The sequence below is a fragment of the Streptomyces sp. NPDC028305 genome (assembly GCF_055569495.1).
Genome location: NZ_JBVHTN010000008.1, coordinates 399,766 through 511,374, shown reverse-complemented (window position 1 = coordinate 511,374; position 111,609 = coordinate 399,766). Strand labels below are relative to the sequence as shown.

General features: G+C 72.8%; 99 protein-coding genes and 6 pseudogenes (2 of these 105 cut by a window edge). 66 read left to right on the top strand and 39 right to left on the bottom strand.

Annotation, left to right across the window (positions count from 1 at the left end; translation table 11 throughout):
- Positions 1-1,306: the 3' portion of an NPCBM/NEW2 domain-containing protein gene (locus ACZ4WQ_RS35610; RefSeq protein ID WP_398376411.1), read on the top strand. The gene continues 740 nt to the left of window position 1, outside the view; only the last 1,306 of its 2,046 coding nucleotides appear in the window; its start codon lies off the left edge, out of view; the stop codon is at positions 1,304-1,306.
- Between the two features lie 67 nt (positions 1,307-1,373).
- Here ACZ4WQ_RS35610 and ACZ4WQ_RS35605 read toward each other — a convergent pair whose 3' ends face one another.
- Both ACZ4WQ_RS35605 and ACZ4WQ_RS35600 read right to left on the bottom strand, forming a co-directional pair.
- Complete coding sequence (locus tag ACZ4WQ_RS35605; protein WP_398376408.1) at positions 1,374-3,224, bottom strand: serine/threonine-protein kinase; 1,851 nt, start codon at positions 3,222-3,224, stop codon at positions 1,374-1,376.
- 81 nt (positions 3,225-3,305) lie between these two features.
- Positions 3,306-4,280, bottom strand: a complete 975-nt coding sequence (locus ACZ4WQ_RS35600) for an ROK family protein (protein ID WP_361185172.1) — start codon at positions 4,278-4,280, stop codon at positions 3,306-3,308.
- A 146-nt stretch (positions 4,281-4,426) separates the two neighbouring features.
- Between ACZ4WQ_RS35600 and ACZ4WQ_RS35595 the strand changes: the two genes are divergently transcribed.
- Both ACZ4WQ_RS35595 and ACZ4WQ_RS35590 read left to right on the top strand, forming a co-directional pair.
- Entirely contained in the window at positions 4,427-5,473 is a 1,047-nt protein-coding gene (locus tag ACZ4WQ_RS35595) for a LacI family DNA-binding transcriptional regulator (protein ID WP_311726977.1), read from the top strand.
- Positions 5,474-5,618: 145 nt separating this feature from the next.
- Positions 5,619-6,068, top strand: coding sequence for an FxLYD domain-containing protein (locus ACZ4WQ_RS35590; protein ID WP_398376406.1), 450 nt, complete (start codon positions 5,619-5,621; stop codon positions 6,066-6,068).
- 48 nt (positions 6,069-6,116) lie between these two features.
- Here the strand turns inward: ACZ4WQ_RS35590 and ACZ4WQ_RS35585 are convergent, their stop codons facing one another.
- From ACZ4WQ_RS35585 to ACZ4WQ_RS35560, 6 genes are all read right to left on the bottom strand, one after another.
- A complete protein-coding gene (locus ACZ4WQ_RS35585; protein ID WP_398376404.1) occupies positions 6,117-6,500 on the bottom strand; it encodes an SHOCT domain-containing protein in 384 nt (127 codons plus the stop codon).
- A 66-nt stretch (positions 6,501-6,566) separates the two neighbouring features.
- On the bottom strand, positions 6,567-7,727 hold the full coding sequence (locus tag ACZ4WQ_RS35580) for a hypothetical protein (protein ID WP_398376403.1): 1,161 nt from the start codon (positions 7,725-7,727) through the stop codon (positions 6,567-6,569).
- Between the two features lie 372 nt (positions 7,728-8,099).
- On the bottom strand, positions 8,100-9,395 hold the full coding sequence (locus tag ACZ4WQ_RS35575; RefSeq protein WP_385344529.1) for a DUF6986 family protein: 1,296 nt from the start codon (positions 9,393-9,395) through the stop codon (positions 8,100-8,102).
- 181 nt (positions 9,396-9,576) lie between these two features.
- Complete coding sequence (locus tag ACZ4WQ_RS35570) at positions 9,577-10,551, bottom strand: electron transfer flavoprotein subunit alpha/FixB family protein (protein ID WP_311726810.1); 975 nt, start codon at positions 10,549-10,551, stop codon at positions 9,577-9,579.
- 58 nt (positions 10,552-10,609) lie between these two features.
- Positions 10,610-11,407, bottom strand: a complete 798-nt coding sequence (locus tag ACZ4WQ_RS35565) for an electron transfer flavoprotein subunit beta/FixA family protein (RefSeq protein ID WP_385344533.1) — start codon at positions 11,405-11,407, stop codon at positions 10,610-10,612.
- A 196-nt stretch (positions 11,408-11,603) separates the two neighbouring features.
- Entirely contained in the window at positions 11,604-11,942 is a 339-nt protein-coding gene (locus tag ACZ4WQ_RS35560; RefSeq protein ID WP_398376400.1) for a TlpA family protein disulfide reductase, read from the bottom strand.
- Between the two features lie 240 nt (positions 11,943-12,182).
- Between ACZ4WQ_RS35560 and ACZ4WQ_RS35555 the strand changes: the two genes are divergently transcribed.
- Complete coding sequence (locus ACZ4WQ_RS35555) at positions 12,183-12,911, top strand: lysophospholipid acyltransferase family protein (RefSeq protein ID WP_311726813.1); 729 nt, start codon at positions 12,183-12,185, stop codon at positions 12,909-12,911.
- 80 nt (positions 12,912-12,991) lie between these two features.
- Here ACZ4WQ_RS35555 and ACZ4WQ_RS35550 read toward each other — a convergent pair whose 3' ends face one another.
- From ACZ4WQ_RS35550 to ACZ4WQ_RS35540, 3 genes are read right to left on the bottom strand one after another with little or no spacing between them, the layout of a single operon-like run.
- Positions 12,992-14,065 (bottom strand): threonine aldolase family protein, encoded by a 1,074-nt coding sequence (locus tag ACZ4WQ_RS35550; protein WP_311726814.1) that lies wholly within the window; start codon positions 14,063-14,065, stop codon positions 12,992-12,994.
- A complete protein-coding gene (locus ACZ4WQ_RS35545) occupies positions 14,062-14,847 on the bottom strand; it encodes an SDR family oxidoreductase (protein WP_311726815.1) in 786 nt (261 codons plus the stop codon). Before ACZ4WQ_RS35545 ends, ACZ4WQ_RS35550 begins: the two co-directional genes overlap by 4 nt.
- A gap of 44 nt (positions 14,848-14,891) precedes the next feature.
- Positions 14,892-16,316: a DUF6421 family protein gene (locus ACZ4WQ_RS35540; RefSeq protein WP_398376397.1), complete on the bottom strand. Its 1,425-nt coding sequence runs from the start codon at positions 16,314-16,316 to the stop codon at positions 14,892-14,894.
- Positions 16,317-16,610: 294 nt separating this feature from the next.
- On the opposite strand from ACZ4WQ_RS35540, the gene ACZ4WQ_RS35535 reads away from it, so the two are divergent.
- Entirely contained in the window at positions 16,611-17,294 is a 684-nt protein-coding gene (locus ACZ4WQ_RS35535) for a glycerophosphodiester phosphodiesterase (protein WP_398376395.1), read from the top strand.
- A gap of 15 nt (positions 17,295-17,309) precedes the next feature.
- Here ACZ4WQ_RS35535 and ACZ4WQ_RS35530 read toward each other — a convergent pair whose 3' ends face one another.
- Positions 17,310-17,864 carry a GNAT family N-acetyltransferase gene (locus tag ACZ4WQ_RS35530; protein ID WP_311726818.1) on the bottom strand — a complete coding sequence of 185 codons (555 nt, stop codon included), beginning with the start codon at positions 17,862-17,864 and terminating at the stop codon, positions 17,310-17,312.
- A gap of 104 nt (positions 17,865-17,968) precedes the next feature.
- Between ACZ4WQ_RS35530 and ACZ4WQ_RS35525 the strand changes: the two genes are divergently transcribed.
- Complete coding sequence (locus ACZ4WQ_RS35525; protein ID WP_398376393.1) at positions 17,969-18,361, top strand: VOC family protein; 393 nt, start codon at positions 17,969-17,971, stop codon at positions 18,359-18,361.
- Positions 18,362-18,429: 68 nt separating this feature from the next.
- On the opposite strand, the gene ACZ4WQ_RS35520 is transcribed toward ACZ4WQ_RS35525, so the two are convergent.
- On the bottom strand, positions 18,430-18,972 hold the full coding sequence (locus tag ACZ4WQ_RS35520; protein ID WP_385344548.1) for a TetR/AcrR family transcriptional regulator: 543 nt from the start codon (positions 18,970-18,972) through the stop codon (positions 18,430-18,432).
- Between the two features lie 103 nt (positions 18,973-19,075).
- Between ACZ4WQ_RS35520 and ACZ4WQ_RS35515 the strand changes: the two genes are divergently transcribed.
- The gene (locus tag ACZ4WQ_RS35515) at positions 19,076-19,960 is read left to right on the top strand and encodes an NmrA/HSCARG family protein (RefSeq protein ID WP_311726821.1); all 885 of its coding nucleotides are present in this window, start codon (positions 19,076-19,078) and stop codon (positions 19,958-19,960) included.
- A 455-nt stretch (positions 19,961-20,415) separates the two neighbouring features.
- Here the strand turns inward: ACZ4WQ_RS35515 and ACZ4WQ_RS35510 are convergent.
- A pseudogene (locus tag ACZ4WQ_RS35510) lies at positions 20,416-20,727 on the bottom strand (transposase); the annotation flags it as partial.
- Between the two features lie 7 nt (positions 20,728-20,734).
- Between ACZ4WQ_RS35510 and ACZ4WQ_RS35505 the strand changes: the two are divergent.
- Together ACZ4WQ_RS35505 and ACZ4WQ_RS35500 are read left to right on the top strand one after the other, a co-directional pair.
- Positions 20,735-21,024: pseudogene (locus tag ACZ4WQ_RS35505) on the top strand (transposase); the annotation flags it as partial.
- Between the two features lie 201 nt (positions 21,025-21,225).
- A pseudogene (locus tag ACZ4WQ_RS35500) lies at positions 21,226-21,397 on the top strand (helix-turn-helix domain-containing protein); the annotation flags it as partial.
- Positions 21,398-21,431: 34 nt separating this feature from the next.
- On the opposite strand, the gene ACZ4WQ_RS35495 reads toward ACZ4WQ_RS35500, so the two are convergent.
- Complete coding sequence (locus ACZ4WQ_RS35495; RefSeq protein WP_311726822.1) at positions 21,432-22,013, bottom strand: hypothetical protein; 582 nt, start codon at positions 22,011-22,013, stop codon at positions 21,432-21,434.
- A gap of 200 nt (positions 22,014-22,213) precedes the next feature.
- On the opposite strand from ACZ4WQ_RS35495, the pseudogene ACZ4WQ_RS35490 reads away from it, so the two are divergent.
- From ACZ4WQ_RS35490 to ACZ4WQ_RS35475, 4 genes and pseudogenes are all read left to right on the top strand, one after another.
- Positions 22,214-22,491, top strand: a pseudogene (locus ACZ4WQ_RS35490) (helix-turn-helix domain-containing protein); the annotation flags it as partial.
- On the top strand, positions 22,488-23,021 hold the full coding sequence (locus ACZ4WQ_RS35485; RefSeq protein WP_385344557.1) for a flavoprotein: 534 nt from the start codon (positions 22,488-22,490) through the stop codon (positions 23,019-23,021). The pseudogene ACZ4WQ_RS35490 and the gene ACZ4WQ_RS35485, both read left to right, overlap by 4 nt.
- Before the next feature lie 184 nt (positions 23,022-23,205).
- On the top strand, positions 23,206-24,348 hold the full coding sequence (locus tag ACZ4WQ_RS35480; protein WP_398376389.1) for a winged helix DNA-binding domain-containing protein: 1,143 nt from the start codon (positions 23,206-23,208) through the stop codon (positions 24,346-24,348).
- Between the two features lie 34 nt (positions 24,349-24,382).
- A complete protein-coding gene (locus ACZ4WQ_RS35475) occupies positions 24,383-24,934 on the top strand; it encodes a GNAT family N-acetyltransferase (protein ID WP_398376387.1) in 552 nt (183 codons plus the stop codon).
- Here ACZ4WQ_RS35475 and ACZ4WQ_RS35470 read toward each other — a convergent pair.
- On the bottom strand, positions 24,926-25,396 hold the full coding sequence (locus ACZ4WQ_RS35470; protein ID WP_398376385.1) for a hypothetical protein: 471 nt from the start codon (positions 25,394-25,396) through the stop codon (positions 24,926-24,928). The genes ACZ4WQ_RS35475 and ACZ4WQ_RS35470 overlap by 9 nt on opposite strands.
- Here ACZ4WQ_RS35470 and ACZ4WQ_RS35465 point away from each other — a divergent pair.
- A complete protein-coding gene (locus ACZ4WQ_RS35465; RefSeq protein WP_468022708.1) occupies positions 25,395-25,850 on the top strand; it encodes a hypothetical protein in 456 nt (151 codons plus the stop codon). The two genes, ACZ4WQ_RS35470 and ACZ4WQ_RS35465, sit on opposite strands and share 2 nt — an antisense overlap.
- On the opposite strand, the gene ACZ4WQ_RS35460 is transcribed toward ACZ4WQ_RS35465, so the two are convergent.
- Positions 25,825-25,956 (bottom strand): hypothetical protein, encoded by a 132-nt coding sequence (locus ACZ4WQ_RS35460; RefSeq protein ID WP_468022707.1) that lies wholly within the window; start codon positions 25,954-25,956, stop codon positions 25,825-25,827. The genes ACZ4WQ_RS35465 and ACZ4WQ_RS35460 overlap by 26 nt on opposite strands.
- A 150-nt stretch (positions 25,957-26,106) precedes the next feature.
- On the opposite strand from ACZ4WQ_RS35460, the gene ACZ4WQ_RS35455 reads away from it, so the two are divergent.
- The 6 genes from ACZ4WQ_RS35455 (at position 26,107) to ACZ4WQ_RS35430 (ending at position 30,669) form a co-directional block, all read left to right on the top strand.
- Positions 26,107-26,718 carry a DUF5134 domain-containing protein gene (locus tag ACZ4WQ_RS35455; protein ID WP_358845822.1) on the top strand — a complete coding sequence of 204 codons (612 nt, stop codon included), beginning with the start codon at positions 26,107-26,109 and terminating at the stop codon, positions 26,716-26,718.
- A 92-nt stretch (positions 26,719-26,810) separates the two neighbouring features.
- Positions 26,811-27,746, top strand: a complete 936-nt coding sequence (locus ACZ4WQ_RS35450; RefSeq protein WP_385344575.1) for a M56 family metallopeptidase — start codon at positions 26,811-26,813, stop codon at positions 27,744-27,746.
- A gap of 82 nt (positions 27,747-27,828) precedes the next feature.
- Positions 27,829-28,299 carry an NUDIX domain-containing protein gene (locus ACZ4WQ_RS35445; RefSeq protein WP_311726829.1) on the top strand — a complete coding sequence of 157 codons (471 nt, stop codon included), beginning with the start codon at positions 27,829-27,831 and terminating at the stop codon, positions 28,297-28,299.
- 44 nt (positions 28,300-28,343) lie between these two features.
- A complete protein-coding gene (locus tag ACZ4WQ_RS35440; RefSeq protein ID WP_311726830.1) occupies positions 28,344-29,006 on the top strand; it encodes a phosphatase PAP2 family protein in 663 nt (220 codons plus the stop codon).
- A gap of 82 nt (positions 29,007-29,088) precedes the next feature.
- Complete coding sequence (locus ACZ4WQ_RS35435; RefSeq protein ID WP_398376379.1) at positions 29,089-29,820, top strand: HAD family hydrolase; 732 nt, start codon at positions 29,089-29,091, stop codon at positions 29,818-29,820.
- Between the two features lie 135 nt (positions 29,821-29,955).
- Positions 29,956-30,669 carry a TetR/AcrR family transcriptional regulator gene (locus ACZ4WQ_RS35430; protein ID WP_398376377.1) on the top strand — a complete coding sequence of 238 codons (714 nt, stop codon included), beginning with the start codon at positions 29,956-29,958 and terminating at the stop codon, positions 30,667-30,669.
- Here ACZ4WQ_RS35430 and ACZ4WQ_RS35425 read toward each other — a convergent pair.
- A complete protein-coding gene (locus ACZ4WQ_RS35425; protein WP_311726978.1) occupies positions 30,660-32,117 on the bottom strand; it encodes an LVIVD repeat-containing protein in 1,458 nt (485 codons plus the stop codon). The genes ACZ4WQ_RS35430 and ACZ4WQ_RS35425 overlap by 10 nt on opposite strands.
- Before the next feature lie 229 nt (positions 32,118-32,346).
- On the opposite strand from ACZ4WQ_RS35425, the gene ACZ4WQ_RS35420 reads away from it, so the two are divergent.
- The 3 genes from ACZ4WQ_RS35420 (at position 32,347) to ACZ4WQ_RS35410 (ending at position 36,121) form a co-directional block, all read left to right on the top strand.
- Positions 32,347-33,045, top strand: coding sequence for a DUF305 domain-containing protein (locus ACZ4WQ_RS35420; protein ID WP_385344634.1), 699 nt, complete (start codon positions 32,347-32,349; stop codon positions 33,043-33,045).
- Between the two features lie 165 nt (positions 33,046-33,210).
- The gene (locus ACZ4WQ_RS35415) at positions 33,211-34,557 is read left to right on the top strand and encodes an FAD-dependent oxidoreductase (protein ID WP_358845827.1); all 1,347 of its coding nucleotides are present in this window, start codon (positions 33,211-33,213) and stop codon (positions 34,555-34,557) included.
- Between the two features lie 169 nt (positions 34,558-34,726).
- Positions 34,727-36,121 (top strand): nucleobase:cation symporter-2 family protein, encoded by a 1,395-nt coding sequence (locus ACZ4WQ_RS35410; protein WP_398376375.1) that lies wholly within the window; start codon positions 34,727-34,729, stop codon positions 36,119-36,121.
- Here the strand turns inward: ACZ4WQ_RS35410 and ACZ4WQ_RS35405 are convergent.
- Positions 36,035-36,409 carry an ArsR/SmtB family transcription factor gene (locus ACZ4WQ_RS35405; RefSeq protein WP_358845829.1) on the bottom strand — a complete coding sequence of 125 codons (375 nt, stop codon included), beginning with the start codon at positions 36,407-36,409 and terminating at the stop codon, positions 36,035-36,037. The genes ACZ4WQ_RS35410 and ACZ4WQ_RS35405 overlap by 87 nt on opposite strands.
- Positions 36,410-36,541: 132 nt before the next feature.
- Between ACZ4WQ_RS35405 and ACZ4WQ_RS35400 the strand changes: the two genes are divergently transcribed.
- The 6 genes from ACZ4WQ_RS35400 (at position 36,542) to ACZ4WQ_RS35375 (ending at position 42,711) form a co-directional block, all read left to right on the top strand.
- On the top strand, positions 36,542-37,639 hold the full coding sequence (locus ACZ4WQ_RS35400; protein WP_398376372.1) for an NADH:flavin oxidoreductase/NADH oxidase: 1,098 nt from the start codon (positions 36,542-36,544) through the stop codon (positions 37,637-37,639).
- Positions 37,640-37,726: 87 nt separating this feature from the next.
- Positions 37,727-38,812, top strand: coding sequence for an exo-alpha-sialidase (locus tag ACZ4WQ_RS35395; protein WP_398376370.1), 1,086 nt, complete (start codon positions 37,727-37,729; stop codon positions 38,810-38,812).
- A 93-nt stretch (positions 38,813-38,905) separates the two neighbouring features.
- A complete protein-coding gene (locus ACZ4WQ_RS35390; RefSeq protein ID WP_311726838.1) occupies positions 38,906-39,580 on the top strand; it encodes a uracil-DNA glycosylase in 675 nt (224 codons plus the stop codon).
- A 39-nt stretch (positions 39,581-39,619) separates the two neighbouring features.
- Complete coding sequence (locus tag ACZ4WQ_RS35385) at positions 39,620-40,438, top strand: LURP-one-related family protein (protein ID WP_311726839.1); 819 nt, start codon at positions 39,620-39,622, stop codon at positions 40,436-40,438.
- Positions 40,419-41,546 carry an N-acetylglucosamine kinase gene (locus ACZ4WQ_RS35380; RefSeq protein ID WP_398376367.1) on the top strand — a complete coding sequence of 376 codons (1,128 nt, stop codon included), beginning with the start codon at positions 40,419-40,421 and terminating at the stop codon, positions 41,544-41,546. Before ACZ4WQ_RS35385 ends, ACZ4WQ_RS35380 begins: the two co-directional genes overlap by 20 nt.
- Before the next feature lie 172 nt (positions 41,547-41,718).
- A complete protein-coding gene (locus tag ACZ4WQ_RS35375) occupies positions 41,719-42,711 on the top strand; it encodes a sirohydrochlorin chelatase family protein (RefSeq protein ID WP_311726841.1) in 993 nt (330 codons plus the stop codon).
- Between the two features lie 112 nt (positions 42,712-42,823).
- Here ACZ4WQ_RS35375 and ACZ4WQ_RS35370 read toward each other — a convergent pair whose 3' ends face one another.
- Complete coding sequence (locus ACZ4WQ_RS35370) at positions 42,824-43,942, bottom strand: lactonase family protein (protein WP_398376365.1); 1,119 nt, start codon at positions 43,940-43,942, stop codon at positions 42,824-42,826.
- Between the two features lie 68 nt (positions 43,943-44,010).
- Here ACZ4WQ_RS35370 and ACZ4WQ_RS35365 point away from each other — a divergent pair.
- The 10 genes and pseudogenes from ACZ4WQ_RS35365 to ACZ4WQ_RS35320 all read left to right on the top strand — a co-directional run.
- Positions 44,011-44,475 (top strand): annotated as a pseudogene (locus ACZ4WQ_RS35365) (HAD family hydrolase); the annotation flags it as partial.
- A 75-nt stretch (positions 44,476-44,550) separates the two neighbouring features.
- Positions 44,551-45,483, top strand: a complete 933-nt coding sequence (locus ACZ4WQ_RS35360) for a D-alanyl-D-alanine carboxypeptidase family protein (protein ID WP_398376363.1) — start codon at positions 44,551-44,553, stop codon at positions 45,481-45,483.
- Positions 45,484-45,617: 134 nt separating this feature from the next.
- Positions 45,618-46,529: a right-handed parallel beta-helix repeat-containing protein gene (locus tag ACZ4WQ_RS35355; RefSeq protein WP_398376361.1), complete on the top strand. Its 912-nt coding sequence runs from the start codon at positions 45,618-45,620 to the stop codon at positions 46,527-46,529.
- 273 nt (positions 46,530-46,802) lie between these two features.
- A complete protein-coding gene (locus tag ACZ4WQ_RS35350) occupies positions 46,803-48,707 on the top strand; it encodes a serine/threonine-protein kinase (protein WP_468022706.1) in 1,905 nt (634 codons plus the stop codon).
- A 78-nt stretch (positions 48,708-48,785) separates the two neighbouring features.
- Positions 48,786-49,568 (top strand): FHA domain-containing protein, encoded by a 783-nt coding sequence (locus tag ACZ4WQ_RS35345; RefSeq protein WP_311726846.1) that lies wholly within the window; start codon positions 48,786-48,788, stop codon positions 49,566-49,568.
- A gap of 143 nt (positions 49,569-49,711) precedes the next feature.
- Complete coding sequence (locus ACZ4WQ_RS35340; RefSeq protein ID WP_311726847.1) at positions 49,712-51,124, top strand: family 2B encapsulin nanocompartment shell protein; 1,413 nt, start codon at positions 49,712-49,714, stop codon at positions 51,122-51,124.
- A gap of 203 nt (positions 51,125-51,327) precedes the next feature.
- The gene (locus ACZ4WQ_RS35335) at positions 51,328-53,559 is read left to right on the top strand and encodes a terpene synthase family protein (protein WP_398376357.1); all 2,232 of its coding nucleotides are present in this window, start codon (positions 51,328-51,330) and stop codon (positions 53,557-53,559) included.
- Positions 53,560-53,708: 149 nt separating this feature from the next.
- Positions 53,709-56,030: a glycosyl hydrolase family 95 catalytic domain-containing protein gene (locus tag ACZ4WQ_RS35330; RefSeq protein ID WP_398376355.1), complete on the top strand. Its 2,322-nt coding sequence runs from the start codon at positions 53,709-53,711 to the stop codon at positions 56,028-56,030.
- A gap of 90 nt (positions 56,031-56,120) precedes the next feature.
- Positions 56,121-57,689, top strand: coding sequence for a bifunctional phosphatase PAP2/diacylglycerol kinase family protein (locus ACZ4WQ_RS35325; RefSeq protein WP_398376354.1), 1,569 nt, complete (start codon positions 56,121-56,123; stop codon positions 57,687-57,689).
- 95 nt (positions 57,690-57,784) lie between these two features.
- The gene (locus tag ACZ4WQ_RS35320; RefSeq protein WP_398376352.1) at positions 57,785-58,936 is read left to right on the top strand and encodes a DMT family transporter; all 1,152 of its coding nucleotides are present in this window, start codon (positions 57,785-57,787) and stop codon (positions 58,934-58,936) included.
- Positions 58,937-58,952: 16 nt separating this feature from the next.
- Here ACZ4WQ_RS35320 and ACZ4WQ_RS35315 read toward each other — a convergent pair whose 3' ends face one another.
- Positions 58,953-59,825: an NAD(P)-dependent oxidoreductase gene (locus ACZ4WQ_RS35315; RefSeq protein WP_398376350.1), complete on the bottom strand. Its 873-nt coding sequence runs from the start codon at positions 59,823-59,825 to the stop codon at positions 58,953-58,955.
- Positions 59,826-59,962: 137 nt separating this feature from the next.
- Between ACZ4WQ_RS35315 and ACZ4WQ_RS35310 the strand changes: the two genes are divergently transcribed.
- A complete protein-coding gene (locus ACZ4WQ_RS35310; protein ID WP_358845842.1) occupies positions 59,963-60,322 on the top strand; it encodes a winged helix-turn-helix transcriptional regulator in 360 nt (119 codons plus the stop codon).
- 55 nt (positions 60,323-60,377) lie between these two features.
- Here ACZ4WQ_RS35310 and ACZ4WQ_RS35305 read toward each other — a convergent pair whose 3' ends face one another.
- Complete coding sequence (locus ACZ4WQ_RS35305) at positions 60,378-61,277, bottom strand: family 16 glycosylhydrolase (RefSeq protein WP_468022705.1); 900 nt, start codon at positions 61,275-61,277, stop codon at positions 60,378-60,380.
- 221 nt (positions 61,278-61,498) lie between these two features.
- On the opposite strand from ACZ4WQ_RS35305, the gene ACZ4WQ_RS35300 reads away from it, so the two are divergent.
- The 3 genes from ACZ4WQ_RS35300 to ACZ4WQ_RS35290 are packed head-to-tail and all read left to right on the top strand — an operon-like array spanning position 61,499 to position 64,869.
- Positions 61,499-62,839 carry an MFS transporter gene (locus ACZ4WQ_RS35300; protein WP_311726855.1) on the top strand — a complete coding sequence of 447 codons (1,341 nt, stop codon included), beginning with the start codon at positions 61,499-61,501 and terminating at the stop codon, positions 62,837-62,839.
- Between the two features lie 30 nt (positions 62,840-62,869).
- The gene (locus tag ACZ4WQ_RS35295) at positions 62,870-63,541 is read left to right on the top strand and encodes a response regulator transcription factor (RefSeq protein WP_311726856.1); all 672 of its coding nucleotides are present in this window, start codon (positions 62,870-62,872) and stop codon (positions 63,539-63,541) included.
- Positions 63,532-64,869, top strand: a complete 1,338-nt coding sequence (locus tag ACZ4WQ_RS35290) for a sensor histidine kinase (RefSeq protein WP_398897632.1) — start codon at positions 63,532-63,534, stop codon at positions 64,867-64,869. Before ACZ4WQ_RS35295 ends, ACZ4WQ_RS35290 begins: the two co-directional genes overlap by 10 nt.
- A 4-nt stretch (positions 64,870-64,873) precedes the next feature.
- On the opposite strand, the gene yczR is transcribed toward ACZ4WQ_RS35290, so the two are convergent.
- Positions 64,874-66,265, bottom strand: a complete 1,392-nt coding sequence (yczR, locus tag ACZ4WQ_RS35285; protein ID WP_468022704.1) for a MocR-like transcription factor YczR — start codon at positions 66,263-66,265, stop codon at positions 64,874-64,876.
- A gap of 61 nt (positions 66,266-66,326) precedes the next feature.
- On the opposite strand from yczR, the gene yczE reads away from it, so the two are divergent.
- The gene (yczE, locus tag ACZ4WQ_RS35280) at positions 66,327-67,061 is read left to right on the top strand and encodes a membrane protein YczE (RefSeq protein ID WP_385351398.1); all 735 of its coding nucleotides are present in this window, start codon (positions 66,327-66,329) and stop codon (positions 67,059-67,061) included.
- Here the strand turns inward: yczE and ACZ4WQ_RS35275 are convergent.
- Both ACZ4WQ_RS35275 and ACZ4WQ_RS35270 read right to left on the bottom strand, forming a co-directional pair.
- Positions 67,052-68,002: a TAXI family TRAP transporter solute-binding subunit gene (locus tag ACZ4WQ_RS35275; RefSeq protein WP_385351395.1), complete on the bottom strand. Its 951-nt coding sequence runs from the start codon at positions 68,000-68,002 to the stop codon at positions 67,052-67,054. The two genes, yczE and ACZ4WQ_RS35275, sit on opposite strands and share 10 nt — an antisense overlap.
- Before the next feature lie 22 nt (positions 68,003-68,024).
- The gene (locus ACZ4WQ_RS35270; RefSeq protein ID WP_385351392.1) at positions 68,025-68,483 is read right to left on the bottom strand and encodes an ATP-binding protein; all 459 of its coding nucleotides are present in this window, start codon (positions 68,481-68,483) and stop codon (positions 68,025-68,027) included.
- Between the two features lie 213 nt (positions 68,484-68,696).
- On the opposite strand from ACZ4WQ_RS35270, the gene ACZ4WQ_RS35265 reads away from it, so the two are divergent.
- From ACZ4WQ_RS35265 to ACZ4WQ_RS35245, 5 genes are read left to right on the top strand one after another with little or no spacing between them, the layout of a single operon-like run.
- Entirely contained in the window at positions 68,697-69,554 is an 858-nt protein-coding gene (locus ACZ4WQ_RS35265) for a helix-turn-helix domain-containing protein (RefSeq protein WP_385351390.1), read from the top strand.
- 32 nt (positions 69,555-69,586) lie between these two features.
- Positions 69,587-69,862 carry a DUF397 domain-containing protein gene (locus ACZ4WQ_RS35260; RefSeq protein ID WP_385351410.1) on the top strand — a complete coding sequence of 92 codons (276 nt, stop codon included), beginning with the start codon at positions 69,587-69,589 and terminating at the stop codon, positions 69,860-69,862.
- Positions 69,859-70,677: an SAM-dependent methyltransferase gene (locus tag ACZ4WQ_RS35255; protein WP_361185249.1), complete on the top strand. Its 819-nt coding sequence runs from the start codon at positions 69,859-69,861 to the stop codon at positions 70,675-70,677. Before ACZ4WQ_RS35260 ends, ACZ4WQ_RS35255 begins: the two co-directional genes overlap by 4 nt.
- On the top strand, positions 70,674-71,486 hold the full coding sequence (locus ACZ4WQ_RS35250; RefSeq protein ID WP_468022703.1) for an SAM-dependent methyltransferase: 813 nt from the start codon (positions 70,674-70,676) through the stop codon (positions 71,484-71,486). Before ACZ4WQ_RS35255 ends, ACZ4WQ_RS35250 begins: the two co-directional genes overlap by 4 nt.
- Positions 71,483-72,277: an SAM-dependent methyltransferase gene (locus ACZ4WQ_RS35245; RefSeq protein ID WP_311726867.1), complete on the top strand. Its 795-nt coding sequence runs from the start codon at positions 71,483-71,485 to the stop codon at positions 72,275-72,277. The genes ACZ4WQ_RS35250 and ACZ4WQ_RS35245 overlap by 4 nt, the downstream gene beginning before the upstream one ends.
- A 27-nt stretch (positions 72,278-72,304) precedes the next feature.
- Here the strand turns inward: ACZ4WQ_RS35245 and ACZ4WQ_RS35240 are convergent, their stop codons facing one another.
- Together ACZ4WQ_RS35240 and ACZ4WQ_RS35235 are read right to left on the bottom strand one after the other, a co-directional pair.
- Positions 72,305-73,744, bottom strand: coding sequence for a HAMP domain-containing sensor histidine kinase (locus ACZ4WQ_RS35240; protein WP_468022711.1), 1,440 nt, complete (start codon positions 73,742-73,744; stop codon positions 72,305-72,307).
- Positions 73,745-73,746: 2 nt separating this feature from the next.
- Positions 73,747-74,463: a response regulator transcription factor gene (locus ACZ4WQ_RS35235; protein WP_385351382.1), complete on the bottom strand. Its 717-nt coding sequence runs from the start codon at positions 74,461-74,463 to the stop codon at positions 73,747-73,749.
- 174 nt (positions 74,464-74,637) lie between these two features.
- Here ACZ4WQ_RS35235 and ACZ4WQ_RS35230 point away from each other — a divergent pair, with 174 nt between their 5' ends.
- The 3 genes from ACZ4WQ_RS35230 (at position 74,638) to ACZ4WQ_RS35220 (ending at position 78,032) form a co-directional block, all read left to right on the top strand.
- The gene (locus ACZ4WQ_RS35230) at positions 74,638-75,924 is read left to right on the top strand and encodes a glycosyltransferase family 4 protein (protein ID WP_468022702.1); all 1,287 of its coding nucleotides are present in this window, start codon (positions 74,638-74,640) and stop codon (positions 75,922-75,924) included.
- Positions 75,925-76,123: 199 nt separating this feature from the next.
- Positions 76,124-77,632, top strand: a complete 1,509-nt coding sequence (locus ACZ4WQ_RS35225) for a hypothetical protein (protein WP_468022701.1) — start codon at positions 76,124-76,126, stop codon at positions 77,630-77,632.
- A 106-nt stretch (positions 77,633-77,738) separates the two neighbouring features.
- Positions 77,739-78,032 (top strand): DUF1330 domain-containing protein, encoded by a 294-nt coding sequence (locus tag ACZ4WQ_RS35220; protein ID WP_014174690.1) that lies wholly within the window; start codon positions 77,739-77,741, stop codon positions 78,030-78,032.
- Positions 78,033-78,036: 4 nt separating this feature from the next.
- Here the strand turns inward: ACZ4WQ_RS35220 and ACZ4WQ_RS35215 are convergent, their stop codons facing one another.
- The 7 genes from ACZ4WQ_RS35215 to ACZ4WQ_RS35185 all read right to left on the bottom strand — a co-directional run bounded on the left by ACZ4WQ_RS35215 (position 78,037) and on the right by ACZ4WQ_RS35185 (position 84,664).
- Complete coding sequence (locus ACZ4WQ_RS35215; protein ID WP_361185255.1) at positions 78,037-79,500, bottom strand: SDR family NAD(P)-dependent oxidoreductase; 1,464 nt, start codon at positions 79,498-79,500, stop codon at positions 78,037-78,039.
- Between the two features lie 116 nt (positions 79,501-79,616).
- Positions 79,617-80,702, bottom strand: coding sequence for a pyrroloquinoline quinone biosynthesis protein PqqE (gene pqqE, locus ACZ4WQ_RS35210; protein WP_311726873.1), 1,086 nt, complete (start codon positions 80,700-80,702; stop codon positions 79,617-79,619).
- Positions 80,699-81,019, bottom strand: coding sequence for a pyrroloquinoline quinone biosynthesis peptide chaperone PqqD (gene pqqD / locus ACZ4WQ_RS35205; protein WP_385351368.1), 321 nt, complete (start codon positions 81,017-81,019; stop codon positions 80,699-80,701). The genes pqqE and pqqD overlap by 4 nt, the downstream gene beginning before the upstream one ends.
- Complete coding sequence (pqqC, locus tag ACZ4WQ_RS35200) at positions 81,016-81,708, bottom strand: pyrroloquinoline-quinone synthase PqqC (protein ID WP_311726874.1); 693 nt, start codon at positions 81,706-81,708, stop codon at positions 81,016-81,018. Before pqqC ends, pqqD begins: the two co-directional genes overlap by 4 nt.
- Entirely contained in the window at positions 81,705-82,613 is a 909-nt protein-coding gene (gene pqqB, locus ACZ4WQ_RS35195; RefSeq protein ID WP_361185258.1) for a pyrroloquinoline quinone biosynthesis protein PqqB, read from the bottom strand. Before pqqB ends, pqqC begins: the two co-directional genes overlap by 4 nt.
- Positions 82,614-82,623: 10 nt before the next feature.
- Complete coding sequence (gene pqqA, locus ACZ4WQ_RS35190; protein WP_311726876.1) at positions 82,624-82,776, bottom strand: pyrroloquinoline quinone precursor peptide PqqA; 153 nt, start codon at positions 82,774-82,776, stop codon at positions 82,624-82,626.
- 94 nt (positions 82,777-82,870) lie between these two features.
- Entirely contained in the window at positions 82,871-84,664 is a 1,794-nt protein-coding gene (locus ACZ4WQ_RS35185; protein ID WP_468022700.1) for a discoidin domain-containing protein, read from the bottom strand.
- Between the two features lie 441 nt (positions 84,665-85,105).
- Between ACZ4WQ_RS35185 and ACZ4WQ_RS35180 the strand changes: the two genes are divergently transcribed.
- Together ACZ4WQ_RS35180 and ACZ4WQ_RS35175 are read left to right on the top strand one after the other, a co-directional pair.
- Positions 85,106-85,912 carry a hypothetical protein gene (locus ACZ4WQ_RS35180; RefSeq protein WP_311726878.1) on the top strand — a complete coding sequence of 269 codons (807 nt, stop codon included), beginning with the start codon at positions 85,106-85,108 and terminating at the stop codon, positions 85,910-85,912.
- Positions 85,913-85,925: 13 nt separating this feature from the next.
- Positions 85,926-87,005 carry a PQQ-dependent sugar dehydrogenase gene (locus ACZ4WQ_RS35175; RefSeq protein ID WP_311726880.1) on the top strand — a complete coding sequence of 360 codons (1,080 nt, stop codon included), beginning with the start codon at positions 85,926-85,928 and terminating at the stop codon, positions 87,003-87,005.
- 74 nt (positions 87,006-87,079) lie between these two features.
- On the opposite strand, the gene ACZ4WQ_RS35170 is transcribed toward ACZ4WQ_RS35175, so the two are convergent.
- Positions 87,080-88,222 (bottom strand): glycoside hydrolase family 88/105 protein, encoded by a 1,143-nt coding sequence (locus tag ACZ4WQ_RS35170; protein WP_361185263.1) that lies wholly within the window; start codon positions 88,220-88,222, stop codon positions 87,080-87,082.
- A gap of 261 nt (positions 88,223-88,483) precedes the next feature.
- On the opposite strand from ACZ4WQ_RS35170, the gene ACZ4WQ_RS35165 reads away from it, so the two are divergent.
- From ACZ4WQ_RS35165 to ACZ4WQ_RS35140, 6 genes are all read left to right on the top strand, one after another.
- Positions 88,484-89,842, top strand: a complete 1,359-nt coding sequence (locus tag ACZ4WQ_RS35165; protein ID WP_398376325.1) for a glutamine synthetase — start codon at positions 88,484-88,486, stop codon at positions 89,840-89,842.
- Positions 89,843-89,845: 3 nt separating this feature from the next.
- Positions 89,846-91,003 carry an amidohydrolase family protein gene (locus ACZ4WQ_RS35160; RefSeq protein ID WP_361185266.1) on the top strand — a complete coding sequence of 386 codons (1,158 nt, stop codon included), beginning with the start codon at positions 89,846-89,848 and terminating at the stop codon, positions 91,001-91,003.
- 62 nt (positions 91,004-91,065) lie between these two features.
- Entirely contained in the window at positions 91,066-91,407 is a 342-nt protein-coding gene (locus tag ACZ4WQ_RS35155) for a hypothetical protein (protein ID WP_311726885.1), read from the top strand.
- A gap of 94 nt (positions 91,408-91,501) precedes the next feature.
- Positions 91,502-92,293 carry an SDR family NAD(P)-dependent oxidoreductase gene (locus ACZ4WQ_RS35150; RefSeq protein WP_311726886.1) on the top strand — a complete coding sequence of 264 codons (792 nt, stop codon included), beginning with the start codon at positions 91,502-91,504 and terminating at the stop codon, positions 92,291-92,293.
- A gap of 205 nt (positions 92,294-92,498) precedes the next feature.
- Positions 92,499-94,883, top strand: coding sequence for a GH92 family glycosyl hydrolase (locus tag ACZ4WQ_RS35145; RefSeq protein ID WP_398376474.1), 2,385 nt, complete (start codon positions 92,499-92,501; stop codon positions 94,881-94,883).
- Between the two features lie 46 nt (positions 94,884-94,929).
- Entirely contained in the window at positions 94,930-95,997 is a 1,068-nt protein-coding gene (locus ACZ4WQ_RS35140) for a zinc-dependent alcohol dehydrogenase family protein (protein WP_352130856.1), read from the top strand.
- A 12-nt stretch (positions 95,998-96,009) separates the two neighbouring features.
- On the opposite strand, the gene ACZ4WQ_RS35135 is transcribed toward ACZ4WQ_RS35140, so the two are convergent.
- Both ACZ4WQ_RS35135 and ACZ4WQ_RS35130 read right to left on the bottom strand, forming a co-directional pair.
- Positions 96,010-98,109 (bottom strand): 3-hydroxybutyrate oligomer hydrolase family protein, encoded by a 2,100-nt coding sequence (locus tag ACZ4WQ_RS35135; RefSeq protein WP_398376324.1) that lies wholly within the window; start codon positions 98,107-98,109, stop codon positions 96,010-96,012.
- Between the two features lie 101 nt (positions 98,110-98,210).
- Entirely contained in the window at positions 98,211-99,515 is a 1,305-nt protein-coding gene (locus ACZ4WQ_RS35130) for a CitMHS family transporter (protein ID WP_398376323.1), read from the bottom strand.
- Between the two features lie 144 nt (positions 99,516-99,659).
- On the opposite strand from ACZ4WQ_RS35130, the gene ACZ4WQ_RS35125 reads away from it, so the two are divergent.
- The 6 genes and pseudogenes from ACZ4WQ_RS35125 (at position 99,660) to ACZ4WQ_RS35100 (ending at position 106,697) form a co-directional block, all read left to right on the top strand.
- Positions 99,660-100,595: a LysR family transcriptional regulator gene (locus ACZ4WQ_RS35125; protein WP_398376472.1), complete on the top strand. Its 936-nt coding sequence runs from the start codon at positions 99,660-99,662 to the stop codon at positions 100,593-100,595.
- 86 nt (positions 100,596-100,681) lie between these two features.
- Complete coding sequence (locus ACZ4WQ_RS35120) at positions 100,682-101,920, top strand: CaiB/BaiF CoA transferase family protein (RefSeq protein ID WP_398376322.1); 1,239 nt, start codon at positions 100,682-100,684, stop codon at positions 101,918-101,920.
- Positions 101,910-102,830: an HpcH/HpaI aldolase/citrate lyase family protein gene (locus ACZ4WQ_RS35115; protein WP_385348585.1), complete on the top strand. Its 921-nt coding sequence runs from the start codon at positions 101,910-101,912 to the stop codon at positions 102,828-102,830. Before ACZ4WQ_RS35120 ends, ACZ4WQ_RS35115 begins: the two co-directional genes overlap by 11 nt.
- Before the next feature lie 222 nt (positions 102,831-103,052).
- Positions 103,053-103,778 (top strand): annotated as a pseudogene (locus ACZ4WQ_RS35110) (SGNH/GDSL hydrolase family protein); the annotation flags it as partial.
- 8 nt (positions 103,779-103,786) lie between these two features.
- Positions 103,787-104,791 (top strand): cellulase family glycosylhydrolase, encoded by a 1,005-nt coding sequence (locus ACZ4WQ_RS35105; RefSeq protein WP_398376321.1) that lies wholly within the window; start codon positions 103,787-103,789, stop codon positions 104,789-104,791.
- Between the two features lie 85 nt (positions 104,792-104,876).
- On the top strand, positions 104,877-106,697 hold the full coding sequence (locus tag ACZ4WQ_RS35100; protein WP_398376320.1) for a glycoside hydrolase family 9 protein: 1,821 nt from the start codon (positions 104,877-104,879) through the stop codon (positions 106,695-106,697).
- A gap of 48 nt (positions 106,698-106,745) precedes the next feature.
- Here ACZ4WQ_RS35100 and ACZ4WQ_RS35095 read toward each other — a convergent pair whose 3' ends face one another.
- A complete protein-coding gene (locus ACZ4WQ_RS35095) occupies positions 106,746-111,392 on the bottom strand; it encodes a putative T7SS-secreted protein (RefSeq protein ID WP_398376319.1) in 4,647 nt (1,548 codons plus the stop codon).
- Between the two features lie 204 nt (positions 111,393-111,596).
- On the bottom strand, positions 111,597-111,609 hold the 3' end of the coding sequence (locus ACZ4WQ_RS35090; protein ID WP_361185287.1) for a glutathione peroxidase. 476 nt of this gene lie beyond the right edge of the window; the window shows 13 of its 489 coding nt (coding positions 477-489); its start codon lies off the right edge, out of view; its stop codon occupies positions 111,597-111,599.

Here is a 111,609-nt window from a genome sequence, read left to right as displayed (position 1 = left end):
GCTGTCCATCGCCAAGCAGAACCTCCCGCTCGCCCCGTACGCCGGGCCCGGCCGCTGGAACGACCCCGACATGCTGGAGGTCGGCAACGGCGGCATGACGCCCACCGAGTACCGCAGCCACTTCTCCCTCTGGTCGATCATGGCGGCGCCGCTGCTCATCGGCTCCGACCTGCGCAAGGCCACCCCCGAGACCTACGAGATCCTCGGCAACCGCGAGGTCATCGCCGTCGACCAGGACCGGCTGGGCAAGCAGGGCGCGGTGCTCTCCTCCGGGGGCGGGGGTTGGGTCATCGTCAAGGAGCTCGCGGGCGGGGACCGGGCGGTCGCGCTCTTCAACGAGACCGACCGGCCCCGGCACATCGCCACCACGGCCGAGGCGATCGGCCTGCCGAAGGCCGACGGGTACCAGCTGCGCGACCTGTGGCAGCACCGCAGCTACAACACCGCGGGTGAGGTGGCGGCCACCGTCCCGGCCCATGGCACCGCGCTGTACCGGGTCTCGGCCGACCGGCGCTGGGCCGCCCACCCGCCCGCCGTGGAACTGGGCACCGACGCGGCCGCGCTGACCGAGGCCGGAAACACCGCCGAGGTCACCACCACCGTCACCGGCCTCGGCCGCACCCCGGCCCGCCGGGTCTCGGTCCGCCTCACCGGCCCCGACGGCTGGCGCGTGGAGGCCGCCTCCCCGACCGACGCCGACGCGCTGACCACCGGCCGGAAACTGACCACGCGCTGGCGGGTCACCGCCCCCGCCGCCACCCCGGTCGGCGCCTACGAGCTGAAGGTCTCGGCGGCCTATCGCTCCCCGCAGGGCACCCGGGCCACGGCGGAGCTGCCGACGCCGGTCCATGTGGTGGTGGCGCCGCCCTCCGGGACCTCCTACGCGAGCGATCTGCCCTGGCTGAGCGCGGTCAACGGCTGGGGTCCGGTGGAGAAGGACACCAGCGTGGGCGAGAACGCGGCGGGTGACGGACATCCGATCACCATCGGCGGCACCGTCCACGCCAAGGGCCTGGGGGTGCATGCGCCGAGCGAGGTGACGTACTACACCGGCGGCCGGTGCACCAGGTTCACGGCCCAGGTCGGCGTGGACGACGAGGAGGAGGCCGCCGGGACGGTCGCCTTCGAGGTCTGGGCGGACGGCGAGAAGGTCGCCTCGACGGGGACGCTGACCAACGCCGACCCGGCCACGGCCGTCACGGCCGACCTCGGCGACGCCACCACGGTCCGGCTCGTGACCACCGACGCCGGGGACGGCATCACCAGCGACCACGGCGACTGGGCGGACGCGGCCTTCAGCTGCTGAGGCCTGAGGCCGCCCCGCCGCGGGAGCTTGCCGCACCGGGACCGGCCGGCCCTTCCCCGCGCGCCCGTCAGCACACAGGGAGCCCGGGGAGGGGCTGGTCGTTGTCCCCGCCCTTGATGTAGACGTCGCTGATGAACACGTTGGTGTTGCCGCTGTCGTCGTCCGTCTTGGCCCACCACACGTTCGTCCACTTGCCGTAGGTCTCCCGGCGGCCCAGATTCTGCTGGCAGTAGAAGTAGTTCAGGCCCTCGTTGAGCGTGCCGACCGGCTGGCCGCTGGCCGTGTACGAGGTGGAGGCGCGCCACACCTGGCAGTTGTACTTCCCGCCGCCCGCGGCATGGCAGACCGGCGCGGGGTCGGGGTCCGCCGAGCCGCCACCGCCCGAAACCCCGCCGCCGCCACCGTGATTGCCACCGCCCGACCCTCCGCCGGAGCCGCCGGACGCGCCCTTGCCGCCGCCGTCCGGCTCGCCCGACGCGGACGGGGCGCCGGAGCCCGTGGGCTCCGCGGTCTTCTTCCCGCCCTCGTCGCCCTTGTCCCCCTTGCCGTCCTCGTCGCCCTCGTCGCCCTTGTCGCCCGTACGGCCCTTGTCGCCCTTGTCGCCCCTGTCAGCGGTCTTTCCGCCCTCCGGTGACGCTGAGCCGGAGGGGGACGCCGGGGTCTCCTCCTGGCGCGCGGTCGTGGCCTTGTCGTCGTCACCGCCGACGAGCGCGTAGGTCACGCCTCCCCCGGCGAGCAGAACGGCGACGGCCATGGCCGCGATCAGCGCCTTCTTACGACCGGGCCGCGGCGGCGCCCCACCGCCCGGCCGCCCGCCGCTCACCAGCGGCTCGTCGGGGACCGGCGGCCCGAAACCCCGCGGGGCCGAGGGCAGCAGAGGGGAGGACGGCTGAATGGACGGCGGCGGAACGGGAGCCTGCGGGGCGGAAGGCTGCGCGACGGCGGGCTGCGGCTCGGTGGACCCCGGGCCGCCGGACGGGCCGCCGGGCCCCGGCCGTATGAGCGGCGGCGCCGCGGAGCCCAGCACATCCGGCTCCGTCGGCGTGCGCTCCGCCCGGCCCGCGGCGGGCCGCGGCTCCTCCCCGGCCACCACCGCCTCCAGCATCACGCGCGCCTCGGCCGCGGTCGGCCGCGCCGCCGGGTCCTTGTCCATCATCGCGTGCAGGACCGGGGTCAGCGGCCCGGCCCGCCGCGGCTCCGGAAGCGGTTCGGTGACGATGGCCGTCAGCGTCGACCACACCGAGGTCCGGCGGAACGGGGACGAGCCCTCCACCGCCGCGTACAGCGTCATGCCGAGCGCCCAGACGTCCGAGGCCGGGCCGGGCTCCTGGCCCTGGGCGCGCTCCGGCGCGAGATAGTCCAGGGAGCCGATCAGCTCGCCGCTGCGGGTCAGCTTGGTGGTCGCGTCGTCGCCCGGCGCGTCCATGCTCGCGATGCCGAAGTCGGTGAGCACGACCCGGCCGTCGTGGTCGAGCAGCACATTGCCCGGCTTCACGTCCCGGTGCAGCACGCCCGCGAGGTGGCCCGCGCCGAGCGCGTCCGCCACCTTCGCGCCGATCGCGGCGGCCTCCAGGGGCTGCACGACGCCCCGCTCGTCTATCAGGTCGTCCAGCGAGCGGCCCTCGATCAGCTCCATGACGATGACCGGAAGCCCGCCCTCCTCCGTCACGTCGTGCACCGTGATCACGCCGGAGTGGCGGATCCGCGCCGCGGCGCGGGCCTCCCGCTGCATCCGGACGCGCAGATCGGCGAGTTCGGGCCCGGACGAGTCGGTGTAGGCGCGCAGCACCTTGACCGCGACCTCCCGGCCCAGCACCTCGTCGACCGCCTTGCAGACCACGCCCATGCCGCCCCGGCCGATCGCGCCGGTCACGCGGTACCGACCGCCCAGGACCCGGCCCGTCAGGTCCCCGCTCATGTCCCCCGATGACACCGTGCTCAGTCCCCCTTGCAAGCCGTGGTCGCGCAACAGCTTAGGGGCAAGCACCGACAGTGCCGCTCAACTCACGGGCGCGCCATGGGAAATGGGCCCGAAGCCTTCCAACGCGGCCTGCTGGGCGGCCGCGGCCGCGGCGCCGACCAGTCCGGCGTCCGTGCCCATCTGCGCGGGGACGACCTCCAGACCGGCGACGAACGACAAGGTCGCGTAGTCGCGCAGTGCGCGCCGCAGAGGGGCGAAGAGCACGTCCCCGGCGCCCGCCACCCCGCCGCCGACCACGGCCACCTCGATCTCGACCAGGGTCGCGGTGGCCGCGATCCCCGCGGCCAGCGCCTGCGCGGCGCGCTCGAAGGAGGCGCGCGCGACGGCGTCGCCGGCCCGCGCCGAGGCGGCCACCGCCGCCGCGCTCGTGTCGCCGTCCGGGCCGGGGCGCCAGCCGCCCTCCAGGGCGCGGCGGGCGATGTTGGGGCCGCTGGCGATGCGCTCGACGCAGCCGCGCGCGCCGCACGGGCACGGGTCGCCGTCGAGGTCCACGCTGATGTGACCGATGTGCCCGGCGTTCCCCGTGGGGCCCGGGTGCAGCCGGCCGTTCAGCACCAGCCCGCCGCCGACGCCCGTGGACACCACCATGCACAGCGCGCCCGTACGGCCGCGCGCCGCGCCCTGCCAGTGCTCGGCCGCCGTCATGGCCACCCCGTCGCCGACCAGCGTGAGCGGCAGTTCGCCGACCGTCTCCCGGACCCCGGCGACGAGGGGGAAGTCGCGCCAGCCGGGGATGTTGACGGGGCTGACGGTGCCGACGGAGGCGTCCACCGGGCCCGCGCTGCCGATGCCGACCGCGGCGACCCGCGACCAGTGCGCGGTGCGCGACAGCTCGTCGAGTACCGCCGTGACCTCGCGCATCACGGTCTCGCCCGACTCCTGGGCGGGGGTGGCGCGCCTGGCCCGCGCGACCAGCTTGCCGCCGCCGTCCACCAATGCGCCCGCGATCTTGGTCCCGCCGATGTCCAGTGCGGCGATGAGGTCACGTGGCATGTGAGTTGTCTCTCCTGGCAGTCTCTCGGCGGTCTCTTGGTGGTAACGCTGTGGGGCAACAGTCTTCCCTGCCGCTGACAACGTTGTCCAGGGGCTATGCTCGGACACCGCTTCCGCACGACGACCAGCGACGGGACATGCGCACCGTGACCGACACCGCTCCGGGCACCGCCACCACCTCGCGCCGCTACGGCACCCGGCCCACCATGAAGGACGTCGCCGCGCGGGCCGGGGTCGGCCTGAAGACGGTCTCGCGGGTGGTCAACGGCGAGCCGGGGGTCACCCCCGACACCGAGCGGCGCGTCAAGGAGGCCATCACCGCGCTCGGTTTCCGTCGCAACGACAGCGCCCGCATTCTGCGCAAGGGCCGCACGGCCAGCATCGGGCTGGTCCTCGAGGACCTCGCCGACCCGTTCTACGGGCCGCTCAGCCGCGCCGTCGAGGAGGTCGCCCGCGCACACGGCGCCCTGCTGATCAACGGTTCGAGCGCCGAGGACCCCGTCCGCGAGCAGGAGCTCGTCCTGGCGCTGTGCGCCCGGCGGGTCGACGGGCTCGTCGTCATCCCGGCCGGGAGCGACCACCGCTATCTGGGCCCGGAGATAGCGGCGGGCGTCGCCACGGTGTTCGTGGACCGCCCGGCCGGCCTGATCGAGGCCGACGCCGTGCTCTCCGACAGCTTCGGCGGCGCGCGCGACGGCGTCGCCCATCTGATCGCCCAGGGCCACCGCCGCATCGGCTTCATCGGCGACCAGCGGGGCATCCACACCGCCGAGGAGCGGCTGCGCGGCTACCGGGCGGCGATGGCCGCGTCGGGGCTGCCGGTCGACGACGCGTGGGTGTCCCTCGGCGTCACCGAGCCCGACCGGGTCGGGGCGGCGGCCCTCGCGATGCTGGACGCGCCGGAACCGGTCACCGCACTGTTCGCGGGCAACAACCGCGTGACGGTCACCGTCGTACGGATCCTGGCCGGGCGCCCCGCGTCGGTCGCCCTCGTCGGCTTCGACGACTTCGAGCTCGCCGACCTCCTCTCCCCCGGCATCACCGTCATAGCCCAGGATTCGGCCCAACTCGGCCGTACCGCCGCCGACCTGCTCTTCCGTCGCCTCGACGGGGCGGGGGGCGAGCCGCGGCGGGTGGTCCTGCCGACCCGTCTGATCACCCGCGGCTCCGGGGAGCTGCCGCCGGCGGCGTGATCCGGCTCCGCCGCGTCACCCGGCTCCGCACCCCGCCCCGGATGCGCCGTCCGGCTCGCCGTGGCGCCCGTCTGCCGTCAGGGTGGGTCCGACGACGGCAGTCGGAACGAGTGCGCCACGGCGCGACGGGACGAGGTGAGGCTCGATGGCCCGGTGCCGGGTACGCACGTTCTGCGCGGGTGGCTTGGTGGCGGCCGCGGTGCTGATCTCCGCCGGGTGTTCGAACGGCGGCAGCCCCTCGTCCACCGCGTCCCGCGCCTCCAAGGCCATCGCCTCGGCGACGGCCTCCGCGAAGGCCGAGCTGAACGAGATCAAGCACGGTGTGAACGCGAAGGCCGATGTCAAGGCCGGCACCGTCTCGATCGGCCATGACGGCCACGCCGTCGCACCGATCACCGTGACCAACAAGCAGGACCACAAGGCAAGCTACGCCGTGGAGGTGAACTTCCGCGACGCGGACGGCAATTTGCTCGATGTGGCCGTCGTGACGGTCTCCTCGGTCCAGCCCCGCTCGTCGAAGAAGGCCACCGCGCGCAGCCACCGCGAACTCAGTGGGCACCTCAAGGCGCAGGTGGGCGCGGCGGTGCGGTACTGAGCTCCACGGTGGTCGCGCTCGCGGTGGCCGCCCTCATGATGGTCGTGGTCAGGCCGCGAGCACCTTGGCCTTGGCCTGCTCGTACTCCTCGGCCGTGATGTCGCCGTGGTTCTTCAGCTCCACGAGCTTGGAGAGCTCCGCGGCGTGGCCGCTCGCGGCGGTCTCGCGTACGAAATCCTTCAGATCCGCCTCCGCCTTCATGGCCGCCTTCGACTCGCGCTCGCCCATGCCGCGGCCCCGTGCCACCAGGTACACGAAGATGCCGAGGAAGGGCAGGACGACGACGAAGAAGCACCAGCCCGCCTTGGCCCAGCCGCTCATCGTGTCATCGCGGAAGAGGTCGCCGATCACGCGGAAGAGCAGGATGAACCACAGGACCCACAGAAAGACCCACACCGTGGTCATGAACACGTTCAGCAGTGGATAATCCATCGTGTACCTCCATCGGGCGCGCCCGGCGGAGCCGACATGACCCCACACAGCGCCGACACCTCAAGCTTACGGCGGCCGCCCCGCCCCGGACCGGGTCACCCGGCCGGTCGCGGCCAGCAACGCGATCACCGCGAGCGCGGCCAGCAGGACCAGCGCCAGGAAGAGCACCGTCAGCGCGGTGGGGTGGTTCCAGGCGCCGAACGCCACGGCCGTCGGCAGCAGCGTCCCGCCCGCCAGCGCCCGTCGGTGGCCCGCGGCCCAGGTGCCGGCCCGCCCGGTGCGCAGCCCGCGGGCCGCGCTCCAGCGCGCGGCGGCCTCGGCCGCGCCGTCGGCGCTCCGCCGCGCCGCGCGGGGCAGCCGGCCGGGCCCCGCCAGGTAGGCGCCCAGCGCGACGACGAGGCCGAGCACCCCGACGGTGCGCAGGGTGGCCCGCGGGACGCGCAGCAGCGTGTCGTAGACGGCCGCCGCTGCCGCCCCGGGCAGCACGCGCGGCGGCAGGTGGTCGAGGCAGTACCGGCGGGCCACGGCCAGGCCCACGGCCAGGGCCAGCGAGGTGGCGGCGGTCCCCAGCGCCGCCCGGGCCAGGGCGCGGCGGCGCCCGTGGGCGAGCAGCACGCCGGAGGTGCCGAGCAGCGCGGTCAGCGCGGGCAGCCAGGTCCCGGCGAGGTCCAGCAGGTGCGCCGCCGCCCTGGCCCGGCCCAACTGGGCGGAGTGGAACAGGACCATGCGCCGGTCGACGTCGGGGACCGCCTTCGCCGAGGAGAGTCCGGCGTTCCGCAGCTTCCGCTTGACCTTCGCGAGGGCCGCGCCCACGTCCAGGGTCACGGTGTCGCCGTCCACTTCGACCGATCCATGCCCCTTGCCGGTGAGCACGCGGACGACGGCGGAGTGCGCGGCGCGGTTGGCGCCGACCCACACGGCCGGGAACTGGTCGCCGCGCACGACGTCCGCCGCCACCGCCGTCACCGCCTGGTCGACGGCCGGGTCCAGCTTGGCCACCAGCCTCTCGGCGGCGTGCGCGGCCTTGGGCGGGAGCCGATGGCGGCGCAGCCAGGAGGCGATGTCCGCGGTCATGTCCCGGCCGCTCCGGTGGATTTCCACGGCCCGGCGGACATGACGCAGCGCGGCGTCCTGGATCGCCGGGTTCTTCGCGAGCGGGGAGACGGTCGCCACGTAGCGGTCGGTGTCGAGGACGACGTCATGGAGCCACACCGACGCCACGGACACGGGCACGAGCAGACAGGCCAGCGAGATGAGCAGCCCCGAGGCGGCGCTTCTGGCGGAACCGCGGATCCCGCGACGGCGCGCCGGACCGTCGCCCGTCCCCGCGGCGGCACGGTCATGCGGTGGAGTCGGCGGCGGTGGAGTCGGCGGCGGTGGGGGCTTCGGGGCCGGTGGCCTGCCCGGTGGCTCGTCGGGAGCGCCGGTCATGACAACATCTCCCGCCTTCCCCGGCGGCACCGCATCCCGGGTGAGGCGTCGGAGTGAGCCCATACGGCCGACCACCGGGCGACGGACCGGAGTCCGCGGGGTCACTCGGGCCCGGCGCGGGCGGGAGCCGGGCGTGCCGAGGGCCGTCGAGACCTCGGCCCGTCGGGGTCAGCTCGCGGCGGCGGGGGCCCGGCCCGAGAGGGTGCCCAGAGTGGCGCGGGACAGGCCCGTGAGGCGCTCCACCTCGTCGGCGTCCACCGCTCCGCAGTCCAGGCCGCGCAGCAGATAGCCGCTGAGGGCCTTGGCCGTGGCCGGTTCGTCGGCGATGGCGCCTCCGGCGCCGCCCGCGCGGTTGACGTACGCTGCCAGGCGGGCCGCGGCCTGGGGCAGGCCCTCGCGGTAGAAGGCGTAGACCGCGGCGTAACGGGTCGGCAGATGGCCGGGGTGCATGTCCCAGCCCTGGTAGTACGCGCGCGCCAACGAGCGTCGTACCAGGCGGTGGTGAAGCCGCCAGGCCTCGTGGACCTGGTCGGCCGACCCGACGGGCAGCACGTTGGTCGAGCCGTCGGAGAGCCGGACGCCGGTGCCCGCGGCGGCGACCTGCATGACGGCCTTGGCGTGGTCGGCGACGGGGTGGTCCATGGACTGGTGGGCGGCGCTGACCCCGCAGGAGGCGCTGTAGTCGAAGGTGCCGTAGTGCAGCCCGGTGGCCCGGCCGTCGGCGGCGTCGATCATGCGGGCGACGGTGGCGCGGCCGTCAGGGCCGAGGATGGCCTGGGTGGTCTCGATCTGGATCTCGAAGCCGATCCGGCCCGCGGCCGGGCCGTGCGCCCGCTCGAACTCCTCGCACAGCCGGACCATGGCGGTGATCTGCTCGGCGTAGGTGACCTTCGGCAGGGTGAGGACGAGCCCGCCGGGCAGGCCGCCGGCGTTCATCAGCCCGGTGAGGAAGATGTCGAGGGTGCGGATGCCGCGGTCGCGGACGGCGGCCTCCATGCACTTCATGCGGATGCCGATGTACGGCGGCGCGGTGCCGTCCGCGACGGCGGCGGCGACCAGGGAGGCGGCGCGGGCCGCCGCGGCGTCCTCCTCGGCGTCGGGGCGCGGGCCGTAGCCGTCCTCGAAGTCGATGCGCAGGTCTTCAATGGGCTCGCGGGTCAGCTTGGCGCGCATCCGCTCGTAAACCGGTTCGGCGAGGTCGTCCTGGATGCCGAGGACGGCGGCCAGCGCGGCGGGGTCGGGGGCGTGTTCGTCGAGCGCGGCGAGCGCCTGGGCGCCCCAGTCGCGGACGGTGCCGGCGGTGAAGAGGTCGGCGGGCACATAGACGGTGTGGACGGGCTGGCGGGTGCCGGGGTCGCCGGGGTAACGGCGCGCGAGCTCGGCGTCGACACCGGCGAGGGAGGCTGCGATTCCGTCCCGTAGGGCGCCGGGAAGGCTGGTCGCGAACGTCTCTGGCTGTCCCATCCGCACACCCTCCACGCCACTGCGACTACTTCCGCACTGCGGAATCCGAAATCCGTAAGGCGAAGTTATCCGCGGCTCGACCGCGGGTCAACACCCCCCGGACACGCGTACGGCCCTCGTGCGCGGCGCGTCGTCCGCACACGGGGGCCGTCCACTGGCACAGGGCCGCCCGGCAGAGGCGTCAGCCCTTGCGGGCGTTGATCTCCTCGGTGAGCTGCGGGACCACCTCGAAGAGGTCGCCGACCACGCCGTAGTCGACGAGGTCGAAGATCGGGGCCTCGGAGTCCTTGTTGATGGCCACGATGGTCTTGGAGGTCTGCATGCCGGCCCGGTGCTGGATCGCGCCGGAGATACCGGTGGCGATGTACAGCTGCGGGGACACGCTCTTGCCGGTCTGGCCGACCTGGTTGGTGTGCGGGTACCAGCCCGCGTCCACCGCCGCGCGCGAGGCGCCCACAGCCGCGCCGAGCGAGTCGGCCAGCGCCTCGACGAGGGGGAAGTTCTCCGCGCCGCCGACGCCCCGGCCGCCGGAGACCACGATCGCGGCCTCGGTCAGCTCCGGGCGCCCGGTGGACTCGCGCGGCGTACGGGAGGTGATCCTGGTGCCGGTGGCCTGGTCCGAGAAGGTCACGGACAGCGCCTCCACGGCCCCGGCGGCCGGCGCGGCCTCCACGGCGGCCGAGTTCGGCTTGACGGTGATGACCGGGGTGCCGTTGGAGACCCGGGACTTGGTGGTGAACGCGGCGGCGAACACCGACTGGGTCGCGACCGGACCCTCGTCGCCGGCCTCCAGGTCGACGGCATCGGTGATGATGCCCGACTCGATCCGGACGGCCAGCCGGGCGGCGATCTCCTTGCCCTCCGCGGAGGAGGGCACGAGCACGGCGGCCAGGGAGCCCCCGGCGGACACCACCTTGTAGGCGGCCTGGAGCGCGTCCACCTTCGGGACGACCAGGTAGTCGGCGAACTCGGGCGCGTCGGCGGTCAGGACCTTGACCGCGCCGTACTCGGCGAGCGTGGCGGCGGTGTCGGCGGCGCCGTTGCCCAGCGCGACGGCCACCGGCTCACCGATCCGGCGGGCCAGGGTCAGCAGCTCGAGGGTGGGCTTGCGGACGGCACCGTCCACGTGGTCGACATAGACGAGGACTTCAGCCATGGGAATCGATCTCCTGCGGAAAAGATGCGAACGGTTGGCGATGCGGCGGGCGCGGCGGTCAGATGAACTTCTGACCCGCAAGGAACTGCGCGAGCTGCTTGCCGCCCTCGCCCTCGTCCTTGACGATCGTGCCCGCGGTGCGGGCCGGGCGCTCCGTGGCGCTGTCGACCGCGGTCCAGGCGCCCTCCAGGCCGACCTCGTCCGTCTCGATCTCCAGGTCCTCCAGGTCCCAGGAGGTCACCGGCTTCTTCTTGGCGGCCATGATGCCCTTGAACGACGGGTAGCGGGCCTCGCCCGACTGATCCGTCACCGACACGACGGCGGGCAGCGAGGCCTCCAGCTGCTCCGACGCGGTGTCGCCGTCGCGGCGCCCCTTCACCGTGCCGTCCTCGACCGAGACCTCGGACAGCAGCGTGACCTGCGGGACGCCCAGGCGCTCCGCCAGCAGCGCCGGCAGCACGCCCATCGTGCCGTCGGTGGAGGCCATGCCGCAGACGACCAGGTCGTAGCCGGTCTTCTCGATGGCCTTGGCGAGCACCAGCGAGGTGCCCAGCACATCCGTGCCGTGCAGGTCGTCGTCCTCGACATGCACGGCCTTGTCGGCGCCCATGGACAGCGCCTTGCGCAGCGCGTCCTTGGCGTCCTCGGAGCCGACGGTCAGCACGGTGATCTCGGCGCTGTCCCCTTCCCGCTGGCGCTCCTCAGCGATCTGGAGGGCCTGCTCAACCGCGTACTCGTCCAGCTCGGAGAGCAGGCCGTCCACGTCGTCGCGGTCGACGGTCAGGTCTTCGGCGAAGTGCCGGTCGCCGGTGGCGTCGGGCACGTACTTCACACAGACAACGATCCTCAAGCTCACGCCGGCTCTCCTACTGCATCGTCTCGTCAAGCTGCCTTGTGCAGGCAGCATAGGCGCCTTCGGGCACGGATTCCGGCCGGTCGGCGACCGGGGCGGCACCTGCACCGATCGAAATATTACTCGCCAGTACACCCAGGTGGTTCCCCGTAGGCAACCCGGTTGAACTGTGACCTTGCCAACGGGTGCCGGCGGCGGCTCAGACCGCCGCGCCGAGCGCCGCGATCACGTCCGCCTTGCGCGGCTGCCCGGTCGCGCGGCGCACCACGCGGCCGTCGGCGTCGAGCACCAGCACCGTGGGGGTCCGTACGACGCCCAGCCGACGCACCAGGTCCAGCCGCGCCTCGGCGTCGATCTCCACATGGGCCACGCCGTCCACCATCCCGGCGACCTCGGCGAGGATCCCCCGGGTGGCCCGGCACGGCTGGCAGAACACGCTGGAGAACTGCACGAGCGTCGCCCGCTCCCCCAGCGCCGCGTCGAGTTCCGCGGCGCCCAGCCGCGCGCTCCGGTCCGGCTCGCCCTGTCCGCTTCGCACCCGCTGTCCTTCCGATCGTCCCTCGAAGGATGCAGCACCGGATTCCCGGGGGACATTCCTCCCCGCGCCCGCCCTGGCGTACGCCCTTCCGTCGACGTGATGAGGATCTCGCGGCCGCCCCGGGCCGCCTGGTAGGCAGAGGGGCGCGATATGGGGCACCATCTGCCAGAAGCCCAGAACCTACGGCCGCGTAACTTCCGTCGGGAGAGCCCTCCCAGGAAAAGAGAAGGGTCCCCCCCCATGGCAGAGCTCGTCTACCCGCCCGTGATCGGGGCCGCCCGCACCATGTTCAGGGCGCAGGACCTGCGCTTCGACATCAAGGGCACCGAGAACATCCCCAAGCGGGGCGGCGCGGTTCTGGTGAGCAACCACATCGGCTATCTGGACTTCGTCTTCTGCGGGCTGACCGCCCGCCCGGCCAAGCGGCTGGTCCGCTTCATGGCGAAGGAGTCCGTCTTCCGCCACAAGGTCGCCGGGCCGCTGATGCGCGCGATGAAGCACATCCCGGTCGACCGCGCGGCGGGCATGGACGCGTACAAGCACGCGCTGCGGTCGCTGCGCTCGGGTGAAATCATCGGGGTGTTCCCCGAGGCGACGATCTCCGAGTCGTTCACCCTCAAGAACTTCAAGACCGGCGCGGCCCGGATGGCCCAGGAGGCCGGCGTACCGCTGCTGCCGATGGCGCTGTGGGGCACCCAGCGGCTGTGGACCAAGGGCCACAAGCGGGATCTGGGCCGCAACCACTTCCCGATCACGATGCGGGTGGGCGCGCCCATGGAGGCCGACCCGGCCGAGCCCGCGGACACGCTCACCGAGCGGCTGCGCGCCCGGGTGCAGGAGCTGCTGGAGGCGGCGCAGCGGGCGTATCCGGTGCGGCCGAAGAACGCGGACGACACCTGGTGGGTCCCGGCCCACCTCGGCGGCACCGCGCCCACCCCGGCGCAGGCGGCCGGGCTCAAGCGCGGCTGACCCGTCCCCTCTTCCAGGACTCTCTTTCAGGACTCCGGCCCTGTCCGAGCTCTCGGACAGGGCCGGAGTCCTGTGTGCCGCTACGCCTTGCCCAGCTCCTCGCGGAGGGCCGCGATGAAGCCGTCGACGTCCTCCTCCGTCGTGTCGAAGGAGCACATCCACCGCACATCGCCGGCCGCCTCGTCCCAGAAGTAGAAGCGGTAGCGCTTTCGCAGGCGCTCGGCCGCGTCGTGCGGCAACCGGGCGAAGACGGCGTTGGCCTGGACCGGGTGGAGGATCTCCACGCCCTCGACCGCACGGACCCCCTCCGCCAGCCGCCGGGCCATGGTGTTGGCGTGGCGGGCGTTGCGCAGCCACAGGTCGCGGGCGAGCAGCGCCTCCAGCTGTACGGAGACGAACCGCATCTTGGACGCCAGCTGCATGGACAGCTTGCGCAGGTGCTTCATGCCGCGCACGGCGTCCGGGTTCAGGACCACCACGGCCTCGCCGAACAGCATGCCGTTCTTGGTGCCGCCGAAGGACAGCACGTCCACGCCCACCGCGTTGGTGAAGGCGCGCATCGGCACGTCCAGGGACGCGGACGCGTTGGCTATCCGGGCCCCGTCGAGGTGGACCTTCATGCCGCGCTCGTGGGCGTGGTCGCAGATGGCGCGGATCTCGTCCACCGTGTAGACCGTGCCCAGCTCGGTGTTCTGGGCGATGGAGACGACCTGGGGCATGGCCCGGTGCTCGTCGTCCCAGCCGTACGCCTCGCGGTCGATGAGCTCGGGGGTGAGCTTGCCGTCCTCGGTGGGCACGGTGAGCAGCTTGAGCCCGCCCACGCGCTCGGGGGCGCCGCACTCGTCGACGTGGATGTGCGCGGTGTCGGCCGTGATGACCGCGCCCCAGCGGTCGGTGAGCGCCTGGAGGGCGACCACGTTGGCGCCGGTGCCGTTGAAGACCGGGAAGGTCTGGGCGGCAGCCCCGAAGTGGCTGCGCATCACCCGCTGGAGATGCTCGGTGTAGTCGTCCTCGCCGTAGGCGACCTGATGGCCGCCGTTGGCGAGGGCGAGCGCGGCGAGGATCTCCGGATGGGCTCCCGCGTAGTTGTCGCTGGCGAATCCGCGCAGATCGGGGTCATGGTGGCGGCGGGCATCGGTGCGCCCTGGGTTCACGGCTCGGGGGTCAGCCACAGACGGGTTCCGTTCACTTCCCGGGCGGGCCGGTCCCAGAGTCCGGCGATGGCCTCGGCCAGCTCCTTGACGTCCGTGAAGCCCGCGAACTTGGCGTTGGGGCGCTCCGCCCGCATGGCATCGTGCACCAGCGCCTTGACCACCAGGATGACAGCCGCCGCGGCCGGGCCGCCCTCGTCCCCCAGCTTCCGGAAGGAGTCGGCGAGCGCGAGCGTCCAGGCCTCGGCCGCGGCCTTGGCGGCGGCGTACGCGGCGTTCCCGGCGGTGGGCTGGGAGGCGCCCGCCGCGCTGATCAGGACATAGCGCCCCTTGCCGCTGCGCAGCAGGGCGTCGTGGAAGGCGAGCGAGGTGTGCTGGGCGGTCCTGATCAGCAGGTTGTGCAGGGTGTCCCAGTCGGCGAGCGGCGCGTCGGCGAAGCTCTTGCTGCCCCGCCAGCCGCCGACCAGGTGCACCAGGCCGTCCACCCGGCCGAACTCCTTCTCGGTGCGGTCGGCCCATTCGCGGGCCGCGCCGAGGTCGAGCAGGTCGACGGTGTCGCCGGTGACGGTGGCCCCGCCGTGGGCGTAGCGGGCGGCGTCCACGGCCTCGGCCAGCCGGGCGGGGTCCGCGTCGGAGGCGATGACGGTGGCCCCGGCCTCGGCGAGGCGCAGCAGCACGGCGCGGCCCGCCGGGCCCGCCGCGCCGGCCACCGCGACCACGGCTCCGTCCAGCGGCCCCTTGCCGTTCGGCTCGTTCGGCGTGGGGCTCGACGTCAGTGTGGTCATGGTGGTCGCCTCCTCGTGCCCTCCGCTCATCCCTGCCACCGGCTTCACGCCGCCGCCTTGACGCCGCTGTCGGCCGTGATGCCCTTGGTGGAGGCGACCACGTCGCGCAGCTTCTTCGCGAGCGCCTCGTAGAACATGCTGAGCGGGAATTCGTCGGGGAGCACGTCGTCCACCAGCTTGCGCGGCGGCTGGGTGAGGTCCAGGGCCTCGGGGCCCTTGGCCCATACGGAGCCGGGGTGCGGGGACAGGTAGGACGACACCAGCTCGTACGCCTTGAACCAGTGGACGAGCTTGGGGCGGTCGATGCCGTCGCGGTACAGCTTCTCGATCTCGCCGCACAGCTGGTTGGTGACCTGCGGGGCGCGGACCCAGTCGATGTGCAGGGTGTTGTCCGTCCAGCGTACGACGTCGTGCTGGTGCAGGTAGGCGAAGAGCAGCTGGCCGCCGAGCCCGTCGTAGTTGCGCACCCGGTCGCCGGTGACGGGGAACCGGAACATCCGGTCGAAGATCACGGCGTACTGGACGTCGCGGGCCTGGGCGATCCCCTCGGCCTCCAGCTTCACGGCCTCCTTGAAGGCCGTGAGGTCACAGCGCAGCTCCTCCAGGCCGTACATCCAGAACGGCTGGCGCTGCTTGATCATGAAGGGGTCGAAGGGCAGGTCGCCATGGCTGTGGGTGCGGTCGTGGACCATGTCCCACAGGGCGAACGCCTCCTGGCAGCGCCGCTGGTCCTCCAGCATGCCCCGGACGTCCTCGGGGAGTTCGACGCGCAGCGCCTGGACGGCGGCCTCGCTCACCCGCCGGAAGCGGGCGGCCTCGCGGTCGCAGAAGATGCCTCCCCAGCTGAAGCGCTCGGGGACCTCGCGGACGGCGATGGTCTCGGGGAAGAGCACCGCGGAGTTGGTGTCGTAGCCGGAGGTGAAGTCCTCGAAGGCCAGACCGAGGTAGAGCTTGTTGTCGTAGCGCGTGCGCTCGAGCTCGGCCAGCCAGTCCGGCCACACCACGCGCACCACGAGCGCTTCGAGGTTGCGGTCCGGGTTGCCGTTCTGGGTGTACATCGGGAAGACGACCAGGTGCTGGAGGCCGTCGGCCCGCCCGCGGGCGGGCTGGAAGGCGAGCAGCGAGTCCAGGAAGTCCGGCACCCCGAAGCCGCCGTCCGCCCAGCGGCGCAGATCGGCGACGAGCGCCCGGTGGTACGCGGCGTCGTGCGGCAGCAGCGGGGCCAGCTCCTCGACGGCCCGCACGACCCGGTCGACGGCGGACCGGGCTCTGGCGCCGGGTGGAGCGCCGTCGGCCTCGAAGTCGATCGAGCCGTCCTTGGACTGCCAGGGCCGGATGGTCTCCACGGCGTCCTTGAGTACGGACCAGGACGGGTGCTCGACTACACGGCCTCCGCGATCCGCACGCTCCGCACGCTCCGCAGACAGAATGACACCCTCCGCCACCGAAGACGAAAGAATTTCCGCCATATCAACACCTCCACCGAAGAAACTCACGCACCCACACCGTACGCATCGATGGATCACCCGCTCAAGTGACGTTACGGGAAATTATCCTGCGCCGCCCCTTGAACGCCGACGATTTTCCCGTGGTTTCCTGTGGCTTCCTGCGATACACGCCCCCGTCGCCCACCCGCGCCCAGGCCGCGGCCGCGTCTTAACCCCCGTGTCGCGGTCGGCCGTTAGGCTGAGCGCCGCTCCGGGCAGCCGTCTCGGCAACAGCCTCAGCACGACCAGCAGAGCCGACAGAAGAGCGAGAGACCGTTGACCTTTCTCACCATCGGACACCGCGGAGTGATGGGCGTCGAGCCGGAGAACACCCTCCGATCCTTCCTCCGCGCCGAGCGCGAGGGCCTGGACGTGATCGAGCTCGACCTGCACCTGAGCAAGGACGGCGAGCTCGTGGTGATGCACGACGCCGACGTGGCCCGCACCACCGACGGCAACGGCCCCATCAGCGACTTCACCCTCGCCGAACTGCGCCAGCTCGACGCCGGGCAGGGCGAGCGCATCCCGGTCTTCGAGGAGGTCGTGGACGCCGTGCGGGCGCCCCTCCAGGCGGAGATCAAGGACACCGCGGCCGCGCGGGCCCTCGCCGAGGTGATCACCCGCCGTGATCTGCTGGACCGCGTGGACGTGCTCTCCTTCCACGACGAGGCCCTCACCGAGATCCGCACCCTGCTCCCGGACGCCCGCACCGCGCTCGTGGCCAGCCGCTACGGACTGGATGTGATCGACCGGGCGCGGGCGGTCGGCGCCGGGATGCTGGTCCTCAACATCCGCCGGCTCACCCTGGAACTCGTCCAGCGCGCCCACGCCGCCGACCTCAAGGTCATCGGGTGGACGGTGAACACCCCGGACCACCTGAAGCTGGCCCGCGGGCTCGGCCTGGACGGCGGCACCACCGACTTCCCGGAGATCAGGCGGGCGGCCCGCTACACGGCGTGACCACCCTCTCTTGCCTCAGGCCAGCGGCTTGACCAGCAGCTCGAACTCGAGACCGGCGCGGCGCGGGATGCCGAAGCGCTCGTCCCCGTACGGGAACGGCGACATCTCTCCCGTACGGGCGTAGCCGCGCCGCTCGTACCACGCGATCAGCTCCTCGCGCGCCGAGATCACCGTCATACGCATCTCCCGCACGCTCCACTCGGCCCGCACCCACCGCTCCGCCTCGGCGATGATCACCTTGCCGAGCCCGGCGCCCTGAAGCTCGGGACGCACCGCGAACATCCCGAAGTACGCATGATCACCGCGGTGCTCCAGCTGACAGCAGGCCACCAGCTCGCCGCCCAGCTCGACCACCAGCATCCGGCCGCTCTCGTCGCTCACCACGGCCGCGACCCCCTCGGGGTCGGTGCGCTGCCCGCCCAGGATGTCGGCCTCCGTCGTCCAGCCCGCCCGGCTGGAGTCCCCCCGGTAGGCCGACTCGATCAGCGCGACGAGCCCCGGCACATCGGCCTCGGTCGCGGTCCGGAAGGTCGGCTCGGCGCTGGGCCGGGCGGCGTCAACGGTCTCCATGACGTCGGAAGTCCTCTCCCTGCTGGCTGCTCCCCGCCGACGGCTCCCCGCCGTCCGCGGCAGGAATCGACCCTAACGCGCCGCCGGTGCGTAGGGTCACGCACATGGTGCATGTACTGAGCAGCCGGACCCTGCTGCGGCCGACCGACCCCGAACGCTCCCGCGCCTTCTACGGCGAGGCCCTCGGCCTCGCGGTCTACCGGGAGTTCGGCGAGGGCCCCGAGCGCGGCACGGTCTACTTCCTCGGCGGCGGCTTCCTCGAACTCTCCGGCCGCTCCGACGCCCCTCCGGCCCCCGGCCTCCAGCTGTGGCTCCAGGTCGCCGACGCCCACGCCGTCCACGAGGAACTCACGGCACACGGGGTCGAGGTGCTGCGGCCCCCGCGGAAGGAGCCCTGGGGGCTGATCGAGATGTGGATCGCCGACCCGGACGGGGTCAGAATCGCGATCGTGGAGGTGCCGGAGGACCACCCCCTGCGCTACCGGCCGGGGACGTAGTCCCGGACATGACGCGCCGACCCCGCCGGACTCGCGCGCTCCTCACCGCCTGACTCCGCGCCCGTTGTTCACGGGCGCGGAGTCAGGCCGTGGAAGATCAGGTCGAGCAGAGCGGCCGCCTGCCCGGCCGCGTCCGGCTCCGTCTCGGTGACCAGCGCGATGGCGTTCACCAGCTTGAACAGCTGCTCGACCGGCACGCCCGGCCGGACGTCGCCCGCCTCTTGTGCCCGCGCCAGGAGCCCCCGCGCCGCATCGAACACCGCCACGCGACACGACGAGCCATCCTCGCCCAGCGCCGCCAGCAGCGACGCGGCCAGCCCGCGCTCCGTGCTGCCCTGCGCGATCAACGCGCTCAGCCACTCCCTCAGTGCCGCGCCCGGCGACGGCGCGGACATCAGCTCCCCGGCCCGGCGGCACAGGGCGTCGACGTGGTCGTGGAACACCGCCTCCAGCAGCGCCTGCCGGGTGGGGAAGTGCCGGTAGAGCGTGGCGTTGCCGACGCCCGCGCGCTGTGCGATGTCGTCCAGCGGCGCATCAGCCCCCAGCTCGGCGAAGGCCGCCCGCGCGGAGGCCACCAGCCGGTCGTAGTTGCGCCGGGCGTCGGCCCGCATCATCGCCTCCCGGGTTGACTTAATCGGGGACTGTCCCCGTATCGTACCCGACGGAAACCGGGGAGCATCCCCGGTTCTCGGCACCCCGCCACCGGGAGGAAACATGATCACCGTTCTCGTGACCGGCGCCACCGGCGCCCAGGGCGGCGCCACGGCCCGCGGCCTGCTGGCCGCCGGGCAGCGGGTCCGCGCTCTCGTCCGCGACCCCGGCACCCCCGCCGCGCGGACGCTCGCCGCCGCCGGCGCCGAGCTGGTCCGCGGCGACATGGACGACCGCCTCTCGCTCGACGCGGCCACCCGCGGCGTCGACGGCGTCTTCAGCGTCCAGCCCACCCTCGGCTACCCCGGCACGCCGCCCGGCTTCGCCATCGACGACGAGCTCCGCTACGGCCGCAACGTCGCCGACGCCGCCGCCGCGGCCGGCGTCCGCAGCTTCGTGTACGCCTCCGTCGGCGCGGCCGACGCCTCGCACGGCATCGCGCGCTGGCAGACCAAGGACACCCTGGAGCGGTACGGCCGCGACCTGGGCCTGCCCATGACCGCGCTGCGGCCGGTCCGTTTCATGGACAACCAGGTCCACCCGCAGATGGGCGTGCGCGACGGCATGCTGGCCGACGTCATCCTGCCGGACGTGCCCGTCCAACTCATCGCGGCCACCGACATCGGCGCGTTCGCCACGCTGGCCTTCACCCGTCCGGCCGAATACACCGGCCGGACGATCGAACTGGCCGGGGACGAACTGACCATGCCACAGATCGTCCGAGCCATGGAGCGGGCACTGCGGCGGCCCATCACCTACCGGCATATCCCGCGCGAGGCGCTGGCCGGCCGCGACGCCGACGCCGTGGCCGGCTACGACTTCGCCAACCACGGCGGCGGCTGGCATGCCGACATCGACGCGCTGCGCGAGGAGCACCCGGGCCTGATGGACTTCGCCACCTGGCTCGACCGCGAGGGCGCCGCGGCCTTCACGACGGCGCGCGCCTGACGGCCGCAGGCCGCAGGCCGCAGGCCGCAGGCCGCAGGCCGCACAACCACGCGGAACCGAACTCGTCCAGGAAGCAAGGCAGTTTCGTGAACGGCTCCTGTCGAACGGCAGGGTGCGACATACTCATCCCCACGGCCTTCGTGCTGATCACGAATTTTCCTTGGTCGGAGCACATGGACCGCCGAAGGCCGCCTGCACCTCCGGCAGTTACCCCTCGACGCGTACCAGCGCCTCCGAAGGAATCCGGAAGTCCGCTACCCCGGCCGGGTGCGCGTCGGTTCTCGGATTGTGGCCCGTTCTACTCGGGTTCACGCGCCGGTCGCTGAGCGACGCTAGGTTCCCTCGCCGAATGGCTTCCGCCCACGCCGGCTCAGCAGTCACCTGATGGAGGCACCGAAGTGGCCACTCGTCCGGATCTGTCGCGTCGAACCATTCTCGCGGGTGCGGGTGGGCTTGGCGCAGCGAGACCGGTCCAGCCCGCCCCGGGAGCCGAGTCCAGGACCAGGCGGTGGAGCTTGGCCCACGCCCGGGCCTCGGTCCACTCAGTAAATCGACGGAAGGCGGTCACTCCCGACAGACTCAAACCGGGCGGCAATTGGTTCCAGGTACACCCCGAGGGGGCCACGAAGATGATCGCGGCCAGTACCTCGCGGTCCTCGCCGGCGTGCTCCTCCACCCTGCGGACACTGCGGAGCCGGCGGGACCACCCGCTGGAGCAACTCCCACAGGTCTTCCGGCGCCAACCGTTCGACAAGCGCAGCAGTCATCACCCCAGGCCGGTATCTCAAGCCTCAGCGCCTGCACGCCGACAAAGCCTACGACAGGGCCGACCTGCGCAGATGGCTGCGATGGAAGCGCATCGGAGTACGCATCGCCCGCAAAGGCATCGAGTCCAGTGAACGATTAGGGCTCCGCCGCTGGGTCATCGAGCGCACAATGTCCTGGCTATCCGGCCACCGCCGACTCAGCCCTCGCTACGAACGCAATCCCCGCAACTATCTGGCCTTCTCGGCCTCGCCGCCGCCCTGTGCTGCTACAAGCGACTCGTCCGCCTCACCACATAGGACACGGTCTTAGTGTGGATTGCGACCTGTATTCGATCTGCGCGACCGGACTGGGTTCCTTGGCCGATGGCGACACCGATGGGCAGCCTGACCGCCTCCTCGACGAGTGGGCCGACCACGGTTGCGCCAGCGATTACTCGGGTTGAACTGGTGGAATCCGCCGGCAGTGATGGTTCTTGATCGTTTCGGTACGACGTCGTCATGCGGTACGCGCACGGGGGCGGACTGACGCCAAGGGATCAGCAGAAGCGGGAGCGGGTGCGCTTGGAGGCGGCCGGGCGGTTCGCTTGCGGGGAGAAGACCGACGCCGTCGCGCGGGATCTTCGGGTGACGGCGCGGGTCGGTGCGGCGCTGGCGGTGGGGCGCTGGCGGTGGGGCGAGAGCTGGGCCAGTCCTCTCGGGGCTGTTCAGCCCAGGAAGTGGGACCAAAACGGGATCGTGGGGTACGCGTGGTCTTTCGGTGTCGGAACCGGCCGACCGAACTCGTGATGGAAGTAGTCGACCAGGTCAGTGCCGTAGTAAATGATGTCTGCCTGATACATCGACAACACGGGCGTGCCCGTGCGGTCTGGGTCCGCCAGGAGATACCGGTGGGAGTAGATCGGCACCATCACCGGGACCTTGGCCAAGTAGGTGCGAGCCATCGCCAAGGCGTCCTGGGTGCCCGCTGGCCGTAATTCCCACTCCGGATGCCAGAAGCCGTTGTGCTCCACGTCGAACAACACGCCGTCGATCGGCCAGGCCAACCTCTCCGCGAGGTCGCCCGCGTGACCGTCCCGCCAGTCGGGCCAGCTACCGCTACCCGTCGGCAGTCCTGCACCCAGCAACGTTCGGTGCTCCGGAGCGAAACGGAACCCCCAGCGTTCCTCGATCTGGTCGAGCTCCCGCTCGCTCATGCCTGGCTTGATCTCGACTCGGGCAGAGAGCATGGCGAGCAATCCCTCAGCGTCTTCTGAGGTCAGCGGGTTCTCGGGGCTGATCGAGGTCATGGGTGGAACGGTAGGCCACCGGGGGACGGTAGGCAGGGGGATCGAGTGGAGTACGTCGCTGTCAGCCTGTAGTCCCCATTGGCGTAAGGCCGCGAGTAGGCGGTGCCGGGGGACGAAGCTGAGTCGGTGCGTTTCCATGTACGCCTCCGAACGAGTGGGCCCGTCCCAGGGAACTGCCGGGCCGTCGCCCTCGGCGATACTCGGGCACCGCCCCGGAGACCGCCCGACCGCTCACGCGGCGACCGATCCGCGTCCCCGAACGGCGCGCGGCCCTGTGGGTGGACGCCGCCCGTGCGTACAGTCAGCGGGCAGGATCGCCGACGGTTGCCGAGCGCTCCAGGTCGCTAAATGCTGCGCGGCCCAGGACATCCGGCGGCCGGCAGTGCGTGAGCTGGTGGCTGACTTGGCCGCCCGTGACCGCCGCCGAGCCGTGCCCGAGCTGCATCACTTCAGCCGACAACTGGGAGTGCCTGCATGAGTGAGCGGAGTAAGCCGTTCCTCTACGTCGTCGTCTGTGCGGCCGGGATCGCCGGTGACGTCGGCAAGCTGATCACCGCGGCACAGGAGCGGGACTGGGACGTCGGTGTCATCGCCACCCCGCAGGGCCTGGGCTTCATCGACCCCCAAGCGGTCGAGGCCCAGACCGGCTATCCGATCCGCTCCGCCTGGCGCTCGCCCGGTGACCCGCGCCCGCTCCCTCCGCCGGACGCCATCGCCGTCGCCCCGGCGACCTTCAACACGATCAACAAGTGGGCCGCCGGGATCTCGGACACTCTGGCCCTGGGCATCCTGTGCGAGGCGTACGGCTTGGGCATCCCGACCGCCGTCCTGCCCTATCTGAACGCCGCACAGTCCGCCCACCCCGCGTACCAGCAGAGCCTGGAGCGGCTACAGGGGATGGGCGTGTTGATCGCCGACTACGAGCCGCACCAGCCGAGGGCTGGCGGCGGACGGGACGCGTTCCGGTGGGAGCAAGCGGTGGAGCTGCTCATCCGCAAGGTGCGGTGAGCACGGAAAGGGTTCGCAGCCGACCGGCAGCCACACCGCTGCGATCGTCCTGGCGGGAGTCCCCGATGTGATCGCGCACGCGATCATGCTTGGGCAGCCCAGCCGCGGATACGGCAGGCGGACGAGGTACCGCTGCCGGACGGCACTGGCGGCGGCCGGGCGTCGCACGGCACAATCGTCGGCCGTGGAGATCACTGCGCGCGCACTCAACCGGGCCACGCTCGGCCGTCAACTGCTGCTGCGGCGGGAGTCACTGGGCACCGTCGACGCCGTCCGCCGCGTCGTCGCGCTCCAGGCCCAGCACGCCGCCTCGCCGTACGTCGCGCTGTGGAACCGGCTCGCCGGATTCGCTCCGGCGGAGCTCGACGCCGCGTTCGCCGACCGTGCGGTCGTCAAGGCGACCTTGATGCGGATCACGCTGCACGCGGTCCACGCCGAGGACTACCAGGGCTTCCGCGAGGCGATGGAGCCGACCCTGTACGGCTCCCGGCTCGGCTATCGCTTCGCCGCCGCCGGGCTCACCCCGGCGGACGCCCATGAACTACTCCCGGGGCTGCTGTCGTTCGCCGAGCGGCCGCGAACGGCCGCGGAGATGGAGGCGTGGCTCGAGGAGCGGCTGGGCGTCGAGAAGAAGGCCGGGGCGTGGTGGGGGCTGAAGGGCTATGCGCCCCTGCATCACGCGGTCACCGGCGGGCCGTGGTCCTTCGGCTGGCGGCCGTCCTTCCGCGCGGCGCAGACGGGCGCCCTTTCCGCCAGGGGGCGGGAGATATCACCGGAGGCGCTGCGGGGCCTTCTGTTGCGCTATCTGGAGGGGTTCGGTCCGGCGTCGGTGGCGGACATGGCGCAGTTCGCCATGGTCCAGCGGACGCCGATACGCCAGGCGCTGCGCGCGCTCGACGGCGCCGTCAAGGAGCTCCGAGGGCCCGACGGCACCGCGCTGTTCGACCTCCCCGGCGCCCCGCGCCCGCCCGCGGACACCCCGGCCCCGCCCCGGCTCATGGCGATGTGGGACAGCATCCTGCTCGCGTACGCCGACCGCGGCCGCGTGATTCCTCCGGACTACCGCCGGGTGGTGATCCGCAACAACGGCGATGTGCTGCCCACACTGCTGGTCGACGGCTATGTCGCCGGCGTGTGGCGGCCGGTCGACGGGGGCATCGAGGCGACGGCCTTCCATGAACTCCCGCCCGCGGCATGGGACGGCCTCGCCGCGGAGGCCCGCTCCCTGACGGCCCTGCTGGCCGACCGCGACCCCCGGCCCTACAGCCGCTACGACCACTGGTGGGCCAAGCTCTCCGGCGCCCAGGTGCGCCTGCTCCCCGGCTAGGTCCGCCACCCGCGGCACCGCTTATCCTCGGCCGATGGACAGGATCACCACCCAGGCGCCCGCTCTCGTGCTGCGCCCCTGGGACCCCGCGGACGCTGCCGATCTGGTCGGGCTGTGCCAGGACCCCGCCCTGCGACGCTGGACGAACACGCCCGTGGACGACGAGGCGGGCGCGGTGCGCTGGATTCAGGAGCAGCAGCGGGGCCGGGCGGCCGGGCACCGCTTCGCGTTCGCCGTTGTGGAGTCCCGGGCCTCGTCGTCCGAGGGGCGGTTGGCGGGCCATGTGGTGCTCAAGAACGTCACCCCTGGCGGCGCCTCGGCCGAGGTGGGTTACTGGAGCGCGGCGCACGCGCGTGGTCGCGGAGTGGCTTCCAGTGCGCTGCGGGCCTTGACCGACTGGGCCTTCACCACGTTCGCCGGTGACGGACTGACGCGACTCGAGCTGCTGCACCAGGTGGACAACGCGGCGTCATGCGGCGTCGCGCACAAGTGCGGGTACGAACTGGCCAGGCTGCTGCCGGCGGCACCGCCCGCGTTCCCGGGCGACGGCCATCTGCACGTACGGACACGGACACCGTCAGCGTAGATACGCGCGTTCGTCGACGCGCCGGGTCGGCGAGCCGAGGAAGACATCCGGGGCGGCGGGGCCGTAGGCGACGTTGAGAGTGTCGAGCCGGTAGGACCACTCACCGCCACAGAAACCGACAAAGCGGTAGTTGATCCGCCACCGCAGCCACTCCCCCGGCCCGAGCCGCACCGCGGGCGGGCGGCGATGCCGGCGGGGCATGCTGAACAGCGACGCCTCAGGGGGACGGACCCGCAGCAGGCCCCCGGCCTCCTGGAGCGCCACTCCGGGGTCGGGGAGCTCCCGTACGGAGGTGTGGGGCTCGAAGGCGTCGGCTTCCCGCATGACGACCTCGTGCACGGCCGACGCCAGGCCGGGCGGCAGCGGAAACGCGAGGGGAGCCGCGTTCCTCCGGGCGGCTTCGGGGCCGCCGCGGGAGGTTTTGGTCCACTCGGTGCGTACCCATTGAACGACGGCGTCCATGGCTCGATCATCAGGCACGGGCTCGCCGCGCCGCCACCCGCTTTCCGCCGAGGCGGCACGGATCTGTGGAGGGGGCATGGTGGGCGGGGCCCTGGAAGACCTCGTGCACTGGCGTGGCGAGACCGCCCGGCTCGTCCGGGCCGTACGGCGCGACGGCGGCACCACGACCGTCACCTTCACCCGTGCCCACGCCGCTGCCGCCGCCGCGAGGGTCGCCGATGGGACGGCGAGTCCGCGCGAACTCGTGGACTGGGCCCAGGCGGTGCACTTCGAGGAGTGGGTGGACTTCGAAGCGGGACACGAGGACCTGCTGACACAGTTCCTGTTCGAGATCTCGACGCCCGAGCTGTGCGAGCCCGTCACCGCCGAGCTGTGCCGACGGTGGCTGGGCGACCTGCGGGCATCGTCGGCACACCGCGCCTCGGGGGCTACGAGAACGAATCCAGCCCCGTGAGATCGCCGGACAGCGCCCAGAGCCGGCCCGCCGCGGCGGTCCTGCGCGCCGGGACGATGACGTGCGCGCCGAAGCCGCTGCCGATCTTGTGTTGCTCGGTCGTCATGTCCCGGGACGCTAGGACCTGGAGTGCGCGCGAGGTCAAGATCACGGCTGCGGGACGGCCTGCCGCGCTCCCCCGTTGCCCCCGTGCGCTCCCGTGTGCCGGGCCGGTGCCGGGCAACCTCGGGGGGATCCGTCCGTCCCGGGAGGTGCCGTGCACGGACCGCCGCTCGCCGGTTGGCTGCTGGTCGCGCTGTGCGCGGCCACGGGGTCGTACTGCCTGCTGCGCATGCGCGGCGAGCCGCCCGGGCTGCCGCGGCGGGCCGCGGGGGCCGAGGCGCTGATGGGGTGGGGCATGGCGGTGATGGCGGTGCCCGCCGCGGCGCTGGACCCCCGGCCCTGGGGCCCGCCGGTCCTGGCGGCGGTGTTCGCCGTGGCGGCCGTACGGGCGCTGCTGCCCGCGCGGCGCGGTGGCGAGGACCTGGGCCATCATCTGCACCACGCGGTGGGGGCGTTGGCGATGGTCTACATGGCGCTCGCGATGGCGGTGAGCGGCCCGGCGGGGGCCCACGGCCACGCCGGGCACGGGGCGGAGGGGCGGGCGCCTGGCGGGGTGCCGCCGCTCACGGGCGTGCTGCTCGCGTACTTCGCGGTGTATGTGGTGTGGTCGGCGACGCGCCGGCTCGTCCCGGCGGCCACGGCCACCGCGGGCGCCGGGGCGGGCGGCGACCCCGGGCGGCCCGCCTGGTCGCGGCGGCCCGAACTGGCCGACGCGTGCAGGCTGTCCATGGCGATCGGGATGTCCGCGATGCTGTTGACCCTCTGAGCGCCCCCGGAACCGTCCCGCGGCCGTGGTGTACGTCACTTCCGGCCACCGGACCGTACCCGCCTCGCCCTCGCGCTCACTAAAGTGACGCCATGATGGTCCCGCTCGCGCTGATGGGCCTCGGCGCTCTGGCGGCGGCAATGGCGCCCCGCCTGCTGGCCCGGTCCGACTGGGCCGACCGCGAACCCGTGCTCGCCCTGTGGGTGTGGCAGTGCGTGGTGGTCGCCGTATTGCTGTGCTGCGGGCTGACCATGGCGCTCACCGCGGCGGCCGCGTCCCAGGCCGTGCGCGGGAATGTCTTCGCCCCCGCGCCCCAGGGCGTGGTGGAGGCGTACGCGCTGTCCGCGTACGGGCCCTGGGCCGCCCCCGTCGCCGTCGTCCTGGCCTGCGGCGCGGTGTGGACGGCGGTGATGCTGACGCGGGAGATCGGGCGCGCGCGGGCGCGGCGCAAGCAGCGGCGGGCCGAACTGCTCGACCGCTGCCCGGCGTTGCCCGGCGAGGAGCCCGCCGGGGACCGTCTGGTGGTGCTGGAGGGCGACCGGCCCGAGGCGTGGTGGCTGCCGGGCACTCCGCCCCGGCTGGTCATCACCACGGCGGCGCTGCGCCGCCTCAAGGGCCGTCGGCTGGATGCCGTTCTGGCCCATGAGCAGGGGCACGCCCGGGCCCGCCACCACTGGCTGCTGCACTGCTCGGCCGCGCTGGCCACCGGCTTTCCTCAGGTGCCGGTATTCGCGGCCTTCCGCGACCAGGTGCACCGGCTGGTGGAGCTGGCCGCCGACGACTCCGCCTCGCGGCGCTTCGGGCGGCTGACGACCGCGCTCGCGCTGGTCGAACTGAACGAGCACCGGGGGGTGTTCGGGCCCGTTCCGGCCCAGCTCGCGGAGGTCCCGCAGCGGGTGGACCGGCTGCTCGCCCCCGCCGCGCGGCTCTCCCCCGCCCGCCGCCTTCGGCTGACGGCCGCGGCGGCGCTGGTCCCCGTCGTGCCGCTGGTGGTCACGCTGGTCCCGGCGCTGCGGGTGCTGGGCTGAGCCAGGCGTAAACCCTTCGCCGGGGCGGGGCGCCCGCGGCTACAGTCGCGCGCTGTCACCTACCCGGGAAGGCCTGAGCAACATGACCCGCACCACGTGCACGACCCCCGCACCGGCCGAGCGACCCGGCGACCGGGCGCTGACGGCCCCCACCGTCTCGTGTGTCTTCGTGTGCCACGACGGCGCGGGGCGCATCCTGCTGGCCCGGCGCGGCGCGGCGGCGCGCGACGAGCCGGGGACCTGGGACACGGGGGCCGGGGCGCTCGAACACGGCGAGTCGTTCGAGGCGGCCGTCGCGCGTGAGGTCCGTGAGGAGTACACCGCGGAGGCCCTCACGGTCGAGACCCTCGGGGTCCGCAACATTCTGCGCGGCGATCCCGTCTCCCACTGGGTGGCCGTGGTGTGCGCCGTGGAGGTGGACCCGGCGCGGGTCGCCATCGGCGAGCCGCACAAGTTCGACGCGCTCGGCTGGTTCGCCCCGGACGACCTGCCCACCCCGTGCCACTCGCAGCTGGCGGCGACCCTCGACCTCTTCCGCGCCCTGCGAGGCTAGGCCCTGGCCGCCCCCCGCGCCCGCCGGTGCGCGATCATCGACTCATGCATGTGTCGAAGCTCCATGCCGTACGCACCGCCGCGGTCCTCGCCGCGCTCTTCGTGATCCTGCTGGTGCCGGTCGCGGCCGGCTGGGGGCCGCTGGTGGACGCGGACGGGGACATCGCCGAAGCCCTGCACCGGACCGCGGTGACGCACCACGGCTGGACCGAGGCCAACAAGGTGCTGACCGACTGGGTGTGGGATCCCTGGACGATGCGTGCGGGGCTGACGCTGCTGGCCGGATGGCTGCTGTGGCGACGGATGTGGCTGCTCGCGATGTGGATCGCGGCCACGGCCGCCGCGGGGACGGCGCTCCAGCAGGGCATCAAGGCGGCGGTCGGCCGGGAGCGCCCGCACTGGACGAACCCGGTGGACTCGGCGCACTACGCCGCCTTCCCGTCCGGCCACGCCCTCACCGCGACCGTCGCGTTCGGCCTGCTGCTGTGGGTGATGACGCTGTGCGGGGCGCGCGCGGCGTGGCTGCGGGCCGCGACCGTACTGGCCGTGGTGTCGGTGGCCGGGGTGGGGTTCACCCGGGTGTATCTGGGGGTGCACTGGCCCACGGATGTGCTGGGCGGCTGGCTGCTGGGCGCCGCCCTCGTGTACGCGGCGGCGGCCACGTACCCGTACCCGCCGGACCGGGAGGACGAGCGCGCCGAGGAGTGACCCGTCTCCGGCGGCGAGCGCGGGCCCACCCGCATCGGCCGAGCGGGCACCACCTGGGCCGCGGGCCTGGAACGATGGGGGCATGACGATCAAGGGCGCGCTGTTCGACTTCTCCGGGACCCTCTTCCGCATCGAGCCGACCGACGCCTGGCTGCGGGCCGTGCTCGACGCCTCGGGCGCGGTCCTCCCGGAGGAGGACCTGCTGCGGTACGCCCGGCGGCTGGAGGACGCGGGGGCGCTGCCGGGCGGTGCGCCGCCGCTGGCGGTGCCGCCGCACCTGAGCGAGGTGTGGGGCACGCGGGACCGCAGCGCGGAGGAGCACCGTGCCGCCTTCACGGGGCTGGCCCGGGAGGTGCCGCTGCCCGACCCCGAGCTGTACGACGCGCTGTACGACCGCCACATGCAGCCGGCCGCTTGGCGGCCGTACCCCGACGCGGCCGAGGTGCTGGGCGAACTGCGGCGGCGCGGGGTGCGGATCGCGGTGGTCAGCAACATCGGCTGGGATCTGCGGCCGGTGTTCCGGGCGCACGGTCTTGACGAGTTCGTGGACGCCTATGTGCTGTCGTTCGAGCACGGCGTCCAGAAGCCCGACCCCCGGCTGTTCCGGGTGGCGTGCGACGCGCTCGGGCTGGCCCCGGAAGACGCCGTGATGGTGGGGGACGACCGGCGGGCGGACGCGGGGGCGGCGCGGCTGGGGTGCCGGGTGCATCTGGTGGACCATCTGCCGGTGGAGCGCCGCCCTGACGGGCTGCGGCCGGTGCTCGACCTCGCGGGCGCGGTCAGACGCCGTGACACCCGGTCACAGACGCGGTGAAACCGCCGATTCGGACGATCCCCCGCGTCGCCCGAACCGGCGGAGCATCGGGGCCGCCCAGGGCACAGGATGGCGGACAACCCGAGACCGCACTGAGTATATTGGCCATGAGCCAGTCAACGCAGGAGTTACAGCATGTCCCCCCGCAGCCCTTCGGTCAATGAGGAGTTGCGCCGCCGGTCCCAGGAGCGCCTGCTTCAGGCGACGGTCGATCTGGTCGGCGAGCGCGGCTACGAGGCGACGACTCTCGCCGACATCGCCGACCGGGCCGGGGCGGCGCGCGGTCTGGTTTCGTACTACTTCCCGGGCAAGCGCCAGTTGCTCCAGACGGCCGTGCACCGGCTGATGCACCTGGAGCTGGCCAAGGGGCTGGAGCGGGAGCCGCGGCCGGAGGGCGAGGGCGCGGGCCGCGAGTGGCTGGCGCGGGCGATCGACGCGATCCTGGGGCTCGCTGTGGAGCGTCCGCTGCTGATGCGGACGCATATGGCGGGCATTCTGACGGCCGAGGGGTTCATCCAGTGCCCCGAGCAGCAGCGGCTGGCCCTGCTGCTGCGCGACACGATGGTGCGGTACGGATCGCCGGACCCGGACGCGGACTACCCGCTGTTACGTGCGCAGCTGATGGGCGCGGTGGTCGCGCTGCTGCTGCCGGGGGCTCCGATGCCGGTCGAGCGGCTGCGGGCGGAGCTGTTCAACCGCTACGGGCTGGAGTGGGAGTTGGGCCGCCCGCCGGGCGCGGAACGGCCCGGCGGGACGGACGAGCAGGACGAGCAGGACGAGCGAGACGGGCAGGACAGCCAGGACGCCCCGGACGACCTGGGGTCGTCCGGGGCGGGTGGTCAGCGGTAGTCGGGCTGCGTCTGCACGTTCAGCTCGGGCACCCGCACCGACCGGGCGCTGTCGGTGCGCCGGTCGTCGATCTTCAGGACGTCGAAGCCCTTGGCGATGTCGTTCGAGTAGATGTAGCCGTTGTAGTAGTACGCGGACCAGGAGCCGCCGCCGACCAGCGTCTCGGTGGAGATGGGGCCGCGCTCGAAGTAGCCGATCTCCTTGGGGTGATCGGAGTCGGTGAACTCCCAGATGGACACGCCGCCCTGGTACCAGGCCTGGACCATGATGTCGCGGCCCTTGACCGGGATCAGCGAGCCGTTGTGGGCGACGCAGTTCTCGGTGTTCGCCTGGTGGCGCGGGATCTTGTAGTAGCTCCGGAAGACCAGCTTGCGGCGGTCGCCCTTGCCGACGATGTCGTAGATGCCGTCGGCGCCGCGGTTCGGGCCGACCTCGGCGTTGCAGGTCGCGGCCCCGCCGCCGCCGAGCTCGTCGGTGAACACGACCTTGTCGCCGCGCTCGTTGAAGGTCGCCGAGTGCCAGAAGGCGAAGTTGACGTTGTCCTCGACCCGGTCGATGACGCGCGGCTTGGCCGGGTTGGCGATGTCCAGAAGGATGCCGTCACCCATGCACGCGCCCGCCGCCAGCTTCAGCTTGGGGAAGGTGGTGATGTCGTGGCAGCCGGTCGTCTTGGACACGCCCGGGTTGGTGGGAGCGCCCGGGTTGCCGCCGTCCGGGAAGAGCACCGGGAAGTCGATGACGGCCGACTTCTCGGGGGCGCTGCGCGGCACCTTGATGACGGAGATCCCGTCGTGCGGCGGCTGGCAGTCCGGGAAGGTGGCGTCCGGGGAGTACGAGGAGACGTAGATGTAGACGTTCTGCCGCTCGGGCACCAGGGTGTGGGTGTGGGAGCCGCAGGCGGTCTCGACGGCCGCGACGTACTTCGGCGCGGTCTTGTCGGTGATGTCGAAGACCTTCATGCCCTCCCAGGACGACTTCTCCGTGGCGGGCTGCGTGGTGCTGTTGCAGGAGTTGTCGCTGCGCGAGGAGTCCGTGGACAGGAAGAGCAGGTTCCCGGAGACGCTGATGTCGTTCTGGGAGCCGGGGCAGAGCACCTGGCTGACGGTCTTCGGCTGCTTCGGGTTGCTGATGTCGTAGATGACGAAGCCGTCGTAGTTGCCCGCGAAGGCGTACTTGCCCTGGAAGGCCAGGTCGGAGTTGGTGCCCTTGAGGGCCTGCTTGGGGATGTTGGTCAGATGGCTGACGTTGTCGCTGTGGACGACCTCGTCCACGCCGGGTATCTCGCCGCTCTTGATGGCCGCCTTGACGTCAGCGGCCTGATCCTCCGTTACCCGCTTGCCCTTGGGGTCGGCGCCGGGGTCGGGCGTCGCGGCCGCCGGGCTCGCGGCGAACAGCGAGGCGAGGAGGCCGAAGGCGACGACGGCTGTACCGAAGTGCCGGGGCCGCATCGGGGATCTGTGGCGCACCTGGAATCTGTGCCACGGCTTCAACTGCGTCCTCCCTTGGTTCACGTTCGGGTTGAACGATGCGTGGACCTGAGTCGTGGGCAGTATGGCTTGTTTCATGTACAGACCAACAGTCGGCAATGAATATGTAACGAAGATTCTCGGCCGGGATCGGCGACTTACGTGCTAATACGGTCACCAGCACAGCTTGCAAGCATCCCTGGAGGTCACGGTGTTGATCCGGCGTACGACCACGACCACCCGCGCCGTCCGGCTCGCGGTCGCGGCGGTGACCGCGGCCCTGGCGCTGGCCCTCACCGGCTGCGAGTCCGAAGGCGGCGCCAAGGCCGACGACAAGGGCAAGGAGGCCGGTCCCTCGGTGATCGCGCCGGGCAAGCCCGGCGAGGCGGCCGAGAAGCTGACGGCCGAGGAGGCGGCGAAGGCGAAGAAGGAGGACGACTCCCCCAACTCGGCCGATTTCGCGTACGTGAGCATGATGATCGAGCATCACCGGCAGGCCCTGGTGATGACCGATCTGGCCCCCGACCGGGCGAAGTCGTCGAAGGTCAAGCGGCTCGCCGAGCGCATCGCCGCCGGGCAGCAGCCGGAGATCGAGGCGATGCAGGGCTGGCAGAAGACGAACGGCTGGACGAAGGACCAGGGCGGCGGCGCGCCGGAGCACGCGGGCGGGCACGGCCACGACGCCATGCCCGGCATGGCCACCGAGAAGCAGCTGGACCAGCTGCGCGCGGCCCGCGGCGCCGACTTCGACAAGCTCTTCCTCAAGCTCATGATCACCCATCACTCCGGTGCGGTCTCCATGGCCACGGACGTCCTGGCCAAGGGCAACAACCTGCGGGTGGAGGAGATGGCGGACGACGTCATCTCTCAGCAGAGCGCCGAGATCCGGCGGATGGAGCAGCTCGGATAGCGCAGGCTCGGAGAGCCGAAAGCCGGCGCCCGGGCCGATGGCCGGCGCCCCGGCGTCAGCCTTCGGCCCGGATGTCACCCGGGAGCCTGGCATCGGGTGTGTAATTCCGGACCGGAGCCCGTCCCGGGTGCGATGCTGGAGACATCCTGCGGAAGGAGCTCCTCCGTGCTTCGCGTAGCAGTCGTCGGTTCCGGGCCGAGCGGGGTCTACGCCGCCCAGGCGCTCGTCCAGCAGCAGACCGTGCCCGATGTGGCCGTGGACGTACTGGACCGGCTGCCGTGCCCGTACGGCCTGGTGCGCTACGGGGTCGCCCCGGACCACGAGAAGATCAAGTCGCTCCAGAACACCCTGCGCACGGTCCTGGAGCACCCCCGGGTCAGCTTCCTGGGCAATGTGCCGGTGGGGCCCGCGCCGCTGGTGCCCGAGCGGCTGCTGGGGCTCTACCACGCGGTCGTGTACTGCGTCGGGGCGGCGTCCGACCGCCGGCTCGGCGTCCCCGGGGAGGAGCTGCCGGGCAGCTTCTCGGCCACCGAGTTCGTCTCCTGGTACAGCGCCCACCCCGACTCGGCGATCGACGCCTTCGCGCTGGGGGCGCGCTCCGCCGTGGTCATCGGGGTCGGCAATGTCGCGGTCGACGTGGCGCGGGTGCTCGCCCGCGGGGCGGAGGAGCTGCGCGCCACCGATGTGCCGCACGCCGCGCTCGGCGTGCTCGCCGACAGCCGGGTGGCCGATGTCCACATGGTCGGCAGGCGCGGTCCGTCGCAGGCCAAATTCACCACCAAGGAGCTGCGCGAGCTCGGCGCGCTGGCCGGTGCCGATGTGCTGGTGCGGCCCGAGGAGCTGGCGATGGATCCGGCGTTCGCGGACCCGTCGGAGCTGCCGGGGGCCGGCCGGCGCAATGTGGAGGTGCTGCGCGACTGGGCGCGCCGCGCCCCCGAAGGCCGGCCGCGCCGGATCCATCTGCGGTTCTTCCTGCGCCCGGCGGCGCTGCTCGGCGATGCCTCCGTACGGGCGGTGCGGTTCGAGCGGACCGCGCCGGACGGGATGGGCGGGGTCGCGGGGACCGGCGAGTTCGAGGACGTACCGGCGCAGCTGGTGCTGCGGTCGGTGGGCTACCGGGGCGTACCGCTGCCGGGGCTGCCGTTCGCCACGGACAGCGGGACGGTCCCGCATGCCGAGGGGCGGGTGGTGCGCGGCGGCGCGCCGTCGCCCGGCGAGTATGTCGCGGGGTGGATCAAGCGCGGTCCGACCGGGGTGATCGGCACGAACCGCTCGTGTGCCAAGGAGACCGTCGCCTCCCTCCTGTCCGACGCGGACGCCCTGGCCTCGCGCCCGGTGGCCGAGGACCCGCGGGAGGCGCTGCGGGCGATGGGCCTGGAGCCGGTGGAGTGGCCCGGCTGGCTGCGGATCGAGGCGGCGGAGTCGGCGCTCGGGCAGGCGCTGGGGCGGCAGCGGGTGAAGATCCCGGACTGGCCCGGGCTGCTGACGGCGGCCCGCGACGCTCGGGGCTGAGCTCCGGGAGCGCTCGGCGCCGAGCCCCGGCGGCCTGGTCACACGGCGGCAACGCCGGGGAAATCAACAAACTGTTCAAGGCTTCTACCGTCGCGTCCTGTTGTCGTGCTACCCACTCCCCAGCTGCCTCATCAGCCGCAGCGTTCCCGTAGCCGCCCAAGGAGCCCGTATGAAGTCCGCACGCCACCCCGTGGACGAGGTCCCGCCGCCCGGACAGCTCGCCGCCTTCGATCTTCAGCATGTGCTCGCGATGTACGCGGGCGCCGTCGCCGTGCCGCTGATCGTCGGCGGTGCCATGAAGCTGCCGCCCGCTGACCTGGCGTATCTCATCAACGCCGACCTGCTGCTGTGCGGGATAGCCACCGTCCTCCAGTGCGTCGGACTATGGCGGTTCGGCGTACGGCTGCCGATCATGCAGGGCTGCACCTTCGCCGCGGTCACCCCGATGGTGCTGATCGGCACCGAGGGCGGCGGGCTGCCGGCGATCTACGGCTCGGTGATCGTCGCGGGGGTGGCGATGATCCTGCTCGCGCCGGTCTTCGGACGGCTGCTGCGCTTCTTCCCGCCCCTGGTGACCGGCACGGTGATCCTCGTCATCGGACTGTCGCTGCTGCCGGTGGCGGGCAACTGGGCCGCGGGCGGCCAGGGTTCCGCGGACTTCGGGGCGCCGAAGAACCTGGGGCTGGCCGCCGGGGTACTGGTCACCGTTCTGGCCGTGCAGCGCTTCGCGCCCGGCTTCCTGGGCCGGATCGCGGTGCTGGTGGGCATCGTGGCCGGGACGGCGGCGGCCGCGCCGCTCGGCTTCACCGACTTCTCGGGCATCGGCGACACCGACTGGCTCGGCGTCTCCACGCCCTTCCACTTCGGCGCCCCGACCTTCGAGGGGGCGGCCATCGCTTCGATGCTGGTAGTCGCGTTGGTGACGATGACCGAGACGACCGGGGACTTCATCGCGGTGGGCGAGATGACCGGCCGCGAGGTCGACGCGCGGCGGCTCGCGGACGGGCTGCGCGCGGACGGCGCGGCCACCCTGCTCGGCGGGGTCTTCAACACCTTCCCGTACACCGCCTTCGCCCAGAACGTCGGCCTGGTGGGGATGACGCGGGTGCGCAGCCGGTGGGTGGTGGCCACGGCGGGCGGCATTCTGGTGCTGCTGGGCCTGGCGCCCAAGCTGGGCGCGCTGGTCGCGGCGGTCCCGGCGCCGGTGCTGGGCGGGGCCGGTCTGGTGATGTTCGGCACGGTCGCGGCGAGCGGGCTGCGGACCCTGGCGGGGGTGGACTTCCGGGACAACCACAACCTCACGGTGGTCGCGGTGTCGGTCGCCGTCGGGCTGCTGCCGGTCGGTGTGCCGGGCGTGTACCAGGAGTTTCCGCACTGGTTCCAGACGGTGATGAACAGCGGGATCAGCGCGGGCTGCCTCACCGCCATCGCGCTCAACCTGCTCTTCAACCATCTGCCGGCCGGGGCCGGGCGGGGCTCAGCCCCGGTCGTCGGCGGGGCGCAGGTCCTGGCGGGCGGCGGCGAGCAGGACGCTGTCGAGCAGCCCGGGGAACAGCGCCTCTAGGTCCTCGCGGCGCAGCGCGTTCATCTTGGCCGTGCCGCGGTAGATCTGGCTGATCACGCCGCACTCCCTGAGCACCCGGAAGTGGTGGGTGGAGGTGGACTTGGTCACCGGCAGGTCCACGTCCGAGCAGGTCAGCTCGTGGGCCTCGGCCGCCAGGGCCCGCACCACCCGCAGCCGCATCGGATCGGACAGCGCGTGCAGCACGTCCTCGAGGCGGATGTCGTCGCGCGCGGGGTGCTCGAGCGAACGGCCGGTCGGCTGTTCCTGGGCGGGGGTCTGCGTCTGCACGGCTACTCCTCGGTGCCTGGCTGGCAGACCCATTCTACGAGCATGGTACGAGAGTCTTCGTAATTTGACGCCTGGCGTACTACGAGGGTTATCGTACAAGGGTCCCGTGGAAGACATGAGAGGGAGCCTGCCGTGAGCGCGCTGTTCGAGCCTTACACCCTGCGGTCGCTGACCATTCCCAACCGGATCTGGATGTCGCCCATGTGCCAGTACTCCGCCGAGGTCGACGGCCCGGACGCGGGTGTGGCCGGCGACTGGCACTTCTCGCACTACACCTCGCGGGCCGTCGGCGGCACCGGTCTGGTCCTGGTCGAGGCCACCGCCGTCAGCCCCGAGGGCCGGATCAGCCCCGCCGACCTGGGCCTGTGGAACGACACCCAGACCGACGCCTTCCGCCGGATCACCGCCTTCCTCAAGGCCCACGGCACCACGCCGGGCATTCAGCTGGCCCACGCCGGACGCAAGGCCTCGACCGACCGGCCGTGGCTGGGCGGCGGGCCCGTGGCCGAGGACGGGGGCGGCTGGCAGCCCCTCGGACCCAGCCCGGTGCCGTTCGACGAAGGTCACCCGGTGCCCGAGGAGCTGACGGCCGACCAGATCCGCGAGGTCGTGAACCAGTTCGCCGAGGCGGCGCGGCGCGCGCTGGCCGCCGGGTTCGAGGTCGCCGAGGTCCATGGCGCGCACGGCTATCTGATCGGCGAGTTCCTCTCGCCGTACAGCAACCACCGCACCGACGAGTACGGCGGGTCCTTCGAGAACCGGACGCGCTTCGCGCTCGAGGTCGTGGACGCCGTACGCGCGGTGTGGCCGGACGAACTCCCGCTGTTCTTCCGGATCTCGGCGACCGACTGGCTGACCGAGGACGACTCCGACGAACGCCAGGGCTGGACCGCCGACGACACCGTCCGGTTCGCGCGCGAGCTCAAGGCACACGGCGTGGATCTGCTGGACGTCTCCACCGGCGGCAACGCGGCGCGGGTGCGGATCCCGACCGGCCCGGGCTACCAGGTGCCGTTCGCCGCGCGGGTCAAGGCGGAGACCGGGCTGCCGGTCGCCGCGGTCGGCCTGATCACCGAGCCGGAGCAGGCCGAGAAGATCGTCGCCAATGACGAGGCGGACGCCGTGCTGCTCGGCCGGGAGCTGCTGCGCGACCCGTACTGGGCGCGGCGCGCGGCGCGCGAGCTGGGTGCGGCCGTCACGGCCCCCTCGCAGTACGGCCGGGCCGTCTGACCTGCGGCTGCGTGGACCGAGCAGGCCGTTGTCAGTGGCGGGGTGCAGACTCTGTGATGTCGGACACATCGCAAGGAGTGATGCCCCATGGACGACGTCCTGCTCGCCATCGGCACCCGTAAGGGGCTGTTCCTCGGGCGCCGCGGCGGTGGGGGCTGGGAGCTGACCGGTCCGCACTTCCCGATGCAGGCGGTGTACTCCGTCGGCATCGACACCCGCCGCGCCGTGCCCCGGCTGCTGGTCGGGGCGGACAGCTCCCACTGGGGCCCGTCGGTCTTCCGCTCCGACGACCTCGGGCGCAGCTGGCATGAGCCGCCCGCGCCCGCGGTCCGCTTCCCCGAGGGCACCGACACCTCGCTGGAGCGGGTGTGGCAGCTGCATCCGGCCGGGCCCGCCGCGCCCGAGGTGGTGTACGCGGGCACCCAGCCGGGCGCCCTCTTCCGGTCCGACGACGGCGGCGAGACCTTCGAGTTCGTACGGAGCCTGTGGGACCACCCGCAGCGGCCGGAGTGGGGCGCGGGCTTCGGCGGCCAGGCGGTCCACACGGTCGTCACCGACCCCCGCGACGCCGACGCGGTGCTGGCGGCCGTGTCCTCGGGCGGGGTGTACCGGTCGGCGGACGGCGGGGCGAGCTGGGCGCCGTCCAACACCGGGCTGAAGGCGGAGTTCCTGCCCGACCACCACCCGGAGTTCGGCCAGTGCGTGCACAAGATCGCGCCGGACGCGGTGGACCCCGACCGGCTGTATCTCCAGAACCACGGCGGGGTGTACCGCAGCGACGACGCCGGGGCGACCTGGACGGAGATCGGCAAGGGGCTCCCCGCCGACTTCGGATTCGCGGTCGCCGCCCACCCCAGGCGCGGCGGCGTCGCCTATGTGTTCCCGGTCAACGACGGCTCGGACCGCTATCCGCCCGACTACCGCTGCCGGATCTACCGCACCGAGGACGCGGGGGCGTCGTGGTCCGAGCTGTCCGCCGGGCTGCCGGAGGAGCACCACTACGGGGTGGTCCTGCGGGACGCGCTGCGCACGGACGACGCCGACCCGGCGGGCGTCTACTTCGGCAATCGCAACGGCGAGGTGTACGCGAGCGCGGACGACGGCGACAGCTGGCGGCTGGTCGCCGAGCATCTGCCGGACGTCCTGTGCGTGCGGGCCGCGGTGGTGGGGTGAGGTGCGTACCCGGGTGAGGTGCGTACCCGGGTGAGGGGCGGGCTCCGGTGAGCTGGCGCACGGCCACGCACCGAGCCACTAGAGTGACGCGACGTGGCACGACCCTTGAACGAAATCGTAGAAGCAGGCTGGGCCAAGGCACTTGAACCGGTCGAAGGACGCATCGCCGCGATGGGCGACTTCCTGCGGGCCGAGATAGCGGCGGGGCGCACCTACCTCCCGGCCGGGAAGAATGTGCTGCGCGCCTTCCAACAGCCCTTCGACGAGGTGCGAGTCCTGATCGTGGGTCAGGATCCCTATCCGACGCCCGGCCACGCGGTGGGGCTGAGCTTCTCGGTGGCCCCCGAGGTGCGGCCGCTGCCCGGCAGCCTGGAGAACATCTACCGAGAGCTGCACACCGACCTCGGTCTGCCCCGCCCCTCCAACGGCGATCTGACCCCGTGGTCCGAGCAGGGCGTGCTGCTGCTCAACAAGGCGCTGACCACCGCGCCGCGCAGGCCCGCCGCCCACCGCGGAAAGGGCTGGGAGGAAGTCACCGAGCAGGCCATCCGGGCGCTGGCCGCGCGCGGCCGCCCCCTGGTGTCCATCCTGTGGGGCCGCGACGCCCGGAACGTACGGCCGCTGCTCGGGAGCCTGCCGGCCGTCGAGTCCGCCCACCCTTCCCCCATGTCGGCCGACCGCGGCTTCTTCGGCTCACGTCCGTTCAGCCGCGCCAATGACCTCCTCGTACAGCAAGGGGCCCAGCCGGTGGACTGGCGCCTTCCCTGACCGCTTCCTTCCTGGTGAGCGGCAGGTAGTCTGCCCGCCATGACGACACACCCGAACACCCCTGCGGGCTGGTACGCCGACCCGCAGGGCACGCCGAACCAGCTGCGCTGGTGGGACGGCGCACAGTGGACCGAGCACACCCACCCGGGCCAGCCGGGGCAGGTACCGCAGCAGCCGGCCCAGCCGGTCGCGGACCCGGCGAAGATCCAGCATCAGGTGCAGCAGCAGGCGGGTGTCGCCCCGGTCTACGCGGGCGGCGGCACGCTCTTCAGCGAGCCGGTGCTGGTGGTGAACCAGAAGGCCAAGCTGATCGAGCTCACCAACGAGTACAGCGTCTTCGACCAGCACGGGCGGACCATAGGGTCGGTGGTCCAGGTCGGCCAGAGCACGCTCAAGAAGGTGGCTCGGTTCATGACGAGCCTCGACCAGTTCATGACCCACAAGCTGGAGATCCGCGACGCCCACGGGCAGCCGCATCTGGTGCTCACCCGCCCGGCGAAGTTCATCAAGTCCAAGGTGCTGGTGACACGCCCGGACGGCCAGCCGGTCGGCGAGATCGTGCAGCAGAACGCCATCGGCAAGATCAACTTCGCGATTCAGGTCAATGGCCAGCAGATCGGCGCCATCAAGGCGGAGAACTGGCGCGCCTGGAACTTCGCCATCGTCGACCACACCGACGTCGAGGTCGCCCGGATCACCAAGACCTGGGAAGGTCTGGCGAAGACGATGTTCACCACCGCGGACAACTACGTCCTCCAGATCCACCGCCAGCTGCCCGATCCGCTGCTGAGCCTCGTCGTGGCCACCGCACTCACCGTGGACACGGCGCTCAAGCAGGATGCGCGCGGGTTCGGCTGAGCCGGTGGGCGACCGCACAAAGCGGGAAACACAGCGGGAATTCGTCCTCGGGATCGACTCGGGCGGCTCCGGCGTCCGGGTCGCGCTGTCCCATGGCGACGGTCCGGGGAACGGCCCGACCTGGTCCTCGCCCACGCCCGCCGTGGTCGGCGACCGGGGCATCGACGCGGAGAGCCTGCTGGCCCGGGTGGAGCCCGCCGCCCACGCGCTGCTGCGCGAGGCGGGAGCGGACCGTGTGGCGGCGGTGTGCGTCGGCGCCGCGGGCATGGCCACGCTCGGCGACGATCTGCGCGCCAAGCTGCCCGACGCGCTGGCGCGTTCGTTCGGCGCCCGGCGACTGGCCCTGGCGGCCGACGGGGTGACCGCCTACGCCGGGGCCCTCGGCCAGCGGTCCGGCGCCGTGGTCGCGGCCGGCACCGGCCTGATCGCCCTGGGCGCCCTGGTCGCCCTGCCGGGCGACACCAGTGACGACACCGCGGACGGCGCGGCGGACGACTTGGCAGGCGACGCGGCGGGCGATGCACGCGCGGGCGGCGGCTGGCGGCGCGCCGACGGCTGGGGCCATCTCCTCGGCGACTGCGGCGGCGGCGCCTGGATCGGCCGGGCCGGCCTGGAGGCGGCGATGCGCGCGTACGACGGGCGCGACGGCGGCTCCCGTCCGCTCCTGGCCCGTCTGGAGGCGGTGTTCGGCCCGGCCTGCGAGCTGCCGGGCAAGCTGTACCCGCGCCCGGACCGGCCCGCCGTACTGGCCTCGTTCGCGCCCGAGGTCGGGCGGTGCGCGGCGGAGCGGGACCCGGTCGCGGACGCGATCCTGCGGGACGCCGCACGGCACATCGCCGAGGCCGCGGCAGCGGTCTGCCCCGATACCGAGGGATGCGCGGTGGGGCTCACCGGCGGCCTGTTCCGGATGGGCGACCCGCTGCTCGTGCCCCTGCGCGCCCAGTTGGCGGCGCGGCTGCCGCACGCCCGCGTGACCGAGGCGGCGGGAGACCCGCTGACCGGCGCGGTGCGGATCGCCGCGGCGCTCGCCGGTGACTCGCTGCGCCTTCCGATGGACGCCGCGCTGCTGCGTGTCGTGGACGTCGGCCCGGCAGCGGCCAAGCCCTGATGCTCTGATTCCCTGATGCTCTGACGCCCTGAGCCCGCCGATACACGACCCGGCACGGCACCGCAGGGCTTTGTACGCCGTCGCGCAGTTCGCCTCGGCAAATGGGGACAGATACCCCCGCCTCGCACCCTCCCGAACAGTCGATCACAACAAGCGACTAACATGCGGCGCCATGAGCTCCCCCACTGGGCCCGCGTCCGGCCTGCCTGTACGAATGCCGCGTCCCCGCCAGCCCGGACGGCACCGCCGACCGGAGCCCGTGGCCGCCCCCGTCGGCGCACCTCCGCTGGTACTCGCCGTCCCGGGCTCGCCCGACGGCGCCACCCGGAGCCTGGCCGAGGAGATCGTGAGCATCGCCCGTTCCGAGCTGCCCGGCCTGGACGCCCGGATCGGTTACGTGGACGGCGACGGGGACACGGCGGACTTCCCGGCCCTGGAGTCCGTGCTCACCCGCGCCGCCCAGGAGCGCGGCGAGCGCGCGCGCCTGGCCGCCGCGGCTGCCCGGGCCGAGGCGGAGGCGGTCCGGGCCGAGGCCGAGGCGCTCGGCGAGGAGGCCCCGGTGGTGGCCGCCGAGCCCGCCGCCGCGGACGAGGCGGCGTCCGCCGTCGTGGTGCCGCTGCTCGCCGGGCCGGACAACGCGCTGCTGCGCCGGATACGCCAGGCCGTCAAGCACAGCGGCTCCGCCGCCGAACTCACCGACGTCCTCGGCCCGCACCCGCTCCTCGCCGAGGCCCTGCACGTGCGCCTCTCGGAGGCGGGCCTGGCCCGCGCCGACCGCGCCCGCCTGTTCACCGTCGCGACCGCCGCGGACGGGATCATCCTGGCGACGGTCGGCGGCGCCGAGGCGACCCAGGCCGGTGGCATCACCGGCATGCTGCTCTCCGCGCGCCTGGCCGTGCCGGTGATGGCCGCCGCGCTGGACGAGGACGGGGCCGTCATGCGCGTCGCCGAGCAGCTCCGCTCGGCGGGCTCCGCCCGGCTCGCCCTCGCCCCCTACCTGATCGGCCCGGAGGTCGCGGCCGACCTCCCCGCGGCCGCCGCCGAGGAGGCGGAGTGCGCGGCCGCGGAGGCGCTCGGCGCGTACCCGGCCGTCGGCAAGCTGGTGCTGTCGAAGTACGCGACGGTGCTGGGCATCAAGCTCCAGCCCGCCCCGGCGATGCGCTGACACCGCGCCGGGCCGCGTCACGGACGCCGTGCGGGCCGCCGAGCCCGCCCGCGGCGGCCGGGTCGGGCACCGCCGAGTGCCCGACCTGGCCGCGGGCACCCCGGCCGCGCGCTCAGGCGAAGATCACGCACGAGGCCGCGGGGGCGGCGAGCGAGCCCCCCGGGGTCGGCACGCCGGTGGTCGGATCGATGTCGAACCAGGTCACCTCGCCGGAGCGCTGGTTCGCGGCGTAGAGGTGGCGGCCCGAGGGGGCCAGGGTCAGATCGCGGGGCCAGCGCCCACCACAGGGCGTGGTGGCGACCAGCGTCATGGTGTCGCCGGAGGCGCCGAGGGCGAGGGTCGCGACGCTGTCGTGGCCGCGGTTGGCGACCCAGACGAAGCGGCCGTCCGCCGAGACGACGACCTCGGAGGGGAAGTTGGGGACGTCCGTGCCGTCCGGCACGACGCGTACCTCGCCGAGCGCGTCGAGGGTGCCGGACGCCGCGTCCCACCGGCACACCGTGACCGTCGAGTCCAGCTCGTTGACGACGTAAGCGCGGTGGCCGCGGGGGTGGAAGGCGAGGTGGCGCGGGCCGCTGCCGGGGCGCAGCCGGGCCTCGCGGTGCGCGCGCGGGGGCGCGTCCACGGTACGCACCGCGGCCCGCCGTACGCCCTGCCCGCCCCGTGCGTCCGGCTCGCCCGGTGCGTCCGGCTCGCCCAGCGCGTACACCCACACCGAGTCCGTGCCCAGGTCGACCGCGAGCACCCAGCGGCCGGACGGGTCAGGGACGACGGCGTGCGCGTGCGGGCCCTCCTGGCGGTCGGTGACCGGCCCGCCGCCCTCGTGGCGCAGCACCGCCGACGGTTCGGCGAGCGCGCCGCCGTCCCGGACCGGGAGCGCGGTGACGCTCCCGGAGCCGTAGTTGGCGGTGAGGAGACACCCGGCGGCGAGCGCGAGATGCGTCGGGACGGCGCCGCGCACCGGTACGGGCGGGCCGAGCGGAGCGGGCGGCCGGGCGGGGTCGGCGACGCTCAGGGCGGCGGCCGCGCCGTCGTCGGTCTCGCTCACCGCGTAGAGGACCTGGCCGCCGGGGGCGAGCGCGAGGTAGGAGGGGTTGGGCACGGCGTCCGTCGTGTGCAGAACGCTCAGCGCGCCCGTCTCCGCGTCCACGGACGCGACCGCGATCCCGGCGCCGCCCTCCGAGGTGAACGATCCGATGTACGCCCGCTGTCCCCTGCCCGTGGTGCTCACCGCACTGCCCTTCCGCCGACATCACCGTGGAGGGCCGACGCTAACGCAGCCGCGGGGCCCGGCGCGCGAGGTGGGCGCGCGAGCGGGCCACGGCCTTCCCCGGGATGCGCGAGTTCGTGGAACTGCCGCACGCCGCCGGGCACCCCCTCGCCGTCGCGTCCGGCTCCTCCCGCGCCGCGATCGAGGCCGCGCTGGAGGCCACCGGGCTGGGCGCCCGGCTGACCGTCCGCGTCTCGTCGGAGGACGTCGGTCGCAGCAAGCCGGAGCCGGATGTGTTCCTTGAGGCCGCGCGCCTGCTGGGCGCCGCCCCCGCCGACTGTGTGGTGGTGGAGGACTCGGCGCCGGGGGTCGAGGCGGCGCGCCGGGCGGGGATGCGGTGCATCGCCGTGCCGTATGTGCCGGACGGGCAGGGCGACGGCGCCGGGCAGGGCGGCGACGCGGCGTTCGCCTCGGCCGGGCTGCTCTTCCCGGGCGGCCATCGGGAGTTCGACGCCCGGGCCGCCTACGACTGGACCACCGCGAACGGCAACTGACGCCCCGACGTCCATCGATTCATCCCCCAGTGACATGATGCGCTCGCCCAATAATCACGAGGAGATGGAGGGCATATGAGAAGATTAGGGGGAACCGCGGTGCGGCGCTGGGGAGCGGCCGTCATCGCATCCACGGCGGCGTTGACGATCGCGCTGCCCGTGTCGACGGCCGAGGCCGCCGGCGGCCCGTCGGGTATCAGCGCCAAGGGCGCGTATCTGATGGACAACGGCACCAACACGCGGCTGTGGTCCAAGGGGGCCGACGCCAAGCGCCCGATGGCGAGCACCACCAAGCTCATGACCGCGATGGTGGTGCTCGACACCAGGGGGTTGAACCTCGGCAAGAAGGTCACCGTCAAGCAGTCGTACATCGACTACGTCGCCCGCGTCGGCGGCAGCAAGGCGGACCTGAAGAAGGGGGACAAGCTCACCGTCAAGCAGCTGCTGTACGGTCTGCTGCTGCCCTCCGGCTGCGACGCGGCCATGGCGCTCGCCGACACGTTCGGCACCGGTGACACCACGGCCAAGCGCACCAAGTCGTTCATCTCCCAGATGAACAAGAAGGCGTCCGCGCTGGGGATGACCAAGACCCACTACGACACCTTCGACGGCATCTCGTTCGGGGAGCAGAACTACACCACCCCGCGCGACATGGCCAAGCTCGCCCGGCACGCGCTCGGCAACTCCACCCTCACCACGGTCGTCAAGTCCGTCGACACCGTTCAGAAGGCGCCGGCGGCCAACGGCAGGACGAGGACGTACTCCTGGAACAACACCAACCGGCTGCTGGGTTCGTACAGCGGCGCGATCGGCATCAAGACGGGCACCGGCACGGCGCCCGGCAGGTGTCTCGTCTTCGCCGCCAAGCGAAACGGACGCACGGTGGTGGGCGTGATACTCAACGCCCCGAAGCGGTACCCGGACGCCAAGAAGATGCTGGACTGGGCGTTCGACACCAACACCAAGGTGTCATGGCGCCAGTTGCCCCAGGGCACGCCGCAGGACTGATCCTCTCCGTCCCGTAGCGCCCGGCAGCACGCGACGCCCCGCCCGGACCGGTTCCGACCGGTTCCGGGCGGGGCGTCGTGCCGTTCGCCCGGAGCGGGGACCGGTCCCGGCGCCGCCTGTCTACGGTGGCCGGCATGCGGATCACGCGGATCACCCGGAAACTCGTCGTCGGCTTTCTCGCCATCTCGATCCTGGCGCTCCTGATCACGCTGACCGGGCCCTGGGCGGGGGCGCGCGGCGCCGAGGCCGGCGCGGCGCCGCGCTGCACCCGCCACGCCGCCGGCCCCGGCGACGCGGCGCGCTCGGCTCGCCCGGGCGACGTGGTCTGCTTCGACGGCGATCTGACCCGGCGCCGGCTGGTCATCACCAAGGGCGGGACACCGCGGCAGCCGATCGTCTACTCCGGCCGCGGCGACACCGTGAACGGGATCACGGTCGAGGCCGACAACGTGGTCGTCCAGGGGTTCCGGGCGGTCCGCCCCCGGGCGCCGGGGATCGAGCTGACCGGCCGTCGGATCACCCTGCGGGACAACACCGTGATCCGCCCGAAGGGCGGGGACGGCGACGGCATCCGCTTCTTCGGCGACGACCTCACCATCGCGCACAACACGGTGCGCGACACGGACAACAGCGGCGGCAGGCACGCCGACTGCATGCAGACGTTCGCCAGCGACACCCCGCCCAGCCACCGGGTGCGCATCGAGGGCAACCGCTGCGAGCAGGTGGACAACATGTGCCTCATGGCAGAGGGGCCGAACGACGGCGAGGGCGACGGGCGGGGCGCCTCCGGGGACTTCGTCATCAAGGACAACTTCTGTGAGACGCTGCGCGCTTCACAGGCCCTGATGTTCGAGGACGTCCAGAACGCGACCATCACCGGGAACACCTTCGCCGCGCCGACCCACCACGCCATCGGGCTCGCCGTCCACTCCACGGGTGCCCGGGTCCGCGGCAACACGCTCCACGCCGGGATCCGCTACGAGGTCGGCATCGACGCCTCGTCGCGGCGGGGCTACGAGGGCCCGGAGCCCGGCGGGGAGCCGTAACAGCCCTGTTGGGGAGGGCAGGGGCGGGGGACGTGGTCCGCAGGGGTGGGCCGCGTCCCCCGCCTCCGTCATGCGCTCCCCCGCCACCCCGAGCGCTCCGCGGGCGCTCCTGCGACCGCCCGGCGTACGCCGCCGCGGGCCGCCTCGCCTCCACACATGCGGGGGTTTGGTAAGTGCGCCCGAAACGCTGTGTGCTCGCCTCCTCACGCAGTAAGTTCGGTGCGCGCGCCAGGTCATGGCGCGACGTGAGCCGGTGTGAGGGGAGTGTCCGAAGTGCGCCCGGGTGGGAAGGTCGGCAAGTACCGGCTCACGAAGGGGCCCGTCAACGGAGGCAGAGGCGCGGTCTGGTTCGCCGTCGACACGGAGCTGGGTCGGCCGGTCGTACTGAAACGGGCCCTGGCCGAAGACAACAGCCGGGCCGCCTTCGACGAACTCCTGGCCGAGGCCCGTGCGCTGGCGAAGTTCAGCCATCCGAACGTGGTCACCCTCTACGGAGCCGAACGCTCCGGCCGGGGCCGGAAGACCACCTTCTGGCTGGTGATGGAGCATGTGACCGGCGGCAGCCTGGACGGCTCGGCCCGGCTGCCCGCGAAGCTCGCCGCCCATGTCGGCGCCCAGGTCGCGAACGCCCTGGACGCACTGCACGCCAAGGGCATCGTGCACTGCGACGTCAAACCGCACAACGTGGTGATCTCCGAGGACGGGGTCGCCAAGCTGGCCGACTTCGGCGCCGCGTACCGCATCGACGGCAGCAGGACGGTCACGCCGAGCGGCCCGATCAGCCTCACCCCCGCCTATGCCGCCCCCGAGGCCTTCCGGGGGGCGCCGGAGCGGGCGTCGGATGTGTTCTCGCTCGGGGCCACGGTGTACGCGCTGGTCACCGGGGAGACGCCACCGCGCGGCCCCGGGCGCGCGATCCGGACCGAGGCGCTGGCCGAGGAGGTGGGGCCGCTGCGCGAGGTGCTCACCGCGATGCTTCAGCGCGACCCGGGGCGGCGGCCCGGCGCGGCGGCGGCGCTGCGGGCGCTGCGGGAGATCGCGGGGCCGGTGGACCAGCTTCCGCGGGTGCCGCTCGAGGAGGTGACCAAGCCTTACCCGCCTCCCGAAGAGTCCCCTGAGGCGCATGGGCCCACCGGGCCCGATGAGACCGGCGTGGCCCGGCTGCCGTCCCTGCTGCGCCGCCGCTCCCTGCTCGCCGGGGGCGCGGCCGCCACGGTGGTGGCGGCCGCCGCGGTGGCCATGGTGCTGTGGCCGAACGACGGGGACGGTGGCGGCCGCTCGGCCCACGCCGAGGAATCGCCGACCGCCACACCGACCGCCAGGGCGACCGGCGACGACTTCGGCATCGGGGACCCCCGTACGGTGGATCCGTGCGCGCTGCTGAGCACCAGCCCGCTCGAGCGATTCGGGGACAACGCCCAACTGGACCCGCGGTACGGCAATTACGACCGCTGCGACATCGTGCTGAGCTCGGACGAGAGCGAGATCGTCGATGTGACGGTGGACCTCGACACCGAGGATCCGCCGAGCGCCGCGACGGCCAGGATGTCGGGGAGGGTCGGCGTCATCACGGAGCCCGCCGAGAGCGAGGAGTGCGGTCGCACGCTGGTGCTGTCGGGTGTGCGCGACATCGTCATCAGGGTCGAGGCGAAGCTGACCGACGACGCCAAGGCGCCGCTGTGCGAGATCGCCGACGCCGCCGTCGAGCACGCGGTCACCGTGCTCAACCGGGGCGAGGTCCCGCGCCGCTCGCCGAAGCTCCCGGCCGACTCGCTGGCCCGTCAGGACGCCTGCGGGCTGCTCGACGCCCGGGCGCTGGAGGTCGTCCCGGGCATCGACGCCCGCGACCTGGACGTCGGTTTCGGCCGCTGGACCTGCGGCTGGCACAGCACCACCAACCGCATGGCGGTGCGGCTGGTGTTCGACCAGGGCTTCCTCTCGCCCCCGGACAACGCCCGGTTCACCGAGCTCGCCGGACGCGACGCCGTCGTGATGCCGGAGTACGAGGGCGACTCCACCTGCACCGTCGATGTGTTCTACCACCCCCACCAGGGCCAGGACGACGGGCCGACCGAGCGGCTGCGCCTGGTGGTCAGCGGGGCACGGGCCCAGGGCCGGCCCTGCGAGACGGCGACCGATCTCGCCCGGTCGGCCGCCGCCGCTCTTCCGGCCGTCTGACCCACGTCCGAGCGGGAGGGGTCCCGCCGCCGGTGGGGCACAGTGGGTCCCGGACGGCACGACCCGAGGAGGCCAGCGATGGACAGCCACCGCCCCGAGACCCTGGCGCGCGGCGCCGAACCCGCCCGGCCCGGCACGCTCCACGCGCGCTCGATCATCGGCGGCATCAGCGTTCCGCCGACGCCCGGCCGCGTCGTCCGGTTCGGGCGCGCCGGCCGGCCCGAGGTGGATCTGCCCGTCACCGAGGGCGATCTGCGGGTGAGCCGCCGGCACGGCGAGCTGACGTACCGCGAGGGCCGGTGGTGGCTGCGGAACACCGGGCAGCAGCTGGTCCGGCTGCCGCGCGGCCGGATGATGCACTCCAGCATGGACCCGATCCCCCTGGACACCGGCTACACACCGCTGTTCGTCAGGGGCTCGGGCTACCGCGAGCACCTGGTCGAGCTGTTTGTGACGGACCACGGCGAGCGGGGCCTCGGGGCGCGGCGGGAGGACGACACCCTGGCGCCCAAGCGGTGGCCGCTGGACGACGACGAGCGGCTGCTGCTGGTCGTGCTCGGCCGCCACTACCTGCTCTACGAGGAGTGCCCGCGCCCCCTGTCGTACCGGCAGGCGGCCATGGAGCTGACCTATCTGTGCGGCGAGGGCGTCTGGGGCGAGCGCCGGATCGAGCGCAAGGTGGGGGCGGTACGCCGCCGGATCGAGCGCGGCGGGGACTTCCCGTACCCGGTACTGCGCGAGGACGACGGCGCGGGGCCGAGCGATCACAATCTGCTGCACAACCTGCTGCGCGGGCTCGTCGAGTCGACGACCCTGGTGCCGCCGGACCTCGAACTGCTGGACGGCGATCTCGACGACTGACCTCGTCGATCCTTAAACCCCGGCGTTCCCACGATCATCCGATCTGATGAGTCGGCTTCGCCGTCCCCGCCTCCGCCGTTCAACGCCCCCTAGCGTGCTGAGTGTTCGCCGCCAGACCCCCCGCACGCAAAGGAGAACGGCTGATGTCGGTAGACGCGGCCAGCGAAGCGCAGCCGGATCGGCAGGAGCAGCTCAGCCTCGGCACCGCCGCCGCACGCAACCTCGCCACCACCACCAAGTCCGTTCCGCAGATGCAGGGGATCACCTCCCGCTGGCTGCTCAAGGTGCTGCCCTGGGTGCAGACCGAGGGCGGGGTGTACCGGGTCAACCGGCGCCTCACCTACACGGTCGGGGACGGCCGCATCGAGTTTGTGAAGACAGGTGCGCGGGTCCAGGTCATCCCGCGTGAGCTCGGCGAGCTCGCGGTGTTGCGCGGCTTCGAGGACGTGGGTGTGCTGACAGCCCTCGCCAACCGCTTCGTGCAGCGCGACTTCGAGGCCGGCGAGGTGCTCGCGGAGGAGGGCACCGCCGCCGACCACATCTATCTGATCGCGCACGGCAAGGTCCAGAAGACCGGCAGCGGTCCGTACGGCGAACCCACCCGCCTCGGGGTGCTGGGCGACGGCGACCGGTTCGGCGAGCAGTGTCTGCTCAGCGCCGACTCGACCTGGGAGTACACGGCCAAGGCCGTCACCGGGGGCACCCTGCTCGGTCTGCCGCGGCGGGAGTTCACCTCGATCCTGGAGGGCTCGCCCGCCCTTCAGGCGCATGTCGCGGAGTTCGCCGCGCTCCCCCAGCAGCGGCAGAACGCGCGCGGCGAGGCCGAGATCACGGTGGCCTCCGGCCATGCGGGCGAGGTCGAGCTGCCCGGCACCTTCGTCGACTACGAACTCCATCCGCGTGAGTACGAGCTCAGCGTCGCGCAGACCGTGCTGCGGGTGCACACCCGGGTGGCGGACCTCTACAACAAGCCGATGAACCAGACCGAACAGCAGTTGCGGCTGACCATCGAGGCCCTGCGCGAGCGGCAGGAACACGAGATGATCAACAACCGCGAGTTCGGGTTGCTGCACAACGCCGACTACTCCCAGCGGATCCAGACCCACTCCGGCCCGCCGACCCCGGACGACCTCGACGAGCTGCTCACCCGCCGCCGCGGCTCCAAGTTCTTCTTCGCCCATCCGCGGACCATCGCCGCCATCGGCCGCGAGCTGAACTCCCGGGGCCTCTACCCCGACCACGTCGACCTGAACGGAAACAAGGTGCCCGCCTGGCGCGGCGTGCCCATCCTGCCCTGCAACAAGATCCCCATCACCAAGGAGCGCACCAGCTCCATCATCGTCATGCGTACCGGCGAGGACGACCAGGGCGTCATCGGGCTGCACCAGTTGGGGCTGCCCGACGAGTACGAGCCCGGGCTGTCCGTGCGGTTCATGGGCATCGACGAGAAGGCGCTGATCTCCTACCTCGTCACGGCGTACTACTCCGCGGCCGTCCTGGTGCCGGACGCGCTCGGCGTCCTGGAGAACGTCGAGATCTCCCACGGCCGGGACTAGGCCCCGTCCAGCGGAGCTGTTCCCCACCCCGCCCCTTCCCGCAGTGCCGATGTGCGGCTCCGCCGCGCGGGGGGCTCCGCCCCAGACCCCGGCCCGGGGTCCAGGGGGCAAAACCGCCCCCGCGCGGCGGAGCCGCATCTCGACAGGGGCGGGGGCAGGGTCCCGCCGCAGACGTCGTACACGATGAGAGGTGAGAGGCGCGGATGCCACAGCCCTTCGAGCTGCCGGACTTCTACGAGCCGTATCCGGCCCGGCTGAATCCCCATCTGGCGGCGGCCCGGGAGCACTCCAAGCGGTGGGCCCGTGCGATGGAGATGATCGAAGGGTCGGGGGTCTGGGACGAGGCCGACTTCGACTCCCATGACTACGCCCTGCTCTGCGCCTACACCCACCCGGACGCGTCGGCCGAGGTGCTGTCCACGGTGACCGACTGGTACGTCTGGGTGTTCTTCTTCGACGACCACTTCCTGGAGAGCTTCAAGCGCAGCCGGGACATGGCGGGCGCCAAGGCCTATCTCGACCGGCTGCGGGCGTTCATGCCGGTGTGCCCCGACGGCGAGCCCGCCGCGGCGCCGGAGAACGCGGTGGAGCGAGGGCTGGCCGATCTGTGGGCCCGTACGACACCCGTCATGTCCCGGGGCTGGCGCCGGCGGTTCGCCGAGGCCACCCGGCATCTGCTCGAAGAGAGCATGTGGGAGCTGTCCAACATCAGCGAGGGGCGGGTCGCCAACCCCCTGGAGTACATCGAGATGCGCCGCAAGGTCGGCGGCGCCCCCTGGTCGGCCGGGATCGTGGAGTACGCGGCGGGCGCCGAGGTGCCCGAGGCCGTGGCGGCGAGCCGGCCGCTGCTGGTGCTCAGGGACGCCTTCGCCGACGCCGTGCACCTGCGCAACGATCTCTTCTCCTATCAGCGCGAGGTCGAGGACGAGGGGGAGCTCTCCAACGGCGTGCTGGTCTTCGAGCGGTTCCTCAGCTGTGACACCCAGGCGGCCGCCGAGGCCGTCAACGACCTGATCACCTCGCGGCTTCAGCAGTTCGAGCACACCGTCTTCACCGAACTGCCGCAGCTGTTCGTGGAGTCCGGCCTGGACCCGCGGTCCTGCGCGGACGTCCTCACCTACGCCAAGGGGTTGCAGGACTGGCAGTCGGGCGGGCACGAGTGGCACCTGCGCTCCAGCCGCTATATGAACGGCGGCGGGGCGGCGCTCCCGGGCGGCCCCACGGGCCTGGGCAGCGCGGCGGCCCGGATCGTCACCTCGCTGGCCGTCACCCTGCCGGCCCGGCTCAGGAGCCATGCGCACCCGCCGCGCCGGGCGGTCGGGCCGGTGCGGCTGCCGGGGCTCCATATGCCCTACCCCGCCCTGCTCAGCCCCCATCTGGACCGCTCCCGGGAGAACATCGTGGAGTGGGGGTGGCGGATGGGCATCCTGGATGTGCCGCCCGGTCTGCCCGGCGCCGGGGTCTGGGACGAGCGCAAGCTGAGGGCCTGCGACTTCGCCCTGGCCGCGGCCGGGATCCACCCGGCCGCCACCCTCGAGGAGCTGGATCTGACCACGGGCTGGCTGACCTGGGGCACCTACGCGGACGACTACTACCCCGTGGTGTTCGGGCGCGGCCACGACCTGGCCGGGGCCAGGGCGTGCAACGCGCGGCTGTCGGCCTTCATGCCGGTGGAGTCCACCGCCGCCCCCGCCCCGGTGACCGCGCTGGAGCGGGGCCTGGCCGACCTCTGGGCGCGTACGGCGGGGCCGATGGAGGTGTGCGCGCGCCGCGCCTTCCGCACCGCCGTCGAGGACATGACCGGCAGCTGGCTGTGGGAGCTGGCCAACGAGACGGAGCACCGGGTCCCCGACCCGGTCGACTACATCGAGATGCGCCGCAGGACCTTCGGGGCGGACCTGGCCATGAGCCTGTCCCGGCTGTCCCGCTGGCCGGCGATACCTCCCGAGGTGCGCCGGGCCCGTCCGCTCCAGGCCCTGGAGCACGCGGCCGGGGACTACGCGGCGCTGGTCAACGACCTCCACTCGTTCCGGAAGGAGATCGAGTTCGAGGGCGAGATCCACAACGGTGTGCTGGTCGTCCAGAACTTCTTCGGCTGCGGGGTTCCGGAGGCCCTGCACATCGTCGGCGATCTGGCCAACTCCCGGATGCGCGAGTTCCAGCGCATCGTCGCCACCGAACTGCCCGCGATGTACGGGGATCTGGCGCTGGACGCGACGACCCGCGCCACGCTCGACCGCTATGCCCGCGAGCTGAAGCACTGGATGGCCGGGATCCTGCGCTGGCACCGGCAGACCCTCCGCTACACGGAGTCCGAGCTGCGCCGCCCGGTAGGCCTGCCGTCGCGCACCTCGTACGGGCCCACGGGGCTTGGCACCGCGGCCGCCTATCTCGCCGCCACACTGCGCCGGAGGTCCGAGGTCTCACCCACCTGACGGCCTTTCGCGCGGGTATCGCACCGTCATCACCCGCATGCCATCCGATGTTTATCGTGCGCGAGGGGTTCCGGTTCCCTTCCGGGGACTGCATCATGCCGAGGGGTTCAGAGTGACGAACTGGAGGCATGTACGTGTCCACGGCTGCGATGTCACCCATACCGTCCAGAAGAACGGTCCTCGGCGGCGCCCTCGCCGCATCCGCCGGGGCCGCCGGGCTCGTCACGGCGCCCGCCGCACACGCCGCGGAGCATGCGGAGCCCGCGGCAACGGCCGCGAGCGACGCCTGGGCCGCGGTCCTCGACGACGCCGACATGGTGTGGCAGAAGCTGCCGACGACCTGGTACGAGGGCCCCTTCCTGGGCAACGCCCTCCTCGGCTCCGGCATCTACGCGGAGCCGGGCGGCGCGGGCGCCGTCCGGTTCAACGTCCAGCACAGCGAGGTCCAGGACCACCGCCCCGAGTTCGGCTCGCTGTTCGGCCTGGCCCGGCTGCCGATCGGCTGGTTCACCCTGGAGCCGGTCGGCACCATCACCGCCGTCGACTGGCGGCTGCGGCTCCGCGACGCCGAGCTGACCGGCACCGTCACCACCGACAAGGGCACCCTCACACTGCGCGCCCTGGTCCACAACTCCCGCTCGGTGATGGCCGTCGAGGTCACCCCGAGCGCCGGCGAGGCCGCCTTCCGCTGGGTCTTCCACCCGGCCGAGGCGATCAGCCCGCGGGTCGCGTTCAAGCCGGTCCCGGACGGCTACACCGGAAACCCCCCGGCCGTGGTGGCGGAGCGCGACGGCGTGCACACCGCCGTCCAGTCCCTGCTGGCGGGCGGACAGCACGTGACGGCCTGGCGGGAGCGGACGGCCGCGGGGCGGCGGACCCTGTATCTGACAGTGGCGCACTCCTTCCCGCGGACCACCGCCCTGGGCGCCGCGCTGAAGTCCGTACGGTCGGCCTCCGCACACCCCTACGACACGCTCGCGGCCACCCACCGCCGCTGGTGGCACGCCTACTACCGCAAGAGCTTCCTGTCCCTCCCCGACGCCCGGCTTCAGCGCTTCTACTGGATCCAGCTCTACAAGGTCGCCGCGGCCGCGCGCGCCGACGCGCCCGTGATGGCCACCTGCGGGCCGTGGCTGGAGTCCACCCCCTGGCCCAACACCTGGTGGAACCTCAATGTGCAGCTGGAGTACTGGCTGATCCACGGCTCCAACCACCTGGAACTCGACGCGGTGACCCGGGCGCTGAGCGAGTTCCGCGACAACCTCTCCAACCAGCTCGACGCCCCGTACCGCAAGGACTCGGCGGGCATCCCGCGCACCACCGACCCCCAGCTGGTCAACGGCGGCTCCGTCGCGAACGGCGGCTTCGCCGTCGGCATCCCCGGCCAGGACCCGCCCACCCCCGAGGTCGGCAACCTCACCTGGGCGCTGCACAACGTCTGGCTCAGCTACCGCCACACCATGGACACCGCGGTCCTGCGCGACGTCCTCTTCCCCCTGCTGCGCAAGGCCGTCAACTACTACCTCCACTTCCTCACCCCCGGCAGCGACGGCAAGCTCCATCTGCCCGCCACCTTCTCGCCCGAGTACGGCGTGAACGCCCCGGACTGCAACTACGACCTGATGCTGCTGCGCTGGGGCTGCGCCACCCTGCTGGAGTCGGTGAAGACCCTGGGCGTGCGCGATGATCTCGCGCCACGCTGGCGGGAGGTGCTCGCCAAGCTCACCCCGTACCCGGTCGACGAGAACGGCTACATGATCGGCGCCGGGGTCCCCTTCGCCAAGTCCCACCGCCACTACTCTCATCTGCTCGCCGTCTACCCGCTGTACGAGGTGACCTGGGAGGACCCGGCGAACCGCGAGCTGATCGAGACCTCGCTGAACCACTGGGTGGGCTTCGAAGGCGCGCTTCAGGGCTACACCTTCACCGGGGCCGCCTCCATCTCCGCCCAGATGGGGCGGGGCGAGGACGCGCTGAAGTACCTGGGCGAGCTGATGCGCCGCTTCATCCAGGCCAACACCATGTACAAGGAGTCAGGGCCGGTCATCGAGACCCCGCTGTCCGCCGTGCAGTCGCTGCACGACATGGTGTGCCAGAGCTGGGGCGGGGTGATCCGGGTCTTCCCCGCGCTGCCCGCCGCCTGGCGCGAGCTGGTCGTGCACGACTTCCGTACGCAGGGCGCGTTCCTGCTGAGCGCGGCGCGCGAGGACGGGGTCACCCGCTGGGTGCGGCTGCGCAGCGAGGCGGGCGCGCCCTGCGTCGTACGCCACTCCCTCGGCGGGGACATCGAGGTGCGCGACGGGCACGGGCGGCCCCTGCGGTACGAGCCGGCGGGCGAGGGCACCATCCGGATCCGGCTCGCCCGCGGCCAGGAGGCGGTCATCACGGCGCGCGGCGACCGGCCCGACATGAGCGTGCGGCCGGTCCCGCCGAACGAGGCGGCGCCGCGCTGGGGGCTGCCCGCCTCCTGACGCGGCGTACGAGGGGAGAGGAAGCCCGGACCGGCCGTCGGCGAGCACCGGAATTGGGCGCCGACGGCCGATCCGGGATACCCATGTGGCATGAGATTCATCAGCGATCTTGACCGACGGCTGTTCGCACGGGTCGCGGACGGCCGGCTGCGCGGCGCCCATCCCGTGCTGCCGGGGCTCACCCACGCCGCCAACCACGGCCGGCTGTGGTTCGGCACGGCCGGAGTGCTGGCCACGGTCGGCGGGCGGACCGCGCGGCGGGCCGCGCTGCGCGGGGTCGGGGCGCTGGCCGCCGCCTCGCTCGCGTCCAACACCGTGGTGAAGTGGACCGTGAACCGGCGGCGTCCGGTCCTCGACGGCGTGCCGCTGATCCGCCGGCTGGCCCGGCAGCCGTGGACCAGCTCCTTCCCCTCCGGGCACTCCGCCTCCGCGGCCGCCTTCGCCACCGGGGTCGCCCTGGAGTCCACCGGATACGGCATCCTCGTCGCCCCGCTCGCCGCCGCGGTGGCCTTCTCCCGGGTGTACGTCGGCGTGCACTACCCCAGCGACGTCCTCGCGGGGCTCGCCCTGGGCGTCGGCGCCGCCGCGCTGACCTGCCGCTGGTGGCCGCCACGGCCGCAGACCCCCGCCCAGGCCCGGCCGCGCGTCTCGGCCCCGGCGCTGCCCGGGGGCGACGGTCTTGTGGTGGTCGTCAACCGCCAGTCGGGCGTGGGCGTACCAGGGGGCGTACCGGGGGCCGCGCCGACGCCCGCCGAGCGGCTGCGCGCGCTGCTGCCCGCCGCCGAAGTCCTGGAGCGCGACCCCGAGACGGACCTCGGGGAGCTGCTGGACCGGGCCGCCCGGCGCGCCGCCGAGCGGGGCGGGGCGCTGGGGATCTGCGGCGGGGACGGCAGCGTCAACGCGGCGGCCGCGCTGGCCGCCGAGCGCGGGCTGCCGCTGGCCGTGTTCCCCGGCGGCACCTTCGACCACTTCGCCCTGGACGTGGGGGTGCCCGCCGTCGAGGACACGGTGCACGCCGTGACCCAGGGCGACGCCGTCGCCGTGGACCTGGCCCGGGTGAGCCCGCTCCCGGGCGACGGACCGGGCGGCCACTTCATCAACACCTTCAGCCTGGGGATGTACCCCGAGCTGGTGAAGATCCGCGAGAGCCTGGAGGGCCGGCTCGGCACATGGCCGGCCGCCGCGGTCGCCCTCGCCCGCGTGCTGCGCACCGCGACGCCCATGGAGATCGAGGTGAACGGCCACAGGCGGCGGCTGTGGGTGCTGTTCGTCGGCAACTGCCGCTACGCGCCGGAGGGGTTCGCCCCGGCGTACCGCGAACGGCTCGACGACGGGCTGCTCGACGTCCGGGCCGTCGACGGGGACCAGCCGCTGGCCCGCACCCGGCTGCTGGCCGCCGCCCTGACCGGCACGCTGGGCCGGTCCCGGGTGGTGGCGACGCGACGGCTGCGGCGGCTGAGCCTGACGGGCCTGCACGAGGTGGACGTCCGCGCCTACGACGGCGAGGTCGCCCCGTCCCCCGCCGAGGCGCTGGTGATCGAGAAACGGCCCGGCGCTCTGACCGTCTACCGCCCGGCCGAGCCGGGGAACGAGCTGGCGCAGCGCGCCCGTACAGCAGCCGCTACGGCGCACTTCCGGCGGGCCGTACTGCGCCGGTAGTACGCGCAATGGGGGCTCAGGGACGACGACGTGGCGGGCGAAACACGTCATCGTGAAGGCATGGACGACGACCGACCGGCCCCGGGGGCCCTGACGTGACCTCCCTGGCTCTCTCCGTGCTGCTGGCCCTGGCCTCTGCGGTGTGCTACGCCGCCGGCGCCATCCTCCAGGAGCATGTCGCGGCGACGACGCCGCCCCGCCCGTACGCAGCGCTGCGCCGTGGCCGCTGGTGGACCGCGGTGACGCTCAACGGGGCCGGTGCGGTCCTCCATGTGCTGGCGCTGGCGTACGGGCCGCTCAGCGTGGTGCAGCCGCTCGGCGCGCTGACCATCGTCTTCGCCCTGCCGATGGCCGCGGTGTTCGTGCGCCGCCCGGTGGGCTCGGCCGGATGGCGGGGCGCGGTGCTGGCCACCGCGGGGCTCGCCGGGCTGCTCTCGCTGAGCGGTTCGTCGGGGGCGAGAGCGCTCACGAGAGACGGCCGGATCACGGTGGCCGTGGCCACGGCGGCCGCGATCGCCGTGCTGGCCGTGGCCGCGCGCTGGGCGCGGCGGCCCGGTGTGCGCAGCGTGCTGCTGGCCATGGCCGCGGGGACCGCCTTCGGTGTCTCGTCGGTGTTCACCAAGAACGTCACCGTGGAACTGGAGTGGGACGCCTGGGCCTCGGGGCTGCCCAGCGCGGCGATGATCGCGCTGCTGGCCGGCTCCGGGGTGCTGCTGTCCCAGGCGTCCTACCGGGGCGCCGGGCTGGCCGCCCCGCTGGCGACGGCGACCGTGGTCAACCCCGTTGTCGCCACGGCCATCGGCGTCGCCGCGCTGGGCGAGCACTTCCGCCACGGCGCCCCCGGCACCCTGCTCGCCCTGGTGGCGGCGCTGGTCGCCGGCACCGGCCTGGTCATGCTGACCGTGCACGGCGTGGAGACGTCGGCCCAGGCGGCGGAGGCAGCGGGCATTCCGCGGCCGCGCGAGGCGGACGCGACGGAGGGGGCGGACGCGACGGACTCGAGGAACGGAACGGATGGAACGGACGAGGCGGACGGGACGGGCGAGGGGCGCGGGACGCGGGGGCCGGACGACGGGAGCCGCGGCCCCGGGGCGGGCGCCGCGGGCCCGCGCCGGCTCCCCCGGATCCCCCGCCCGGCGCGCGGCGCCGACGACCGGCTGCCGCCCGGCCGCCGCTTGTCCTCCCGCCGCCCGCCCGACCAGCGCCGCGCCCCCCGCGGCGAGGCCGTCCTCCAGGACCAGCGTTAGGCGGTGCCGGGGCGCGTCACGCCCGGGTGCGGAGCAGTTCCACCAGGCCCGAGAGGTCCTCGTGGCCGTGGCCGTCGGCGACCCGGCGGGTCATCAGCGGCGCCAGCGGGGCGAGGAGTTCGGGGCTGACGCCCTGCTCCTCGGCCGTCTCCAGGAGATGGTGGAAGCCGGCCTCCTGCATGGCGAGGTTGGAGACCACGCCCTGGGCGTAGTCGCCCTGGTCGATCCGCGCGGCGACGCCGGTCGCGGCGCCCGACATGCCGTTCAGCCAGCTGCCGAGCATGGGAGCGAAGTCGGCCGCCTTGATGTCCTCGCTGCGGATCAGCGCGTGGGCGTGCAGGATCCCGGCGAACATGCCGTACATCGCGCTGAGCAGGGCGATGTCGTACAGCGACGCAAGCCCGACGTCCTCGCCGAGGTATTCGCTCCGGGCCATGGCGTCCAGCGCCGCCCGGTGGGTCTCGAACACGTCCCGGGGTCCGCTGTAGAGGATGAACGCGGCGGGGGTCGCGATCATCGGGGGCACGGCCATGATGCCGCCGTCGAGATAGTCCACTCCCTGGTCCGCCGCCCACGCGGCCAGCTCGCGGGCCTGCCGGGGCTTACCGCTGGTGAGGTTGGTGACAGCCTTGCCGGACAGCGCCCCGGCGACCGGGGCCAGGGTGTCGTGCACCGAGTCGTGGTCGAGCAGGCACACCACCACCAGCCGGCTCGCCTCGACGGCCTCGGCGACCGTCGCCGCGTGCCGGGCGCCTTCGCCGGCGAGGGCCTCGGCCTTCGCGGCCGTACGGTTCCACACGGTGGTCCGGAATCCCGCCTTCAGGAGGGCGCGGGCCAGTGCCGTGCCCATGGCGCCCAGGCCGAGGACGGTCACGGGGGTGTCACTCATGTCAGGTGCTCCAGTTGCTCATTACCGCTGCTGGTATCGGTCTCGGCGCGCCTGTCCCAGCCTTGCCGCCCGCTGTAGTGTGGGCAAGTACCGACAAAAAAGTGCGTGGTTACCTTGAGGTCAGTGGGGATGGGTTCATGAAGAAGCGGCCATATGTCTGCGGCCTGGACGCGGCCGTGGACGTCATTGGCGGCAAGTGGAAAGTTCTGATCATTTGGGCGCTCAATTCCCAGCGGTGCCGGTTCGGTGAATTGAAGCGGCTGGTCCCGGGGGTGAGCGAAAAGGTGCTGACCCAGCAGCTGAGGGAGTTGGAGGCGGACGGGATCGTCCACCGGGAGATCTACGACCAGGTACCGCCGAAGGTGGAGTACTCACTCACCGAGCTGGGCGAGGATCTCAATACGGCGCTGAAGCCCCTGGGCGCCTGGGGAAGGCAGCGGCTGGCGGCTCTGGGCGAGCTCTCCGAGCACGACCGTCAGCAACTCACGGGCAGGTGAGACGGCGGCTTCCGGGATCCCCTCCCCGGAAGCCGCCGCCTTGTGCCCGGGCCTTTCAGGACGTGCGGTTGCGGCCCACATACACGTTCCGGGCCCGGTAATACGTGTCCCCGCCGGGGCCCGAGGAGCCCGAGGAGCCCTCCATCTGGAGGTTGATGATGAGCCACAGGGGTTTTCCGACGAAACCCGCGCCGCGGTGGACCGCTTTCCAGGTCCCGTCGAGATAGTAGTGAATGTCGACGTCGGTGTTGTTCACCTTGGTGATCCAGGCGCGATAGGTGTGCCAATTCCCCGGTGACGACACCCCGACAATCGTGCTCGACACATCCGAGGAGGTGCGGAAGGTATTGAACCAGTTGTTGGAGTTCCCCTTGAATTCCAGGATGTCGCTCTCCGGCGGCCAGCTGTTGACGCCGGTGAGCCAGAAGGCGGGCCAGGTCCCCGCGCCGTTCGGGGCCTGGAATTCGCCCTTCACCTCGTAGTCGGGGAACTGGTCGGTCACCACGATCTGGTTCTTGGCGTGCACCGCGCCCGAGTGGTAGCGGATCGGCAGATGCGGGGTGGAGGAGCTGGTGCCCTCGTCCCAGGTGATCCGGCTCGCTTGCAGGGTCAGCACGCCGGAGCCGAGATAGATGTGGTTGTGGTCGCTCGAGCTGCCGTACATCCGGGCGCTGCCGTTGTGGTCGGAGCCCCAGGGGTAGAGATAGTTCCACTCCGCCTCGAAGGCGCTGTAGCTCGCGAAGGAGCCGTTGATGACGTCCTCCCAGGTCGCGGCCGGGGCCGCGGCGGCCGGGCGGGGCCACCCGGTCAGGGCCACCGCCCCGCCGAGGGCCGCGGCCGTGGTGAGGAATCGTCTACGCCCGTACGACGCGCTCCGCGCCGAGCCGTTCTGTGCTGACTCGCTCTGTGCTGACTCGCTCTGTGCTGACTCGCTCTGTGCCGACATGCCGCTCATGGCTGCCTCCCGAAGTCCGAAACTTCGAACACAAGCAAACAGAAGTCAATCGGAATCACCACAGTCCCAAGGGCCCCACACCTCGTCAAGGGCTCTTGTTAAGCGGAGGTTAGCTCTGCCCCCGGGGGCTGTACGCCGGCACCGTTCCGCGTCGAAGCTGCGACCCGCGGCGGCGTCCCTCGGGCGGGCCGCCATCCACCCGCATGCACGAGGAGGCCCCTGTGTCCGTCAAATCCCCCGCACCACCGGCTCGCACGCCGTGGCGCGCCGTGCTCGGCGGCTCGATCGGAAACCTGGTCGAGTGGTTCGACTGGTTCGTCTACGCCAGCTTCGCCACCTACTTCGCCTCGGCCTTCTTCCCCAAGGGCAACGACACGGCGCAGCTGCTCAACACGGCCGGCATCTTCGCCGTCGGCTTCTTCATGCGCCCTGTCGGCGGCTGGCTGCTGGGCCGCTACGCCGACCGGCGCGGCCGCAAGGCCGCGCTCACCCTCACCGTGACCCTGATGTCGGCCAGCGCGCTGCTCATCGCCATCGCACCCACCTACGACCAGGTCGGCTACTTCGGCGCCGGGGTGCTGCTGGTGGCCCGGCTGCTCCAGGGCCTGTCGGTGGGCGGCGAGTACGCGGCCAGCGCCACGTATCTCACCGAGGCCTCCCAGCCCGGCCGCCGCGGCTTCGTCTCCAGCTTCCAGTACGTGTCCATGACCGCCGGCCAGCTGATCGGCCTGGGACTGCTGATCGTGCTCCAGCGCACCATGTCCGATGACTCGCTGCACTCCTACGGCTGGCGCATCCCGTTCATCGTCGGGGCCGTGGCCGCGGCCGTGGTCTTCTGGCTGCGGCGGAATCTGCTGGAGACCGAGGTGTACGAGGAGGCCGGCTCCCACCGGCCGAGCGAGCGCGGGACCATCGCCGAGCTGCTGCGCCACCGCAAGGAGGCCGCGCTCGTCATCGCCCTGACCATGGGCGGCACGGTGGCCTACTACACCTACACGACCTATCTCACCAAGTACCTGTCCAACACGGCGGGGCTGAGCAAGTCCGACGCCTCGCTGGTCAGCTTCTGTGCCCTGTTCATCTTCATGCTGCTCCAGCCGCTGGCCGGGGCGCTGTCCGACCGGATCGGCCGCCGTCCGCTGCTGATCACCTTCGGGTTCGGCTCGATGCTGGCCACCGTGCCCATCATGACCGCGCTGTCGCACACCGACACCTTCGGCGGGGCGCTGCTCCTCTCGCTCGCCGCGCTGGTCGTCGTCACCGGCTACACCTCCATCAACGCGGTGGTGAAGGCCGAGCTGTTCCCCACGCACGTCCGGGCGCTCGGCGTCGCCCTGCCCTACGCGCTGGCGAACGCCCTGTTCGGCGGCACCGCGGAATATGTGGCGCTGTGGTTCAAGAACGCGGGCGCGGAGTCCGGGTTCTACTGGTACGTCTCGGGGTGCGCGGCCGTGTCGCTGGTCGTCTATCTGACCATGCGGGAGACCCGGAACGCCTCCCTCACCAAGGCCCGCGCCGATGAGCCGGCCGCGTCGGAGCAAGCGGCACGCACCCCTGTCTGACCAGGGCAGAGGCTGTTTACCCTTACGCCCATGCAGATACTCCTGGTCGAAGACGACGACCGGCTGGCGGCCGCGCTGACCGCCGCCCTCGACCGGCTGGGGCATCAGGTCGTCCGTGCCGCGCGCGCGGACGACGCCCTGCGGCTCAAGGACGGCGCCGACTTCGTCCTGCTCGACCTGGGGCTGCCCGACATGGACGGCCTGGAGGCGCTGCGCCGGCTGCGCCGCGCCTCCGCCGTCCCGGTCATCGTGCTCACCGCCCGGTCCGAGGAGCGGGATGTGCTGCGCGGGCTGCGCGGCGGCGCCGACGACTACCTCGTCAAGCCGTTCCGTACGGCCGAGCTGGTCGCCCGGATGGAGGCCGTCGTACGGCGGGGCACCCGCCCCCTCAGCGCACCCGGCCCGGTGGTGGCCGTGGGCGGGGTCCGCATCGACCTGGCCGCCCGGCAGCTGGAGGTGGACGGCAGGCCGGTCGCCCTCACCCGCCGGGAGTTCGACGTACTGGCCCTGCTCGCCCGCGAGCCCGGGGTCGTCCGCAGCCGGGAGGAGATCCTGGACGCTGTCTGGGGCGACCTGCTGCTGTCGGCGTCCCGCTCGCTGGATGTGCACATCGCCGGGATCCGCTCCAAGACCGGCTGCCCATGGCTGGTGGAGACGCTGCGCCGCACCGGGTACCGCCTGGGAACCGGCGGATGCAGCTGAGGATCCTGGCCGTCTACACGGTGCTCATCGCCTGCCTGGTGGCCGCGCTCGCCGTGCCCTTCTCGCTGGCGTACTCCTCGCACCGCACCGGCCAGTTGCTGCTGGAGCGGCGCGCGGACGCCACCCGCTTCGCCGAACTGGCCGACCAGGCGATGCGCGAGGGCGACACCTCCGGGCTCGTCCAGGAGGTGTCCCGCTACCACGAGCTGTACGGCACCGAGGTGGAGATCCGCGACCGGGACGGCAAGCGGGTCGCGGGCGGCGGGGCCTGGTCCGCGGACCCCGCCGAACGCGCGCTGTCCGGCCGCACCACCGCGAGCCTGCCCCTGGTCACCCCCTTCGGCCCCGCGTCGGCCGTGGTCGCGGAGCCTGTGGGGCGGGACACGCAGGTGTTCGGCGTGGTGGTGATGAAGGTGCCCACGGCGGCGGCCAGGCGCGATGTGGCGCTCGTCTGGGCAGCCGTGGCGGCCGGCTCGGTGGTCGCCGTGCTCTGCGCCCTGATCGCCGCCCGCAGGCTGGCGCGGTGGATCCTGCGCCCGGTGACCGAACTGGACCTGACCACCCGCGCCATCGCCGAGGGCAGGATGGACGCGAGGGTGCGCGCCGGCGGGCGCGGCCCGGCCGAGCTGCGGCTGCTGGAGCGCCGCTTCAACGCGATGGCCGACGCCGTCTCGGCCGCCCTGGAGCGGCAGCGGGCCTTCGTCGCGGACGCCTCCCACGAGCTGCGCACCCCGCTGACCGTGCTGTCGCTGCGGCTGGAGAACCTGGAGCCGCACCTGACTCCGGACGGCACCGAGGAGTTCGCCGAGGCGCTGGCCGAAGTCGACCGGCTGGGCCGGCTCATGGAGGACCTGCTGGAGCTCGCCCGGGTCGAGGCCGGCACGGCGGCCCCCGAGCCGATCGCCCGCACGGCGCTGCGGGCGCGGCTGGCCATCTGGCACGACGTGTACGCGGCCCGGAAGCTGACCCTGGCGGTGGAGTTCGAGGACATCGGCCCGTCCACCGCGCCGCTGCCCGCCGCGGCCGCCCGGATCGCCGACATCGCCCTGGACAACGCGGCCAAGTTCGTACCGCCCGGCGGGGCGGTCACGGTCCGGCTGGAGGCGGGCGTGCTGCGGATCGCCGACGACGGCCCGGGGCTCGAGGCCGAGCAGTTCGAGGCGGCCCTGGGCCGCTTCTGGCGCTCCCCCGGCCATGGCAACGTCCCCGGCAGCGGCCTCGGCCTGGCCATCGCCTCGGAGCTGGCCCGCGCCGCCGGCTGCGAGCTGTCCCTGCGGCCCGCCGCGCCCCACGGCCTGGTGGTCGAACTGCGCCTTCCCGAGGCGTAGGCGATCACGCGACGGGGGCGGGCGTGTGGGTTCCGGTGGCGCCTCGGGCGAGCGCCCGTCGTGCCCGGGCGAGCCTGCGGATCGCCTCGGTGAGCTGACTCGACGGGAGCGTGTACGGCAGTCGGACATAACGCTCGAATGCCCCGCCGACCCCGAATCGTGGTCCGGCCGCGATGGTCACTCCGTAGTCCAGCGCGATCGCCGCCAGCCGTGAGCTGACGGGCTCGGGGAACGACGCCCAGAGCGACACGCCTCCGGCCGGCCGCGGTGCGTGAACGTCGGGCAGGTGCTCGGTGAGTGCCTGACTCAGCGCGTCACGCTGCGATCGCAGGTGCCGGAGGGTGTCGGGCCCCGCGGTCCGGCGCTCGTTCAGGAGGACGGCCGTCGCCAGCTGTTCGACGACGGGGGTGCCGAGGTCGGTGGCGGGCCGGGCCTGTTCGAGGCGGTCCAGGAGCGCGGGCGCGGCACGGATCCAGCCGATGCGCAGGCCGCCCCAGACGCTCTTGGAAACCGAGCCGACGCTGATGGCGGTCGGCACGTGTACGGCAAAGGGTTCCGGTGTCGCGCCGTCCAGAGCAAGCTCGGTCATGGTCTCGTCGATGACCGTGGGACACGCGGGCCTGAGCCGGCGGCGCTCGCTCGCGGACATGCACATCCCGGTCGGGTTGTGGAAGTCCGGTATGAGATAGGCCAGTTGGGCGGTGCGCCCGGCCTCGTGGAGTTGCGCGATGTCCCAGCCGGACGTCCCGACGGCGACGGGCAGCAGCCGGGCGCGTGCCCCGGTGAAGGCCCTGATCGCATGCGGGTAGGTGGGGTGATCGATCAAGACCGTGTCGCGTGGTGACAGGAGCGTTCGCGCCAGCAGGCCGAGCGCGTGCTGCGCCCCGTTGGTGATCATGATGTGATCGGGCGCGGTGGACAGCCCTCTGCGCCGGTACCAGTCGGCGACCGCTTCGCGCAGCTCCGCCGTACCGCATCGGTCGTATCCGTGCCGCTCGAAGTGGCGCGGCAGCTGTTCGAGCGCGGCCGCGAAGGCGGCGTGGAGGATCTCGACGGGTGCCGGTGGCGCGGCGAACGACAGGTCGATGATCGATGGGTCCGTACCGGCCGGACGCTCGGACGGCGTGTCATGGGGGAGCCGCACGGTCGCCCTGGCACGCGCCCTCGTGGCCAGGTACCCGTGCTCGACGAGAGTGCGGTACGCGGCACCGGCGGTGGTTCTGCTGATGCCGAGCGCGGTGGCCAGGTCACGTTCGCTCGGCAGCGCCGCGCCGAGGGAGAGACGTCCGTCCAGGATCAGCAGCCGCAGCCTGTCGGAGAGGCGCTGGTGCGCCGGCCCCGGCCCCTCCTGCCAGGTCCCCACCATGCGCGCCACCGCGTGCGAACTGATTTTCACCGGGCCAGCGTATCCAATCTGGCTATGGAATCGGAGTCCAGATGGCGCGGAGGCTTACGCCATGGCTCCTCCTGCTTCCACCGCGCACCCGCCCGTCCCGGCCCGTCACGACCGCCCTGTGATGGTGCGCATGAACGCCTTCGCCCAGGTCCGGGCGGGCCGGACGGCTCGTCGCATCCCCCAGCTCCTGGTCGGCCTGGTGGGGTACGGCGCCGCCGTCATGGTGCTCGTCCGGTCCGGTCTCGGCACGGCCAGCTGGAGCGTGCTCACGGACGGCACGGCCAGGACGCTCGGCATCTCGTTCGGCTGGGCCACCAACCTGACCGCGCTCCTGGTGCTTCTCGCCTGGATACCTCTGCGCGAACCACCAGGTCTTGGCACACTCCTCAATGTCGCGATCGTCGGCTTTGCCGCGGACGCCACCGCGGCCGTGCTCCCCACCCCTCAGGGGGCACTCGCCGAGATCGGTTACCTCGTCGTCGGCCTCCTCGCGCTGGCCTTCTTCGACGCGCTCTACCTCGGCGCACAGTTCGGACCTGGTCCACGCGACGGCGTCATGACCGGGCTTGTCCGGCTCACCCGCCTGCCCATCGCGGTGGTACGCACCGGCCTCGACATCGCCGTCGTCGGCATCGGCTGGATGCTCGGCGGAACCCTCGGGGCCGGGACCGTACTCGTCGCGCTGTGCATGGGGCCTCTCGTCGGCTGCTTCCTGCCGCTCCTGACCGTTCGCCTCCCCGCCGCGCCGGGCCGTGAAGAGACGCGCCCCGCGCGGGACAAGGCCGCTCAGCCGTAGACCGCGCGGTAGTACGCCGCCGCGCCCCGGTGCAGGGGCACCGTGCCCGTGCCGATCGCGTACCGCTCGTCGAGCCGGCTGCCGGGGGCGTCCGGGACGGGAAGGCGGGCGCGGGCCTCGAACAGGACGCCGGTGACGGCGCGGGCCGTGTCGGCCGCGAGGGCGGTGCGGCAGACCAGGTAGCTGGGGGTGCCGACGGTCGGGGTCGGGGCGCGCAGGCCGTAGACCCCGGCGGGGATGGACACGCTCTCGTAGACGGGGCCGTGCTCGCGGCGCAGCGCGGGCGCGAGGCCGCCGAGGGGGACGAGGCGCACGCGATACCGCCGGGCGAGTTGCGCGATCGCCCGGGTCGGCGCGCCGCCCGACCAGAAGAACGCGGCCACCTCCCGCGCCTTCAGCGCGGTGATGGACTCGTCGAGGCCCAGCTGTACGGAGCGGACGCGGCGTACGCCCGCCACGGCGAGCACCCGCCCGGCGGTCACCGAGGTGCCGGACTCGGCGGCGCTGAGGGACACCGTGCGCCCGGCCAGGTGTCCGGGCTCCCTGATCGGCGAGTCGGCGGGCACCACGAGATGGAGATAGTTGAGGTAGAGCCGGGCGAGCGCCGCGACCGGCGCCGGGCGGGAGAAGCTGCCGCGGCCCGCGGTGGCGTCGGCCGCGCTGTCGGCGAGGGCCATGCCGAGATCGGCGCTTCCGTCGGCCAGCAGCCGCAGATTCTCCACGCTCGCCGCGGTGGTGAGCACGCGCACCGTGAGCCGGTCATGGGCCCGGTGCACCTCGTCGGCCAGCCGGCTGCCGAAGGTCGCGTACGGTCCGCCGCGCGGGCCCGTGGCCAGCCGGATCCGGTCGGGCGGGCCGTCGCCGGAGCATCCCTGGAGGGGTCCTGTCGCGAGGGCACCGGCCGTGAGTGTCAGGAGACGGCGGCGTGGTACGGCGGACACCCCGCCATGCTAGGCCGTGCGGTCAGATGATCCCGCTCAGCTGGGCCCACACCACCCGGCCGCCGTTCAGTCCGGGCCGGTCCCCCCACGCCGCGGCCATGGCCCGCACCAGGGCGAGGCCCCGGCCGCCCTCGTCCTCCGCGCCCGCCTGGCGCGGGGCGGGGCCGGCGGATCCGCCGCCCTGGTCGGCCACCTCGACGTACAGCGTGCGCCGGGCCTCCGCCCGCAGCACGCACAGGATCTGCTCGCTGCCGGTGTGCACGAGGGCGTTGGTGAACAGCTCGGACATCACCAGCTCGGCGGCGTCGCAGACGTCCTCGCAGAAACCCCATCCCGGCACCCGGGTGCGGACCCGGCGGCGGGCCGCGGCCACGGAGGCGCCCTGCGCGGGCAGTTGGAACCTCTCCTGGCGGAACCCGGCGTCATGGCCGCCGAGGAGCATGGTGGGGCGGGCCATCGTCGTGCGTTGAGGCAGTGCCACGGCCGTTCGCCTTCCGTCTACCGGTGGGGGGTTCGAATGCCGCAAGTCGGCTACGCGCCAGCCACATTGAGACCCGGCACCCCATCACTATCGTGCTGTAGGCGCCAGTTGGCAAGCGGCGTTCTGCAAAATGCAGAATAGCCAAAGCACTCTGTTCGGGTTCATCCCGAGCATGGCACACTGAGCCCACGAGACCGTCCGAGGAGGTAAGGCGTGGGTGAAGCGCGGTCTGCCCCGACTGTCGGGCAGATGGTTCTCGGCATGCGCCTGCGCGACCTTCGCGAGAAGGCCGGCGTCAGCTATGACCAGGCCGCGAAGGCGCTGCACGTCAACCAGACGACGGTGCGCAGGATGGAGAAGGCCGAGGTCGGCCTGAAGCTTCCGTACGTCGAGAAGCTGCTTCAGACCTACGGGGCCGAGCAGGAGGAGATCGAGGCCTTCCTCTCCCTGGCCGAGGACGCCAACAGACCCGGCTGGTGGCATCGCTTCCGCGATGTCCTGCCGGACTGGTTCAGCCTCTATGTGAGCCTGGAGGGGGCGGCGAGCCGCATCCGCGCGTACGAACCCCACTTCATCCCCGGGCTGCTACAGACCGAAGACTACGCACGAGCGCTGCTGAGCATCGGATTCCCGCAGGCCGACCCCAAGGAGCTCGACCGACGGGTCGCCCTGCGGATGGAGCGTCAGGAACTGCTGAACCGACCCGACGGACCCCATCTGTGGGTCGTCATGGACGAGCCGGTGTTCCGCCTGCCCATCGGCGGCCCGGACGTCATGCGCGCGCAGGTCGACCGCCTCATCGAGGCCATCCAGATGCCGAACGTCACCTTGCAGGTGGTGCCGTTCGCCGCCGGCCCCCACCCGGCCATGGGCGGACCGTTCCAGCTCTTCCGGTTCCATATCCCGGAACTGCCGGACATCGTCTACACCGAGGGACTGACCGGCGCAGCTTATCTCGACGAACGCGCGGACGTGGCCGCCTACTTGGAGGCCCTCGACCGAATGGGCACCCAGGCCACACCGGCGCGACGCACGGAGGCCTTTCTCCGTGAGATTCGCAAGGAGCTCTGACCGTGGATCAGGTGGATCACATTTACAACGGCATGCCGGCCAAGCATCTCGGTGCGGAAGGCTGGCGCAAGCCCTGGAGCGGCCCCAACGGCGGCGCCTGCGTCGAGGTCATGAAGCTGAGCGACGGCCGCGTGGCCCTGCGCCAGTCGACCGACCCCGACGGCCCCGCGCTGATCTACACGCCTCTTGAGATCGAGAAGTTCATCCAGGGCGCCAAGGCGGGCGCCGCGGACTTCCTTCTCACCCGTACAGAACCGAACCTGACCACCTCGGCGGGTACCGCAGCAGAACGGAGGGCCGCCGCATGAGCGAGCAAGACCTCGGCCGGGGCCGGATCGACACGACCAAGCCGCATTCGGCCCGGATGTACGACTACTACCTCAATGGCAAGGACCACTACGAGGTGGACGCGGAGGCGGCCGCCAAGGTGCTGGCCGTCCATCCGACGGTCAAGCTCAACGCCCGGGTCAACCGGGGGTTCATCCACCGGGCGACCCGCTGGCTGGCGGGCGAGGCGGGGATCCGGCAGTTCCTCGACATCGGCACCGGCATCCCCACCGCGCCCAACCTCCACCAGGTCGCCCAGTCCGTGGCCCCGGACGCCCGGGTCGTGTACACCGACAACGACCCGATCGTGCTGGTGTACGCCCAGGCCCTGCTGAACGGCACGCCGGAAGGGCGTACCGCCTATGTCGAGGCCGACGTCCGCGAGCCCCAGAAGATCATCACGGCTCCGGAGCTGCTGGAGACGCTGGACCTGGACAAGCCGGTGGCCATGTCCGTGAACGCGCTCTTCCACTTCATCCCGGAGGAGGCGAAGCCGTACGAGATCGTGCGCGAGCTGGTGGACGCGCTCCCCTCGGGCAGCTACCTGATGATGTCGCACTCCACGCACGACTTCTCGGCGGACACCTGGCGGAAGGTCATCGAGGTCTACAAGGAGAGCGGGATTCCCTTCATCACGCGCTCCAAGACCGAGGTCGCGCGCTTCTTCGAGGGCATGGAGCTCGTCGACCCCGGCGTCTCGGAGCCGCACTTCTGGAAGCCCGAGGCCGGCGACCGCCCGGAGGACATCCGCAGCGCCGACATATCCATGTGGGCGGGAGTGGCCCGCAAGCCATGAACCCGACGAACCCCATGAACCCCCTCAACATCGACACTACGAAGCCGCACTCGGCGCGGATGTACGACTACTACCTCGGCGGCAAGGACCACTACCAGGTCGACGAGGAGGCCGCGGCCCATGTCATGGCGGTCTTCCCGGGCGTCAAGACATGCGCGCGGGAGAACCGTTCGTTCATGCACCGGGCGACCCGCTGGCTGGCGGGCGAGGCCGGGATCCGGCAGTTCCTGGACATCGGCACCGGCATCCCCACCGCGCCCAACCTCCACCAGGTCGCTCAGTCCGTGGCCCCGGACGCCCGGGTCGTCTACGCCGACAACGACCCCATCGTCCTCGCCTACGCGCAGGCCCTGCTGAACGGCACCCCCGAGGGCCGTACCACCTACATCCAGGCGGACGTGCGCGAACCCGAGCGCATCCTGGGCGCCGCCGAGCTGCACGAGACGCTCGACCTGAGCAAGCCGGTGGCGCTGTCCATGAACGCCCTGTTCCACTTCATCCCGGACGACGACAAGCCGTACGACGTCGTCCGGCAGCTGGTGGACCCCCTGCCCTCGGGCAGCTATCTGATCCTGACCCACTGCACCCCGGACTTCGCCCCGGAGACCTGGGAGAGGGTCATCGACGTCTACCGCCAGGGCGGCATCCCCGCCCAGGTGCGCAGCAGAAACGAGGTCGAGGTGTTTTTCGAGGGCCTGGAGCTCATCGAGCCGGGTGTGGCCGAGCCGCATCTGTGGCGGCCGGACGGTGAGCGCGCGCTCGACAGCGCCGATGTCTCGTTCTGGGTGGGAGTGGCGCGCAAGTCATGAACCGGATGCACATCGACACCACGAAGCCGCACTCGGCGCGGATGTACGACTACTACCTCGGTGGCAAGGACCACTACCAGGTCGACGAGGAGGCCGCCCGCAAGGTCATGGAGGTCTATCCGGGCATCATCCCGTGTGCCCGGAGCAACCGCGCCTTCATGCACCGGGCGACCCGCTGGCTGGTGAGCGAGGCGGGGATCCGGCAGTTCCTGGACATCGGGACCGCCATCCCGACCGCGCCCAACCTCCACCAGGTCGCCCAGAGCATCGCCCCGGACGCCCGGGTCGTCTACGCCGACAACGACCCCATCGTGCTGGCGTACGCCCAGGCCCTGCTGCACGGCACGCCCGAGGGGCGCACCGCCTACATCGAGGCCGACGTCCGCGAGCCCGAGACCATCCTGGGCTCGCCGGAGCTGCTGGAGACGCTCGATCTGAGCGAGCCCGTGGCGCTGTCGATCAACGCGACGCTGCACTTCATCCCGGACCAGTACGGAACGTACGAGATCGTGGAGCGGCTGATGGACGCCCTGCCCTCGGGCAGCTTTCTCGAGATCAGCCACAGCTCGCCGGACTTCGACAAGGCGAGCGTGGACGCGGCGGTCGCGATCTACCGCAAGGGCGGCATCGAGGCCCAGCTGCGCACCAAGGGCGAGATCGAGAAGTTCTTCCACGGTCTGGAACTCATCGAGCCGGGGATCGTGCCTCCGCACCGGTGGTGGCCCGACGGCCCGGTCACGGTCACCGACGAGGAGGTCTCCTTCTGGGCCGGCGTGGCCCGCAAGCCCTGAGGCTCCCCCCGCTCGACGAATCCCGGCTCATCCCGGGCCGTCCCGCCTCGTCGTGGGGGGCCTCCCGGCGGCGGCCGGGGGCGGCTCGCCGACCGTGAAGCCCATGACCGCGCCGCCGCCCGCCCGCCGCTCGGCGAAGACCGTGCCGCCATGGGCGGCGGCCACCTCCCGGACGATGGCCAGGCCGAGCCCGGAGCCGGGCAGGCTGCGGGCGCCGGGGGCGCGGTAGAAGCGGTCGAAGACCCGGTGGCGGTCCTCCTCGGCCACGCCGGGCCCCCGGTCCAGCACCGCCACCCGGCCGCCGTCGATCACCACCTCGATGGGCGCGGTGCCCTCCTGGTCGAACTTGGCCGCGTTCTCCACCAGGTTGGTGATGGCGCGCTGGAGGGACGCCGAGCGCCCGTCCACCACACTGTCGTCCGCGGTCACCACGATCTCCCGGCCGGTGCGGCGGCGGGCCAGACCGGCGGCCCGGTGTGCCACCTCGCCGAGCGAGGTGGCCGCCCGCGGCTCGTCGTCGCGCTGCCCGGCCGCCAGGCTGACCAGCTCGTTGACCAGGTCGGTCAGCTCCCGGGTCTCCCCGGTGAGATCGGCCAGCAGCTCCTCGCGGGTCGACGGCGGCAGCTCCTCGAAGCGGCGCAGCAGCGAGATGTTGGTCCGCAGCGAGGTGAGCGGGGTGCGCAGCTCGTGCCCGGCGTCCTGGACCAGCCGCCGCTGGTCGTCCTTGGAGCGCGCGAGCTGGCCGAGCATGCCGTCGAAGGCCCGCCCCAGCCGGCCCACCTCGTCCTCCCCGGCGACCGGCACCGCCACATCCATCCGCCCGGTGGCCGTCACGCTCTCGGCGACCCCGGTCAGCCGCACCAGGCGCCGGGTGATGCGCCCCGCCAGCCACCATCCGGCCACCCCGGCCGCCACGATGGCCGCGCCCACGAACAGCGCCGTGCGCTTCTGAAGCTCCCGCAGCAGGTCCTCGCTGTCGCTGAACTGCTGCGCCACCTGCACCGCGCCCCGGCCGGCGCCGAGCGAGACGGTGGCCATCCGGAACCGCTCATCGCCGATCTCGACGTCCCGCCGCTCCACCAGGCCCGCCGTGCGGGACGCCGCCATCCGGCGCTCGGCGGCGCCCACCGGCAGGGCGGGGCTCCCCCGGTCGGCGACGGTGCCCGTGGGGCGGATGATCTGGACGTCGGTACGGGTGGGGCGGCGGAGGTCGTCGCGCGGGCCGTCGTGGTCGGGGTCGGTCTGGACGAAGTCCTCGTAGCCGAGCGGCTGCCGCCGGACCTGGCTCCGCAGATCGTGGATGACCTCGCCGAAGACGCTCTGCTGGTCGACCCGCACCAGCCCGGCCGCCGCGTCGTAGCTGAGGAAGCCGACCAGGAGGGTGACGGCGGCGGCCACCGCGGCGAAGGAGATCGCGAAGGTGATGCGCAGGCTGGATCTGGGGCGGCGCGGGCGCGGGAGCGGCACGGTCACGCCTCCCGGAGGGTGTAGCCGACGCCCCGTACGGTGTGGATGAGCGGGACCAGCCCGGGGTGGTCCACCTTGCGCCGCAGATAGCCGATGTAGACGGCGAGGTTCTTCGATCCGGGGCCGAAGTCATAGCCCCATATGCGGTCGTAGATCGTGGCGTGGTCCAGCACGATGCCGCTGTTGCGCACCAGCAGCTCCAGCAGGTCGAACTCGGTGCGGGTGAGCTCCAGCTCCTCCCCGCCCCGCCAGACCCGCCGGGCCGAGGGGTCCAGGCGCAGATCCGCCACCTCCGCCGTGCCGTCCTCCGGCCCGCTCTCCTCCTCGGCCGCCGCCGGGGCGACCGGGGCGGCGCGGCGCAGCAGGGCGCGCAGCCGGGCGAAGACCTCGTCCACGTCGAAGGGCTTGGCCACATAGTCGTCGGCGCCCGCGTCGAGCCCCTCGATCCGGTCGGCGGTCTCCACCCGGGCGGTCAGCATGAGGATCGGGGTGCGGTCGCCTTCCGCGCGCAGCACCCGGCACACCTGGAGCCCGTCCAGGCCCGGCATCATCACATCCAGCACGATCACGTCCGGGCGCTCGCGGTGGACGGCGGCCAGCGCCTCGATGCCGTCGGGGACGGCGGTGACCTGGTAGCCCTCCAGCGCCAGGGCGCGCTCGAGCGCCTGCCGGATGGCCCGGTCGTCCTCGGCGAGCAGCACGGTGTTGTACGTCGTCACACCCCGAGTCTGCCAAGCCCGGCGGGGTGCGGGCGCCACCGGGCACCCCGGTGGCCTGGCTTCTTACCCTGCTCTCACCTCGTTCTGGCGGCCGGCTTACCGTGCCCGGCCATGGTGTTCACAACGATCCGGGGGTTTCGGTCCCCGGTGCCGTCACCGTCGGAGAGACACCATATGAAGATCGCCTTCCTGCTCCACAACGTCTACGCGATCGGCGGGACGATCAGGACCACGCTGAACCTGGCGGCGGCCCTGGCGGAGCGGCACGATGTGGAGATCGCCTCGATGCAGCGGCACCGTGAGACGCCCCGTTTCACCGTGGACCCCCGGGTGCGGCTCGTCCCGCTGGTTGACACGCGTCCGAGCGGCCTCGACGCGCAAGACCCGCGGTTCGGCGAGCCCGCCCGGGACTTTCCCGCCGCCGAGAAGCGGCATCGCCAGTACACCCGGCTGCACGACGAGCGGGTCGCGGAGTATCTGCGCGCCAGCGACGCCGATGTGATCATCGGCACCCGCCCCGGCGCCAATGTCTACATAGCCCGGTTCGCCCCGCGCCACGCGCTGCGCATCGGCCAGGAGCATCTGCGGCACGACGCGCACAGCAAGGCGCTGCGGGCCGAGCTCGCCCGCCACTACCGGACCCTCGACGCCGTCGTCACCACGACGGAGGCGGACGCGGCGGTCTACCGGGCGAAGATGCCCCTGCCGGGCGTACGGACCCTCGCCGTGCCCAACAGCGTGCCGGCGCCCCCGGTCAGCCCCACGGACGGCACCGCCCCGGTCATCGCCGCGGCCGGGCGGCTGGTCCGCGGCAAGCGCTTCGACCTGCTGATCGAGGCGTTCTCGGCGGTCGCGGACAAGCACCCCGAGTGGCGGCTGCGGATCTACGGCGGGGGCGCCGAGGAGGAGCGGCTCCAGGCCCTCATCGAGCGGCTCGGCCTGGCGGAGAGCGCTCGGCTGATGGGGCCGCACTCGCCGATCGAGGCGGAGTTCGCCAAGGCGTCGCTGGTGGCGGTCGCCTCGGACGCCGAGTCCTTCGGCATGACGATCGTCGAGGCGATGCGCTGCGGGGTCCCCGTGGTCAGCACGGACTGCCCGCTCGGCCCGGCGGAGATCATCCAGGACGGGGTGACCGGCCGGCTCGTCCCGACCGGCGACAAGGACGCCCTGGCCGGCGCGCTGCTGGACCTCATCGACGACGCCCCGGCCCGGCGGGCGATGGGCGCGGCGGCGCTGGAGAGCGCGTGGGCCTACGACCCCGCGCCGATCGCCCTGCGCTACGAGCGCCTCTTCGAGGACCTGGCGGCGAGCCGCCTCTCCCGCGGCTGGCAGCGCGGCCGGGCCCGGGCGCGCCGGCGCGCGGGCGGCGTGGCGCGCCGCTGGCTCACCGCCGTCCGCCGCGCGACCCGCCCCGACCGCCCGCTCCCCGCGGCCCCCGCGACGGGCGCGAAGCGCCCATGAGCGGTCCCCGCCAGGCGCCCGTGAGCGGCGGTTCCGGCGGCCGGACCACCCCGCCCATGCCCGGGCGCGGGCGGAGCGCCGCTCGCCCGGCGGCGGACGGCGGCCGCGTCCCGATGGTGGCCCGTGCGCGACGCGGCGCGTCGGCGGCGGCCGCTTACGCCGCCGCACCCCGGCGGGAAGCCGACGGGCGGGGCGAGCCGTGACCGCGACGGTGGTGGGGCGGCCCGTCGCCGCGCAGAGCCCGGCGCGGGCGCGCCGGGAGGTGCCGTGGCTCGCGGTCGTCGCGGCGGTGTACGCCGTGGTGCAGCTGGCCATGGTCGTGCCGCATATGGGCGGTGGGCTGCTGTGGGACGAGAGCGTCTACGCCTCCCAGGTGGATCCGCACCGTCCCGCGGCCTTCTTCAGCGCCCCGCGGTCCCGTGGCATCAGCTATCTCGTCGCGCCCGTGGTCGCCGCGACCTCCTCGGTCGTGGCGCTGCGGGTGGTGCTGGCCCTGCTGTCGGCGGCCGCGCTGTACGCCGTCTTCCGCGTGTGGGGGCCGCTGGTGGGGCGGGGCACCGCCGCACTGGCCGCGCTGTTGTTCTCCGGGCTGTGGATCACCCAGATCAGCGGGTCGCAGGTGATGCCGAACCTGTGGGTGGCGCTGGGCGCGGTGGCCGCCGTCGGCTGGTTTCTGCGGGCCCCGGCCGAGCCGCGCGCCCGCTGGTGGCTGGCCGCCGCCGTGGCCGGGGTCACGCTGCTGCGGATGCCGGACGGCGGCTGGCTCGGGCTGCCGCTGCTGGCGGCCGCGGTGTGCGTACGCCGGTGGCGGCCCGCGCTGCCCGCGCTGCTGGGCGGGCTCGCGCTGGGCGCGGCGCCCTGGGTCGCCGAGGCGTACGCGCGGTTCGGCGGCGTCGGGGCGCGGCTGCGGGCCTCCAGCGCCACGGAGGGCGGGATGGTGCCGCAGCTCAACGTGGGCACCGCGCTGCGCAGCCTCAACGGCCCGCTGCTGTGCCGCCCGTGCCAGGTGCCGCTGCGCCACCCGGAGCTGACGCTGTGGTGGCTCGCCCTGCCGCTGCTGGCGGCCGCCGCGCTCGCCGTGGCCGTACGTGACCATCGCGCCGGGCACGGCCGGGCGCTGCCCGCGACCGTGCTGCCGGTGGTGTGCGCCGCCTCGATGGCCGTGCCGTATCTGCTGCTCATCGACTACTCGGCGCCCCGCTTCCTGCTGCCCGCCTACGCGCTGCTCGCCCTGCCCCTGGCCGCCCTCGCGGCGCGCGCGGTGCGGGCCGGGCGCTCGCCGGTGCCGGTCGCGGCCGCCCTCGGGGTCGTGCTGGCGCTCCAGCTGGGGAGCCAGTACGCCGTCCTCGCGGACACCACGCACCAGGCCGCCGCCACCGCCGAGCGATACCAGCGGGCGGCGGCCGGGCTGCGGGCGCTGGGGCTGCGGCCGCCGTGTCTGGTGGCCGGACCGCGCGCGCTGCCGATCGGCTACGCGGCGGGCTGCGCCTCCGCCGAGGTGCGCGGCAACAACACCTCGACCACGGCGTCCGCGCTGCTGCGCCGGGCCGCCCACGAGCCGACCGCGGTGTTCGGCCACGCCCCCGGGCACGGCCTGCCGTCGCTGCGCGACCGCGGCTGGACGCGGCACACCCTGCCCGGCACGGGCGGCCTGAGCGTGTACGTCTCCCCGGTCTCCGGACGCGCCGAGCGGCCGGGGCAGCGGTAAATTGTGAAGGTCCGGGGCGCCCTCCAGCCCGCGTGACCACTCCCGTTCCGCTGCTCCTGTGTTGCCTCTCGGCCGACCCCTCCCGCCGAGCCGAAGGAGTCCGCTCATGTCCAAGGGCTACTGGGTCGTCGCCTACCGCTCGATCTCCGATCCCGCGAAGTCGGCCGCGTACGTGAAGCTGGCCGTCCCGGTCGTCGAGAAGGCCAAGGGGCGGTTTCTCACCCTCGGAGGACAGGTCGTCGCCCACGAGGCCGGGGTGGCGGAGCGAACGGTCGTCATCGAGTTCGACAGCTTCGAGCTGGCCGTCGCCACGCATGACAGCGAGGACTACCAGAAGGCGCTGACCGTGCTGGGCGACGGCGCGGACCGGGACTTCCGCATCGTCGAGGGCGCCGACTGACCGCCTACCAGTCCGTGGGGGCGTAGTCCTTCAGGAAGCAGCCGAAGACGTCCTCGCCGCCCTCGCCCCGCACGATCGGGTCATAGACGCGGGCCGCGCCGTCGACGAGGTCGAGCGGGGCGTGGAAGCCCTCGGCCGCCAGCCGCATCTTGTCGGGGTGCGGGCGCTCGTCGGTGATCCATCCGGTGTCGACGCTGGTCATCAGGATGGCGTCGGACTCGAACATCTCGCGGGCGCTGGTGCGGGTCAGCATGTTGAGGGCGGCCTTGGCCATGTTGGTGTGCGGATGGCCCGCGCCCTTGTAGCCGCGGCTGAACTTGCCCTCCATGGCGGACACGTTCACCACGTACTTCCGCCGCGCGGGCGAGGCCGCCATCGTCGGGCGCAACCGGCTGACCAGGATGAACGGCGCCGTCTCATTGCACAGCTGCACTTCGAGCAGCTCGACCGGGTCGACCTCGTCCACCCGCTGGATCCAGGTGTTGGAGGAGTCCAGGTCGGGGACCAGCCCGCCCGCGTCGATCGCGGTGCCCGCCTCGATCCGCGCGGGCGAGGCGGAGCCGCTGGTCAGGGCGAGGGCGGTGAGGTCCTGAGCGCTCAGCGCGCCCTCGCGCGAGGCCGCCGGCCCCGGCAGGGCCGCCTGGGCGCCGCTGCCGAACGCGCCCAGGACGACGGACTCGGGCAGCTCCCCGGCGGGCAGCGCGGCCGATTCGCCCGCTATGAGCTCCGCGTACGCGGCGGGCGTGCGGCGCACGGTCTGCGCCGCGTTGTTGATCAGGATGTCCAGCGGACCCGCCGCGCTCACCGAGTCGGCCAGCGCGATCACCTGGGCCGGGTCCCGCAGATCGATGCCGACGACCTTCAGCCGGTGCAGCCACTCCCCGCTGTCCGGCATGGCCTTGAAGCGCCGGATCGCGTCGCTCGGGAAGCGCGTGGTGATGGTGGTGTGCGCGCCGTCGCGCAGCAGCCGCAGCGCGATATACATGCCGATCTTCGCCCGGCCGCCGGTGAGCAGCGCCCGGCGCCCGCTGAGATCGGTGCGCGCGTCGCGCCGGTCCCGGTTCTTCGTGGCGCAGTCCTGGCAGAGCTGGTGGTAGAAGGCGTCGACCTCGACATAGCGGGTCTTGCAGGTGTAGCAGGACCGGGGCCGCTGGAGGATGCCCGCGATCGGGGTGGTCACCGAGCTGGTCAGGGCCAGGCCCAGCGTCTCGTCGTCGATGCGGTCGGCGGCGCCGGTGGCCGTGGCCTCGGTGACCGCCTTGTCGTGGGCCGTCTTCGCGGCCCGGCGCTCCTGGCGCCTGCGCTGTTTCACCGTCCGGTAGATGCCGGAGGTGGCGCGGCGCACCGCGATGGCGTCGGGGTGGTCCACCGGCAGCTCGTCGAGTTCCTCGAGCACGCTCAGGCAGGTCGCCAGGCGCTCCGGGTCGATGCCCGCCTGCTCGGCCAGGCCGTCTTCAGTCACCGTCATTCGCCGCTGCCACTTTCTGCTTCGCCCGTTCCAGGGCGGAGCCCTAGGTGGTGGTGGGGTGGGTAACGGCGAAACTTTACGGAAGCGGGGGCGGCGTCGCCAAACCCGGAGCGGGCTCACCCCCGCTCGGGCTTGCGGTAGACGTAGCGGGCGGCACCCGCCGGGGCGGCCCCGGTGAGCGCGCGGATCAGGCCGTGGTCCGGGGAGAGCGCGCAGGCCGGGTCCGTGGCGGCCGCGTCGCCGGTCAGCGCGTACGCCTGGCAGCGGCAGCCGCCGAAGTCCTCGGCGCGGTGGGCGCAGCCCCGGCACGGCTCCTTCATCCAGCTCTCGCCGCGGTAGCGGGCGAACGCGCCGGAGTGGTTCCAGATCCAGTCCAGCGGGTGGTCGCGTACGTTCGGCGGGTCAAGACCGGGGAGCGCGGCCGCCGCCGGGCAGGGCAACGCGGTGCCGTCGGGCGCCACGGTGAGCGAGACCGCTCCCCAGCCGCCCATGCAGGGCTTGGCGACCCCGTCGAAGTAGTCGGGGACCACCCACACCAGGTCCGTCCCGCCGCCCAGGCGCTCCCGCCACCGCTCGACGGCCTCACGGGCCCGCTCCAGCTGTTCCCGGGTGGGCAGCAGCGCGGAGCGGTTGCGCAGCGCCCAACCGTAGAACTGGGTGTTGGCCAGCTCGATCCGCTGGGCGCCCCAGGACACCCCGAGCTCCACCAGGTCGTCGAGCGCGTCGAGGTTGTCGCGGTGCAGCACGATGTTGAGGCCCAGCGGCAGCCCCGTCTCGCGGACCAGAGCGGCGGCCCGCTCCTTGTCGGCGAAGGACCGGCGCCCGGCGATGCGGTCCGAGGCGCCCGGGTCGGCGTGCTGGACGGACAGCTGGACGCCGCGCAGCCCGGCGTCCACCAGCGCCGCCAGCCGGGCCGCGGTCAGCCCGACGCCGCTGGTGACCAGCTGGGTGTAGATCCCGGCGGACTCGGCGGCGGCGGTGATCGTCTCCAGGTCGGCGCGCAGCAGCGGCTCGCCGCCCGACAGATGGGTGTGCACCACGCCCAGCTCCCCGGCCTGGCGCATCACCTCCGCCCACTCCGCGCCGGTCAGCTCCCGGGAGCGGCGGACCAGCTCCAGCGGGTTGGAGCAGTACGGGCAGTGCAGCGGGCAGCCGTGGGTGAGCTCGGCCAGCAGGGCCCAGGGGGGCGGCGCGTCGGTCATCGCAGCCAGCCCTCCCGCCGGAGGCGGTCGAGGAAGGCGGGGACCTCGGTGGCCACGGGGGCGCCGGGGAAGCGCCCGGCCAGTTCCGCGACGATCGCGTCGAGGTCGCGAGCGCCGTCGCACAGCCGCAGGATCTCGCCCGCGGTGCCGTGCAGCACGACCACCCGCTCGGGCACCACCAGCAGGTCCACCCCGCGCACCCGGTCGTGGCGGAGGTGGGCCACCGGCGCGAGCGCGGGCCGCCACGGGGGCGTGGCGGCCGTCGTGGTACCGGCTTCCCTGGCCGTGTCGGCGGTCACGGAGGTGTCGGCGGTCACGGCCCCTCCTTGGGGTCGGCGTGGTCCACCGCGTCCAGCAGCGACCACAGCACATCGCATTTGAAGGACAGCGCCGCCACGGCCCGCTCCCGGTCCTCCTCGGTGCGCGCCCACGACAGCACCAGCTCCAGGGCCTCCCGGCTGTCCCGGCGCCCCTGGGTCTCGCGGGTGCGGAAGTAGGCGAGCCCGTCGCCGTCGATCCACCGGTAGTGGCGCTCGAAGGCGCCGACGCGGGTGCGCATGATGTCCGGGGCCGACAGCTCGGTGAGCGAGGCGGCGACCGCCTCCAGCGGGGGGCGCAGCCGGCAGAAGTTGACGTAGCCGTCGACGGCGAGCCGCACCCCCGGCAGCACGTCATGGCCCGCCAGCAGCCGGGAGCGGTCCAGGCCCGCGGCCTCGCCGAGCCTGAGCCACCGCTCGATCCCGCCCTCGCCCTCGACCGTGCCGTCGTGGTCCTGGATGCGCCGCAGCCACATCCGGCGCAGCGCCGGGGTGTCCAGCTTGGCGGTGATCAGGGCGTCCTTGACGGGGATGTGGCGCTGGTAGTGGAAGCGGTTGGCGATCCACCGGCGGAGCTCGTCGGGGGTCAACTCCCCTTGGTGCATACGGATGTTGAAGGGGTGGCGGTCGTGGTAGCGCTCGCGCGCCACGGTCCGCAGCCGCTCCTCGAACGCAGGTGTGTCGCTCATGGCTCGATCACCATCCCGTCGGCTGCCACCTCGAGGCCCATGGCGGCCAGCTCCTGGTGCTGGGGTGCCGCCGGGTCGGCGAGGGGGTTCGTGTTGTTCAGATGGGTGTAGAGGCAGCGGGCCGGGAGTTCGGCGAGCCGCTTGGCGGTGCCGCCGGGGCCGTCGATGGGCAGATGTCCCATGCCGGTGGCGGTGCGGGTGGAGAACCCGGCGCGCCGGGGCTCCTCGTCGTCCCAGAACGTGCCGTCGACGATCACGCAGTCGGCCTCGGCGGCCGCCCGCTGGAAGGTGTCGGACCAGACGGCGAGGGCGGGGGCGTAGAGGAGGGACCGGCCGGTGTCCCGGTCGGCCAGGCGCAGCGCCACCACCCACGCGTCGTCCCCCGCCGCGTCGGCCGCCATACCGGCCGCGTAGCGCGGGCGTTTGGCGGAGACCGGCACGGCGCCGACGGTCAGGGCCGAGCCCTCGGCGAGGGGCACCGGAGCGGTGTCGAGCCGGCGCCACCGCAGGGTGGTGTACGGGCCCAGGACGTCGCCGAGGTGGAGGCCGTCGAGCAGCGCCCGGCGTACGGGGGCGGTGGCGAGCACATCCACGCCGTCGGCCGCCTCGCGGAGCCGGGCGATGCCGAGGGTGTGGTCGAGTTCCGCGTCGGTGAGGACCACTCCGGCCAGCGGGGTGTGGCGGGGCCGCGGCCCGGGGTGCAGGTCGGGGCAGTCCTCGATCTGGTCGCCGAGGTCAGGGGTGGCGTTGACGAGGTACCAGCGGCCCTCGGCGGCCCGTACGGCGAGGGAGGCGTGGCGGCGGCGCCGGCCGGGGTGGGCGCGTGCCCCGGAGCAACCGGGGCACGCGCAGTTCCACTGGGGCAGTCCGCCGCCCGCCGCGGTGCCGAGCACGCGCAGCAGCATGGCGGCGCCGTCAGCGGTTGGTCAGCGAGTAGGCGGTGACCTCCAACGCGGTGTCCACGACCGCGTAGTCGGGGGTCTGCCAGGCCGTTTCCTCGGGGCGGGGGCGTGTCTGCTCCGCCGTCCGCCTCGACTGGGGTTCGGTCCGCTGCACGGTTTCGTTCATGTCCGTACCTGCCTTCCTGTGTGTTGGGGGGTGATCCACGGGACGGATTCCCGTGGATCCGCACGGAGGGTGATGGACGAGGTGTTCACGGGCCTCAGGAGCTCTTTCCCGCATAGCCGGAGCCGACCCGCACCTCGTCGATGAGCAGCTTCTGGTAGCGCTTGGTGTCGGTGGCGGCGGCCCAGGTGCTGTTCACGGTGAGCCGGACGTACCGCTTGGTGGTGGCGGGGAGGTCGATGAACTGCACACCGCGGGCGCTGGGGAGGGTGCCGGTCTTGACGGCGCTCCCCCAGTCGGTGCCGTCGCTGGACACCTGGACCTGGTAGTCGCGGATGCGGGCGGACTGCTCGGTGTCCGAGCGGGCGTAACTCACCGACCATTCACGCTGGTTGACGGCCAGATACCGAATGCTCCTGGCGGAGCGCAGATCGAGGGTGAGCGAGACCGGGAGCTCGGTGTTGTTGTCCCAGTAGGTCTGGGGGTTGGCGTCGAGGACGGCGGAGGCCGGGTGTCCGCTCGCCGCGGCGCTCGCGCTCGCGGTCATGGAGTCGGCGGCGATCAGCCCCTGCCTGCCGTCGGTCTCGACCTTGAGGACCGTGTCGTAGGGGTCCCAGTCGGCGATGCCGGTGATGGTGATCTTGCCGCCGCCCTGGCTGAAACTCAAGCGCTCGCCGGTGCGGAAGTCGGTGATCCGCTGGGCCCGGTAGCCGTTGTCCCGCAGCGTCAGCGTGGAGCCGGAGGGCTTGGTCAGGACGTGTACGAAGTGCTGGTCCGGGTCCGCCTTGGAGACCGTGGTCACCCCGCGGGCCCCGTCGTTCCAGGCCCCGGGGGCGAGGCCGCCGTAGCTGTAGCCGCCGCCCTCGGTGCCGTTCAGCGAGCCCCAGATGGCGTCCAGATAGGTCTTGGCGAAGTTGTTGAAGGCTTCCTGTTTGCTCGGGAACCTGCCGTTCACCTGCGCGGTCTCGGCCATCAGCGATTTGACGGAGGACCCGGAGTTGGCGATCAGCCGGCCGAGGGTGAGCCCCTGGTCCACCGAGGAGTCGGTGCCGCTGTACCACCAGGCGCCGCTGCTCGGGAGCTTGAAGCAGGCCTCGGTCAGCCTGGGCTGGGGGCTCCAGATCGCCTGCGGGTAGTCGTAGGCCGGGGTCATGCCGGTCTTCTGCTCGTTGCTGACCGTGTCCATGATCGGCGTGTCTTCGTTGTTGTTGCTCAGCAGCCAGCCCGGGCGGTCCGCGCGGACCTTCTCGTAGAGGCCGTGGTCGATCCAGTAGTCGTTGTCGTTGTCGATCCAGAAGCCGGACAGCTTGGGGTACTTCCGCATGACCTCGACGAAGTTGTCATAGCTGTACTCGCCGAACCCGTCGCGGGTGGTCAGGTCGACATCGCGGCCCTTGTAGGCGGAGTAGCCGGCCGAATCCAGCCATTCATGGCCGCCCTCGTCGTGCCACTGCGGGTCGTCGGTCATATAGAGCAGGACCTTCAGCCCCTGGGCGTCGGCGGCGCTGATCAGCTCGCCCAGGAAGTCCCGCTTGGTGGAGCAGCTGCCGGGGATGTCGGACGGCCAGGCGCGCGCGTACCCCAGGCGGCTGTGGAACGAGGCCAGCACCAGGTACTTGGCGTGCAGCTTCTTGGCCTCGCCGACCCAGTATCCGGCGCTCCAGCCGCCGTCGGTCACCGCCTTCTCCCAGGCGGAGCAGCTGGTGTAGCCCGGCGAGGTGCGCATGCCCCAGTGCAGGAAGAGCCCTGCCTGGGAGTCGCGCAGCCACTGCTGGCGCGCGTGCGTGACCTCGGCCCGCGCGGGCGCGGGACCGGCCATGACGAGGGTGCCGACGGCGAGCAGTAAGGCGGTCAGCCAGGCGCGAAGACGTCCGCGCGGTCTGCGGCCCATGGGGTTCCTTCCCCGAACTGTCGGTGCCGGGCGATGAGGGGTGTGGGGTGAGCATGGTGTTCTGTTGCAGAGTTGCGAGGTGTCAGGGCCTGGTCAATGGGGCGTACGCAAAAAGTCCTCCGATCTCTACCGCTCCACCTGACGATGCATCACACACCAAGTAACACAAACCCGCAGGCAGTTGCGGCAATTCGGGGTCTCGAACATCTCTCACGCCCCTTAAGTCTGCACCAATGCTTGACTCAACAGGACACACCTCCTACCTTCCGCGATACGCCAACACCCCCCGCTCCAACCATGGCAGAGCTGTTGACGGAATAGGAACCTTTCTTTACAGTCCCCCTCAACAGCGATTCACCTCATGCGCCACTCCCCCACCGCGGCCTTTCCATGTCCGGCAAGTTCATGGATATGACCAAAGGTCAGACAGGAGAATCACTGATGGAGCGCAATCCGCTCGGAGGCCGCCGCGCCGCGGTGGCCCTGGCGGCAGCAGGCGCGCTGCTCCTCCCCGCGGTCGCCGCCCACGGCGCGGAACGATCGCCGAACGCACCCGCCGCCTGGAGCCTCAAGTGGAGCCCCGCCTCGGGGGCCAGTGTCGCCGACTCCTTCGAGGGCTCCGAGGACGACCGCGCCGACTCCCACCCCGGGGTCACTCACATCTACCCGAACGGCGGCGGGTTCCGCACCGACATGCACTACCCCAAGGACGTGGACACCAGCACCGACCGCCAGCGCAACGAGGTCCGGGGCATGCGGCAGAACGGCGCCGCAGTGAAGATCCTCAAGGACGAGACCTGGCGGATCCAGTACCAGATGTATGTGCCGGACACGCTGGACGCGACCACCGGCTTCACCCACATCATGCAGATCAAGGTGGGCGACGTGGCCGCGCCGCTGTTCACCATGTCACTCCACCAGCACGACGACGGCCCGAAGGTCGAGATGCGCACCTCGGACGACGCCGAGAACCTGACGGAGGCCGGAGCCGCCGGCATGTCGCCGATCCAGGGCGCGTGGAGCGATGTGTCGGTCGAGGTGAAGGCGTCGGACTCCGGGGCATACGTCGACTGGTCGGTCGTCACCGACGGGAAGACGGTCGCGAAGCACAAGCGCACCGGTCTTGACATGTGGCGCGGTAAGAACTATCTGCGGCCCAAGTGGGGCATCTATCGCAGCCTCAACAGCGGTGGCCTCCAGACGACTTACCTGCTCACCCGCAACTTCAAGGCGTACAAGCTCCAGTAGGAGGAGACGCTCGATGAAGAGCCATCGGAAACTCGTGGTGGCGGCCACCGCCGCCGCACTCGCCGCCGGGCTGCTGGTCGGAACGGCCGGGACGGGCAACGCCTCGTCCGACAGAGCCGACTCGGTGCCGTCGAGCATCAAGACCGTCTCGTCCGGCTGGTCGATCCCCTGGGGGCTCAGCTGGCTGCCCGACGGGTCGGCGCTGATCACCGAGCGCGACTCGTTCAAGGTGTTCAAGCTCACCCAGTCGGGCACCAGGACCCAGGTCGGCTCGGTGCCCAACGTCGTGACCACCAGCGGCGAGGGCGGGTTACTGGGGATCGCGGTGTCCCCCAACTGGAACACCGACCACTACGTCTACCTCATGCACACCGCCTCCGAGGGCAACCGGATCGCCCGGATGACCTTCGACGGCTCCTCGCTGAGCGGATACACCACGCTGGTCAGCGGCATCAAGAAGAACAAGTACCACAACGGCGGACGGCTCAAGTTCGGCCCGGACGGCTATCTGTACGCCACGGCCGGGGACGCGCAGACGTCCGACCTCGCCCAGGACAAGAACTCGCTCAACGGCAAGATCCTTCGGATGACCACGGACGGCAAGCCGGCCCCCGGCAACCCGTTCGGCACCCTCGTCTACTCCTACGGCCACCGCAACCCGCAGGGCCTCACCTGGGACGCGCAAGGGCGGCTGTGGGAGGCCGAGCTCGGCAACAGCACGTACGACGAGCTCAATCTGATCGAGCCGGGCAAGAACTACGGCTGGCCCACCTGCGAGGGCACCTGCTCCACCTCCGGGATGACCAACCCCAAGCGCCAGTGGTCGACCGGTGAGGCCTCGCCCAGCGGTGTCACCTACGCCGACGGCGCGCTCTACATGGCGGCGCTGAGGGGCGAGCGGCTGTGGCGGATACCGGTCGACGGCACGTCCGCGGGCACCCCGCAGGCGTACTACGTCAGTGAGTACGGACGGCAGCGCACGGTCGAGACGGTCCCGGGCAAGAACACCCTGTGGCTGTCCACTACCAACGCCGACAACAACGGCGGCGAGCCGGACGGCGCGGACAAGGTGTTCCAGGTGGAGCTGAAGTAGCCTCCGCCACCGGTGCTGGGGCGCCGTCCCGGTCGCGCTCCGCGGTCCGCCGCGGAGCGCGACCGTGCGGGTGGTCAGTGTGCGAGGCGCTCGTTCATGAGGAGGAAGGCGCCCAGGCCGTGGAGGTCGTTGGTGTTGCGCTTGCGGCCGAAGTAGTAGGCCAGATCGCCGACGTTGGTGCCCTCGCTGATGTCGGCGATGTCGGTCAGCCCGTCCGCGTTGACGCTCACCTTCTCCAGGACGCCCTGGTAGCCGCGGCGCGCGGCGGACACATACGCGCCGCCGGCGATGTATCCGCGCCGCAGGGCCGCGTGCAGCATCAGGGTGTACATGCTGGAGGCGGAGGTCTCGGTCCAGTTGCCCGCCTCGCTCCCCTTGTCCACGACCTGGAACCAGCGGCCGGTGCCCGGGTCCTGATAGCGGACGAACCCCTTCGCCAGGTGTCTGACGTTGGCGATGAGCTGGGCCCGCCGGGGGTGGTTCGCGGGCAGCAGCTCCAGCACCTCGATATGGGTCATCGCGGTCCAGCCGATGGCCCGGGCCCAGTGGTAGGCGGAGGTGCCGGTGGCGGGGTCGGGCGACCAGGGGGCATCGCCGTCGGCGTCGTACGCGTGGTAGAGCAGCCCGTTCGACGCCTTGAGGTGGCTGAAGTACACGGCCAGGTTGCGGGTGACCTCGTCGTAGGCGTAGGTCTCGTCCCCGTACGCGAGCCCGTAGCGCAGCAGGAACGGCTGGGCCATGAAGACGCCGTCCGCCCACAGCTCGTTGGTCTTGCCGGTGGCGTGCCACATGCCGCCGTCGGTGGTGCGCGGATAGGTCGTGATGCGGGTGCGGATCTGGTCGGCGGCGGTGCGGTACCGCGGATCGCCGGTCTCCTTGTGGAGGATCAGCAGCAGGTTGCCGGACTGCATGGCGTCCAGGTTGTCGAAGCTGTGGTTGATGTGGCCGTCCGCGTCCACGTAATAGTCCACCCACCGCTTGATGTACGCGAGGTAGGACGGCTCCTTGACCCGCTGGTACACCCCGTAGGTGCCGTAGAGGAACAGCCCGCGCGTGTAGCCCCAGCCGCCCAGCGACTTCGGGTCCGGGTTGCGGGCGATGGTGGAGTCCACCACGGCCCGGGACCAGTCGGCCGGGGCCGCCTCCGCGGTCGCCCCGAGGAGGAGGCCGCCGGTGATGCCCAGGGTGCTCGCGAGTACGGTCCTGCGTCTGATCACTGGTCTTCTCCCGAGTGTCCGGTGTTCGGTGTCCGGTATCCGTGTTCGCGCCAGGTGATTGTTCTGAGCACGCCAAGAATAGATCTGATATTTGGATGCAGCAATGGGTCAATTGCCAGGAAATGAGACAGATCTGAGGGCACGATTCTCATCGAGAGATCGGACCTCAGCCACCCCAGTAACGCTCGTGGACCCACCCGCGTTAGGCATCGGAGACCCGCACGCACACCGGATGAGCGCACCCTGCGACAGGAGCCGCCCGTGGACACCGAACACCGCGCACAGGCCCGGGCGCGGGCGCGCGAGGAGGCCGGGCGGCTGGCCGCCCAGGGGATCGTCGGCGCGGCCCTGACCTGGGTGGACAACGCGGGCCTCACCCGCGTCAAGGCCGTGCCCACCGCGCGGCTCGAACACGCCGCCGAGTGGGGCGTCGGCATGTCCCCCGTGTTCGACGTCTACCTCGTCGACGACTCCATGACCACCAGCCGGCACGTCGGCGGACCCGACGGCGATCTGCGGCTGTTCCCCGACCTCGACCGGCTCACCCCGCTGGCCGCCCAGCCCCGCTGGGCCTGGGCCCCGGTCGACCGGTACGACGTGAGCGGGCGGGAACACCCCGTGTGCCAGCGCCGGTTCGCCCACCGCATGACCGAGCGCGCCCGGGAGCGCGGCTTCGATGTGCTGATGGGCTTCGAGACCGAGTGGGTCGTCACCACCGCTGACGCGCCGGAGTCGGCGTTGCGCTACCCCACCGCGGGCCCCGCCTACGGGATGACCCGTCTGGTGGACCTCTCCGACTACCTCGCCGACCTGCTCGACGCGCTCCAGGCCCAGGGGCTTGAGGTCCGCCAGCTGCACCCCGAGTACGCGGCGGGGCAGTTCGAGGTGTCCGTGGCGCCCGCCGACCCGGTCGGCGCGGCCGACCTGGCCGTGCTGGTGCGCCAGACCATCCGTGGGGTCAGCGCACAGCACGGCCTGGAGCCGTCCTTCGCCCCCGCGGTCACCCCCGGCGCCGTGGGCAACGGCGGCCATCTGCATCTCAGCCTGTGGCAGGGCGACCGCGATCTGTGCCGGGGCGGGGACGGGCCGTGCGGCATGACGGCGACGAGCGAGGCCTTCCTGGCCGGGGTGTTGCGCGCGCTGCCCGCCCTGCTGGCCGTCGGCGCCCCGTCACCGGCGAGCTATCTGCGGCTGGAGCCCTCCCGCTGGGCCGGGGCGTACCAGTGCTGGGGGCCGGAGAACCGCGAAGCCGCGCTGCGCTTCGTCACCGGCGCACCGGGGGACCCCGGCGGGGCCAACGCCGAGGTCAAGTGTTTCGACCAGGCAGCCAATCCGTATCTGGTGACGGGCGCGGTCATCGCCGCCGGGCTCGCCGGGCTCGACGCCGGGCTGAGCCTGCCCCCGCCGGTGGCCGGCGACCCGGCGCGCCAGGGCCACGAGCGGCGGCTGCCGACCTCGCTGTCCGCCGCCCTGGAACACTTCGACGCCTCGGACACGCTCCGGGAGGCGCTGGGCGACCCGCTCTTCGAGTCCGTCGCCGCCGTGCGCCGCGCCGAGAGCGAGCTGTTCCAGGGGGCGAGCGCGCAGGACATCACCGCGGCCACCCGCCGGAGGTACTGAGCCATGGCCGCCGACCGCGCGGCGCGGCCCCGGCCGCCGCTGGTGGACCACCACTGCCACGGTGTGGTGCGCGGCGAACTGGACAGCGCGGCGTTCGAGGCGTATCTCACCGAGTCGGACGCGCCCGCCGCGCCCGGCACCAGCTACTTCGACACCCAGCTGGGGTTCGCGGTGCGCCGCTGGTGCCCGCCGCTGCTGGGCCTCGCGCCCCACTGCCCGCCCGAGCGCTATCTCGCCCGGCGGCGGGAGCTCGGCGCGGCGGAGGCCACCCGGCGGCTGCTGCGCGCCGCCGGTGTCACCGAGTTCCTGGTGGACACCGGGCTGCCCGGCGATCTGACGAGCCCTCAGGAGCTGGCCGAGGCCGCCGGGGGCGCGGCCCGCGAGATCGTACGGCTGGAACACCTGGCCGAGCGGGTCGCGGACACCTCACGGACCGCCGACTCCTTCCTCGCCGCGCTCGGCGACGCGGTGCGCGCGGCCGCGCGCACCGCCGCCGGGTTCAAGTCGGTGGCCGGCTACCGCTACGGGCTGGACCTCGACCCCACGCCGCCCGCCCCCGCCCCGCTGCGCGCGGCGGCGGACCGCTGGCTGGCCGCCCGCGCCTCGGGCGACCCGGCCGCCGCGCGGGTCGCGGACCCGGTGCTGCTGCGGCATCTGCTGTGGTCGGCGGCGCACACCGCGCTGCCGCTACAGCTGCACACCGGGTTCGGCGACCCCGATCTGCGGCTGGACCGCTGCGACCCGCTGCTGCTCACCGACTTCATCCGCGCCGTGCGCCCCACCGGATGTGCGCTGATCCTGCTGCACGGCTATCCGTACCACCGGGGCGCCGCCTATCTGGCCGCGGTCTTCCCGCATGTCTACGCCGATGTGGGGCTGGCCCTGACGCACACCGGGGCGCGGGCCGGGGCCGTGCTGGCCGAGGTGCTCGAGGTGGCGCCCTTCGGCAAGGTGCTCTTCTCCACCGACGCCTACGGGCTGCCCGAGCTGTATGTGGTCGGGGCGCGGCTCTTTCAGGAAGCCCTGGACGGACTGCTCGCCCGCTGGGTCCGCGACGGCGCCTGGGGCGCCGCGGACGCGGAGCGGGTGGCGGCCCTGGTGGCCGCGGACAACGCCCGCCGAGTCTACTGCCTGAACAACACGATCACCGGCGATACCTAGAGTCGGCCGGAAAATCATCTGTCACCAGCGCGCCCGGCGCCGCTTTTCGCCACGATGGAGCCATGGACGAAGAGCACTTCCTGGAGCGCGCCAAGCAGTTCGCCTACCGGCTGGCCGAGCTCCGGAACCGTCTGGACCCCGACTCGTACGACCTCCTCCTGCGCATCCTCCGGGGCATCAACGACGCCATCCTGCACCGCACCGACGGCATAGAGGTGCCGTTCTCCCCTCGGGACCAGGACCGGTTCACCCCCGCCTTCGGACAGGAGCTCGCCGAGCTGACCAGCCTGCTCGGGCCGCACGGCCTGCGGCTGGTCGTGGACTTCGGGGCCGAGCGGGAGCGCGACCGGCTGGAGGTGGAGGCCATCGCGCGGGTGAGCGGCATGGACCCCGGGCGATCGTGACACGAGCCGCACGCGGCTGGGCAGTACCGTTCGTCCGGTACGGACCGGCCGTACGGCCACCACCTGGACCAGCCACTACGCGGAGGAGAAACGCATGCGGATCGCCGGCGCGACCGTCCTGCTCACCGGAGCGACCGGAGGCCTCGGGCAGTCACTGGCCCGAGCCTTCGCTGCCAGGGGCGCAAAGCTGCTGCTCACCGGCCGCCGCGAGGACGTGCTGCGGCCACTGGCCGACCGGCTGGGCGCCCGTGCCGTCGTCGCCGACCTGGCCGAACGGGACCAGCTGGAGCGGCTCATCGACGAGGCCGCGGAGACCGACATCCTCATCGCCAACGCGGCCCTCCAGTCCAGCGGCAAGGTGCTCGGATACGCCCCCGAGCAGCTCGACCGGGCCCTGGAGGTCAATCTGCACGCCCCGCTCCAGCTGGCCAGGGCGCTGGCCCCGCGGATGGTGGCGGCGGGTTCCGGTCATATCGTGATGATCGGCTCGCTGTCGGGCCGTACCGCCTCCCCCGGGGCGGCGCTCTACAACGCCACCAAGTTCGGGCTGCGCGGCTTCGCGCTCGGGCTGCGCCAGGATCTGCACGGCACCGGGGTGGGGGTCTCCGTGGTGCAGCCGGGATTCGTGCGCGACACCGGGATGTTCGCGGACTCCGGCGCCACCACGCCGCCCGGCGTCCGTACGGTCTCGGCCCGCCAGGTGGCGGTGGCCACCCTGCGCGCCGTCGAGCGGGACCGCGCCGAGGTGAACATCGCCCCGCTCGAACTGCGCCTGGGCAGCGCACTCGGCGGGCTCTTCCCGAGCCTGGCGGCGGTGGCGCAGCGCGGGGCGGGGGCCGACCGGACGGCACGTCAGCTGTCGGAGGGCCAACGGCACAACCGCTGAACCGCGGACCCGGGTGGTGTCCGGCCGATCCTTCCCCTGCCCGCAGGCGTCAAGGTCCGCCGGTCACCTCCTTCGCGGCAACGCGCTTTCCTGGCAAGGGACTTCGCCGTACTCCCCTGGGCGCGGCGCCCGTGCTAGGGTCCTGGCGACCCTGGCCGGACAACGTTGTCAACGGAGGTCCCCCTTGAGACCACTGGTCGGTCGGATGCGTACCCGCGCGGCGAGAGCGGTCACCTCGGTGGCGGCGGCCGTGCTGCTCCTCGGCGGGCTGCTCGGCCCGCCGGGCGCGGCCGCGGCCCCGGCGGCCGAGCCCGCCTCACTCGTGAACCCGTTCGTGGGCACGCAGAACTTCGGCAACACCTTCCCCGGCGCGAGCGCGCCCTTCGGCATGGTCCAGGTCAGCCCGGACACCGGCGGTCAGGGCGGCTACGACTACGCGCAGAACACCATCTACGGCTTCAGCCAGACCCATCTGTCCGGCGTCGGCTGCGGCGTGGCGGGAGAGCTGCCACTGATGCCCACCACCGGCCCGGTCACCGACGTGAACCCCGAGCACTACCGCTCCGGCTACTCCCACGACGACGAGGAGGCCACGCCGGGCTACTACCGGGTGGGGCTCACCAGCTACGGCGTCGACGCCGAGCTGACCGCCACCGAGCGCACCGGCTGGCAGCGCTACACCTTCCCCGCCACCGGCGCGGCCAACATCCTGTTCAACACCGGCAAGGCCAACCAGAAGGTGTTCGACTCCGAGGTGCGCGTGGTCGGCGACCGCACCGTCGAGGGACGGGTGCGCGCGGGGAACTTCTGCGCGGGCAAGGACGAGCACACCGTCTACTTCACCGCCACCTTCGACCGGCCCTTCGCCTCGTACGGCACCTGGCGCGGCACCACCGCCACCACCGGTTCCCGGGAGGCGGCCGGGGAGGGCGGCAACGGCGCCTGGGCCACCTTCGACGCGACCGCCGACCGGGACGTCGTGGTCAAGGTCGGCCTGTCGTACACCGGCCTGGACGGCGCCCGGAAGAACCTGGCGGCGGAGACCGGCGACAGTTACGACTTCGACGCCACGCGGGCGAAGCTGCGCGACACCTGGGAGCGGCAGCTGGACTCGGTGCGGATCGGCGGTGGCACCCGGGACCGGCAGAGCGCCTTCTACACCGCGCTCTACCACGCCCAGCTGCACCCGAACCTGGCCGGCGACGTGGACGGCCGCTACACCGGCTTCGACGGCCGGACGCACACCGCCACCGGCTACACGCCGTACCAGAACTTCTCGCTGTGGGACACCTACCGGCCGCAGAACCAGTTGCTGGAGCTGCTCCAGCCGCGGGTCGCACGCGATGTGGCGCTGTCGGTCGTCGGGATCGGCCGGGACGGCGGCTGGCTGCCGAGGTGGGCGCTCGCCGAGAGCGAGACCAACATCATGACCGGGGACCCGGTGACCCCCTTCCTGGTCGAGGCGTGGTCCAAGGGGCTGCTGGCCGGGCACGAGGAGGAGGCGTACGCGCTGCTGAAGCGCAACGCGACCACCACCCCGCCCGCCGACTCCCCCTACAACGGGCGCTCGGGCGTGGATTACTACCGCAGGCTCGGCTATGTCCCGTCGGGGCTGAAGCTCGGCGAGGACTGCGCCCACAAGGGCGGCGACAACGACTGCGTCCACCCCGCCTCGGCGACCCTGGAGTACTCCGCGGCCGACGCGGCGCTCGCGCTGATGGCGCGCGGGCTCGGACACCGCGCCGACGCCCGGATGTTCGCCGAGCGCGGCCAGTGGTACCGGAAGCTGTGGGACGCCTCGATCGCGCAGTTCCGGCCGCGCACGGCGGACGGCGCCTGGGTCACGCCGTACGACCCGGTGGAGGCCGGCCGCCAGTTCCATGAGGGCGGCGCCTATCAGTACCAGTGGCTGGTGCCGCAGGACCCGGCCGGGCTGGTCGGGCTGATGGGCGGGCGGCGCGCCACCGAGCGGCGCCTGGACTCCTTCTTCGCCTACGACAAGCTGCTCACCGACCCGGCGGGCACCGCGCGCCGGGACTGGATCTCGGCCCCGTACGACTACTACGGCAAGCCGACCTACAATCCGAACAACGAGCCGGATCTGCACGCCCCGTACATGTATCTGTGGGCGGGCGCTCCCGCGAAGACCGCGACCGTGGTGCGGGCGGCGATGACCCTGTTCACCACCGGGCCGGACGGCATGACGGGCAATGACGACCTGGGCACCATGTCGGCCTGGTACGTCTTCTCCTCGCTCGGCCTCTACCCGACCATGAGCGGCGGCGACTTCCTGGCCGTCTCCAGCCCGCAGTTCGAGTCGGCGATCGTGCGCATCGGCCGCTACGGCACCCGGCAGGGCGGCACGCTGACCGTCACCGCGCCCGGCGCGAGCGACGAGCGGCGCTATGTGTGCGGCGTGTCGCTCGACGGACGGGAGCTGCCGCGGACCTGGCTGCCGTGGTCCACGGTCGCCCACGGCGGCTCGCTCGCCCATCGGCTGGGCACCGAGCCGGGCTCCTGGGGCACCGGGCCGGGCGCCGAACCGCCCTCGGTGGGAGGGGCCGGTCGGCGGGGGCCGGACGTGGTGTAGGTTCTACCGCCCCCCACCATGTGCGTCTGAGCGAGGGAGCGGGTCCATGCGTGCTGTGGTGTTCGATGCCTTCGGGCAACGGCCCGAGGTCCGAGAGGTCGAGGACCCGGCTCCCTCGCGGCGCGGCGCGGTCATCCGGGTCGAGGCGACCGGGCTGTGCCGCAGCGACTGGCACGGCTGGATGGGGCACGACCCCGGCATCCGACTGCCGCACGTACCCGGCCATGAGCTGGCGGGCGTGGTCGAGGAGGTGGGGTCCGAGGTGCTGAACTGGCGCCCCGGGCAGCGCATCACCGTGCCGTTCGTCTGCGCCTGCGGGCGCTGCGCCGCCTGCGCGGACGGTGCGCAGCAGGTGTGCGAGCGGCAGACGCAGCCGGGCTTCACCCACTGGGGCTCCTTCGCGGAGTACGTGGCGATCGAGAACGCGGATGTGAACCTGGTGGGCATCCGCGGCGAACTGGCCTTCACCACGGCGGCCGGTCTCGGCTGTCGCTTCGCGACGGCCTTCCGCGCCGTGGTGGCGCAGGGCCGGGTGGCCCCGGGCGAGTGGGTCGCGGTGCACGGGTGCGGCGGGGTGGGGCTGTCCGCCGTCATGATCGCGTCCGCGGCGGGGGCGCGGGTGGTCGCGGTGGACATCTCGCCGCGGGCCCTGGCCCTGGCCCGGCGGTTCGGCGCGGAGGTGTGCGTGGACGCGGCCTCGACGCTGGGGTCCGTGGCGGACGCGGTCGCGGACGCGACCGGCGGGGGCGCCCATGTGTCGCTGGACGCGCTGGGCTCCCCGCGGACCTGCGCGGCGTCCGTGAACAGCCTGCGGCGGCACGGGCGCCATGTCCAGGTCGGCCTGCTGCCGCCGGCCGCCGGGAGCCCGATGCTGCCGATGGACCGGGTCATCGCGCTCGAACTGCGGCTGCTGGGCAGCCATGGCATGGCCGCCCACGCGTACGGGCCGATGATGGAGATGGTGGAGGCCGGGACACTGCGGCCGGACCTGCTGGTCACCGACACCATCGGCCTGGACGAGGTGCCCGAGGCCCTGATGGCGATGGGGGCGGCGGGCGGCGCCGGGGTCACGGTCATCGAGCCCCGGCGCCCCCCGACGGCCGCCCGGCGGTGACGATCACGCCGCTCAGCCCGGGATCCGTACCGTGTCGCCGGTGATCCTGACCCGGTCCCCGGCGGCCGGGCGGTCCGCGATGTCCGGGACGTCGGCGGGCGTCAGGTCCGGGGCGTGGCCCGGCTCGCCGCCCCGGGGAACGGTGCGCACGACCTGGCTGGGCGGCAGCTTCCCGCGCCCGTCCAGCCGCTGCCACATCAGGTCAAGGGCCTGTTGGTAGTAGTAACCCAACGGGACATAGCGGTTGTCGAAGCCGGGTGCCGTGGAGTCGAAGTGGTGGGCGTTGGTGACCTCGACATACGAGACGGTGCCCCGCCCCTGCCCGGCACGGGAGTTGAGCCCCAGATAGGGCCTGGAGCTGTGGTTGACCGGGACCCGGGCGTCGTCGCGGCCGTGCACGATCAGCGTGGGCTTGCCGTGCAGATCGCCGGTGCGCCGGGTGGCGTCCAGCCCGTCGGCCAGCCGCTCCGCCCACTGGCGCTCGGCCCCCGCGCGGGAGAAGGCCAGCCGGTAGACGCAAGTCTCGCCGCGCAGGTTGTAGTCGTGGCGGCCGTCGGGGCCCTGCGACTTGGCGTCGGCGACGGGCCCGCCCGGCGCGTTCTCGTCGATCAGCACCCCGGGCGCCGGGGCCCGGCCGGAGCTGGTGCCGAAGGCGGCGGCCAGTTCGGCGGTGCGGTACGGCACCGGGGTGCCCGAGGCGTCGGTGCGGGCCCAGCCGTAGCCGCACAGGGAGTCGGCGACCGAGGCCCGGGCGTAGCTCATGGCGTACGAGGCGGGCGTCTGCGGGTCGTAGTGCGCGAGTTGGAGATAGCCGGACTGCGGCTGGTATCCGGCGCGTACCAGGGCCTCCTGGGCGAGCCGGGGCAGCCCGTCAGGACCCGCCCGCTCCGCGTCGCGCCGGGAGATCAGCCGGGGGTCGTCGCCGACGAGGGCCGCGCAGCGGCGGCGGGCGGCCGCGGTGTCCAGCGAGGCGTAGCCGGGCGCGGTGGGCTCGGCGAGCGCGGCGCACGGCTGGAGCAGCGAGGCGAGGGAGTTGTAGCGGATCAGCGGCATTCCGGCGGCGGGCACCGCGCGCCCGCCCTGGCTGACCCGGATCCCGTCGAGCGGCGCGAGGTTCATCTGCGGCTCGGAGGCGACGACCGCGTCGATCAGCCCCCGTCGGTCGTCCTCTCCGGCGGCGACGGCCGCTCCGCCGCCGTTGGAGACGCCGGTGGCGATGACGGTGGTGGTGGCGGGCGTGTAGCCGCCGCGGGGCGCGCCCTCGCGCCGGTCGCGGCCGAGCAGGGCGAGGGCCAGCTCCACCGAGCGCAGCACATCGCGTCCCCAGGTGGCCTGCGGGTTGGTCTTGGCGTGCGCCATCTTGTACGCGACGCGGTAGGGGCGCTCGGCGTCGAACCGGGCCCGCTCGGCGTCGCTCAGCCCGGCGTCGAACGCGGCGCGGTCCCCCGTCGCGGCGCGGGGGCCGGTCGTGCCGTCGTGGGCCATGACGGTGCCGGAGTGCAGATCGTCGAAGGCCGGGCCCATACCCTTGTCGGTGTAGGCGACGGCGCAGCGGCGGTGCAGCCCCCAGGCCCCGGCGGTGCCGGCCATGTTGTAGACGCCGCCCAGGCCGGAGGCGGGCGCGGCGACGACGCAGGGGCGGGCCCGGTCGAAGTCGTCGGGGACCTGGACGACGAAGCCGACGCTGTGCGAGCCGCTGCCCGCGACCGCGCGGTACTCGACGCCCGCGATCTTGCCGTCGCCGGGGACCGGCCGGCCGCGGTCCACATTGGGCCCGTACAGCCGCCCCAGGCCGCCGCCGGTCCCGGCGGACAGCCCGGCGGAGGCCCAGATGGCCTGGCGGCGCAGCTCGGCGGCGGTGGGCCGGTCGGGGTCGGCCGGGGCGGGGGCGCGCAGCCCGGAGAAGCCGAGCCCGGCGGTGAGCAGGTCGTCGCTCGCGCCGTCGTACCGTACGGAGCTCAGCGCGGTGATGTAGGCGGGGATGGGGGTGCCGGGGGCGGGGGCGGCCGTGGCCGTGGCCGCCGGGACGAGGGCGGCGGTGAGCGCCGCGGCCAGCAGGGGCGGGAGCGCGGCCGAGCGGCGCGGGGCCGGCCGTCGTACGGACTTGGGCACGTCGTCTCCTGGGAGTCGTCTCCTGCGCGTTGTTTCCTGGGGTGGTGTCACAGCCTGGGGTGGTGTCACAGCCTGGGGTGGTGTCACAGCCTGGGGTGGTGTCACAGCGGCAGGGCGCCGGTCAGCAGGGCGGCGGCGGTCATCACGAGCGTGGTGCCGAACGCCCAGCGGAAGATGAACCGCTGGTGCTCCCCGAGCTGTACGCCGCTCATGCCGACCAGGATGAAGGTGGCGGCGGTGAGCGGGCTGAGCGGGAAGCCGGTGGTCATCTGGCCGAGGACGGCGGCGCGGGCGACCTCGGCCGGGTCGGTGCCGAAGGAGTCGGCGGTGCCGGCCAGCACCGGCAGGATGCCGAAGTAGTAGGCATCGGGGGTGAAGACGAGGCTCAGCGGCATGCTGGTCACCGCGACCAGCACGGGCAGATGGCCGCCGAGGGAGTCGGGGATCACCTCGACCATGGCGTGGGCCATCTTCTCGATCATTCCGGTGCCGGTGAGGATGCCGGTGAACACCCCCGCGGCGAAGATCATGGTGGTGACCAGCACCACGCTGTTGCCGTGCTTCTCCAGCAGGGCCTGCTGCTCCTCCCAGCCGGGGTGGTTGACCAGCAGCGCGATCACGAAGGCGAGGACGAACAGCACCGGCAGCGGCATGACTTCGAGCACCAGGCAGACCAGCAGGGTGACGGTGAGCAGCAGATTGAAGACCGTCAGCGCGGTGCCGGCCCGCGCGGCCACCAGGGGCGTGCCGGGGCCGTCGCCCACCGCCACCTCCTCGCTCGGCTCGGCGATCGTGCCGAGCCGGGCGCGCTCGCGGCGGCCGATGAAGTACGCGGCCAGCAGCACCCACGCGATGCCCGCGGCGAGGGCGGGCAGCAGCGGGGTGATCACATCGGAGGTGTCCAGCTTCAGCGCGGCGGCCGCCCGCGCCGTGGGGCCGCCCCACGGCACCATGTTCATCACGCCCGCGCCCAGGGCGACCACCCCGGCGAGCACCAGCCGGCTCATGCCCAGCCGCCGGTAGACGGGCAGCAGCGCGGAGATGGTGATGAGGAAGGTGGACGCGCCGTCCCCGTCGAGCGCCACACAGATCGTCAGGACCGCGGTGCCCACGGTGACGCGGAGGGGGTCTCTGCGGGCGATGCGCAGAATGCCGCGGATCAGCGGCTCGAAGAGGCCCGCGTCGATCATCAGGCTGAAGTAGAGCACCGCGAAGGCGATCATGATGCCGGTGGGGGCAACCTTGGACAGCCCGTCCAGCGCCATCGGGCCCAGGTCGTCCCCGTATCCACCGATGACCGCGGTGACCACCGGGGTGAGGACCAGGGCGACCAGCACCGAGACCCGTTTGGTCATGGTGAGCAGCAGGAAGCCGCCGATCGTGCAGAAGCCCAGTGCTGCCAGCATGGCCGCTCGCTTTCTTTCCTCGGATGTTGCCGATGAGTTTCCGAGCGGCGAAAGATCCGCGTCCAGCATCGAACACAGATCTGTCCATGCGTTTAGCGCAACAGTTCCCCGGCGCGGCGCCCGCGCCTATCCTCCCGCTTCATGATGGACGTCACTTTGCGCCAGCTCGCTGCGTACGCCGCGGTGGCCCGGGCCGAGAGCTTTACCGCCGCCGCGGCCGAACTGCATGTGTCCCAGTCCTCGCTGAGCCGCGCCGTCGCGGACCTCGAACGCACCCTCAATATGCGGCTACTGGAGCGCGACACCCGCAATGTGCGGCTGACCCCGGCCGGGTCGGAGGCGCTGCGGATAGCGGACCAGATCCTGTCCGCGCACCGGGCGGGCCTGGCGCAGCTGGGGCGCTATGTCTCCGGTGAGCGCGGCACGGTGGCGCTGTCGACCCTCCCCTCGGTGGCGGCCGTGCTGCTGCCCCCGGTGATCTCCGCATTCCGCGCCCGCCGCCCCGAGGTGACCGTACGGCTGCTGGACGGTCTGGAACGGCCGGTGCTGGAGCGGGTGGTGGACGGGGACGCCGACTTCGCGGTGTCCACCGTGGCCCGGCGCACGGCCGGGATACGGCTGCGCCCGCTGGTCCGCGACCGTTTCGACGCGGTGCTTCCCGAGGGCCACCCGCTCGCCGAGCGGTCCGAGGTGAGCTGGGAGGACCTGAGCCGCGAGCCGTTCCTGGCGGTGGGCGCGGACTCCAGCGTGCGCCGGATGACGGACGCCGCCTTCGCCCAGGCGGGGCTGTCGGCGGACCCGGCGGCGGAGGCGTCGAACGTGGCCACGGTGGGCGGGCTGGTGGCGGCGGGGCTCGGGGTGTCCGCCATGCCCGCCCTGGTGCATCCGCTGGTGGCCCCCGGGAAGCTGGTGCGCCGCCCGCTGGTGGACCCGGTGGTGGAGCGGCGGCTGCATGTGGTGCTTCCGGCGCGGCGGGCGCTGCCGCCGGGGGCGCGCCGCTTTCTGGAGCAGCTGGAGGAGTTCCGCGACGCGGGCCATGAGCTGCCCGACGGGGTCTTCTGGGAGCGGGGCGAAGCCTGATCATGGGCAACTATTGCGAGATCGGCATGAATTGATGCCTGTTCATTGCTGGACCCGCATATGGCCGAGCCCGCAGCCTGACTCTCATGGACCGTCTGAACAGCGACAGCCGAGCGCCTCAGGGACAGCAGGGACAGCGGGGACAGCTGACCGGCCTGAAGGTGGTGGAGTTCGCCCATGTCGTCGCGGGCCCCCTCGCCGGGGCGATGCTCGCCGACCAAGGGGCCGACGTGGTGCATGTGGAGCCCCCGGGCTCGGGCGACGCGGCCCGGGCCATGGGGCCCCGGCGCGACGGCGTGCCGCTGTGGTTCAAGGTCGCGGGCCGCAACAAGCGCTCCGTCACCCTCGATCTGCACCACGAGGAGGGGCGGCGGATCGCCCATGACCTCATCGCCTGGGCCGATGTGGTCATCGTGACCCTGCGCGCGGGGCGGCTGCGCGCCTGGGGGCTCGACTGGGAGGCCGTGCACGCGGTCAACCCCAAGGCGATCCTGCTCCAGATCTCCGGCTTCGGCGCGACCTCCTCCCGGGCCGACGCCCCGGGGTTCGGCAAGATGGGCGAGGCCCGCAGCGGGGTGGTGCATCTGACCGGCTTCCCGGACGGGCCGCCCGTGCACACCGGCTTCTCGCACGGCGACGCGGTCACCGGCCTGATGGGCGCCTTCGCGATCCTGGCCGCGCTGCACCGCCGCGACACCGACCCGGACTTCGACGGCGAATGGATCGACCTGGCCCTCTTCGAGCCGCTGTTCCGGCTGGTGGAGTGGCAGGTCATCGCGTACGACCAGCTCGGCGCGGCCCCGGAGCGGGCCGGCAACCAGCTGGCCGTCGCGCCCGCCGCCGTCATCAACACCTACCGCAGCGGCGACGGCGACTGGCTGACCGTCACCTCGGCCACCACCCGCTCGGTGCTCAATGTGGTGCGGCTGCTGGGCCTGAACGAGGCGGAGTACGCGACCGTGGAGGCGCAGCACGCCGGGCGGGAGCGGCTGGATCACGCGCTGCGGGCCTGGGTGGCCGCGCGCCCGGCCGAGGAGTGCCTGGCGGCGTTCGACCGCGCCGAGGTGGTGGCCTCCCGGGTGTTCAGCGCGGCGGACATCGTCGCCGACCCGGTCTACGCCGAGCGCGAGGACATCGTCACCGTCGACGACCCGGACCTCGGCCCCGTCCGGATGCAGGCCGCGCTGCCGCACTTCCGCCGCAACCCCGGCGCGGTGTGGCGCACCGGCCCCGCGCTGGGCGCGGACAACGGCCTGGTCTACGGGCGGTGGCTGGGCATCGACGAGGAGCGGCTGACGAAGCTGGAGGGCCAGGGTGTCATCTGACCGCGACGGCTCGGACGACCGCCGCGCGCCGCTGCGCTCGCTGCTGTTCGTCCCGGGCAGCAGGACCGGCTGGCTGGCCAAGGCCGAGGCGGCGGGCGCCGACGCGGCCATCCTCGACCTGGAGGACGCGGTGCCCCAGGGCGCCAAGGAAGCCGCGCGAGAGGCGGTGGCCGAGGCCGTCGAACAGGCAGCGGGGCCGATGCGGCTGCTCGTACGGATCAACCCGCTGGACCGCGCGGCGGGCTGGGCGGGCGCGGACGATCTGCGCGCCGTGGCGCGGGCGGGGCTGTACGGCGTGGTGCTCCCGAAGGTGGACCGCGCCGACGACGTACGGGTGGCCGACCGGCTGCTGACGTGGTGCGAGCGTGAGGCGGGCCTGCCCGAGGGGCGGATCGCGCTGGTGCCTCTGCTGGAGACGGCCCGCGGGCTGCGCGAGGCGTACGACATCGGGCGGGCCGCCGGCCGGGTGGCGCACCTGGGCGCGCTGACCGCCCCGGGCGGGGACGTGGAGCGCGCGGTCGGCTACCGCTGGAGCCCGGGCGGCGAGGAGACACACGCGCTGCGCGCCCGGGTGCTGCTCGACGCGCGCGCCGCGGGCAGCCCGCACCCGGTGGCCGGGCTGTGGGCGGATGTCGCCGACCTGGCGGGCCTGCGGCGCTTCGCGGAGCAGAACCGGGCGCTGGGGTACGAGGGGATGGCGGTGATCCACCCGTCCCATGTGGCGGTGGTCAACGAGGTGTTCTCGCCGGACGCCGAGGAGCTGGCGCGGTGCGAGCGGCTGGTGGCGGCGGTCGCGGCGGCCCAGGCGCGGGGCGAGGGCGCGGTGCTGTTCGAGGGGCGGATGGTGGACGAGGCGATGGCGGAGACCGCGCGCCGCACCCTCGCCCGGCACAACTCGCCCCCTGCCTGAACTTGTGGTGAGTTTGAGACGGTGACACGCCGAAGCCACGGCGTGTCGCCGTCTCGTATGCACCACGAAGCCGCCGACCCCGATTGACATACTCCAGCAACGTGGTTACACACGATTGGGAGCGCTCCCACCCCACCGAGCCGAGGAGGAACGGCCGTGCGGAGAACGAGGCTTCTGAGGACACTCCTGGCGATCCCGGCACTGACCCTCGCCCTGACCGCGATGCGGCCGGTAAGCCCCGCACCGGACACCGCGACCGCCACGCCGGACACCACCGCCGCCGCCGCGGACACCGCCGCCGCGCCGGTACGCATCATGCCGCTGGGCGACTCGATCACCGGCTCGCCCGGATGCTGGCGGGCGGTGCTGTGGAACAAGCTCCAGAGCACCGGCTACACCTCCGTCGACTTCGTCGGCACGCTCGGCCCGCAGGGCTGCGGGGTGCCGTACGACGGCGACAACGAGGGCCACGGCGGCTTCCTGGCGACGGCCGTGGCGCAGCAGAACCAGCTCCCCGGCTGGCTCGCCGCCACCCGCCCGGACATCGTTGTCATGCACTTCGGCACCAACGACGTCTGGAGCAATATCGCCCCGGACCGGATCCTGGCCGCCTACAGCACCCTTGTGGACCAGATGCGCCAGAGCAACCCCGACATGAAGGTGCTCGTGGCGCAGATCCTCCCCATGAACCCCGGCTCATGTCCGGAGTGCGCCGCCCGGGTGACGGCGCTCAACGCCCAGATCCCCGGGTGGGCGGCGGCCAAGAGCACCTCGCGCTCCCCGGTGGTCGCGGTCGACCAGTGGAGTGGTTTCTCCACAGCCACCGACACCTACGACGGGGTGCATCCCAACGCCTCGGGCGACAACAAGATAGCCGCCCGCTGGTACCCCGCGCTCACCAAGCTGCTGACACCCGGTTGGACGAACCGGGCCCCGAGCGCTCCCGGGAGCCGATGATGCGCGCGACCACCCGTATCGGCCACATCGGCACGGCGCTCGGCGCCGTCGCCGCCGTCCTGATGTCCGCCCTCGCCCTCGCCCCGACCGCCCACGCGGCGACCGGCCTGCATGTGAGCAACGGCCGGCTGGTCGAGGGCAACGGCTCCGACTTCGTGATGCGCGGGGTCAACCACGCCCACACCTGGTTTCCGACCAGGACCGCCAAGGCCCTGTCCGACATCAAGGCCCTGAAGGCCAACACGGTGCGCGTGGTGCTGAGCACCGGGGACCGCTGGACGAAGAACGACACGGCCGACGTGGCCAACGTCGTCGCGCAGTGCAAGCAGAACCGGCTCATCTGTGTGCTGGAGGCCCATGACACCACCGGCTACGGCGAACAGGGCGGGGCGGTCACCCTCGCCCGCGCAGCCGACTACTGGATCGGTGTCCGCTCGGCCCTGGCCGGCCAGGAGAACTACGCCGTCGTCAACCTCGGCAACGAGCCGTACGGCAACAACAACGCCGCCGCCTGGACCGCGGACACCAAGGCCGCCATCGTGAAGCTGCGCAACGCCGGGATCCACAACGCGCTGATGGCGGACGCGCCCAACTGGGGCCAGGACTGGACCTTCACCATGCGCGACAACGCCGCCTCGGTGCTGGCCGCCGACCCGGACCGCAACACGGTCTTCTCCATCCACATGTACGGCGTGTTCGACACCGCGGCCGAGGTCAAGGACTATCTCACCCGCTTCGTCAATGCCAAACTGCCCATCGTAGTCGGCGAGTTCGGGCACAACCACTCCGACGGCAACCCCGACGAGGACGCCATCATGGCCACCGCGCAGTCGCTCGGGCTCGGCTATCTGGGCTGGTCCTGGAGCGGCAACAGCGGCGGGGTCGAATATCTCGACATGGCCACCAACTTCGACCCGGCGGCCCTCACCAGCTGGGGCCAGCGGATCTTCAAGGGGGCCAACGGCATCGCCGCCACCGCCAAGGAGGCCACGATCTACCGCTGAACCGCCGACACGACCCGTCAGCCGCCGTCCGCAGCCCGCGCCGGCCGGACACCGCGCGACCTCGACCTCGACAGAAAGGTCCGTCATGCCCGCTCGCCTTCCCCGTCCGCGCGGTGCCCGCGCCGCCGCCACTCTGCTGGCCGGCGCGCTGCTCCTGATCGCCGCCCCGGCCGCCCCAGCCGCTCCGGCCGCCCCAGCCACCGCGGCGGCGTCGTCGGCCGTCCAGGTCAACCAGGTGGGCTATCTGCCGGGCGGCCCCAAGCGCGCCACCGTCGTCACCACCGCCACCACCGCGCTGCCCTGGCAGCTGCGGGACGCCAAGGGCGCGGTGGCCGCCTCGGGCACCACCGCCGTGCGCGGGGCGGACGCCGCCTCGGGCGACTCCACGCACCTCGTGGACTTCTCCTCGTACCGGGGCACGGGCAACGGCTACACGCTCACCGTCGACGGCCGGGCGAGCCACCCGTTCGACCTCCGCGCCGACCTGTACGACGGGCTGCGCGCGGACGCGATGTCCTTCTTCTACCAGCAGCGCAGTGGCATCCCGATCGAGGCGTCGCTGGCGGGGGCGGCGTACGCCAGGCCCGCGGGACACCTGGGCGTCGCGCCGAACAAGGGGGACACCGGCGTGCCGTGCCAGGCCGGGGTGTGCGACTACACCCGGGATGTCCGCGGGGGTTGGTACGACGCCGGTGACCAGGGCAAGTACGTGGTCAACGGCGGCATAGCGGTGTGGCAGACGGTGAACTCCTTCGAGCGCGCCAAGCGCGCGGGACACCAGGCCGCGCTCGGGGACGCCACGCTGCGGGTGCCCGAGCGCGGCAACCGCGTCCCCGATGTGCTCGACGAGGCCCGCTGGGAGCTGGAGTTCCTGATGCGGATGCAGATCCCGGAGGGCAAGCCGCGGGCGGGCATGGCCTTTCACAAGATCCACGACGCGCAGTGGACCGGTCTGCCCACCCGCCCCGAGCAGGACTCCCAGCCGCGCGAGCTGCACGCCCCGTCGACGGCGGCCACGCTCAACCTGGCGGCGGCCACGGCCCAGTGCGCCCGGGTGTTCGCGGCGTACGACAAGACCTTCGCCGCCCGCTGCCTGGCCTCCGCCCGCCGCGCCTGGACCGCGGCGAAGGCCAACCCGAACGTGCTCGCGCCGGATTCGGACGGCACCGGTGGCGGGGCGTACGGGGACGCCCGGGTCGACGACGAGTTCTACTGGGCGGCGGCCGAGCTCTACGCGACCACCGGCGAGAGCGCGTACCGGGACGCGGTCACCTCCTCGCCCTTCCACACCTCGGCCGACGCGTTCACCCCGCTCGGCTTCGCCTGGCCCGAGACCGCCGCCCTGGGCCGGATCACCCTGGCCACCGTCCCCAACGGCCTGGCCGCCGACGACCGGGCCCGGGTGCGCGCCTCGGTGGTCACGGCCGCCGACGGCTATCTGGCCGCCATGGCCCGCCAGGGCTACGCGGTGCCACTGCCGGTGGACGGCTATGTGTGGGGCTCCAACGGCCAGGTGGCCAACAACGCGAGCGTCATCGCCGTCGCGTACGAGCTGACCGGGCAGGCGCGCTACCGCGACGGGGCGCTGGAGGCGCTGGACTATCTGCTCGGCCGCAACGCGCTGGGCCAGTCCTATGTGTCCGGCTACGGCGAGCAGGCGTCCCGCAACCAGCACCACCGCTTCTGGGCCCACCAGTACGACGCCTCGCTGCCCAACCCGCCCGCCGGGTCGCTCGCGGGCGGCCCGGACTCCGCCCTTCAGGACCCGGTGGCGCAGGAGAAGCTGCCGGGGTGCGCGGCGGCCAAGTGCTACATCGACGACATCGGCTCGTACTCGACCAACGAGGTGGCGATCAACTGGAACGCCCCGCTTGCCTGGCTGGTCGCGTTCGCCGCGGAGCGCTGAGCGGGCTGAACGGGCTGAGCTGACCGAGCGGGGGCCGAGAGCCCCCGCTCACGGTATGACCTCCCGGCACGCCGCCCAGTGCACGTTGCCCATGTTCGGCTGGAGCAGCTGCGAGAGCGGGGTCTCCCTCGTCACCGTCACCGGCTTGCCCGTGATCGTCAGACCGTCGGGCGGGAAGAGCGAATAGTCCCAGACCTGTTGGCCCGGTTCGACGACCTTGGCCGAGCCCAGCGGCTCGGTGCCGAGCTCGATGCGGTTGGCCTTCGGATTCTTGAGCATCCCGCCGTGCTCGACGTACAGGTGGAGTCTCGTCCCCTTCGGGACTGTGACCATGACCTCTCGGCCCGGACGGGTGTCTTCCGACCAGATGGCGCCGTGGCCGCTGAGAACGGTGTCGCCGTCCGGCCGCCCCGCATGCGAGGTGCCGGGTGTACATGGGCAGAGGCCCAGCGGGTCGACCCAGGCGTGCGGGTTCGCCACATACGCGACGGGGTTGGGCGCGGCGGCCAGGCCGAGCGGGTCGGGGCTGGTGTAGCGGGCGGTCTCGGGGTCGTAGTAGCGGAACCGGTTGTAGTGGAGTCCGGTTTCGGGGTCGTGGTACTGGCCGGGGAAGCGCAGTGGCGTGTGCGCCTCCTCGGCCGCCGCGGGGCCGGCCGCGCCCCACAGGGTGGCGTGGTGGCGCGCGACGATGTCGCCGTTCTCGTCGAGGAGTTCGCTGGGGGTGCCCACCAGGTCGGTGACGATGCCGAAGAATCTCCGGTCGATCTCCCGACGGCCCATGTCGTCGGTGACGCGCTCGGTCTGCGCGACCGGGCGGAGCCCGTCGTGGTCCCAGGTGAGGGTGGTCGGCTCGGGCCGGACCTGCCCGGTGGTGGTCTGCTCGACGAGCGTGGAGCCGTCCCAGACGAAGTCCACACGCTCGATGACGGTCTCGCGGTCGGCGGCGAGCCGCAGCTTGGCGGTGCGCCGGCCCAGCGGGTCGTACAGATAGCGCCAGACGGTGCCGTCGGGGGTGGTGACGGAGGTCAGCCGGTCCTCCGCGTCCCATGCGTACCGCCAGGTGTCCGGCTTGCGTGACAGCCTGCTCCGCCGCTTCAGGGTGATCCGGCCCGCCGCGTCGTACGTGTAGCGGACGCGTCCCGCGCGGGTGACACGGGTGCCGGTGTAGGCGCGGGGGCCGGTGGCGTCGGAGTGTGAGGCGAACGGCGCGGGCCAGGAGGCGAAGGTCTGGTTGCCCGCCTCGTCGTACGCGTAGCTCTCGCCCCGCCCGCCGGGGGCGTGGACGGCCGTGACCCGGCCCGCCGGGTCGAGCTCGAAGCCGTGTGCGCCACGCAGGTGGTCGTCGACTCCGGTCAGATGGCCGTCGGCGCGATAGGTGTACACCCGGCGCTGCACGGTGGCGCCTTCGGCGGCCGGGGGGTGGCCGGCGAGGGTCTGCTCGGCCAGCCGGCCGGCCGGGTCCCAGACCTGCGCGAGCGTGGCGCCGGCGCCGATGCGGCGGGAGGTCTCGCGGCCGGCCTCGTCGTACGCGGAGGCGATGGTGTGGCCGCCGGCCTTGAGCGTGGTGCGGTGGCCGGCGGCGTCGTACGCGAAGGAGGACAGCGCGCCGGAGGGGGTGACGCGCCGGACGGGCCGGCCGAGCGCGTCGTAGGTGTGCGCCAGGACCCGCCCGCCGGACAGCTCCGACTTGACCCGGCCCATCAGGTCGCGGTGGAAGGCGAGTTGGGCGTCGGGGCCGTCGGTGGACGCCAGCCGGCCGGCCGGGTCCCAGGCGAAGGTGGTGACCCGGCCGTCCGCCTCCTTGCGCACGATCCGGCCCATGGCGTCCCTGGTGAGGACGACCGTCTGGCCCAGGGGGTTGGTGCGGGAGACGAGCCGGCCGGCGGCGTCGTACCGGTAGGTGGACGTACGGCCGTCGAAGTCGGTCTCGCTCAGCGGGCGGTCCGCCGGGTCGTACGCATAGGTCCAGGTGAGGCCCTGCGGATCGGTCACCCGGGTGAGCCGCAGCCGGGTGTCGTAGGTGTACTCGACGCGGGCGCCGTCGGGCCCCGTGCGGGCGGCCACCCGGTCGAAGTGGGTGTACTCGTACGAGGTGACCCGGCCCAGGGCGTCGGTGTGCGCGACGCAGTTGCCCTCGCCGTCGTAACGCCAGCTCTGCCGGGCGCCATTCGGGTCGGTGTGCGCGGCGAGCCTGCCCTCGACCGTCCACTCCATGCGGGTGGTGGCGCCGAGCGGGTCGGTGACGGCGGTCGGGCGGCCGAAGGCGTCGCGGTGGTAGGTGGTGACGGCGCCCAGCGGATCGGTGATCTCCAGCGGCAGGCCCGCCGAGTCGCAGCGGATCCGGGTGGTCCCGCCGAGGGGGTCGATGACCGAGGTCAGGGCGCCACGCTCGTCGTAGCCGTACCGGGTGGTGTGGCCGGCGGGGTCCGTGGTGGCGGTGCGGTTTCCGCGCTCGTCGTAGGTGTGGCGCCACACCGTCCCGTCGGCGTCGGTGAACTCCACCGGCAGCCCCAGGCGGTTGCGGGCGAAGCTGCGGGTGTGACCGTCCGGTGTGGTCAGCCGGGCCAGGCGGCCGGCCCCGTCGTACGCGTAGCGGGTGGTGTGCCCGAGCGCGTCGGTGTGGGCCAGCGGGCGGCCGTGGCGGTCGGCCCTGGTGCGGACGGTGTTGCCGAGCGGGTCGGTGACGGCGACGATCCGGCAGCGGTCGTCGACCAGGTAGCGGGTGGTGTCGCCGTCGGGCGTGCGGACCGCGGTGACGCGGTGGCCGGTGTCCGGGTCGGCGCCGTCGTAGTCGATACAGAGCGCGACATGGCCCTCGGTGCCGCCCTGGGAGACCACGCGGTCGCGGTCGTCGTAGACGTACTCGTAGCGCCGGTCGTTGGTGTCCACCCAGGCGATGACCCGGTGGTGGGTGTCGTACTCGAAGCGCAGCGGGAGGCCGCTGGAGCCGGTGACCTCGGTCAGGTCGCCGTCGGTGTAGCCGTAGCGGACGAGTTCGGTCTCGCCCAGGCGCAGGGCGGTGATCCGGCCGCCCTCGGTGGCGAACGTCAGGTGGTAGCCGCCGTCGTGGACGATGCCCGTGGGGGTGCCGTCGGTGTCGTGGGTGAAGGTGAGGCGGTGGCCGTTGCGGTCGGAGATCTCGGTCAGCGGCGCCTCGCCGTCCGCGCCGGGCGGCCCGTCGGCGGGACCGGTGTACCGCCGGACGTGGCCGGTGTCCGGGTCGATGACGGTGTAGTCGCCGCCGGGGGTGCGCTCCAGCGGCCACCGCGGGCCCAGTTCTGGCAGGGTCGGCACACCGGGGGCGGGGTGCGGGTAGGACAGCAGCAGTCCGTCGGCGCCGACGAGGACGACGCCCCGGTCGAGGATCTCCAGTCGCTGATCGGCCGTGCTGGACCACGAGGGGCCGAACCAGCGCCCGGCGCGGTAGCCGGACTCGGCCCTGCGCCAGAACACCAGCGGCAGCAGGCCGGGCAGGGACACATCGGTCTGCGGCAGATACATCTTCCCGGTGGCCAGGTCCACCGGGTCGGTGTGGCCGGTGGTCCTGGCGGAGTCGGGCGCGCTGTGCGACGCGGCGCCGTCCTTCTCGAGCTGCGCGTGGCCGCCGGACTTCCCCTTCCAGCTGCTGGGCCTCCAGCCCCTGCCCGGCGCCCGTTCGGCGGCCTTCAGGAGGTCCTTGCCCGCGGTGGCGAACGACCGCACACCCCCGAGGCCCTTGGTGCCGACCAGTTCGGGCACCAGCCTCCCCAGGCCCTCCGCGGGGTCCTTCTCGAAGGAGTCCCACATGGCCCGCAGCGCCGTGGCCGGGTCGTTCGCCATCCGGAGCAGACCGGCGGCGGTGTCATTGAGACGGGTGGCGTATTCGGCGGGGTGGGTGAGGTTGTAGGGGTCCAGGGCGTTCACGGAACGGACGAAGTCCACCAGCCCCGCCGTGCCCTTGACCACGCCGCCGACGAAGTGGCTCCCGTCCAGCCGCAGCCCCTCCACCCCGTCCGCCGCCCGCCGGAGGTACGAGGGTTTGCGCGGGGCCTTGTCGCGCGCCACCGCCACCGCCCGCTGAGCGGTGAGGTGTGCCGCGTCCCGCTGCCGCCGCGCCTCGCCGAGGACGTCCTGGGCCGCCTCGATGTCGGCGCCGCCCGGGTCGTGGCCGGCGGACGCCCCGGCGGGCCGGCCGGTGCGGACCGCCTCGGACGCCTTCCGGCCCCTGCGGTAGGTGCGGACGGCGTCGTCGGCCTGCTTCTGGGCCCACTCCACGGTCTCGGCGAACTCGCGCAGCGCCGCGGCCGCCTCTCCGCAGGCGTCGGCCGCGACATACCACTTCTTCGGCTCGGCGGACACCCGTCGGGTGAAGGCCGCGGCGGACCGTCCCTTCAGGGTGTCGAGGGCGTCGGGGCCGACCCCTTGGAGCCCCTTGCCGACGTCGTTGAAGGCGTTCTCGAAGGCGGTCAGGTGGTCTGCGGTGGCCCGCAACCTGTCGGGGCTGCCGTGGATGAGCTGCCCCGGGTCCTCGGTCTGGTCCAGCCGCATCTCCCCGACGTCCGCGCCCAGCGCGTTCGCGGCCGAGTCGGTCGTACGCCGGACCCAGGCGGCCCCGTCGGCCCAGCCCATGCCGTCCAGCCGGTCGGCGGTGAAGTCGCCCACTCCGTCGACGGCCTCGCCGACGTTCTCCACTTGATCCTCGACGAAGCGCTGCACCGGATCAGGTATGAAATCCCCGAGTCCCACCGCGTGTACCCCCGTACGTGTGCAGGTGCAGCGGTGAGCCTACTGGCGGCGCGGGCCACCGGGAGCGCCCGGGCCACGGGTTTGAGGAGGTTCTGAGGAATCGCGTAGGCGGCCGGCCCGCGAGGGCGGTTTCCCCGCGGGCCGGTGCGCGGTCGTGCGCCCGGTGGCGTGGCCTCAGCGGGGCAGC

Bases quoted from the DNA above. Each gene is read 5' to 3' on its own strand.
- ACZ4WQ_RS35290 (WP_398897632.1), top strand. From the start codon at position 63,532: ATGCAGCTGAGGATCCTGGCCGTCTACACGGTGCTCATCGCCTGCCTG.
- ACZ4WQ_RS35245 (WP_311726867.1), top strand. From the start codon at position 71,483: ATGAACCGGATGCACATCGACACCACGAAGCCGCACTCGGCGCGGATG.
- ACZ4WQ_RS35380 (WP_398376367.1), top strand. From the start codon at position 40,419: ATGCGCGCGGGTTCGGCTGAGCCGGTGGGCGACCGCACAAAGCGGGAA.
- ACZ4WQ_RS35395 (WP_398376370.1), top strand. From the start codon at position 37,727: ATGGACGACGTCCTGCTCGCCATCGGCACCCGTAAGGGGCTGTTCCTC.
- ACZ4WQ_RS35515 (WP_311726821.1), top strand. From the start codon at position 19,076: ATGATCACCGTTCTCGTGACCGGCGCCACCGGCGCCCAGGGCGGCGCC.
- ACZ4WQ_RS35460 (WP_468022707.1), bottom strand. From the start codon at position 25,956: ATGACGACCGAGCAACACAAGATCGGCAGCGGCTTCGGCGCGCACGTC.
- ACZ4WQ_RS35600 (WP_361185172.1), bottom strand. From the start codon at position 4,280: ATGCCACGTGACCTCATCGCCGCACTGGACATCGGCGGGACCAAGATC.
- ACZ4WQ_RS35570 (WP_311726810.1), bottom strand. From the start codon at position 10,551: ATGGCTGAAGTCCTCGTCTATGTCGACCACGTGGACGGTGCCGTCCGC.
- ACZ4WQ_RS35140 (WP_352130856.1), top strand. From the start codon at position 94,930: ATGCGTGCTGTGGTGTTCGATGCCTTCGGGCAACGGCCCGAGGTCCGA.
- ACZ4WQ_RS35315 (WP_398376350.1), bottom strand. From the start codon at position 59,825: ATGAGTGACACCCCCGTGACCGTCCTCGGCCTGGGCGCCATGGGCACG.
- ACZ4WQ_RS35540 (WP_398376397.1), bottom strand. From the start codon at position 16,316: ATGGCGGAAATTCTTTCGTCTTCGGTGGCGGAGGGTGTCATTCTGTCT.
- pqqE (WP_311726873.1), bottom strand. From the start codon at position 80,702: ATGACCGACGCGCCGCCCCCCTGGGCCCTGCTGGCCGAGCTCACCCAC.
- ACZ4WQ_RS35590 (WP_398376406.1), top strand. From the start codon at position 5,619: ATGGCCCGGTGCCGGGTACGCACGTTCTGCGCGGGTGGCTTGGTGGCG.
- ACZ4WQ_RS35440 (WP_311726830.1), top strand. From the start codon at position 28,344: ATGCATGTGTCGAAGCTCCATGCCGTACGCACCGCCGCGGTCCTCGCC.
- ACZ4WQ_RS35185 (WP_468022700.1), bottom strand. From the start codon at position 84,664: ATGGGCCGCAGACCGCGCGGACGTCTTCGCGCCTGGCTGACCGCCTTA.
- ACZ4WQ_RS35130 (WP_398376323.1), bottom strand. From the start codon at position 99,515: ATGCTGGCAGCACTGGGCTTCTGCACGATCGGCGGCTTCCTGCTGCTC.
- ACZ4WQ_RS35325 (WP_398376354.1), top strand. From the start codon at position 56,121: ATGAGATTCATCAGCGATCTTGACCGACGGCTGTTCGCACGGGTCGCG.
- ACZ4WQ_RS35385 (WP_311726839.1), top strand. From the start codon at position 39,620: ATGACGACACACCCGAACACCCCTGCGGGCTGGTACGCCGACCCGCAG.
- ACZ4WQ_RS35605 (WP_398376408.1), bottom strand. From the start codon at position 3,224: ATGAGCGGGGACCTGACGGGCCGGGTCCTGGGCGGTCGGTACCGCGTG.
- ACZ4WQ_RS35215 (WP_361185255.1), bottom strand. From the start codon at position 79,500: ATGACGGTGACTGAAGACGGCCTGGCCGAGCAGGCGGGCATCGACCCG.
- ACZ4WQ_RS35295 (WP_311726856.1), top strand. From the start codon at position 62,870: ATGCAGATACTCCTGGTCGAAGACGACGACCGGCTGGCGGCCGCGCTG.
- pqqA (WP_311726876.1), bottom strand. From the start codon at position 82,776: ATGAACGAAACCGTGCAGCGGACCGAACCCCAGTCGAGGCGGACGGCG.
- ACZ4WQ_RS35250 (WP_468022703.1), top strand. From the start codon at position 70,674: ATGAACCCGACGAACCCCATGAACCCCCTCAACATCGACACTACGAAG.
- ACZ4WQ_RS35145 (WP_398376474.1), top strand. From the start codon at position 92,499: ATGCGTACCCGCGCGGCGAGAGCGGTCACCTCGGTGGCGGCGGCCGTG.
- ACZ4WQ_RS35450 (WP_385344575.1), top strand. From the start codon at position 26,811: ATGATGGTCCCGCTCGCGCTGATGGGCCTCGGCGCTCTGGCGGCGGCA.
- ACZ4WQ_RS35410 (WP_398376375.1), top strand. From the start codon at position 34,727: ATGAAGTCCGCACGCCACCCCGTGGACGAGGTCCCGCCGCCCGGACAG.
- pqqB (WP_361185258.1), bottom strand. From the start codon at position 82,613: ATGCTGCTGCGCGTGCTCGGCACCGCGGCGGGCGGCGGACTGCCCCAG.
- ACZ4WQ_RS35345 (WP_311726846.1), top strand. From the start codon at position 48,786: ATGGACAGCCACCGCCCCGAGACCCTGGCGCGCGGCGCCGAACCCGCC.
- ACZ4WQ_RS35125 (WP_398376472.1), top strand. From the start codon at position 99,660: ATGGACGTCACTTTGCGCCAGCTCGCTGCGTACGCCGCGGTGGCCCGG.
- ACZ4WQ_RS35230 (WP_468022702.1), top strand. From the start codon at position 74,638: ATGAAGATCGCCTTCCTGCTCCACAACGTCTACGCGATCGGCGGGACG.
- ACZ4WQ_RS35150 (WP_311726886.1), top strand. From the start codon at position 91,502: ATGCGGATCGCCGGCGCGACCGTCCTGCTCACCGGAGCGACCGGAGGC.
- ACZ4WQ_RS35430 (WP_398376377.1), top strand. From the start codon at position 29,956: ATGTCCCCCCGCAGCCCTTCGGTCAATGAGGAGTTGCGCCGCCGGTCC.
- ACZ4WQ_RS35360 (WP_398376363.1), top strand. From the start codon at position 44,551: ATGAGAAGATTAGGGGGAACCGCGGTGCGGCGCTGGGGAGCGGCCGTC.
- ACZ4WQ_RS35585 (WP_398376404.1), bottom strand. From the start codon at position 6,500: ATGGATTATCCACTGCTGAACGTGTTCATGACCACGGTGTGGGTCTTT.
- ACZ4WQ_RS35575 (WP_385344529.1), bottom strand. From the start codon at position 9,395: ATGGGACAGCCAGAGACGTTCGCGACCAGCCTTCCCGGCGCCCTACGG.
- ACZ4WQ_RS35485 (WP_385344557.1), top strand. From the start codon at position 22,488: ATGAGTGAGCGGAGTAAGCCGTTCCTCTACGTCGTCGTCTGTGCGGCC.
- ACZ4WQ_RS35155 (WP_311726885.1), top strand. From the start codon at position 91,066: ATGGACGAAGAGCACTTCCTGGAGCGCGCCAAGCAGTTCGCCTACCGG.
- ACZ4WQ_RS35545 (WP_311726815.1), bottom strand. From the start codon at position 14,847: ATGACCACACTGACGTCGAGCCCCACGCCGAACGAGCCGAACGGCAAG.
- pqqC (WP_311726874.1), bottom strand. From the start codon at position 81,708: ATGAGCGACACACCTGCGTTCGAGGAGCGGCTGCGGACCGTGGCGCGC.
- ACZ4WQ_RS35310 (WP_358845842.1), top strand. From the start codon at position 59,963: ATGAAGAAGCGGCCATATGTCTGCGGCCTGGACGCGGCCGTGGACGTC.
- ACZ4WQ_RS35330 (WP_398376355.1), top strand. From the start codon at position 53,709: ATGTCACCCATACCGTCCAGAAGAACGGTCCTCGGCGGCGCCCTCGCC.
- ACZ4WQ_RS35340 (WP_311726847.1), top strand. From the start codon at position 49,712: ATGTCGGTAGACGCGGCCAGCGAAGCGCAGCCGGATCGGCAGGAGCAG.
- ACZ4WQ_RS35175 (WP_311726880.1), top strand. From the start codon at position 85,926: ATGAAGAGCCATCGGAAACTCGTGGTGGCGGCCACCGCCGCCGCACTC.
- ACZ4WQ_RS35555 (WP_311726813.1), top strand. From the start codon at position 12,183: ATGGCAGAGCTCGTCTACCCGCCCGTGATCGGGGCCGCCCGCACCATG.
- ACZ4WQ_RS35530 (WP_311726818.1), bottom strand. From the start codon at position 17,864: ATGGAGACCGTTGACGCCGCCCGGCCCAGCGCCGAGCCGACCTTCCGG.
- ACZ4WQ_RS35435 (WP_398376379.1), top strand. From the start codon at position 29,089: ATGACGATCAAGGGCGCGCTGTTCGACTTCTCCGGGACCCTCTTCCGC.
- ACZ4WQ_RS35305 (WP_468022705.1), bottom strand. From the start codon at position 61,277: ATGAGCGGCATGTCGGCACAGAGCGAGTCAGCACAGAGCGAGTCAGCA.
- ACZ4WQ_RS35475 (WP_398376387.1), top strand. From the start codon at position 24,383: ATGGACAGGATCACCACCCAGGCGCCCGCTCTCGTGCTGCGCCCCTGG.
- ACZ4WQ_RS35495 (WP_311726822.1), bottom strand. From the start codon at position 22,013: ATGACCTCGATCAGCCCCGAGAACCCGCTGACCTCAGAAGACGCTGAG.
- yczE (WP_385351398.1), top strand. From the start codon at position 66,327: ATGGCTCCTCCTGCTTCCACCGCGCACCCGCCCGTCCCGGCCCGTCAC.
- ACZ4WQ_RS35375 (WP_311726841.1), top strand. From the start codon at position 41,719: ATGAGCTCCCCCACTGGGCCCGCGTCCGGCCTGCCTGTACGAATGCCG.
- ACZ4WQ_RS35525 (WP_398376393.1), top strand. From the start codon at position 17,969: ATGGTGCATGTACTGAGCAGCCGGACCCTGCTGCGGCCGACCGACCCC.
- ACZ4WQ_RS35220 (WP_014174690.1), top strand. From the start codon at position 77,739: ATGTCCAAGGGCTACTGGGTCGTCGCCTACCGCTCGATCTCCGATCCC.
- ACZ4WQ_RS35425 (WP_311726978.1), bottom strand. From the start codon at position 32,117: ATGCGGCCCCGGCACTTCGGTACAGCCGTCGTCGCCTTCGGCCTCCTC.
- ACZ4WQ_RS35355 (WP_398376361.1), top strand. From the start codon at position 45,618: ATGCGGATCACGCGGATCACCCGGAAACTCGTCGTCGGCTTTCTCGCC.
- ACZ4WQ_RS35335 (WP_398376357.1), top strand. From the start codon at position 51,328: ATGCCACAGCCCTTCGAGCTGCCGGACTTCTACGAGCCGTATCCGGCC.
- ACZ4WQ_RS35120 (WP_398376322.1), top strand. From the start codon at position 100,682: ATGGACCGTCTGAACAGCGACAGCCGAGCGCCTCAGGGACAGCAGGGA.
- ACZ4WQ_RS35180 (WP_311726878.1), top strand. From the start codon at position 85,106: ATGGAGCGCAATCCGCTCGGAGGCCGCCGCGCCGCGGTGGCCCTGGCG.
- ACZ4WQ_RS35465 (WP_468022708.1), top strand. From the start codon at position 25,395: ATGGCTCGATCATCAGGCACGGGCTCGCCGCGCCGCCACCCGCTTTCC.
- ACZ4WQ_RS35255 (WP_361185249.1), top strand. From the start codon at position 69,859: ATGAGCGAGCAAGACCTCGGCCGGGGCCGGATCGACACGACCAAGCCG.
- ACZ4WQ_RS35445 (WP_311726829.1), top strand. From the start codon at position 27,829: ATGACCCGCACCACGTGCACGACCCCCGCACCGGCCGAGCGACCCGGC.
- ACZ4WQ_RS35100 (WP_398376320.1), top strand. From the start codon at position 104,877: ATGCCCGCTCGCCTTCCCCGTCCGCGCGGTGCCCGCGCCGCCGCCACT.
- ACZ4WQ_RS35105 (WP_398376321.1), top strand. From the start codon at position 103,787: ATGCGCGCGACCACCCGTATCGGCCACATCGGCACGGCGCTCGGCGCC.
- ACZ4WQ_RS35160 (WP_361185266.1), top strand. From the start codon at position 89,846: ATGGCCGCCGACCGCGCGGCGCGGCCCCGGCCGCCGCTGGTGGACCAC.
- ACZ4WQ_RS35260 (WP_385351410.1), top strand. From the start codon at position 69,587: ATGCCGGCCAAGCATCTCGGTGCGGAAGGCTGGCGCAAGCCCTGGAGC.
- ACZ4WQ_RS35520 (WP_385344548.1), bottom strand. From the start codon at position 18,972: ATGCGGGCCGACGCCCGGCGCAACTACGACCGGCTGGTGGCCTCCGCG.
- ACZ4WQ_RS35470 (WP_398376385.1), bottom strand. From the start codon at position 25,396: ATGGACGCCGTCGTTCAATGGGTACGCACCGAGTGGACCAAAACCTCC.